Origin of the sequence: Hyphomicrobium sp. NDB2Meth4 (genome assembly GCF_900117445.1) — a bacterium.
Classification (GTDB): domain Bacteria; phylum Pseudomonadota; class Alphaproteobacteria; order Rhizobiales; family Hyphomicrobiaceae; genus Hyphomicrobium_A.
In genome coordinates, this window is the sequence record NZ_FPEJ01000007.1 from 1 (window position 1) to 114,808 (window position 114,808).

At 61.6% G+C, this 114,808-nt stretch carries 102 protein-coding genes and 1 riboswitch (1 of these 103 cut by a window edge); of the genes, 60 read left to right on the forward strand and 42 right to left on the reverse strand.

The genetic code is table 11. The features are described from left to right. The first annotated feature begins 1,266 nt into the window (after nucleotides 1-1,266). The 4 genes from NDB2M4_RS12445 to NDB2M4_RS12460 all read left to right on the forward strand — a co-directional run bounded on the left by NDB2M4_RS12445 (nucleotide 1,267) and on the right by NDB2M4_RS12460 (nucleotide 5,158). On the forward strand, nucleotides 1,267-1,671 hold the full coding sequence (locus tag NDB2M4_RS12445) for a helix-turn-helix domain-containing protein (RefSeq protein ID WP_072375559.1): 405 nt from the start codon (nucleotides 1,267-1,269) through the stop codon (nucleotides 1,669-1,671). A 113-nt stretch (nucleotides 1,672-1,784) separates the two neighbouring features. Continuing rightward, nucleotides 1,785-2,297 (forward strand): hypothetical protein, encoded by a 513-nt coding sequence (locus NDB2M4_RS12450; RefSeq protein WP_072375562.1) that lies wholly within the window; start codon nucleotides 1,785-1,787, stop codon nucleotides 2,295-2,297. Between the two features lie 268 nt (nucleotides 2,298-2,565). Beyond that, on the forward strand, nucleotides 2,566-3,687 hold the full coding sequence (locus NDB2M4_RS12455; RefSeq protein ID WP_072375565.1) for a glycosyltransferase family 4 protein: 1,122 nt from the start codon (nucleotides 2,566-2,568) through the stop codon (nucleotides 3,685-3,687). A 364-nt stretch (nucleotides 3,688-4,051) separates the two neighbouring features. Beyond that, nucleotides 4,052-5,158: a glycosyltransferase gene (locus tag NDB2M4_RS12460; RefSeq protein ID WP_072375568.1), complete on the forward strand. Its 1,107-nt coding sequence runs from the start codon at nucleotides 4,052-4,054 to the stop codon at nucleotides 5,156-5,158. Between the two features lie 209 nt (nucleotides 5,159-5,367). Here NDB2M4_RS12460 and NDB2M4_RS12465 read toward each other — a convergent pair whose 3' ends face one another. Continuing rightward, on the reverse strand, nucleotides 5,368-6,801 hold the full coding sequence (locus NDB2M4_RS12465) for a mannose-1-phosphate guanylyltransferase/mannose-6-phosphate isomerase (protein ID WP_072375571.1): 1,434 nt from the start codon (nucleotides 6,799-6,801) through the stop codon (nucleotides 5,368-5,370). 172 nt (nucleotides 6,802-6,973) lie between these two features. Between NDB2M4_RS12465 and NDB2M4_RS20005 the strand changes: the two genes are divergently transcribed. The 7 genes from NDB2M4_RS20005 (at nucleotide 6,974) to NDB2M4_RS12500 (ending at nucleotide 16,615) form a co-directional block, all read left to right on the forward strand. Beyond that, the gene (locus tag NDB2M4_RS20005) at nucleotides 6,974-7,873 is read left to right on the forward strand and encodes a hypothetical protein (RefSeq protein ID WP_139247248.1); all 900 of its coding nucleotides are present in this window, start codon (nucleotides 6,974-6,976) and stop codon (nucleotides 7,871-7,873) included. Between the two features lie 361 nt (nucleotides 7,874-8,234). Then, nucleotides 8,235-8,936, forward strand: a complete 702-nt coding sequence (locus NDB2M4_RS12475; protein ID WP_072375577.1) for a Crp/Fnr family transcriptional regulator — start codon at nucleotides 8,235-8,237, stop codon at nucleotides 8,934-8,936. A 138-nt stretch (nucleotides 8,937-9,074) separates the two neighbouring features. After that, on the forward strand, nucleotides 9,075-9,266 hold the full coding sequence (locus NDB2M4_RS12480) for a hypothetical protein (RefSeq protein WP_072375579.1): 192 nt from the start codon (nucleotides 9,075-9,077) through the stop codon (nucleotides 9,264-9,266). 545 nt (nucleotides 9,267-9,811) lie between these two features. Next, nucleotides 9,812-10,372 (forward strand): LabA-like NYN domain-containing protein, encoded by a 561-nt coding sequence (locus NDB2M4_RS12485; RefSeq protein ID WP_072375786.1) that lies wholly within the window; start codon nucleotides 9,812-9,814, stop codon nucleotides 10,370-10,372. A gap of 340 nt (nucleotides 10,373-10,712) precedes the next feature. Continuing rightward, entirely contained in the window at nucleotides 10,713-13,829 is a 3,117-nt protein-coding gene (locus NDB2M4_RS12490; RefSeq protein ID WP_171988092.1) for a FecR domain-containing protein, read from the forward strand. A 29-nt stretch (nucleotides 13,830-13,858) separates the two neighbouring features. Next, nucleotides 13,859-16,075, forward strand: a complete 2,217-nt coding sequence (locus NDB2M4_RS12495) for a CHASE2 domain-containing protein (protein ID WP_072375585.1) — start codon at nucleotides 13,859-13,861, stop codon at nucleotides 16,073-16,075. 108 nt (nucleotides 16,076-16,183) lie between these two features. After that, the gene (locus NDB2M4_RS12500; protein WP_072375588.1) at nucleotides 16,184-16,615 is read left to right on the forward strand and encodes a hypothetical protein; all 432 of its coding nucleotides are present in this window, start codon (nucleotides 16,184-16,186) and stop codon (nucleotides 16,613-16,615) included. Nucleotides 16,616-16,942: 327 nt separating this feature from the next. On the opposite strand, the gene NDB2M4_RS20255 is transcribed toward NDB2M4_RS12500, so the two are convergent. Together NDB2M4_RS20255 and NDB2M4_RS12505 are read right to left on the reverse strand one after the other, a co-directional pair. Beyond that, the gene (locus NDB2M4_RS20255) at nucleotides 16,943-17,116 is read right to left on the reverse strand and encodes a hypothetical protein (protein WP_171988093.1); all 174 of its coding nucleotides are present in this window, start codon (nucleotides 17,114-17,116) and stop codon (nucleotides 16,943-16,945) included. A 69-nt stretch (nucleotides 17,117-17,185) separates the two neighbouring features. Further along, nucleotides 17,186-17,926 carry an ATP-dependent DNA ligase gene (locus NDB2M4_RS12505; RefSeq protein WP_139247249.1) on the reverse strand — a complete coding sequence of 247 codons (741 nt, stop codon included), beginning with the start codon at nucleotides 17,924-17,926 and terminating at the stop codon, nucleotides 17,186-17,188. A gap of 254 nt (nucleotides 17,927-18,180) precedes the next feature. Here NDB2M4_RS12505 and NDB2M4_RS12510 point away from each other — a divergent pair, with 254 nt between their 5' ends. Beyond that, nucleotides 18,181-18,450 (forward strand): pyruvoyl-dependent arginine decarboxylase, encoded by a 270-nt coding sequence (locus NDB2M4_RS12510; protein ID WP_072375594.1) that lies wholly within the window; start codon nucleotides 18,181-18,183, stop codon nucleotides 18,448-18,450. Here the strand turns inward: NDB2M4_RS12510 and NDB2M4_RS12515 are convergent. Then, nucleotides 18,447-19,127, reverse strand: coding sequence for a glycosyltransferase (locus NDB2M4_RS12515; RefSeq protein WP_072375597.1), 681 nt, complete (start codon nucleotides 19,125-19,127; stop codon nucleotides 18,447-18,449). The genes NDB2M4_RS12510 and NDB2M4_RS12515 overlap by 4 nt on opposite strands. A 114-nt stretch (nucleotides 19,128-19,241) precedes the next feature. Here NDB2M4_RS12515 and NDB2M4_RS12520 point away from each other — a divergent pair, with 114 nt between their 5' ends. From NDB2M4_RS12520 to NDB2M4_RS12565, 10 genes are all read left to right on the forward strand, one after another. Then, nucleotides 19,242-20,897, forward strand: a complete 1,656-nt coding sequence (locus NDB2M4_RS12520) for an insulinase family protein (RefSeq protein WP_171988094.1) — start codon at nucleotides 19,242-19,244, stop codon at nucleotides 20,895-20,897. A 48-nt stretch (nucleotides 20,898-20,945) separates the two neighbouring features. Continuing rightward, complete coding sequence (locus NDB2M4_RS12525) at nucleotides 20,946-22,202, forward strand: M16 family metallopeptidase (RefSeq protein WP_072375603.1); 1,257 nt, start codon at nucleotides 20,946-20,948, stop codon at nucleotides 22,200-22,202. Nucleotides 22,203-22,458: 256 nt separating this feature from the next. Further along, entirely contained in the window at nucleotides 22,459-25,317 is a 2,859-nt protein-coding gene (locus NDB2M4_RS12530; RefSeq protein WP_139247250.1) for a RodZ family helix-turn-helix domain-containing protein, read from the forward strand. A 170-nt stretch (nucleotides 25,318-25,487) separates the two neighbouring features. Next, nucleotides 25,488-27,302, forward strand: a complete 1,815-nt coding sequence (locus NDB2M4_RS12535) for an ABC transporter ATP-binding protein/permease (protein WP_072375608.1) — start codon at nucleotides 25,488-25,490, stop codon at nucleotides 27,300-27,302. Nucleotides 27,303-27,340: 38 nt separating this feature from the next. Further along, nucleotides 27,341-28,951: a thioredoxin gene (trxA, locus tag NDB2M4_RS12540; protein ID WP_072375610.1), complete on the forward strand. Its 1,611-nt coding sequence runs from the start codon at nucleotides 27,341-27,343 to the stop codon at nucleotides 28,949-28,951. Between the two features lies 1 nt (nucleotide 28,952). After that, entirely contained in the window at nucleotides 28,953-30,290 is a 1,338-nt protein-coding gene (locus tag NDB2M4_RS12545; RefSeq protein WP_072375612.1) for a M16 family metallopeptidase, read from the forward strand. Beyond that, nucleotides 30,287-31,567 (forward strand): M16 family metallopeptidase, encoded by a 1,281-nt coding sequence (locus NDB2M4_RS12550; protein WP_072375614.1) that lies wholly within the window; start codon nucleotides 30,287-30,289, stop codon nucleotides 31,565-31,567. Before NDB2M4_RS12545 ends, NDB2M4_RS12550 begins: the two co-directional genes overlap by 4 nt. Nucleotides 31,568-31,580: 13 nt before the next feature. Beyond that, nucleotides 31,581-32,759, forward strand: a complete 1,179-nt coding sequence (gene exbB / locus NDB2M4_RS12555; protein ID WP_139247251.1) for a tonB-system energizer ExbB — start codon at nucleotides 31,581-31,583, stop codon at nucleotides 32,757-32,759. Nucleotides 32,760-32,764: 5 nt separating this feature from the next. After that, entirely contained in the window at nucleotides 32,765-33,259 is a 495-nt protein-coding gene (exbD, locus tag NDB2M4_RS12560) for a TonB system transport protein ExbD (protein ID WP_072375616.1), read from the forward strand. 16 nt (nucleotides 33,260-33,275) lie between these two features. Next, nucleotides 33,276-34,106, forward strand: a complete 831-nt coding sequence (locus tag NDB2M4_RS12565; RefSeq protein ID WP_072375618.1) for an energy transducer TonB — start codon at nucleotides 33,276-33,278, stop codon at nucleotides 34,104-34,106. Between the two features lie 251 nt (nucleotides 34,107-34,357). Here NDB2M4_RS12565 and NDB2M4_RS12570 read toward each other — a convergent pair whose 3' ends face one another. After that, entirely contained in the window at nucleotides 34,358-35,059 is a 702-nt protein-coding gene (locus NDB2M4_RS12570) for a class I SAM-dependent methyltransferase (protein ID WP_072375620.1), read from the reverse strand. 160 nt (nucleotides 35,060-35,219) lie between these two features. Continuing rightward, nucleotides 35,220-35,424, forward strand: a riboswitch (cobalamin riboswitch). Nucleotides 35,425-35,801: 377 nt separating this feature from the next. Here NDB2M4_RS12570 and NDB2M4_RS12575 point away from each other — a divergent pair. The 4 genes from NDB2M4_RS12575 to NDB2M4_RS12590 are packed head-to-tail and all read left to right on the forward strand — an operon-like array spanning nucleotide 35,802 to nucleotide 40,733. Beyond that, nucleotides 35,802-38,099 (forward strand): TonB-dependent receptor, encoded by a 2,298-nt coding sequence (locus tag NDB2M4_RS12575; protein WP_083556287.1) that lies wholly within the window; start codon nucleotides 35,802-35,804, stop codon nucleotides 38,097-38,099. Beyond that, a complete protein-coding gene (locus NDB2M4_RS12580) occupies nucleotides 38,099-38,983 on the forward strand; it encodes an ABC transporter substrate-binding protein (RefSeq protein WP_072375622.1) in 885 nt (294 codons plus the stop codon). The genes NDB2M4_RS12575 and NDB2M4_RS12580 overlap by 1 nt, the downstream gene beginning before the upstream one ends. Nucleotides 38,984-38,985: 2 nt before the next feature. Continuing rightward, a complete protein-coding gene (locus NDB2M4_RS12585; protein WP_072375624.1) occupies nucleotides 38,986-39,966 on the forward strand; it encodes a FecCD family ABC transporter permease in 981 nt (326 codons plus the stop codon). Then, nucleotides 39,960-40,733 (forward strand): ABC transporter ATP-binding protein, encoded by a 774-nt coding sequence (locus tag NDB2M4_RS12590; RefSeq protein ID WP_072375626.1) that lies wholly within the window; start codon nucleotides 39,960-39,962, stop codon nucleotides 40,731-40,733. Before NDB2M4_RS12585 ends, NDB2M4_RS12590 begins: the two co-directional genes overlap by 7 nt. 137 nt (nucleotides 40,734-40,870) lie before the next feature. On the opposite strand, the gene NDB2M4_RS12595 is transcribed toward NDB2M4_RS12590, so the two are convergent. Genes NDB2M4_RS12595 through NDB2M4_RS12610 form a run of 4 tightly spaced genes read right to left on the reverse strand, consistent with a single transcriptional unit; the run spans nucleotide 40,871 to nucleotide 44,993 of the window. Beyond that, on the reverse strand, nucleotides 40,871-41,185 hold the full coding sequence (locus NDB2M4_RS12595) for a 2Fe-2S iron-sulfur cluster-binding protein (protein ID WP_072375628.1): 315 nt from the start codon (nucleotides 41,183-41,185) through the stop codon (nucleotides 40,871-40,873). 24 nt (nucleotides 41,186-41,209) lie between these two features. Continuing rightward, entirely contained in the window at nucleotides 41,210-41,944 is a 735-nt protein-coding gene (locus tag NDB2M4_RS12600; protein ID WP_072375630.1) for a type 1 glutamine amidotransferase, read from the reverse strand. Between the two features lie 8 nt (nucleotides 41,945-41,952). After that, nucleotides 41,953-42,978 (reverse strand): NAD(P)/FAD-dependent oxidoreductase, encoded by a 1,026-nt coding sequence (locus NDB2M4_RS12605; RefSeq protein ID WP_072375632.1) that lies wholly within the window; start codon nucleotides 42,976-42,978, stop codon nucleotides 41,953-41,955. Then, on the reverse strand, nucleotides 42,975-44,993 hold the full coding sequence (locus NDB2M4_RS12610) for a molybdopterin-containing oxidoreductase family protein (protein ID WP_072375634.1): 2,019 nt from the start codon (nucleotides 44,991-44,993) through the stop codon (nucleotides 42,975-42,977). Before NDB2M4_RS12610 ends, NDB2M4_RS12605 begins: the two co-directional genes overlap by 4 nt. Nucleotides 44,994-45,093: 100 nt before the next feature. On the opposite strand from NDB2M4_RS12610, the gene NDB2M4_RS12615 reads away from it, so the two are divergent. Next, nucleotides 45,094-46,575, forward strand: a complete 1,482-nt coding sequence (locus NDB2M4_RS12615) for a MocR-like pyridoxine biosynthesis transcription factor PdxR (protein ID WP_072375636.1) — start codon at nucleotides 45,094-45,096, stop codon at nucleotides 46,573-46,575. A 76-nt stretch (nucleotides 46,576-46,651) separates the two neighbouring features. Here the strand turns inward: NDB2M4_RS12615 and NDB2M4_RS12620 are convergent, their stop codons facing one another. Further along, on the reverse strand, nucleotides 46,652-46,876 hold the full coding sequence (locus NDB2M4_RS12620) for a hypothetical protein (protein WP_072375638.1): 225 nt from the start codon (nucleotides 46,874-46,876) through the stop codon (nucleotides 46,652-46,654). Nucleotides 46,877-47,033: 157 nt separating this feature from the next. On the opposite strand from NDB2M4_RS12620, the gene NDB2M4_RS12625 reads away from it, so the two are divergent. Beyond that, the gene (locus NDB2M4_RS12625) at nucleotides 47,034-47,267 is read left to right on the forward strand and encodes a hypothetical protein (protein ID WP_072375640.1); all 234 of its coding nucleotides are present in this window, start codon (nucleotides 47,034-47,036) and stop codon (nucleotides 47,265-47,267) included. A 52-nt stretch (nucleotides 47,268-47,319) separates the two neighbouring features. Here the strand turns inward: NDB2M4_RS12625 and NDB2M4_RS12630 are convergent, their stop codons facing one another. The 4 genes from NDB2M4_RS12630 to cysT are packed head-to-tail and all read right to left on the reverse strand — an operon-like array spanning nucleotide 47,320 to nucleotide 51,057. Beyond that, complete coding sequence (locus NDB2M4_RS12630; RefSeq protein ID WP_072375642.1) at nucleotides 47,320-48,258, reverse strand: CysB family HTH-type transcriptional regulator; 939 nt, start codon at nucleotides 48,256-48,258, stop codon at nucleotides 47,320-47,322. Next, nucleotides 48,255-49,334, reverse strand: coding sequence for a sulfate/molybdate ABC transporter ATP-binding protein (locus NDB2M4_RS12635; protein WP_072375644.1), 1,080 nt, complete (start codon nucleotides 49,332-49,334; stop codon nucleotides 48,255-48,257). Before NDB2M4_RS12635 ends, NDB2M4_RS12630 begins: the two co-directional genes overlap by 4 nt. Continuing rightward, the gene (cysW, locus tag NDB2M4_RS12640) at nucleotides 49,331-50,221 is read right to left on the reverse strand and encodes a sulfate ABC transporter permease subunit CysW (RefSeq protein WP_072375646.1); all 891 of its coding nucleotides are present in this window, start codon (nucleotides 50,219-50,221) and stop codon (nucleotides 49,331-49,333) included. Before cysW ends, NDB2M4_RS12635 begins: the two co-directional genes overlap by 4 nt. Further along, on the reverse strand, nucleotides 50,218-51,057 hold the full coding sequence (cysT, locus tag NDB2M4_RS12645) for a sulfate ABC transporter permease subunit CysT (RefSeq protein ID WP_072375648.1): 840 nt from the start codon (nucleotides 51,055-51,057) through the stop codon (nucleotides 50,218-50,220). Before cysT ends, cysW begins: the two co-directional genes overlap by 4 nt. Before the next feature lie 40 nt (nucleotides 51,058-51,097). Between cysT and NDB2M4_RS20010 the strand changes: the two genes are divergently transcribed. Beyond that, a complete protein-coding gene (locus tag NDB2M4_RS20010; RefSeq protein ID WP_139247252.1) occupies nucleotides 51,098-51,280 on the forward strand; it encodes a hypothetical protein in 183 nt (60 codons plus the stop codon). Nucleotides 51,281-51,332: 52 nt separating this feature from the next. Here NDB2M4_RS20010 and NDB2M4_RS12650 read toward each other — a convergent pair whose 3' ends face one another. The 9 genes from NDB2M4_RS12650 to NDB2M4_RS12690 all read right to left on the reverse strand — a co-directional run bounded on the left by NDB2M4_RS12650 (nucleotide 51,333) and on the right by NDB2M4_RS12690 (nucleotide 63,717). Beyond that, nucleotides 51,333-52,697, reverse strand: coding sequence for a porin (locus NDB2M4_RS12650; RefSeq protein WP_244536164.1), 1,365 nt, complete (start codon nucleotides 52,695-52,697; stop codon nucleotides 51,333-51,335). 90 nt (nucleotides 52,698-52,787) lie between these two features. Continuing rightward, entirely contained in the window at nucleotides 52,788-53,342 is a 555-nt protein-coding gene (locus tag NDB2M4_RS12655) for an RBBP9/YdeN family alpha/beta hydrolase (RefSeq protein WP_210186543.1), read from the reverse strand. Between the two features lie 152 nt (nucleotides 53,343-53,494). Further along, entirely contained in the window at nucleotides 53,495-54,517 is a 1,023-nt protein-coding gene (locus NDB2M4_RS12660) for a sulfate ABC transporter substrate-binding protein (protein WP_072375652.1), read from the reverse strand. Between the two features lie 167 nt (nucleotides 54,518-54,684). Continuing rightward, nucleotides 54,685-56,001 (reverse strand): dicarboxylate/amino acid:cation symporter, encoded by a 1,317-nt coding sequence (locus NDB2M4_RS12665; protein ID WP_072375654.1) that lies wholly within the window; start codon nucleotides 55,999-56,001, stop codon nucleotides 54,685-54,687. Nucleotides 56,002-56,189: 188 nt separating this feature from the next. Beyond that, a complete protein-coding gene (locus NDB2M4_RS12670; RefSeq protein ID WP_171988095.1) occupies nucleotides 56,190-57,641 on the reverse strand; it encodes a lyase family protein in 1,452 nt (483 codons plus the stop codon). An 84-nt stretch (nucleotides 57,642-57,725) separates the two neighbouring features. Continuing rightward, nucleotides 57,726-58,709, reverse strand: coding sequence for a hypothetical protein (locus NDB2M4_RS12675; protein ID WP_072375658.1), 984 nt, complete (start codon nucleotides 58,707-58,709; stop codon nucleotides 57,726-57,728). A gap of 17 nt (nucleotides 58,710-58,726) precedes the next feature. Continuing rightward, on the reverse strand, nucleotides 58,727-61,261 hold the full coding sequence (locus tag NDB2M4_RS12680) for a hypothetical protein (protein WP_072375660.1): 2,535 nt from the start codon (nucleotides 61,259-61,261) through the stop codon (nucleotides 58,727-58,729). Nucleotides 61,262-61,636: 375 nt separating this feature from the next. Further along, complete coding sequence (locus NDB2M4_RS12685; RefSeq protein ID WP_072375662.1) at nucleotides 61,637-62,566, reverse strand: LysR family transcriptional regulator; 930 nt, start codon at nucleotides 62,564-62,566, stop codon at nucleotides 61,637-61,639. 152 nt (nucleotides 62,567-62,718) lie between these two features. After that, the gene (locus NDB2M4_RS12690) at nucleotides 62,719-63,717 is read right to left on the reverse strand and encodes a TRAP transporter substrate-binding protein (protein ID WP_072375663.1); all 999 of its coding nucleotides are present in this window, start codon (nucleotides 63,715-63,717) and stop codon (nucleotides 62,719-62,721) included. Between the two features lie 218 nt (nucleotides 63,718-63,935). Here NDB2M4_RS12690 and NDB2M4_RS12695 point away from each other — a divergent pair, with 218 nt between their 5' ends. The 5 genes from NDB2M4_RS12695 to NDB2M4_RS12715 all read left to right on the forward strand — a co-directional run bounded on the left by NDB2M4_RS12695 (nucleotide 63,936) and on the right by NDB2M4_RS12715 (nucleotide 71,643). Next, a complete protein-coding gene (locus NDB2M4_RS12695; RefSeq protein ID WP_083556293.1) occupies nucleotides 63,936-65,936 on the forward strand; it encodes a two-component system sensor histidine kinase NtrB in 2,001 nt (666 codons plus the stop codon). Between the two features lie 7 nt (nucleotides 65,937-65,943). Then, a complete protein-coding gene (locus tag NDB2M4_RS12700; protein WP_072375664.1) occupies nucleotides 65,944-66,576 on the forward strand; it encodes a response regulator transcription factor in 633 nt (210 codons plus the stop codon). Between the two features lie 390 nt (nucleotides 66,577-66,966). After that, nucleotides 66,967-68,445 (forward strand): efflux transporter outer membrane subunit, encoded by a 1,479-nt coding sequence (locus NDB2M4_RS12705; protein WP_072375665.1) that lies wholly within the window; start codon nucleotides 66,967-66,969, stop codon nucleotides 68,443-68,445. Beyond that, nucleotides 68,446-69,681 (forward strand): efflux RND transporter periplasmic adaptor subunit, encoded by a 1,236-nt coding sequence (locus NDB2M4_RS12710; RefSeq protein WP_072375666.1) that lies wholly within the window; start codon nucleotides 68,446-68,448, stop codon nucleotides 69,679-69,681. Further along, nucleotides 69,682-71,643: a MacB family efflux pump subunit gene (locus NDB2M4_RS12715; protein ID WP_072375667.1), complete on the forward strand. Its 1,962-nt coding sequence runs from the start codon at nucleotides 69,682-69,684 to the stop codon at nucleotides 71,641-71,643. 73 nt (nucleotides 71,644-71,716) lie between these two features. On the opposite strand, the gene NDB2M4_RS12720 is transcribed toward NDB2M4_RS12715, so the two are convergent. After that, entirely contained in the window at nucleotides 71,717-73,741 is a 2,025-nt protein-coding gene (locus NDB2M4_RS12720) for an acyltransferase family protein (RefSeq protein ID WP_083556295.1), read from the reverse strand. A 626-nt stretch (nucleotides 73,742-74,367) separates the two neighbouring features. On the opposite strand from NDB2M4_RS12720, the gene NDB2M4_RS12725 reads away from it, so the two are divergent. The 6 genes from NDB2M4_RS12725 to NDB2M4_RS12750 all read left to right on the forward strand — a co-directional run bounded on the left by NDB2M4_RS12725 (nucleotide 74,368) and on the right by NDB2M4_RS12750 (nucleotide 83,198). Then, on the forward strand, nucleotides 74,368-74,955 hold the full coding sequence (locus NDB2M4_RS12725) for a hypothetical protein (RefSeq protein WP_139247254.1): 588 nt from the start codon (nucleotides 74,368-74,370) through the stop codon (nucleotides 74,953-74,955). Beyond that, entirely contained in the window at nucleotides 74,955-76,496 is a 1,542-nt protein-coding gene (locus NDB2M4_RS12730; protein ID WP_072375670.1) for a PepSY-associated TM helix domain-containing protein, read from the forward strand. Before NDB2M4_RS12725 ends, NDB2M4_RS12730 begins: the two co-directional genes overlap by 1 nt. A gap of 396 nt (nucleotides 76,497-76,892) precedes the next feature. Then, nucleotides 76,893-77,456, forward strand: coding sequence for an alkyl hydroperoxide reductase subunit C (gene ahpC / locus NDB2M4_RS12735; RefSeq protein ID WP_072375671.1), 564 nt, complete (start codon nucleotides 76,893-76,895; stop codon nucleotides 77,454-77,456). 84 nt (nucleotides 77,457-77,540) lie between these two features. Beyond that, entirely contained in the window at nucleotides 77,541-79,118 is a 1,578-nt protein-coding gene (gene ahpF, locus NDB2M4_RS12740; RefSeq protein ID WP_072375673.1) for an alkyl hydroperoxide reductase subunit F, read from the forward strand. Nucleotides 79,119-79,481: 363 nt separating this feature from the next. Then, entirely contained in the window at nucleotides 79,482-81,770 is a 2,289-nt protein-coding gene (locus tag NDB2M4_RS12745; protein WP_171988096.1) for a TonB-dependent siderophore receptor, read from the forward strand. Between the two features lie 129 nt (nucleotides 81,771-81,899). Continuing rightward, entirely contained in the window at nucleotides 81,900-83,198 is a 1,299-nt protein-coding gene (locus NDB2M4_RS12750; RefSeq protein ID WP_072375675.1) for a PepSY-associated TM helix domain-containing protein, read from the forward strand. A gap of 43 nt (nucleotides 83,199-83,241) precedes the next feature. Here NDB2M4_RS12750 and NDB2M4_RS12755 read toward each other — a convergent pair whose 3' ends face one another. From NDB2M4_RS12755 to cbiB, 7 genes are all read right to left on the reverse strand, one after another. Beyond that, the gene (locus NDB2M4_RS12755) at nucleotides 83,242-84,018 is read right to left on the reverse strand and encodes a 3-hydroxybutyrate dehydrogenase (RefSeq protein WP_072375677.1); all 777 of its coding nucleotides are present in this window, start codon (nucleotides 84,016-84,018) and stop codon (nucleotides 83,242-83,244) included. Between the two features lie 13 nt (nucleotides 84,019-84,031). Further along, on the reverse strand, nucleotides 84,032-84,772 hold the full coding sequence (locus NDB2M4_RS12760) for an acetoacetate decarboxylase (protein WP_072375679.1): 741 nt from the start codon (nucleotides 84,770-84,772) through the stop codon (nucleotides 84,032-84,034). Next, the gene (locus tag NDB2M4_RS12765) at nucleotides 84,769-85,905 is read right to left on the reverse strand and encodes a DUF3734 domain-containing protein (RefSeq protein ID WP_083556301.1); all 1,137 of its coding nucleotides are present in this window, start codon (nucleotides 85,903-85,905) and stop codon (nucleotides 84,769-84,771) included. Before NDB2M4_RS12765 ends, NDB2M4_RS12760 begins: the two co-directional genes overlap by 4 nt. Nucleotides 85,906-86,018: 113 nt before the next feature. Further along, nucleotides 86,019-86,384: a hypothetical protein gene (locus NDB2M4_RS12770; RefSeq protein WP_072375684.1), complete on the reverse strand. Its 366-nt coding sequence runs from the start codon at nucleotides 86,382-86,384 to the stop codon at nucleotides 86,019-86,021. A gap of 126 nt (nucleotides 86,385-86,510) precedes the next feature. Continuing rightward, nucleotides 86,511-87,224, reverse strand: coding sequence for an adenosylcobinamide amidohydrolase (locus NDB2M4_RS12775; protein ID WP_244536165.1), 714 nt, complete (start codon nucleotides 87,222-87,224; stop codon nucleotides 86,511-86,513). Nucleotides 87,225-87,226: 2 nt separating this feature from the next. Beyond that, nucleotides 87,227-87,808, reverse strand: a complete 582-nt coding sequence (locus NDB2M4_RS12780) for an LOG family protein (protein ID WP_072375686.1) — start codon at nucleotides 87,806-87,808, stop codon at nucleotides 87,227-87,229. A 36-nt stretch (nucleotides 87,809-87,844) separates the two neighbouring features. Then, entirely contained in the window at nucleotides 87,845-88,822 is a 978-nt protein-coding gene (cbiB, locus tag NDB2M4_RS12785; RefSeq protein WP_072375688.1) for an adenosylcobinamide-phosphate synthase CbiB, read from the reverse strand. Nucleotides 88,823-88,863: 41 nt separating this feature from the next. Here cbiB and cobD point away from each other — a divergent pair, with 41 nt between their 5' ends. Next, entirely contained in the window at nucleotides 88,864-89,865 is a 1,002-nt protein-coding gene (cobD, locus tag NDB2M4_RS12790) for a threonine-phosphate decarboxylase CobD (RefSeq protein WP_072375690.1), read from the forward strand. Between the two features lie 41 nt (nucleotides 89,866-89,906). On the opposite strand, the gene hemN is transcribed toward cobD, so the two are convergent. Together hemN and NDB2M4_RS12800 are read right to left on the reverse strand one after the other, a co-directional pair. After that, nucleotides 89,907-91,244, reverse strand: a complete 1,338-nt coding sequence (gene hemN, locus NDB2M4_RS12795; RefSeq protein WP_072375692.1) for an oxygen-independent coproporphyrinogen III oxidase — start codon at nucleotides 91,242-91,244, stop codon at nucleotides 89,907-89,909. A 116-nt stretch (nucleotides 91,245-91,360) separates the two neighbouring features. Next, nucleotides 91,361-91,840 carry a hypothetical protein gene (locus tag NDB2M4_RS12800; protein ID WP_171988097.1) on the reverse strand — a complete coding sequence of 160 codons (480 nt, stop codon included), beginning with the start codon at nucleotides 91,838-91,840 and terminating at the stop codon, nucleotides 91,361-91,363. Between the two features lie 244 nt (nucleotides 91,841-92,084). Here NDB2M4_RS12800 and NDB2M4_RS12805 point away from each other — a divergent pair, with 244 nt between their 5' ends. The 9 genes from NDB2M4_RS12805 (at nucleotide 92,085) to ccoS (ending at nucleotide 101,065) form a co-directional block, all read left to right on the forward strand. Further along, the gene (locus NDB2M4_RS12805; protein WP_072375696.1) at nucleotides 92,085-92,768 is read left to right on the forward strand and encodes a Crp/Fnr family transcriptional regulator; all 684 of its coding nucleotides are present in this window, start codon (nucleotides 92,085-92,087) and stop codon (nucleotides 92,766-92,768) included. 452 nt (nucleotides 92,769-93,220) lie between these two features. Further along, complete coding sequence (ccoN, locus tag NDB2M4_RS12810) at nucleotides 93,221-94,888, forward strand: cytochrome-c oxidase, cbb3-type subunit I (protein ID WP_083556305.1); 1,668 nt, start codon at nucleotides 93,221-93,223, stop codon at nucleotides 94,886-94,888. Nucleotides 94,889-94,895: 7 nt separating this feature from the next. Beyond that, entirely contained in the window at nucleotides 94,896-95,624 is a 729-nt protein-coding gene (gene ccoO / locus NDB2M4_RS12815) for a cytochrome-c oxidase, cbb3-type subunit II (RefSeq protein WP_072375698.1), read from the forward strand. 9 nt (nucleotides 95,625-95,633) lie between these two features. Next, on the forward strand, nucleotides 95,634-95,810 hold the full coding sequence (locus tag NDB2M4_RS12820; protein WP_072375700.1) for a cbb3-type cytochrome c oxidase subunit 3: 177 nt from the start codon (nucleotides 95,634-95,636) through the stop codon (nucleotides 95,808-95,810). After that, nucleotides 95,807-96,679, forward strand: coding sequence for a cytochrome-c oxidase, cbb3-type subunit III (gene ccoP / locus NDB2M4_RS12825; protein WP_072375702.1), 873 nt, complete (start codon nucleotides 95,807-95,809; stop codon nucleotides 96,677-96,679). The genes NDB2M4_RS12820 and ccoP overlap by 4 nt, the downstream gene beginning before the upstream one ends. Before the next feature lie 31 nt (nucleotides 96,680-96,710). Beyond that, nucleotides 96,711-98,162, forward strand: a complete 1,452-nt coding sequence (ccoG, locus tag NDB2M4_RS12830) for a cytochrome c oxidase accessory protein CcoG (protein WP_072375704.1) — start codon at nucleotides 96,711-96,713, stop codon at nucleotides 98,160-98,162. Then, nucleotides 98,155-98,667 carry a FixH family protein gene (locus NDB2M4_RS12835; protein ID WP_072375706.1) on the forward strand — a complete coding sequence of 171 codons (513 nt, stop codon included), beginning with the start codon at nucleotides 98,155-98,157 and terminating at the stop codon, nucleotides 98,665-98,667. Before ccoG ends, NDB2M4_RS12835 begins: the two co-directional genes overlap by 8 nt. After that, complete coding sequence (locus tag NDB2M4_RS12840) at nucleotides 98,652-100,877, forward strand: heavy metal translocating P-type ATPase (protein WP_072375708.1); 2,226 nt, start codon at nucleotides 98,652-98,654, stop codon at nucleotides 100,875-100,877. The genes NDB2M4_RS12835 and NDB2M4_RS12840 overlap by 16 nt, the downstream gene beginning before the upstream one ends. Then, nucleotides 100,874-101,065: a cbb3-type cytochrome oxidase assembly protein CcoS gene (gene ccoS, locus NDB2M4_RS12845; RefSeq protein WP_072375710.1), complete on the forward strand. Its 192-nt coding sequence runs from the start codon at nucleotides 100,874-100,876 to the stop codon at nucleotides 101,063-101,065. The genes NDB2M4_RS12840 and ccoS overlap by 4 nt, the downstream gene beginning before the upstream one ends. A 28-nt stretch (nucleotides 101,066-101,093) precedes the next feature. Here ccoS and NDB2M4_RS12850 read toward each other — a convergent pair whose 3' ends face one another. After that, a complete protein-coding gene (locus NDB2M4_RS12850; protein WP_072375712.1) occupies nucleotides 101,094-101,492 on the reverse strand; it encodes a hypothetical protein in 399 nt (132 codons plus the stop codon). Nucleotides 101,493-101,624: 132 nt separating this feature from the next. Between NDB2M4_RS12850 and NDB2M4_RS12855 the strand changes: the two genes are divergently transcribed. Then, the gene (locus tag NDB2M4_RS12855; RefSeq protein ID WP_072375714.1) at nucleotides 101,625-102,359 is read left to right on the forward strand and encodes a response regulator; all 735 of its coding nucleotides are present in this window, start codon (nucleotides 101,625-101,627) and stop codon (nucleotides 102,357-102,359) included. A 39-nt stretch (nucleotides 102,360-102,398) separates the two neighbouring features. Here NDB2M4_RS12855 and NDB2M4_RS12860 read toward each other — a convergent pair whose 3' ends face one another. Both NDB2M4_RS12860 and NDB2M4_RS12865 read right to left on the reverse strand, forming a co-directional pair. Further along, nucleotides 102,399-104,048, reverse strand: a complete 1,650-nt coding sequence (locus tag NDB2M4_RS12860; protein WP_171988098.1) for an ATP-binding protein — start codon at nucleotides 104,046-104,048, stop codon at nucleotides 102,399-102,401. A gap of 89 nt (nucleotides 104,049-104,137) precedes the next feature. Further along, the gene (locus NDB2M4_RS12865; protein ID WP_244536166.1) at nucleotides 104,138-105,505 is read right to left on the reverse strand and encodes an aminotransferase-like domain-containing protein; all 1,368 of its coding nucleotides are present in this window, start codon (nucleotides 105,503-105,505) and stop codon (nucleotides 104,138-104,140) included. A 112-nt stretch (nucleotides 105,506-105,617) separates the two neighbouring features. Between NDB2M4_RS12865 and NDB2M4_RS12870 the strand changes: the two genes are divergently transcribed. Next, entirely contained in the window at nucleotides 105,618-106,031 is a 414-nt protein-coding gene (locus NDB2M4_RS12870) for a DUF983 domain-containing protein (protein ID WP_072375720.1), read from the forward strand. Nucleotides 106,032-106,043: 12 nt separating this feature from the next. After that, nucleotides 106,044-106,961, forward strand: a complete 918-nt coding sequence (locus NDB2M4_RS12875) for an EamA family transporter (RefSeq protein ID WP_072375722.1) — start codon at nucleotides 106,044-106,046, stop codon at nucleotides 106,959-106,961. 20 nt (nucleotides 106,962-106,981) lie between these two features. Here NDB2M4_RS12875 and NDB2M4_RS12880 read toward each other — a convergent pair whose 3' ends face one another. Next, nucleotides 106,982-108,802 carry a PAS domain-containing sensor histidine kinase gene (locus NDB2M4_RS12880; protein WP_072375724.1) on the reverse strand — a complete coding sequence of 607 codons (1,821 nt, stop codon included), beginning with the start codon at nucleotides 108,800-108,802 and terminating at the stop codon, nucleotides 106,982-106,984. Between the two features lie 152 nt (nucleotides 108,803-108,954). Here NDB2M4_RS12880 and NDB2M4_RS12885 point away from each other — a divergent pair, with 152 nt between their 5' ends. Together NDB2M4_RS12885 and NDB2M4_RS12890 are read left to right on the forward strand one after the other, a co-directional pair. Then, a complete protein-coding gene (locus NDB2M4_RS12885) occupies nucleotides 108,955-109,128 on the forward strand; it encodes a DUF1328 domain-containing protein (protein WP_072375726.1) in 174 nt (57 codons plus the stop codon). A gap of 148 nt (nucleotides 109,129-109,276) precedes the next feature. Then, nucleotides 109,277-110,092: a response regulator gene (locus NDB2M4_RS12890; RefSeq protein ID WP_072375728.1), complete on the forward strand. Its 816-nt coding sequence runs from the start codon at nucleotides 109,277-109,279 to the stop codon at nucleotides 110,090-110,092. 64 nt (nucleotides 110,093-110,156) lie between these two features. Here the strand turns inward: NDB2M4_RS12890 and NDB2M4_RS20590 are convergent, their stop codons facing one another. From NDB2M4_RS20590 to NDB2M4_RS12905, 3 genes are all read right to left on the reverse strand, one after another. Then, nucleotides 110,157-110,279 (reverse strand): hypothetical protein, encoded by a 123-nt coding sequence (locus NDB2M4_RS20590; RefSeq protein WP_280173534.1) that lies wholly within the window; start codon nucleotides 110,277-110,279, stop codon nucleotides 110,157-110,159. Nucleotides 110,280-110,364: 85 nt separating this feature from the next. Next, nucleotides 110,365-110,946, reverse strand: coding sequence for a sigma-70 family RNA polymerase sigma factor (locus NDB2M4_RS12900; RefSeq protein WP_072375732.1), 582 nt, complete (start codon nucleotides 110,944-110,946; stop codon nucleotides 110,365-110,367). Beyond that, a complete protein-coding gene (locus NDB2M4_RS12905; protein ID WP_072375740.1) occupies nucleotides 110,943-111,257 on the reverse strand; it encodes a NepR family anti-sigma factor in 315 nt (104 codons plus the stop codon). Before NDB2M4_RS12905 ends, NDB2M4_RS12900 begins: the two co-directional genes overlap by 4 nt. 238 nt (nucleotides 111,258-111,495) lie before the next feature. Here NDB2M4_RS12905 and NDB2M4_RS12910 point away from each other — a divergent pair, with 238 nt between their 5' ends. Together NDB2M4_RS12910 and NDB2M4_RS12915 are read left to right on the forward strand one after the other, a co-directional pair. Then, entirely contained in the window at nucleotides 111,496-111,738 is a 243-nt protein-coding gene (locus NDB2M4_RS12910) for a hypothetical protein (RefSeq protein ID WP_072375742.1), read from the forward strand. Nucleotides 111,739-111,962: 224 nt separating this feature from the next. Then, a complete protein-coding gene (locus NDB2M4_RS12915; protein WP_072375744.1) occupies nucleotides 111,963-112,163 on the forward strand; it encodes a hypothetical protein in 201 nt (66 codons plus the stop codon). 11 nt (nucleotides 112,164-112,174) lie between these two features. Here NDB2M4_RS12915 and NDB2M4_RS12920 read toward each other — a convergent pair whose 3' ends face one another. Continuing rightward, entirely contained in the window at nucleotides 112,175-112,855 is a 681-nt protein-coding gene (locus tag NDB2M4_RS12920; RefSeq protein WP_072375746.1) for a Crp/Fnr family transcriptional regulator, read from the reverse strand. Between the two features lie 354 nt (nucleotides 112,856-113,209). Between NDB2M4_RS12920 and NDB2M4_RS12925 the strand changes: the two genes are divergently transcribed. Beyond that, the gene (locus NDB2M4_RS12925) at nucleotides 113,210-113,638 is read left to right on the forward strand and encodes a PRC-barrel domain-containing protein (protein ID WP_072375748.1); all 429 of its coding nucleotides are present in this window, start codon (nucleotides 113,210-113,212) and stop codon (nucleotides 113,636-113,638) included. A gap of 84 nt (nucleotides 113,639-113,722) precedes the next feature. Then, a complete protein-coding gene (locus NDB2M4_RS12930; protein WP_072375750.1) occupies nucleotides 113,723-113,923 on the forward strand; it encodes a hypothetical protein in 201 nt (66 codons plus the stop codon). Between the two features lie 113 nt (nucleotides 113,924-114,036). On the opposite strand, the gene NDB2M4_RS20015 is transcribed toward NDB2M4_RS12930, so the two are convergent. Continuing rightward, nucleotides 114,037-114,285 (reverse strand): hypothetical protein, encoded by a 249-nt coding sequence (locus NDB2M4_RS20015; RefSeq protein WP_139247255.1) that lies wholly within the window; start codon nucleotides 114,283-114,285, stop codon nucleotides 114,037-114,039. 323 nt (nucleotides 114,286-114,608) lie between these two features. Between NDB2M4_RS20015 and NDB2M4_RS20020 the strand changes: the two genes are divergently transcribed. Beyond that, nucleotides 114,609-114,808 carry the 5' end (the start) of a helix-turn-helix domain-containing protein gene (locus tag NDB2M4_RS20020; protein ID WP_139247256.1) on the forward strand. Its footprint extends 208 nt past the window's final position, so the window shows 200 of its 408 coding nt (coding positions 1-200); the start codon lies at nucleotides 114,609-114,611; its stop codon lies off the right edge, out of view.

Genomic DNA, 114,808 nt, shown 5'->3' on the forward strand with positions numbered 1-114,808 from the left:
CGCCGGCCACGCCCTCCGCTTGCTTCGCTACGCTCCGCAGCTCCGGTCCTGGCCGGCGCCATCACCACACTCAGACGGGGTCAACATTGCACGCCGATAAGGGGTCAAAGTTCGACGCCGATTGACATCTTCCCCAATGTTCCGCCGCTGCACCCTGAGAAGAGTGAGCGTCAGAGCCTAGTCCACTAGAAGTGCCGGCTGTCCACGTCTGGATCTATTGCATTTCGCCAGTGTCCGCGCCTCCTGTTCGTGCTCAACGCTTGCACATGGATGACGCTAAACTCTAACCACGTCGGCTCCGCAAAGCCGAGCGACTTAGCGAGTTTCTCCAGGGGATCAAAGCCTGACCCTTAAAGGCAGGGACACCGGATGTTCGAAAGCAACTGCAGAACTGGGAGGCCAACGTCGGACGGAATCAATACCACCTCCGGGGAATCTGTGAAGGACGCTGACTCGCTGCTTCCCCACGTGGCACGCCCAGCGTGATGGGCCCGACCCCGGCACCCAAGCTCAGCCTAATTTTCACAGGGCGCACCGCGCAGATCGTACGAACTAAGCTTCAGCTAAGCGCGAAGGACTAGTCGACTAGGGGCTACGGAGAGAGCGGGACAAAAAAAGCAACTATGACAATCACCCCGGCCACAAATGCGCCAATGACCGCGGGATGGGAGTGCCAGCTTCTTGCACGGCGAATGGGCCTGTCCATCAAAGCTGCTTCGCCCAGTGCGAGCGGCGGCTCACCTTCTCTCTTATTGCTAGAAACACGTTGATGACGGCACATCTGGTCCACGATAGAGGACCTAAGCGCCTAAGATTCCACATGAAAGACCTTGCGCTAGCCATTTCAGCTACTCAAAAAATAAAATGCCTACTGATAATAGAGGCGTGCACGGACATTGCAACCCCTGATGGGGTGTGCTTTGCGGCGCTGAAGGCCACGTATGAAAGCTCGTGGTTGACCAGTCATGTTCGTTAGCAGCCGAGTGCATCGGTTCGTGCGCTACCCGACGCGATTGTCAACGGCCCCAACGACTTAGTTTGGTGGTTGAAATGGGCGGAAGAAGTCTCCGTAATGACGAACCGTGGTGGCAACGATAGAATCGTGGCTATTGGCCTGGCGAAAGGCACGCGAGATGCTTCAACCACACTGACCGAGGCGATGGGCTATGGACGTGAGTGCAATTGAACGCACAAGACAGCCTTGCGGAGACTTGGTACTTTGTGGGTCATGTCGGTGTGGGGCGATTTCGTTGAAGAATGCGGCGCATGACCGAGACCGCTGACAGGGGTTTAAGAAAGCGCCAAAAGCGATCGTCCCCTCCCCGGTCCCCTGGACCCATTGACCGGCACGTGGGGCGACAGCTCAGGCTCCGCCGGATCGACTGCGGTCTAAGTCAGAGCGCGTTGGCAGCGGTCCTCGGCGTAAGCTTTCAGCAGATCCAGAAATATGAGAAGGGAACCAATCGCCTATCAGCGGGCCATCTATTCGAGTTGGCCCAACTCTTGTCTTGTTCACCGAACGACTTCTTTGCGAAACCGGAAACTGTAGCGACTGCAAAAGGGACGATAGGAATAGCTTCAGATAATGAATTGGCGCTTGTTCGTACGTTTAGAAGCCTCGACAGGCGTTCCCAAGAGGCCGTACTTGCCCTTGCGAGTTCCCTGTTATGAATTACGGCGAACCTGTATGTCGGGGCGATCTGAGTTTTGCAGCGTCGTAGGAACGCAATCGGTAGCTCACGATCAATACTGACGCAACGATTAACGGGACAGACGTCCTTGCCATGCAGCTTGAAATCGTTCGGATCTACCACCTTTCAGATCGCTGGCTCGCCGAGGAACTCCTTCGACTCGCTCGGCGGTGTCGCGAAGAGTACCCAAGGAGGTTAAAGGAGGTCGACCGCAACGCGAGCTACGAATCTAGTCTCGTATGGGACGTCGTTCCGGAGGTCGCCAAGCGCCTCGGCTCTCGGTCGCTTATGATGGTCGAGGCCAGCGACCCAAAAATAGTCGCCTGTGACACTGCGATCCTACGAGAATATGCTGGTATCTGCATTAAGTTCTCCAACCTGAAGAGCTGGATTGCGACTGCAGACCGCACCTCCGCTGCATCCCTTTTGGTCCGAGATGTCTGTAACGGCAACCCGATCGCGATCGCGTTAGACCGGTTGCACCCGGCGAACGAAGAAGACCAAGCCCAAGATATCATCGCCCGCGAATTGAGAGAGTGGTCCAGGAAGAATTGCGTAGAAGAAGTCTGCTCCTGGCGTCCTAGCTTGATGTCTAAGATTGGTTAGAAGGCCTATACAAAACACCTAGCCTGACATGTGCGCAGGCAGTGTTGCGAAGAACTGATACGGGGATCCGCCATCGTTTCGTTGTTGGCTCAAGTTAGCCTAGCCGTTTCGCAGCGGCAGAAGGGTATTCAGCAGCTGCAGAAGGGTGTTCATTTGCGACATGCACCCTTGCACGGGACGACAAGCTCAAGCAAATCTTCGAAACAGCAGCAACTAGAGATACGACAGCGTCGAAGACGAGGACGTGCGCGAAAGAGATTGATACCTCATGCATATTGGCGTCGACGTTCGAAACTTGACGTCCCCGTCGGTCACCGGCATCGCTCGTGTCCTTCTGGAAACTGTTCGCGCTCTGGGCGCGCGGGGCGTGCGGTTCACTTTTTTCTGGCCAGGGAAACGACACTCTTCATTGGTTGATGAGCTCGATGCGCGGCATGTGGAAAGTATGTTCTCCAGCGAGGCGGGGCGACTGATCTGGGGCGAGGCTACGCTCAGCTATGCCGTTCGGCGGGCGGCCCCAGACGTGTTTTGGGGACCGGCTCATCGCTTGCCGCCATCAGTGTCCCCGTCCATTCCGACAGTTGTCACCATTCATGATCTGGTCTGGCGGCGGTTTCCAGAGACGATGCCGATAAAGCGGCGCCTGGCAGATCGTGCTCTCATGTCACTGGCGATCCGTAGAGCTGATCGCGTCGTCGCTGTTTCGCACGCTACGGCACGAGACATCGAGGATCTGTTCGGCCGACCAAATGCGATCGTTGTGTACCCGGGCGCTCGCCGCCTCACCAGCTCGACCGGCTCGACCGAGCGGCAATTCGAGATCGAACACTCACCCTATGCACTGTTTGTCGGCACACTTGAGCCGCGTAAGAATCTGCCCCGCTTACTCGAGGCGTTCGCTCGCGCGAGGGCGGAGGCCAAAGCCAATTGGCGGCTTGTCGTCGCCGGTGGGAAAGGCTGGCTCGACAACGACATCCACGATGCGCTCGCACCGTTGGTTGCAGACGGATCGGTAGTCTTGACGGGGCGGCTGCGCGACGATGAGTTAGCCACTCTATACTCAGGCGCCCGATTCGTGGCCATGCCATCACTATACGAAGGATTTGGCCTCCCCATAGTTGAAGCTCAGCTGTACGGCGTGCCTGTTTTGGCCGGACGTGCAGGCTCTCTGCCCGAGGTGACAGGCGCAGCAGGAATTTTAGTGGATCCCCGGGATGTCGGAGAGATTGCACAGGGGATCACGCGACTTTTTGCTGACGACCAACTCCACGCAGCACTTGCGGCGGAAACGCGCAAGAATGCCGAGAAATTCACCTGGGATGAGACGGCTAGGGGGATGCTCAACGTCTTTGAGGATGCAATGAAGCACCACCCGCGGCGGATGCCCTGAGTTACTGCTGTTGAAAGCAGTGCGGAGCGTTGCGATGCTCGAGGCCTTCGGCTAGCATCCCGCTCGGGATGCCGACGCCGCAGCCGTTTGCGGAGGCAGCATTTGGGGGATCAAATTCCTTTGGCGCCATCAACCTCCTTTCATCACAAGCTCGTCGAGCCCTTGGCAACGGGGGCGGGGGTGTTGCTTTTCAGCATACTTCGGTGCCTACCGCTTTGGATCGGATTATGGGTGCTGAGCGTACTTATGCGAAATCAGAACGAAGACGAGTGAACCTGACGGAGCCAGGGGGGAAGAACGACGCCGGGGGTGAGCTACAATAGGCGCCCAGCCACGACAACGTCTTCCCGGAGGATTGAACCGTTTGCGGGTATTGCACGTCTACAAGACATACTTTCCCGAAGACGGGACGGGCGTTCCTCAGGTAATAAAAACGCTTGCAGAAGGTACTCACTCGCACGGAGTAACCAGCGAGGTCCTGGCGCTCTATCGACAGCCTAGTAAAGTTCCGGAATTTGTCGGACATCATCGCGTGCACGCGGTCCGACAAGAGCTGCACTTTGCGTCAACAAGTCTTTCGATATCGGCCATCCGAAGATTCGCTTCCCTCGTGCCAAACTTCGATGTTATCCACTACCATTTTCCTTGGCCGATGGCAGACCTGCTTCATCTCTTTCACGGTCGCATTAAGCCTTCCATCGTCACCTATCATTCCGATATCGTGAAGCAGCGCCGGTTGCTCGCATTATACCGCCCGTTAATGCAGCGCTTCCTCTCTGACGTCGATGTGATCGTTGCGACTTCGCCGAACTACGTTGACAGTAGCCCTGTGCTGCCCAAGTTGCGCGCAAAAACGACGGTCATACCGATTGGCCTGCCTGATCGGTCGCCGCCCGATCCAAATTTAGTGTCTAAGTGGCGCGGCAAGGTGGGCGAAGACTTCTTTCTGTTTATTGGCGCATTTCGTTACTACAAGGGGCTGCATGACCTGATTGCGGCCGCCCGACTTTCGAATTTGCCGGTCGTTCTCGTCGGCAATAATGATGCAAAAGTGGTGGACACGGGCGCTCTGCCCCCGAACGTCATTTGTCTCGGACAGGTATCTGATCCTGACAAAGAGGCGTTGCTAGAGTCCTGTGTTGCAAAAATTCTACCGTCGCACTTGCGCTCAGAAGCGTTTGGGGTTTCTCTTGTTGAAGCTGCGAGAGCCGCTCGTCCAATGATCACTTGCGATATAGAAACTGGCACGACCTTCGTAAACCTCCATGGCAACACGGGGATCGTAATTCCTCCGGGCGATCCCTACGCCCTAGCTCAGGCGATGCGAGAATTGACATCAAATAGGGAATACGCGCGCCAATTGGGAGAGCAGGCGCGAGCTAGGTATGTCGCCATGTTTCAGGCAGATCAGATGGTACAGAGCTACGTCGAACAGTATCACCTATTACGTGATCGCTGCGCGACGCGATGAATCAGGCGAGCTTCGATCAGACCTCGCCAGCCTTGCACGCGATACCGCAGTAGCTGATTGGACCGAAGCTAGTTCCAACGGTTAGCCGCTATACCAGCTCAAGAGATCCTTTTGATGTGCCGGGCGCTGTCCAGCAAAAGCTGCAACCCCGCGGGGCATGGCGCTTGCCCTAGCGTTGCCAGAAATGACATCGACGCACCTAGGCCGCCTTATCCCGCCATTCTGAAAACGCGTCGCGGCGTGCACAAAGCTCCGGACATATTCTTTTCACGGCTCATCGAACGTCCAACGCAGTGGCGGTACGAGGTATCCGCCACCAGGGCGATAAGTCGGTGCCAATGAGTAGCTGTGATGTACACGCTCTCATTTTCTTGTACGAGTTTCTCGGTCTCGCCTACCGTGACTTTGGCTGTACCGCGGACGACCACCCAATGCTCGGAGCGATGGTGATGCATTTGCATCGACAGGCGACCGCCCGGTTTAACGTTTAGAAGCTTCACTTGAAAACGCGATCCCGCGCCTAGGTGCTCAAAAAATCCCCAAGGCCTATAGCTCCGGGTGTGCTGATCGTGCTCTTTACGACCAAGTTCTTTGAGTCGCTTTGCGATTTCAGAAACTTCCTGAGAGCGCCCTTGATCGGCGACGAGCAGAGCATCAGGTGTGTTGACGATGATCAGCCTATCGAGACCGATGGTCGCCACAAAAGAGCGGTCACTGTGAACAATACAATTCGTCGTGTCAGCTAGAATCGCGTCCCCATAAACCACATTGCCCTTGGCGTCTTTTAACGCACTATCCCACAGAGAAGACCACGTACCGACGTCGCTCCATCCGACATCTATCGGGAATACTGCTGCCAACTTGGTCCGCTCCATGACAGCGCAATCGATGGAGATGTTCGGCGCTCTCGAAAAGCTATCCAAATCGAGGCGCGTGAAGCCAAGATCATCAACGGCATTTGCGATGGCACCACGCGCAGCATTGAGAACTTGTGGAGCGTAGCGCTCCAGCTCGGATAAAAACGCTCGTGCGCTGAGGACAAACACGCCACTGTTCCATAGGTAGGACCCGTCGGCGAGATACTTTTTGGCCGTGTCAAGATTAGGCTTTTCGGCGAATTCAGACACAGCAAATGCGCCTGCATCCCGATCTAACGCCTCGCCGCGTCGGATGTAGCCGTACCCGGTGTTGGGACCGGTCGGCGCGATGCCAAAGAGTACGAGTCTACCAGTGAGTGCGACGGCCGCCGCGCGCTCGATGCTCTCTCCGAAAGCCTCGCCATCTTTCACGGTGTGGTCAGATGGCATGACTGCAATAATGGCGTCGGTGTTCTTCTTTACGGCGGTAAGTGCTGCCACGGCCACGGCAGCAGCGGTGTTACGGGGGGCCGGCTCGAGGAGAATCGCCTCCGGCTCAAGACCTGCCCGCGCTAGCTCCTCCCGGACAAGAAAGCGATGATCCACGTTGCAAACCACAATTGGCGGTGCAAAGTCTCCCTTGAGGCGCCTAAGGGTCTGGCCAAGAAGGCTGCCGTGGTCTCCATCGAACGCAATGAACTGTTTTGGAAACATTGTTCGAGACAGTGGCCACAGGCGTGTGCCAGATCCACCTGAAAGAATCACCGGAACGATAGTCGCAGTCATTCAGCCCCCAGCGTCGCGCCCGATGCGCGACAAGTACTTACACAACGGCTGAACCGTATGCAAACTATGCTTCGCTAACGCGAGAATCCAGAAGCTCGCGCGCTGAATGGCTTGTCGGTCGTAATGTCGAACGAACTCCCGCCCCAACAGGAGACCGCCAGATAGTGATCGGGTGACACTCCTTCAGCCAGCTCTTTGGTCCAGAATCTTTCCGGCCGTATTGCAAATTTATGACACCACAAGTGATAGATCTGGCATCGGGAAAGCGTCCCTTGCTGAAATCATAACCGTAGCCGAATACACGCACTTAATCGTGCTCGCGGTATTTGGCATGTCCGTTGGAATACTGACGTCAGCGACACAGGAAACTTGGCCGGGCCCGTTCTATCGGCGTATTCCCGCGCACGTGCTATTACTTGGCATCCTCGTAGTCGCTTTTTCTTCCCTGGCTTGCGCAAGTCTTCTCGCTTTTTCAGGGATAGTGCCACCAATGCGCAGGGAGCTAAAGTTCTTCGATGTCGCCACTGAGGGCAATATCTGGACTTGGGCAAATGTAGTAGTTTTGTTCGTGTCGGCGCAGACCCATGCTTGCGCAGGCTATTTTCGCTGGAGGCGGCGAAAGCTCGGCGTTGTAAGCTGTCTCGTAATCGCGATGGTTCTGTTGGGCCTTTCCATTGATGATTTGACGGCCTTGCACGAAAAACTGGAGGCGATCGGCAGGTCGATGGGCGGAGGGTCAGGCCTGACGCATTTCGCTTGGGTCGTACCCGGTATAGTAATAGCTGCCGGCGTTGTCGCTACTTTTGTGTTCATGGCAGCTTCGATGGATGCAACGCCTCGCCGGTATTTGCTGACTGGCGTAATCATTTTTTTTAGCGGCGCGATTGGTCTGGAAGCGGTAAGTGGCTTGGTTCTCGACGGTGTCGGTGTCGGCGCGGCGTACGTCCTTGTGTTTCATGTCGAGGAGATGCTTGAGGCGATCGGAGCATCCCTTTTCGTCTGCGCTGGCGTTGCCGATTTTGCCCGCTCGCTAACTGTTAGAGAGCTTCTAAGTCGCGACGGCTATTCGTGAATGTGTGGCGATCCTTGCTTGGCCGCGCTATCGGTAGTCACCACCATCGTCCTCGTTTCGCACCACGATCTCGATTGCTGCCGGCTAATCGAAGCTTCGTCCTGCAGCGGCAGGGCTTCGCTGCGTAGCGCACCTTCGCTGCGGTCGGACGCGCTGAGCCTTACGGCTAGACGGCTCCAGATTAGATCGCATACTGACAGACGAGCTGAATTAGGCAACGTGGGGAGCGCTCGCGGTCACGATATTTCTGGTTGCCTCAGAGTGAACGCGGGCACATTGGTGCCGACACAAGATGCTAGACTCCGAGCCTGGATCCCGAGCAATAGATGAATTGTCCCTAGGTCGGAGCAGAGGGCGTGTAATGGGTGCGAAAGCGCATTCGCTAGCTGGCGTGCTATTTTTTGACGGTCTCTCCCAAGAGAGTCGGGCTTCACTTGAGGCAAGCTGCAGATGGCGGGCGTGCGAACCCGGAGAGACCATCATTTACCATCTTGATAGCAGCGATGAAGTGTTCTTCTTGGTCGCGGGCAAAGCGCGAGCGATAATCTATTCAGATTCCGGCAAGGCCGTTGGCTTTAGAGCCATCGAAGCCGGAGACATATTCGGCGAGCTTGCAGCCATAGATGATAAATCACGTTCCGCCTCCATTGAGGCTGTCGAGCCATGTTTGGTCGCCTGCATGAGGAAGGTCGTGTTTTGGGATACGCTGCGGACTGAAAACGCCTTCATGGTCCGCCTAGTGGATCATCTGGCAAAGCAAATTAGGGATCTCACCATACGCATCTACGAATTCAGCACGCACGCTGTCAGCAACAGGATCCACGCCGAATTATATCGTCTCGCTCAGGAGCATATTGACGCAGCTGGCATCGCGCGTATCCGACCTATTCCCCGTCACGGCGACATTGCCGGCCGTGTCGCCACCACGCGAGAGGCCGTCGCGCGAGAGTTCAGTCATCTGACACGCTTGGGGGTTTTGCAGCGTACTTCGACTGAACTTCTGGTTCTCGACCTCGACCGGTTGGCCGCCATGGTTCACGACGCATCGGAATTTAAGGATTAGGCGCAACCCCATAAGCAGTTGCGTTAGCCCGAATGGGTTGCTCCGTAGGGGAGGGCGACTGTGATTTTTATCACAGCCGAGACTCAGCGAGTTCGCTAGCTTTTGTGCAAGAGCTGGAAGTCCTCACTGGTGCGAACAATGCGCGATCGCCAAGAACTCCTGGTGGCGCATGATGTCGTCGCCAGCATCCCTGATACACTTGAAGTCAGCACGGAGGAGCTGAGCTCTATCCTCCAGGTACTGCGATTGCTCAGCACATTAATCGATCCCGAGACGACCGGCGAGCAGGGCCAGGAGGCCGGGCAGCGAAAGCGTCGTCAGCCTTTCTAGTCATGGCGCTCGAGTTTGATCAGGGCGGCGCAGTTCTGCAGGCCGCACATGTCTCCTGGAGCAATGGCGATATCGAAGGCGTCCTGCAGAGGTATACTGACGACGTCGTCTATCGGTGCAACCTCCGCACTGCACGAGGGGCGCCTCTTGAGATCAGAGGCAAGCGCGCCTTCCGCGCCTTTCTCACCGCGCTTGCTGCAAGCGTAGAAAGCGTTTCTGTTGCCGAGTTTGTCCAATCGGCAAATGGCGTCGGGTGGGCCCGGATCGACTGGTATATCCAGCATCGGGACAGCAATCTCGTGCTATCCAGCTCGTCCCGGCAGATAGTCCGCTTTCGCGGCGAGCGCATCTGCGACGTCGAAGATTATCACGATGCTCCCAAGCTCGCAGCGTTCTGGCGCCTGGCTGAGACACCACAAGCTGCTCCAAACCTAGCCGCGGTTTTGTCGCAGTCGATGGATTTGACCGGCTTGCGTTGCCTGAGCGGCGGACCTTATGGTCTATCGTCACGCGACGTGACGGGGGGCGGCGACCAACATATGGCAATGCACTTTTCGGAACACGAGCGAGTTGCCGTCTTTGTCGATGGCGCCAACCTCTATGCGGCTACTAAGGCTCTCGGGTTCGACATCGACTACAAACGGCTTCTCGAGGCTTTCCGAGGAAGGGGCCACCTTGTCCGCGCTTTGTACTACACGGCAGTTCCCGAAGATCAGGAATATTCATCCATCCGGCCGCTGGTCGACTGGCTCGACTATAACGGATTCACGATAGTCACGAAGCCAGCCAAGGAGGTCTCCGAAGCAAGCGGTCGCCGCAAGCTCAGGGGCGATATGGACGTTGAGCTGAGCGTTGATGCTATGCGGCTGGCGGCCTCTCTGGACCACATTGTGCTGATTTCCGGCGATGGCGACTTCCGCTACCTGGTGGAGGCGCTGCAGCAGATGGGAAAGCGGGTATCGGTCGTTTCCAGCCTGCACACCCAACCGCCGATGGTTGCCGACGAGCTTCGCCGGCAAGCAGACCAGTTCATTGACCTTTACGACCTACGACCGTCGATCGGCCGAAAAGATGCACCGGCTCGGGCATCTCCGGCCCGATCGTAGACTCCTAATCGGAGGGCGCTTGGATCCCTTCCCCCGCCTAGCCAGCGCCCTTTCCGCGGCGACGCGTCTCTTATTGCCCGCATGCGTCTGAAGTGTATTATCGAGTAGATAGTAGCGTGTGTGGCGTTCGGGGGATCAAATGGCTTCCACCGCGTTTTGGGTGGGGCTGGCGTTTGCCTGCATATTCGTTTGTGACCTTGCAATTAGCGTTGCCGTTGCCGTTGCCGAGGATTGCCGTCCCGCCGGTCGGCTCTTTTCTATTGAAGGGCACGTAGAGGTTCGCCGCGATCCAATATTATGGCAGCCGGTCTCCTTAAATAAGTCGCTTTGCGAGAAGGACGTGATCCGCACCGGCAGCCGCAGTCGGGCGGCTATTCGGCTTGCAAACGACGCCGTGCTGCGTCTGGACCAGAACACGACCTTGGTTCTGGTCGATGTAACCGCCCAGAAGAAAAAGCGCACCCTGCTCGACCTCATCCGCGGTGCGATCCAGTCGCTCAGCCGCTGGCCCAACCTCATCGACGTCAACACGCCCTATCTAAACGCCTCGATTGAAGGCACCGAGTTTGCCCTTCTGGCCGCACCAGGGCATTCGCGCCTCACTGTTTTCGAAGGCACCGTGTCTGCCTCGAACCCGTATGGAAAGTTGCGCGTGACCGGCGGACAATCCGCCGTTGCCTCAGCGGGGGAGCCGCCGCACTACTCGGTGCTGGTGCGACCTCGCGATGCGGTTCAATGGGCGCTCTATTATCCACCTGTGCTGGCGAGCACTGGCTCGGGGGCGACTTCGGGCAGCGCCGAAAGCTCAATGCTTGGCCGCGCCGCTGCTCTTCTTTCTGTCGGTCGCGTACAGGCCGCGCGATCGTTGATCCAGCAGGGAATTGATCAAAGTCGGCAGGTCGGTCTCGCCTATGCCTTACGCGCCATTGTTGCGCTCGTTCAAGATGACAAGGATCAGGCCCTTGCCGATGCGCGGCGCGCAGTTGCGCTCGAACCGACTTCCGCGGCTCCGCGAATCGCTCTGTCTTACGCGCTGCAAGCCCGTTTCGAATTGCAGGCGGCGCGAGATGTCCTGTTGCATGCCAGCAAGGTTAAGCCGCACGATCCGCTTGTGTGGGCACGTCTTGCTGAGCTGTGGCTTATGCTGGGGTATCGAGACGCTGCGCGAACGGCCGCCGAAAGAGCCGCTGCGGCTGCGCCGCAGCTTGCGCGCGCCCACGTGGTCATGGGTTTCATCGCCCTGACAGAATTTCGCACGGCGGATGCGCGTCGGGCTTTCACCCGCGCCATCGAATTGGATCCGGCGGATCCGCAGCCGTTGTTCGGACTTGGACTGGCGATCATTCGCGATGGCAATTTGCAGGGCGGACGCCGCAACTTGGAGATGGCTCTCGGCCTCGATTCCAGCAACTCATTGCTGCGATCCTACCTCGGAAAGGCCTACTTTGAGGAACGGCGAGCGCCACTCGATGCCAAGCTGCTCGAGACGGCCAAGCGATACGACCCTCTCGATCCGACCCCGTACTTGTACGACGCTCTGCGCAAGCAGAGTGAGAACGATCCGGTTGGAGCGCTCGCTGATATGCAATCGTCAATCGATCGCAACGACGACCGGGCGGTATACCGCAGCCGAGAAGCGCTCGATCAGGATCGCGGCACGCGCGGGGCCAGCCTGGCGCGCATTTTTGACGACCTTGGATTTGAGCAACTTGGTATCAATGGCGCTTCTGCCTCGCTATCGGTGGACCCAGCCAGCGCGTCTGCCCATCGCTTTCTGTCGGACGTCTATGCCGGGGTACGTCGGCACGAGATCGCTCGCGTCAGCGAGCTGTATCAAGCCCAGATGCTGCAGGACATCAACATCAACCCCGTTCAGCCGAGCCTCAGCGACACCAATCTCGGCATCGCCGTGCGCGGCGGCCCGTCAAAGCCTGGCTTCAATGAGTTCACACCCTTGTTCGAGCGCAACGACGTGCAAGTCATCGGTGCCGGTATCGTCGGCACCAACGATACTGCTGGCTACGAAGGCGTTGCCTCGGCGATCTACAACCAGACCTCGGTCAGCGCCGGAAGCTTCCGCTTCACCACGGACGGTTGGCGACCAAACAACGGCATCAGCCACGATATCGATAACTTCTTTCTACAGACGGCAGTGACGCCCGACTTCAACATGCAGTTAGAGCTTCGGCATCGCGCGACCGAAAATGGTGATCTCGCATTCAATTTCGATCCCGACTCTTTCAACCCCGATTACAAGCGCACGCTCGATCAAGACACCTACCGCATTGGGGGCCGCTATTCGCTGACACCGCACTCCGACCTGCTGGCTTCCGTTTCGCGCGGCGTGCGCAAGGAGCAGGTCGATCAATACCCGGACTCCGTCCTCCCCGGCTTTGAAACGCTGAGTGATAGCTCAACCAATCAAACGGAGGCGCAATACATTGTGCGTGGCGAGGGAGCAAATTTCGTCGCCGGGTTGGCCTACACCACTGAAGAAGAAACCGTTCGCTTCGAAGATCCATTTTTTCCTTTGCTGATGGACCGGGACTCTACGCACTTCCACGCCTACACCTATGCCAATCTGCAATTTCCCGAGCGGGTCGTTTGGACGCTCGGTGCCGCCTACGATGAATTTGAGCGTGCGCCGGTTGAAGTTCAGGGGCTAAGCCCCAAACTGGGCGTGCGCTGGAACGTATCCGACGATCTGACCCTGCGCGCGGCGGCCTTCCGCTGGGTCAAGCCATTGCTTGCCAGTGACCGCTCCCTAGAGCCGACCCAGGTGGCCGGATTCAATCAGCTGTTTGACGATCTCACGGGCGATGACTCTTGGCGCTACGGTGTAGCCGCCGATTGGCGGATAACGCCGTCTCTGTTCGCCGGCACGGAACTCACCTGGCGCCACATCGACGTTCCGTTACAGTCGGGCGCGACTGCGGTGTTTGAACCGTGGAAGGAAGAATTGCATCGCGCATATGTGGACTGGGCCATAACATCCAGAATTTCGCTAAGTGCCCAGGCCACCTACGACACCTTTGAGGCGAAGCAGGGCTCGATCCTGGCCACCTACCTGGGAACGCCGCTGAATTTGCAGACATTCAGCGTTCCGCTGCAAGTTCGCTATTTCGACCCCAGCGGTTTCTTTGCCGGCCTTTCCTTCACCTATGTGCAACAAGAGCTGGAGCGATCGGATTTCGCAAGGCTGCCGCAGCAGATGGGTGGACTTGGGCTGTCAGACGGATCGGATTCATTTTCGGTTGTCGACCTTGTGCTTGGATGGCGCTTGCCGCGCCGGACCGGAATAGCGAGCGTGTCGATCAACAACCTGTTCGACGAGACTTTCCAGTATCAAGACGACAGCTTCCGTGAATTCCGCGATGAGCCTGTAACGGGGCCGTATACGCCGGGCATCAGCGTAACCGGTCGCGTCACACTCGACCTGACTGCGCTGCATCCGTAGCGGTCGCTGCTCTAAGGTGTGGCCCACGCATGAAACGAACACAATGGCTGAAGGCGGCCACCGCTGCGCTCTTCACGGCGCTGATCGGCTGCACTTGGGCGGCGTCACCCCCTGGACTGTCCATCGAGCGCAGCATTGGTCTTGATTGGCTGTTTAAGATGCGCGGCGCAATCAAGCCGCCTCAGGGGATCACCATCGTAGGCATAAACGGTCGCACAGGACCAGCGTTGAACCTACCGCGTGCGCCCCACCATTGGCCACGGACGGTGCACGCGCAGCTCGTTGACCGACTCGTAGCTACGAACGCGGCCACCATCGTGTTCGATGTCGACTTCAGCAGGACGAAGCCCGGGGATGAGGACGCTGTCCTGGCCCGCTCCATCGCAAATGCCGATCGGGTCGTGCTGTTTGAGCGCTTGGGAGCGAGAACGCAGCATCTGAGCGGCGGCGATCATGATCATCTTCAAACCGTTTGGATCGAGCACAGCGAGCCGCCCGTCGAGGTGCTTGCCGAGGCGGCCAGCGCGATCGCCCCCTTTGCGCTGCCGAAGGTGGGTCATGCGGCAATCGAATTCTTCGCCTTCAAGCCGAGCCTCGGCGATGCACCGACGATCCCGGCTGTTGCGCTGCAGCTGAAGGCCCTCCCGCATTATCCGCAGTGGCTGGCCACGCTCAGGAATGCGCACGCGCGGGGCGTCGAAGACCTCCCGCACAGTGCGAGGGACTTCAAGGGAGCGCAGCAGCTGGCCGCAATGATGCGGACCGTCCGCCAGATGTTTGCTCGAGACACTACCCTGGCGCAGCGAGTGCGCAGCCTGATCGCCCAGGACTACAGAGGAAACACTTTTCAAATCTTAGACGCGCTCGCAGCTCTTTACGCCGGTCCTGATTGTTACAGCATCAACTTCTACGGTCCTGCGGGTACCATCAAGACTGTGCCGTTCGAGCGGGTGCTGTCAGAGCCTTCCCCGCATGGCTTCGATATCAAAGATGCTGTCGTCTTCGTTGGCTATTCCGATCTTTCTGACGCCGACCAGCCGGATCGTTATTTCAGCAGCTTTACCGGGCAAGACGGCGTTGATCTGAGCGGCGTTGAGATCATGGCGACCGCGTTTGCCAATCTGCTGACCCAAAGAGCTCTGACAGCCAGTAACGAGACCCTGAGTGCCGCTGCCATAATTGCGTTTGGCGCGCTCGTTGGTGCTTTGGCGTGGCTGCTTCCCGCGACACTTGCGGTGCCGGCAGTTCTCTTGCTGGCGGGCGCCTATACCGCGGCTGCGGAACTGATGTTCGAGCGGATGGATCTTTGGCTCCCGCTTGCGACGCCCCTACTTGCACAGTTGCCCGTCGCGCTGGTGGTCGGCCAATTTGGCCAATACGTCGCGCAGCGGCGCAGCCAGCAGCACTTTGCGCAGACGATCCGCCACTATGTTCCCGACTTTCTTGTGAGAGATATTGTCGACAAGCAATTGCCCCCGCTCGCGCTCCACAGAGAGGTGCAGGGAACCTGCCTCGCGACTGACATGTCGGGCTTTGCGAAGCTGGCGGAAGCGAGGTCGCCGAAAGAACTCGCCAGCTTCATGAATGACTACTTCGAGGCGTTGGCGTCAACCTTCAGGCAGAATGGCGTCGACGTCATGGAGTTCCGCGCTGATATGGTGATGTGTTCGTGGCTGTCTTCCGGCTCGATCGAAGACGGCCAACGCGCGATCGAGGCCGCGATCAGGACAACAGACGTCATCAACCGGTTCGCAACCGAGCGCAAGCTGGCGAGCTTGACACCGCGCGTCGGCCTCGATCGGGGTTCACTCTACATTGGGCACAGCGGCGGCGGAGGGCGCTACGCCTATAGCATCGTGGGTAACACAGCGAACATCGCGGCGCGGCTCGAGAGCCTGAACAAGACACTGGGCACGCAGATCCTGATCAGCGGTTCGCTTGAGCCAGGCGCGGGCGGCGCTTTGCTGCGTCCGCTCGGCCGGTTTCTACTAGCGGGAATGAGCCAACCCATCACAGTTTCAGAGATCCTTCGACGCGAACACAACGACCTCTGCAAGGCGTTTTCGCAGGCGCTCATTGCATTTCAGAATGAAGATTGGCCAAGCGCTGCAGTGCTCTTCGAGGCGCTCACCAGGAGCTTTCCGGGTGATGGGCCAAGCCGCTTCTACGCAGCGCAGAGCCGCATGTCCGCGGCGCGTCCTGCGACCTCCGTCGGCGGCGCAATTATTCGTATGCAAGAGAAGTAAGTCCGGTTTCAAAAGAAGTTTTTAAGCGGCTAGGAAACGGTGGTTAGTCTTTGGGGCCCGCATTGAGGGCTCATCGGTTTGACTCAGCCCATAGGAAGGAATTGCGAAATGAACATCAGTCGTCTTGTTTTGTTGGGGGCGCTCGCCGCTCTCGTCGCAATCGGATTTGTCTTTATGCCACCGCTGTCCGCGCACACGTCCACAGACGCGCATGACACGTCCTCTACGGCGGTCGTCTGTGAAGACGAGAACATACCCGAGGGCGTGACTTGGAGTGTGAAAATTGAGGTTCACGCGGTACGGAACGACACCGGGCAAGCAATACCGCGCAATTCCAGTGCCGACATCAAGAAATGGGATCTCCAGTGTCTCAAGCACAAGGATTTGGGGCACCACAAGGGCGACACGGTTCATGCTGGTGTCTGCCTGAATGGCGGCGAGTGCAAGGCGGCCGAACTGGGAGAACACACAGCAGTCCTGACGCCCGGGCCCTACCACTGCCACGTGATCAACGGCAGCGTCATCTGTCACGAGTACTAAACGGCCGCGCGACCGGTGCGTCGACCTGGCGCTGGATTGGATAGCGGCCGGTGCCTGGATGTGGTGATGCTCCATCTCAACGCCGGCCGTCTCCAGGCGGTTCGGGGCCGCTCAGCCTTACCCAATGGAGTGCGGCGGCGCCGGCGGCCGTTTCCAGAAGCGCCAGCCGCACAGCTTCAGGTGTTCGAGGATCTTTTGTGCCGCAAAGGCGCCGTCACGGTCATTATCTATCGGATTGCGCGTCCGGGGGGCGAAGCGCCGTCGTGCTGATGGCATAGGCGATGTCATAGCGGATCCGCTCGTCTTGGTCGCGATCCATTTCATACCTCATGCCCACACGAAAAAGCCGACGCTCTCGATCACCTCTACGATGTCATCTCGCAGGCCCGCCGCCGCGATAACGCAGTTCCGCTCCCACACCACGCCTCCGGGCAGATTGCCGCCGTCCCGATGCAGCGTCAGTGCAACTTCGCGTTCCCGTCTGAACACGTACACCTGCATGCCGCCCCGCTTTGACCTAATGGCACGACAATAGTTCCTGTTCTGTTCACGCCAAGCGGAAGTGTGGCTTTAGCCGTCCCGCCGCCCGGTCATCCTCTCGAAGCGATCGCGGTTGCGCTCGCGCCACTGCGGCGACTTCACCTTCACCCAGTTACTGCACCGACCCGACCGATAGGTGCTGTCAGTCCGTTTCGAGACGATGCCTTCGAGCCCCAGCTTGCACGAATGCTCGAAGACGAGATCGCCATCTCCGCGGATGTGGTCGACATACTTGATCAACTGCACGCCGCTGGCGCTCGCGAGCAGTGTCTGCAGCACACGTTTGCGGTCGGTCAGCGGAGCATCGCGCAAATCGAAGCCATCGAGATACAGCAAGTCGAACGCGTAATAGATGAGACCCGCCTTGACCCGCGTCGGCTTGGTGGTCATGGCCGAGGGCAGCTCGTAGAACACCGCTTGCCCCTTAGCATCGACGGCAACGAGTTCACCGTCGAGGATGACGTTGTTGACGGGCAGCGCTCGAACGGATGCGGCGACTGTCGGCATGCGTGCGGCCCAGTCGTTGCCGCGGCGTGTGAACACGGCCGCCTCCCCGTCGTGGAAATGAGCCTGTGCGCGATAGCCGTCGTGTTTGATCTCGTGCAGCCAGTCTTCCCCGCTGGGTGGCGCCTTGCGCTCGATCGGCACGCATGGATCGACGAAACCCGGGAAGATCGCCGCCCTCACGCCTTCCGCCATGCGGCCGAGAAAGCGCGCGGGCGAACGGTGCGTGGAACGGCGGGGCTTCGACGGCGGCTGTCGCGGTGGCAAGGACTTAGCTCGGTTTGCTTGCAAATTGCGAATCACTCTAGCGCTCAGGTGTCAGTGCCTGTCGAGAGGTGTCCGCGTGGCGAAGCATATGCGTATCTGGCTGCGAATGTCCTACCGCTGTTGCGGCATGGGGTGGGATGACGAGTGGCCCGAGGCCTTTAAACTTGAATGCCCCGATTGCGGCGCGCTCATCGAGGCTTCAGGATCGTCCATATTGGACCGCGGGATGCCGCGAAAATGCGAACTCGCGCGGCATGCAACCCCGCTCTTTCAAAGTGAAAAAGGTCACAACGCACGCCGGTCGTCTTATTGGGAGAATCATTCAATGCAGCTTGTCCGAAAGCCTTCTTTCTGACGCGCGGTGTCGGCGTCCTCGCGCGCGGCTGACGGCATTTGAGCTGGCGCTGCCGGAGGCGGACATCGAGCAGCAGAACATCGTCACTATCTCTTCTATCATGCCGCCAAATTGCGTCGAACTGGAGTGTGAGAAGGGTCTCGCCACCCTGCTACCTGGGGAACGCTAGGCGCTGCGCCGGCCCCTAACGCGCGCAAACCATATATCCCAACGCTGTAGCAACTTGCTGCCAGCCATCAGTCGGCGAGCGCCGCCGTAAAGCACATAGGCCAGCCCCCGAGCGAGCCCAACCTGCGCATCCTGGCTGGCCAGCTTCTTTCCAAGCTTGACCTGCGCATCGTGGATCTTCCTCAGTTGCCGAGCGTCCCGGCCGGGCAAAAAAATCGTGTCCCAAGCGAGACGCGCAGCCAGCCAGCCGAAAACCGGAACCGCAATCAGTAACCGCATGAGCGAGATAGCAGAACGATAACCTTTGCCCCGGGAAAGCTGCCGCGCGTAGGTAGCATCGAGGCTCTCGACGGTTCGCTCAAGCGTGAATTTGTCGAGCATGAGCTGACGTCCGCGCTGCGCCATCGTCCGTGCTTGCACGTAATCGGCGAGCATGCGCAAAATACCGTCGGCAAGATCGCCTGGATCGAGTGGGCGCACGAGCACGCCTGTCTCTCCGTCACGCACTGCATCCACCATGCCGCCAGTGCGTGTCGCGACCGTCGGGCACTGCATGAGCAGGGATTCGATCGTGCCGCCAAGATTCTCGCTCAGCGAAGCCTGCACCGCCACGTCAAGGTCGGCCAGGATTCCTTCAACATCGCTTCGCAAGCCGAGGAAATGCACCCGCTCGTGCACGACCCGCAGCTGTCCTAGAAAGCCTGACGACGGAGAAGCGCCGCCGTATTTGTGCTTACAATGTGCGTACTCTGCATGGAGAGACGGGTCGGGGTCGGCCTAAGAGGAGAGTTAATGCCGCTAGCTGCCGTATCCGAAAAGACGTTCGGACGGGAGGTGCTGGGAGCCGCGATACCCGTCCTGGTAGAATTCTCTGCTGAGCATGCCCCGTCCCACGCGGCTTTGGACGACCTCTCCAACGAAATGGCGGGAACGATCAAAGTCGTGCGAGTCGACGTGGGCCAGCACCCTACGTTGAAAGATGAGTATGGGGTGCGCGGGCTGCCGACGCATATTCTATTCAAGTTCGGCAAGCCCGTATCGCGCAGGCTCGGAGGCTTGTCGTCGAAGGCAGAACTCAGGGAATGGATCGCCGGCGCGCTCATTCTCGCGTTGGCAACGCGGAGAATCTCCATCGCCCGATCCGCCACCCATTTCAAGATGGCGAACGGCATGGAGGTTGTGGTTATTCCTGACCATCGCGCTCCGGTCGTCACACACATGGTCTGGTTCAGAGTAGGCGCTGCCGACGATCCGAAGGATTTCTCGGGAATCTCCCGCTTAGTCGAGCACCTGACGTTCAAGTCGCTGGACAGGATCACCGATGGTGACTTCTCAAAGACCATCTTGCGGCTCGGTGGACAGGCGGACGCGTTCATCTACCGGGATGCGACTGTGTTTTGGCAGTCTGTTCCCGGAGATCAGCTGAAGATGGCTATGGAGTCGGAAGTTGATCGCATGATCAACCTACACGTTACCGATGACGAGGTGGCCAGCGAGCGTGGAGTGATATTGGAGCAGCGTCGCTCTGAGATGGCGAATGATCCCGGTGCTCGCCTTGTCCACGAGATGAATGCGGCGCTCTACCGAGCCCATCCTTACGGTCGGCCGGTCTTCGGTTTGCCTAGCGAGCTCGCTCGGCTTTCGCGCGAGGACGTGCAGCGCTTTCATAAGCTTCACTACGCGCCTAACAAGGCCATTCTTGTGGTTTCGGGCGACGTGACATCCGAAGAAGTGAAACAGCTTGCGCACGAGACTTTTGGCAGGATCCCAGCAAATCCCAACGTTGCGCAACGTCCTCGGCTAAAAGAACCCCCGCAGATTGCCGCCCGCCGCGTGACGCTCGAGGCGACGCATTCAAAAACAGCGCGATTTTACCGAACCTATTCTCTTCCAGGCTCAGCAACGGCAGCGCGCGGCGAAACGGAGGCACTGGAGGTGCTTGCCAAAATTCTTGCACGCGGCATCACATCCCGACTCTATCGCAAGCTTGTCATCGAGGACAAGATTTCAACCTCAGTTACGGGTAACTACCTCGGCAACACGCTCGAGGCCGCCGAGCTGGAGCTAATGGCGTTGGCAACTGACGGTGACTTGAGCGCGATCGAGGCTGGCGTCGACGAAGTAATCGAGGACATCCGCAAGAACGGAGTTACACAGGAAGAACTCGCGTGCGCCAAAAGAAGTTTGGTTGCCGGCTACATCTACGGCAGCGCTGACCAATTCACTCTATCGCAACGCTACGGGTGGGCGGCAGCGCTCGGTCTCACCATTAAGGACGCCGAAGACCGACCAGCTGCCATTTCGAGGGTTTCCGCTGCCGACATCGCGAAGGTTGCCACGAAATACCTCATCGCGCGTCGCTCAGTGACGGGCTGGTTGTGCTGCAGGCGAGAAGGCAGGAACGCTCGTCCAATCCAGGCATCAGCAGCCGCGCGAAGGCATATTTGATGTCGAGCTCGGCTGCTTTGAGTCGCGATCTGGTGTTGGGCTAAGACAATGGACGTTCAAACCATAACGAGCCCCGGCGGCATCGAGGCGTGGCTCGTCGAAGACTACGCCGCGCCGATGTTCGTGCTGCACTATGCGTTCAAGGGCGGAGCTTCCCAGGACCCCATTGGCAAGGAAGGGCTTACGAATTTTGTCGCGCTCATGCTTCAGCAGGGGGCCGGGGACTTGACGGCGGTTGAGTTTCAGCAGCGGGTCGAGGACCTCGCCATACGTGTCGAGTTCGTGCCGGGTGTTGATGCCGTCTCCGGAAGCATCGAAGCGCTTAGTGAGACGCGCAGCGAGGCCGCAGAGCTTGTCAACCTTGCTCTGACGAGGCCGCGTTTCGATGCGGAAACCGTTGAGCGCGCGCGCAGGCGGCTGCTCGGCTTCCATGGGGGAGAGGCTCGCGCACCGCATCTTGTCGCGAACGCACAATGGAACGCCGTGGCCTTCGCAGGCCATCCCTACGGACGGGAGATCTATGGCACCGAGGCGTCGGTCAACCGGATCACTCCCGAGGACCTGCGGAGCTACTGCAAGCGCGTCTTTGCCAAGGATAGACTAAAGGTCGTCGCCGTGGGCGACATCACTGTCGATGAGCTTGGAGTGTTCCTGGATCGTTTGTTCGGCGACCTGCCTGCCAATGCGGATCTCGTGGAGGTCTCGAAAGTCAGTCCGGTGACGGGCGGCCGGCTACGCGTCGCGGAAATGGATGTGCCGCAATCGGTCGTGACGTTCGGCATGGGAGCGGTGTCGTACGATAGCCCGGACTACATTCCGGCTCACGTGCTGAGCCACATTTTTGGTGGTGACGGCTTCTCATCCAGGCTCATCAGGGAGCTACGCGTCAAGCGGGGCCTCGTGCATTTTGCCAGTACTTGGCTGGAGCGTCGCCAGCATGCGGCGGTCTTCCGAGGCAGGATGGCGACGCGCAACGATACGGTTAGTCAATCGCTGCAAATCGTTCGCGATGAAATGCAGAAGCTGTCGGATGGTCACCTCAGCCAGGAGGAGCTGGACGATGCCAAGAGCTATCTCACTAGGTCTTATCCTCTGACGTTCGGCTCTCATAGTAAGATTGCCGCGCAGCTGCTTGATCATTCGATGGATGGGTTCGGCCCCGGCTTTTTCGAAACCCGTAAGGCCACGATCGCAGCGGTCAGCCTCGGCGATCTGAAGCGCGTGGCAAAACATCTGCTCGATCCCGGTAACCTCATCATATCCATCGCTGGCACCCCAACTTTGCAGCCGCCGCGAAACGCCTAATCGATAGGTGCGACGACTCACCGCACCATCGATCTTTCCGGCGCCGGGGCACAGAGACTGCCCAGAATTTAGGCAGGTGTGACCTTGGATCGATCAGAAACGACTCCGCCGGCGCCGTTCACTAAGCTTACTCACCTTGTTCATGAACGCCTTATGACGTTTCCGTCGTTTAGCGCGAAGCTGTCCGCTCCTTAAAGTCCCAGTCAGAAGCCGCGTCGTTGCGGCGTCTGCGTAGCGTTTGAGTTGGGGGACAGTAATGAGTGGGTATGCGTACGCGCGCCGGGGGGCGCGTGTGGTGGCGTGCGTTCTGGCGCTGGGGGTGGCGGAAGCTGCCGCGCAGCAGGCGCCGACGGAACAATCTCCTGAGAATTCAAGTCAGTCGCCCACTCCGGCAATGGGAACGGAAGCCGTGACGCCTGCAGACCCGTCCTCGTCACCAAGTGCGCCTGCCGAGCCGGGGACGTCGACCTTGCCGGAGCTGGTCGTTGACGGAGAGACGAAGAAACCGGCGAAGGCAAAGGCCAAGGACAAAGCCGCCGTAACGACCGCGTCGGACAGCGCGCCGGTACAGTCGGAAGCGCCGCCTCCCGGCGTCACGTTGGGGACGGCGGCGAAGAGCGACACAGGCACCACGACCTTCGACGCCAACAACGTGCAGATGCGGACCGACGGCGGCGGTGACGCCAACACGTTCATGCGCAACCTGCCGAACGTTCAGTACCAGAACAGTAACGACTATAACCCTGGCGCGACTTCAACCAAAACCGTCGATACGAAACCGGCACTGCTGTCGATCAGCGGCGGCCGCACGTATGAGAACAACTTCATCCTCAACGGGGTATCAATCACCAACATTACCGGCCCCCAAAATAGCGATGGTGGTAATCTGGATGAGTATGGCCCGGCCGGCGGAAACACATCCGTCTTTGGCATGAGCCCGCAGAACATCTATGTGCCAGCGGAGTTCATCGGTACGGCTACTGTCGTCGACAGCAATGCCTCCGCGGAATACGGCCAGTTCCAAGGCGGCGTGGTCGTTTATGATCTTTTGGCCCCGCCGACCGACCGCTATCACGCTTCGGTCTCCGCCAGCCGTGATACCAGCGATTTCGCAAACTATATCCTGGCGACTCCGGATGGCACCAATCCTAGCAACCGGGCCGCTCCTTCCTATGAGAAGTCTACCCTTGCGGTTTCGGTGGGAGCTCCAATTACCAGCGACTTTGCATTCATTGCGCAGGCGAGCCGCAAGCAAGCCGAGTCCAGCATGCCAAAATACGTTCAGTACGGTAATGTCGACGCGGAAGACTATTCCGACAATATATTCTTTCGTTTCGCGGCTACGGCGCGAACGGATATCGGCAAGTTCACATTGGACACCTCGCGCACCGAGTACTTTCAGCATTGGGAATGGCCACAGGCCAGTGACATCTACATCGACATAAATACGAAGTCGCAGTCTACCAAGCTTGAGCACGAAACAAGCATTGCCGGGGTGAAAATCGAAACTATCGGCCTTGGGAACCTCAATCTGAAAAGCCGCGCATTTTACAACACCAGCGTTACCGAGAATAATTCATCGGGCAACGCGTTGCGGTTGAAGCGCGTACAACAAGGGGCATTTGATCCTGTTACAGGTACATGGCAGGAGACGTTTCATAGCAGCGATCCTATTGATGGGTGCCCCGGCGTTGGCCCCGCGACGTATACAGGCACGCAAACGATATTCGGCTGCTATTATGGAGGCTTCGGCAACTCGCTTCAGAGCCAAACTGATTTTGGTGCCCAATTAGCTCTATCAGGCGACATTCTGCTTGGAAGCTTCAAGGTGGGAACTGAGGTTAAGCAATACGATGGGCGCAACGCACAACTTGGCGATTTCACGCGCGCCACGTCGGTCAGGACTGGCTCGTTCACTTGCGCTGAAGGAGAGCCGGAGTACCTGTGCGATCCGAGCCAGTACATTAATAGCTATACCGTTTACACGGCGCGAGACATCTCCGCCACTGTCAACGCAACGCATACATTCGCGGAGCTCGACCAGACCTGGAATTGGTTCAATGTCCGCGCGGGCGTTCGCCACGACTACGATGACTATCTGAAGAATAATAATTTCGCGCCCCGACTGGTGGGCACCCTCACCCCGCTCGACGGGCTTAGCTTCACGGCCGGCTATAACCGCTATTATATCGGCGAGACCTTGTACTATGCCGTCCGGGATCAGATGCCGAGTGCTCAGTATTACGTACGCGATCCGATTTCCGGAACAACGCCGGGTGCATTCCAAGATACTCCGAGCCTGACTTATGGTGGCGAAACCTACAGGGTAACCGGCTTGAATACGCCTTATACGGACGAGTTCACCGGTTCTGTAGGCGTAGCCGATCCTCTATTTCACGGAAAGTGGCGCTTCAGGTATCTTGAGCGCTATGGCCGCGACCAGTTTGGAACTACCGAATGCGATTCTAGCTGCACTGGTTATATAGCGACCAACGACGGCGAAAGTTTCTATCAATCGGCGTCGGCGGAGTACACGAAAGAGTGGAGCGGGCTGCGCAATTCCTACAATCTCAATGCTGCTGCGATTACGGGCAATGTAACCTGGTCCAAGCAGCGCACATCCCAGGACAATTATCTCCTTTCGTCGGATGCAAATGGAGATGGTTACCAGGAATACGGGATGTTTTATAACGGAAACGAATATCGCTCCGAGCAGTTTACTACGGTCACCGGCAATTTGGACATTCCCGTCCGGTTTGGCGCCACGCTCTCCACTGTCTGGTTCAACGATCTCCTGGAGTTGAACTTCAGTGCCGGTGTCAATCTCGGCTTCCAAGGTGTCTACGACACAAACGAGTTAGTCTACACCGGCGACATCGTCGATGGGCACGAGGTCTCCGCGATATGTGACAATGGTTGCAGTTATTACAAGGATAGAAAGTATTCGGCGTCGCTCAAACTCGATGTGAACGGACAGATCAATGTCACCGAGCAGGCCGCGATTCAGTTCAGCATCAACAATATCACCAACAGCACCCAGCAGACGGTAACGGCGCAAGACGCTCCATGGGTGCTTGGCCGGAGTTATTGGCTCGGCTCGGCGCTGAGGTTCTGATGTCTGAATCCGGGACGCGACAATTGTTCCAGGCGTCCTGATTGCTTTGGCTCCCCGTGCCAAATGGCGAGCCCGTCCCAGGCGCTTCCTGGTCGGGCTCGCCAAAGTCATACGAGAGACGGAACAGGTCAGGATATTCCGGTGCAAGGACTACTAATGTGGGAGATCGTATGACACCCGATGATCCGCAGCATCCGGCAGGTCATGCTTCCCTGGCGTCGGGCGTGAAAAACGATCCCAGATCGCGCAAACTCGACCGCCTGTTTTTCCGTCGGATCTGGGATTTCTGCCGTCCTTATTGGACGCGCAAAGGCGGCAGCAGATCCTACGTCCTCCTGGCCCTGTTGATTGGCCTCGGCCTCGCCGCTACGGCAGCCGGCGGGATGACGACGCTGCTCTATAAAGAGATCAACAATGCGGTCGTCGCAAAGGATGCGGCGGGCTATTGGGGCCTGACGCTAAAATATATTGGGCTGGGTGGTGCTGTTCTCGCCGCAACGATTCTCGCCACTTACGTAGAAGGCTATCTCAAGACTGACTGGCGGCGCTGGATGACGGCGCGCCTCATGGACGAATATCTGGGGCATCGCACCTACTATGCGATTACGCTCGACGGCGACATCGACAATCCGGATCAGCGCATCCAGGAGGAGGTAAAGCCCGTCATCGACGCGTTCACGGGTATTCCAAGCAACATCTTGAATACCTCGATGAACGTCACTGTGCAGGTGGCGATTTTGGCGACCATTGCGATGCCGCTGCTTGTTGCCACTCTCGCTTACTGCACCGTCAATGCCTTCCTCACGTATTTCATCAACAAGCCGACCATCAAGCAGAACTGGGACTCGACCGTCGCGGAGGCCGACCTGCGCTTCGGTCTGCTCAGCGTGCGCACCAATGCCGAGACCATCGCCTTCTATCGCGGTGAGAACGGCGAGCGTGTGCATCTGACCCAAAGGCTTGCGCGCGCCATCGCTACGCAATGGGCATTGCTGCGCTATCAGGCGGTCGTATCCGTGGCGACAAGCTCGGTCGGTCTGGTGTGGCGCCTGTTGCCGGCACTTCTGGTCGTGCCGCTGTATTTCTCCGGGCAGATCGAATTTGGTGTCATCGCTGCCGCAACCAGTGCGGCGACGATGATCAATGTATCGGTCAGCAGCTTCATTGAATTCATCCCCATGATGATCAAGGCCGTTCCGCATGTGGTGCGCGTGGCGGAGATCCGCGAGAAGCACGCCACCATCGGCACCCACAGCCAGGCCCAGCATATCGGTCATCTCAGCCGCAAGGTGCGGGACGACGTGATCGGCTTTGACAGCTTCACGTTGAGCACGCCGGGCGGCGAGAGAATCCTCTTCTCCAACTTGAGCGTGGAAGTGCGCAAGGGGACCAGCCTGTTGATCAGCGGCCCGACCGGCACAGGCAAGAGTTCGGTGCTGCGCGCTATAGCGGGCCTATGGAACGTTGGGCACGGGACGGTTCATTCGCCCCCCGAGGACAGGACAGTATACCTCCCGCAACGCCCTTACATGGTGCTTGGGTCTTTACGGCAGCAGCTGCTCTATCCGGGTAATGCGCAGGTTGCGCCAAGCGATGAAGAGATCGTCCACGCTCTTCGCGAGGCATGCCTGGAAGAATTGGTGCAACGCCATCCGGACCTCTCCGCGGAAGCCGACTGGGGGCGCATCCTTTCCCTTGGCGAGCAACAGCGCATCGGCTTTGCGCGCGCTTACTTGAGCGGTGCCGAATTCATCTTTCTCGACGAGGCGACAAGCGCCGTCGACGTCAAGACGGAACGCCGGCTCTACGCGCAGCTCCTGTCGCGTCGCATAACCCTAATCAGCGTCGGCCACCGCGCTTCGTTGTACGGCTATCACGACTTTGTCCTCGACTTGCGGACCGACGGCACCGGCGAGGTCATGTCAATCGAACGTTACCTTGCACACACGTCGGACTCGCCGCCATCGCAGCGGTCCGCCGTCTAGACTTCAGTTTCAGCTCATCACCATCGAAAGCAAAGCAGATGACCGCAAGTGCAGTTTCTGACGCAACGTTCGAGAGCGAAGTTCTGCAATCTACCGAACCGGTGCTGGTCGATTTCTTTGCCGAGTGGTGCGGCCCCTGCAAAGCCATGGCGCCGGCGCTTGACCAGGTGGCCGCGGAGAGGAGGGCCCAGCTCAAGGTGGTGAAGCTCGACGTCGACCAGAACCCCGCCGTCAAGGAAAAGTACGCCATCCGCGGGATGCCGACGCTCATATTGTTCAGGGACGGCAAGCCGGTGGGGAAGCACATGGGTAGCTTGCCGGTGAAGGCGAAGCTCGAAGCGCAGATTGACGCCTTGCTCGCCGTCGCGTCGGCGACCGGGGCTGTGGAGCCCCGCGCCACCAAGTTCAAGCTCGCGAACGGCATGGACGTCGTCGTCATCCCCGATCACCGCGCGCCTGCCGTCACGCATATGATCTTCTACAGGGTTGGCAACGCCGACGCGCCGGCGAGTTTCTCCGGCGTCGCGACCCTACTCGAGCACTTGATGCTCAAGTTTTGCGAGGAAAGCGCCGTTGGCGAATTCGCGAAGGTCTACCCCACCCACGACGTCACCGCCTACCATCGTCGTATCGCCAAGGATCAGCTCAAGTCGCTGATGCAGATGGAAGCACGCCGCATGACCCAGCTGCGGCCCACCGACGACGAGGTTGCAGCAGAGCGACAAGTCGTTATCGAGGGCCACGCCCACGGCGGTCCGTCGGTGCTCCTCAGTAATGAGATGAAAGTCGCGCTCTATGGCGCGCACCCGTACGGCAACCCGCTGTACGGCCGGGCAAACGACCTCGCCAATCTGTCGGGCGCGGACGTGATGCGGTTCTACCAGCGCTACTACGCGCCCAACAACGCGGTTCTGGTCGTCGCCGGCGATGTCACGCCGGAGGGGGTGGCGCGACTGGCCGAAGAGACGTACGGCCAGATTCCGGCGGGCCTCGAAGTCGGTGAGCGTTCGCGACCGCCGCTGCCGCTCGACGTTGCTGTGCCCCGTATCACGGTGAAGGATGAGCGGGTCCGCAATCCTGAGTTCTGGCGCACCTACTGTGTGGCTAGCTACGTCACGGCAAAGCCCGGCGAGGCGCAGGCATTGGAGCTGCTGGCACAGATACTCAGGGATTCCAAGACCGGCCGGCCCCATAGGCAGCTTGCCGAAGGCAAGTTGGTGCCTAGGATCCGCTGTGATTACTCCGGCTCGGCGACCGATTCCGGCGCGATGTACATCGCAGTCCTGGGGGAAACCACCGGCGACCTTCAAGCGGTAGAGGATGGTGTCGATGCGGTGTTGGACGATATCCGCGCCAACGGCGTCAGCGAGCCCGAGCTGCAGCGCGCCAAGCAGGCGCTGACGCCCCCCAAAGACATCTATCGTGTCGACAATAATGAGGTGCTGGCGGAGCGTTACGGCACGGCGCTGGCTATCGGCCGCTCGCTCGAGGAACTCGAGGACTGGCCGGCCGCGCTCGCCAAGGTGACGACCGAGGATATTAAGCGCGTCGCCAACGTCTATCTCGATAGGCGCCGCTCGGTGACCGGTTGGCTGCTCCCCGAGGTCAACGACGTTGCGCGGGACGCGCAGCTTGAAAAGGCAGGCTGAGATGCTCGCTCCTACACCCCAGGGAGTTACTCCCGAACGCCGCGCGGTGCAGTTCAAGCTGGCGAACGGGATGGACGCCGTCGTCATTCCCGATCACCGTGCACCGGTGGTGACGCACATGGTCTGGTACCGCGTCGGCGCGGCGGACGGACCGAGCCACCGCTCGGGTCTGGCGCACTTTCTCGAGCACCTGATGTTCAAGTCGACGGAGAAGATCGCCGACGGAGCCTTCCCGAAGATCGTCATGGAATTGGGCGGACAGCTCAATGCCTTCACCAGTCAGGACGTGACCGTCTATCACGAGCGGATCGCGAAGGAGCATCTCGGCCAGATGATGGCGATGGAGGCGGACCGCATGGTCAATCTCCGGCTCACCGAAGAGGAAGTCGCAACCGAGCGCAACGTGATCATCGAGGAACGCGCCTCGCGCTACGACAACAGCCCCAACGCGCGGCTCAGCGAGCAGATGAACGCCGCGCTTTATCTGGCGCATCCCTACCGTCTTCCGGTGATCGGCTGGGCGCACGACATCGCACAGCTGTCGCGCGAGGACGCGCTTTCCTTCTACAAGCGCTACTACGCGCCGAACAACGCCATCCTCGTCGTTGCCGGCGACGTGACGCCGGATGAGGTTCGCGATCTTGCGGTGGCGAGCTACGGCAAGATACCGGCCAATCCGGCAGTTGCGAGCCGGGATCGCGCGAAGGAGCCGCCGCACGAGGTGGCGCGCCGCATCACGCTGCAGGACAAGCGCGTCGCCAACGCCACCTTCCAGCGCAGTTACCTGACGCCGAGCTATGCCACCGCCGAATCTGGCGCCGCATTGGCACTCAGTCTGTTGATGGTGATCGTCGGTGATGGCGCGACCGGACGCCTGTTCCGTCGCCTGGTAGTGGAGGACAAGGTCGCGGCCGGCGCGAGTGGCGGCTATTTCGGCGGTGGCTTCGATTCCGGCATCATCCAAATGCAGGCAGTGGCACTGCCGAATAGGGATCTCGGCGACGTCGAGGCAGCCGTCGATGCGGTACTCGACGAGGTGCGCGAGAATGGCGTGACCGAGCTTGAGCTCAATCGCGCCAAGCGCTCGCTCAGGGCGGCATACACCTTCGAAAGCGATGAGCAGGAAAAGCTCGCCGAGCGTTACGGCCGGGCACTGTCGGTAGGCCGCACCATCTCCGAGATCGAAGGATGGCCAGCGGCAATCAGCCAGGTGACGACGGACGACGTCAAGGCGGCCGCCCTGACGCATCTCGACATCCGACGCTCGGTGACCGGCCATCTGCTGCCGGAGATCACAAACGCGCGCAGCGCTCAGCCCAGGCAGGTTTCGGCACCATGAAGATAGAAACGATAAAGAGCCCCGGGGGGATCGACGCCTGGCTGGTCGAGGAACATGCCGTGCCGATGCTGGCGCTGCGCTTCGCCTTCGACGGCGGCAGCATGCAGGACCCGGTCGGCAAGGAAGGCACGGCCAACTTCCTGGCGCAGATGCTGCTTGAAGGCGCCGGCGAGCTGACCGCCACCGCGTTCCAGGACCGGGTCAAAGATCTAGCCCTGCGCATCGGGTTCCGCTCCGGAAGGGATGCGCTCTTCGGCAATATCGAAGTGCTGACCGAGAGCCGCGCGGAGGCAGCGTCGCTGTTGCGCCTCGCGCTCATGGAGCCGCGCTTTGATGCAGACGCCGTCGCACGTACGCGGCAGCGCCTCAAGGTCGGCATCGCGCGGGCGGCACGAGAGCCCGATAAGGTGGCAGCGGCCGAATGGGACGCTGTAGCCTTCGCCGGTCACCCTTATGCGCGGCCGATCGTGGGGACGCTCGCAAGCGTCGATGCCGTCATGGCCGACGACATGGAGTTCTATCGCCGCCGCGCCTTCTGCAAGCGCACGCTCAAGGTTACGGCCGTCGGCGACGTCACTGCGGAGGAGTTGGGGCAGCTGCTCGACGAGGTGTTCGGTGACTTACCTGACGACACCCAGCTGCCGGTTCCTGGCGCAGTGGGCGTGCTGCCGGCAGGACGCCGCTCGATCATCGAGATGGATGTGCCGCAGTCGGTGGCCGTGTTCGGAATGACCGCGCTTGCGCGCAAGGACCCCGACTACATGGCGTCGGTGGTGCTCAACTTCATCGGCGGCGGGGGCTCTTTTTCAAGCCGCCTCATGGAGGAAGTGCGCGTCAAGCGCGGCCTCACCTACGGGGTGTCGACGTCAATCGTGCCGATGCGCTGCGCCTCGATCCTCAAAGGCTCGGTAGCGACGCGCAATCACCTGATCGGCACTTCGCTGGAGGTGATCGGCGCCGAGTTCGCGAAGATGGCCGCGGGCGACATCGGAGAGGATGAGGTCGCCAAGGCGAAGAGCGCGATCATCGGCTCCTATCCTCTCGCCTTCGACGCCAGCGCCAAGATCGCGAACCAGTTGCTGGGACTGCGTCTCGATGGCTTCGGGCCTGAGTACGTGGCGAACCGCAACGCGATGGTCGCGGCAGTCACGCTCGCCGACGTTAAGCGTGTCGCAGCCGAGTTGCTGCGGCCGGAGAACCTTATCGTCACAGTCGTCGGTAAGCCGTCGCTGGGTGCGGAGCACGTCGCTCCGCAAGCATCGGCGTCGGCGGCGTGATGATTATTCGTAGGTGCGCAAGCGTGAAGACAAGAAGGATGCCATGAGCCAGACGACCCATATCTGCCATCCTCGATTGCTGTTGGTTGCAGCGCTATTGCTTGCCGGCTGTAGCGTTGCGCACGCGCAGGAAGCGGCGGCGCCGGCCGCTCCGGTGCAGCAAGCTGGCCCGGCTCCGACGGTCACGGTTCCCAGTGCCGCCGCTCCTGCGGCGATGGCCCCGAGCGTTACGCCGGCAGCACCCACGGCCCCTGCGGCGACGAGCCCGGCTCAGGCGGCAGCGCCAACGACGCCAACGTCATCTAGCCCCGCGGCGCAAGTTACTTCTCCCAACATCCCGTCGACTGCGCCACCCGCGGGTGAAGCGCATATGCCGAGCTTCGCGGCGTCTCCCGCAGCGGGTAACGCAGCGCCGGCGACGGACCCTGTACTGGCACCTGTCGTTCCGCCAGTCGCGTCGGCGACGCCGGTTGCGTCGGCGGCGCCCGCGCACAACCCGAACAAGCCGCACGACCTGTCCCCGTGGGGAATGTTCCTGCAGGCGGACATCGTCGTCAAAGGGGTGATGCTCGGCCTGCTGTCGGCCTCACTCGTCTGCTGGACGGTGTGGCTGGCCAAGACCATCGAACTCTCCGTCGCCAAGCGGCGGCTGCGCCATCAGCTGAAGAAGCTCGCCGCCGCCAACTCGCTGCTCGAGGCGGTGAACCTCATCTCCTCCACCCGCGGCGCCGTGCCGGCGATGCTGCAGGCCGCGCTCGCCGAGACGCGTGCCTCCTGGGACATCGCCGATCGGCACGCCATCAAGGAGCGCATTTCTGCGCGCCTCGACCGCGTCGATCTCGCCGCCGGCCGCGACATCAACCGCGGCACCGGCATTCTCGCCACCATCGGCTCGACGTCGCCGTTCATCGGCCTGTTCGGCACCGTGTGGGGCATCATGAACTCGTTCATCGGCATCTCGGAGGCGCAGACGACCAACCTCGCCATCGTCGCTCCCGGCATCGCCGAGGCGCTGCTGGCGACGGCGTTCGGCCTCGTCGCGGCGATCCCCGCGGTGATCATCTACAATCACTTCTCGCGCTCGATCGGCGGCTACAAGGCCCTTGTCGGCGATGCCTCGGTGCTGGTGCTGGGGCTAGCCTCGCGCGACTTCGATCGCGGCGTGCGCCCTGAGCTGAGAGCTGCGGAGTAAGCGTCATGGCCGGCAAGCTCTCAGACAGCGAAGAGGCAACCGAGAACCACGAGATCAACGTCACGCCGTTCATCGACGTGATGCTGGTGCTGCTCATCATCTTCATGGTGGTGGCGCCGCTGTCGACGGTGGACGTGCCGGTCGAGCTGCCCGTGTCGCAGGCCGCACCGGCGAAGAAGCCGGACAAGCCGCTGTTCGTCACCTTGAAGGCCGATCTGTCGCTCGCGGTCGGCAACGACATGGTGCTGTGGACTTCTCTCGGCTCCGCGCTCGATGCGCAGACGCAAAGCGACCGCAACAAGCGATTGTTCCTGCGTGCCGACAAGACGGTGCCGTACGGCGAGCTGATCCGGCTGATGGATACGCTCAGAGCTGCCGGATATCTCAAAGTGGCGCTCGTCGGCCTCGAAGGTCCGCCTGCGTCAGGGGGGGCTGCACCATCTCCTGCTACAGCAGCTCCACAACCTGTGATCCCTTCACCCTCTCTCCCTTCACCCTAGCCTGGAGCGTCATCCCATGATTGCGCATCTGGAGTTGCTTGAAGTGTCGGCGGCGCGGATGCGCCGCTGGGTCCTCGCCGGTGTCGTGATGGTGTCGATGCACGCGGCGGCGGGCGCGTTGGCGCTCGCCGACTGGACGGAGGAGGACGATACAGTTGAGGAGACGGCGGGCTCCTTCATGCTCGAGCTGGCGCCGGTCGCCATGGCGCCGCCGACCGAGAAGGTGAACCTCGCCATCGGGCCGGCGCAGGAGGAGACGCCGGCATCGACCTCGGTCGCGCCGATGCAGGAGGCGAAGGAAAAGTCCGACGTCGAGACGCCGAACGTGGCGGAGTCACCGCTCGCTCCGACGCCCGAGGTGGTGGTGGAGAAGAAACAGGAGCACGTCGACAAGCCCGAGGAGAAAGTCGAGCAGGAAGACCCGCGTCCCAAGCAGGAGGCGGTGCTGCAGGCAACGTCAGCCCCACAGGAGGCAAAGGCGCCGCCGCCTGTCGAGGCCCCGCCAGCGGAGAAGGCTGTCGCACCCAAGCAGGGCGTCTCATCGAAGCCGTCTCAATCGCAGATCACCTGGGAGAAGGCGGTCGCACTGCACCTCAACAAGCATAAGCGCTATCCGTCAGAGGCGCGCGACAATAAGGAAGAAGGCGTCGCCGTGGTGTGGTTCTCGATCGACCGCTCCGGCAAGGTGATCACCGGCCGGCTGCAGAAGAGCTGCGGGCACACCATGCTCGACAAGGAAGCGGTGGAAGTCCTTTCGCGCGCGAGCCCCTTCCCGCGCCCACCCTCCGACCTCGCCAATCTCGAGTTCGCCTTCTCCCTCCCCATCCGCTTCCAAATCAAGAAGTGATGGGGAGCGCCCGGTAGTGCCGACGCAACAAGCTCACCGACGTGAGGTGCCCCCAACTGCGATCTGCCGCCCAAGGCGACGCCGACTGGCGCCGTCGGTGCGGCCGATCACGGTCTTTGGTTACGGCGCGGGGCCCGATGATGACGTCCCTGATGGCATCCTCAGCGGCGCGAGCCAGTTCGCGGCAATGCGATTTGGGGCCGATGTATCCACCTAGAACGGTCGATGTGCACGGTTGTTGCCGAGCACCATCAGGAATCCATCCGACCCGATGGCCAGTCGATCAGAGCAACCTCGCAGGGCGCTTCATCGCCGCGATCCACGAGATATCTTCTGTCGCGATAGACTTTACCTATTGCATCCAGCACATCACACAACGCGTCGGCGCGCTCGCGCTCGTAGGCAACACCATTGGCTGTAAGCATCAACGGATTGGCGTGCGGCCGCCCAACCGTCTGCACGATAATGACATGGCGATCAGCGTATCGGCTCATCTTCTCAAGAGCAGCAGTGATCTCGCGCACCCGATAGAGTGCGTTGGCGACGAACACTACATCAGCACGAGATGGTGCACTGTCTTCCCACTTTTGCGCAACGAGCCTCGGAACATTCGCTGTCGGCCAATGACGCAGAAGCGTCTGCCGCATGGCAGCTGACGGCTCGATGCCGGTAATGGACCCGACATGCGGTGCTAGCCGGCGCGTAAATGCGCCGGTTCCCGGGCCGATCTCAAGCAAACGATCGTTCGCCTGCAGCATGGCAATGACGTCGACGACCACCTCATTCGCGAGTCGGGCAAGCGGACTGCGCACGTCGTATTCAGGCGCGTAGCTCTGCCAGAACGCTTCCTCCTCGACGTCGCTATGCTGCCTGGGATTGCTAAGCGTCGACTGTTCGAAGGCCGCGCGCCAGAATTCCGCTGGGCTGATGCCAAGATGCAGGTACGGCTTCATCGATCGATCTTCGCTCGTGCTGCTATTGGGTGGATATTCGTTACGCGCGCTCCGACGTCTCCTATTGCGGCCGTCGCTGCAAGTGTTGCTTCACTGCGTCACTTCTAATCATTCACGATCTCCTGCGCTCGACCGCGTTGACTATGAGCCCACGTCAACTATCCAATCACGCTGCTCAGATACTGCAGCCAACGCGGCTGCAGGTAGGGAATGTGGTGAGCGAACGCGAAGCCACAGCTGCCCCCGCAACTGTAAGCGGCGAGCTTCTCTGCGAAATACCACTGGCGAGCCAAGTTTTGCCGGGAAGGTGCAGAGAAGCGTTTAAGCCGCAAGCCAGGAAACCTGTCTGAGCATGGTCGCTCTTCAACTGTGCGGGTGGCGCAGTCGATGCGGCAGCGTAGCAGCGACCGAATGTAGGTTTGGAGAACACTCGGTACGCTCACGCAAGGTTACTTCTGACTTCAGTAGGTTTGTGATCGCCGCCTCTTGCGCGGCTTGAGCGCCATTGGGTGTTCCGAGCGCGTGTTCGGAGCAGTGTTGCGTGCGCCGTTTTGGTACGGCGCGCGCACGTCTCGCCTTTTCGCGGACGCAACCCGAATTCCCCTCTTCCAGCCTGCGAAGTGGTGCTCGCTGGCCCATGCGCCATCAGCGCCACCACTGACCGAGCACTTGATCGGATGCGCGTAGCGCATTCGGCAAGGGCCCGAAAAACGTCGTGCTGTGTGCGTTTGGAGTATCTTGTATGCGTCTATTTAGAGTTCCCAATCTGCCCGTCGTAATCTCGGCGGCCAGCCTTCTCTCCACCCCCGCTTGCGCTCAGGTGCTCGCTGTCTCGAGCACCGAGGAAACGATCGTCCTGCCCGGCATAAATGTCGAAGCAGACGAGATCGCGAAGCAGAAGCAGGCTCCGACAAAGAAAAAGCAACCAGCTGCACGCGCAAACCCGCAGCAACAGAGCGGCCCCTCTGCTTCCGCCGTCTCATCGGACACTTACGTCGTTACCCCCGGCGGGCGCCCGGAAGCGAGGGGCAAAGTGGCAGGCACCGTGCAGGTCATCGATCGCGCGATTATCGAGCGATCGAATTCGCAATCGATCACCGAGGTGCTGCGCGAAAACGCCGTCGGGTTCTTCAGTGAGTGGACCCCGGGGCAGACATCCATCAACATTCGCGGCGCAGCGACGGATGGACAGGGCAAGGACTTCCGCAGCCAGGTCCTCGTGCTCATCAACGGCCATCGTGCGGGCACGGCCAATCTCTCCAAACTGTCGCTCGGCGATGTCGACCGCATCGAAATCGTGCGTGGTCCAGCTTCGGTCGTCTACGGAAGCCAGAACCTCGGCGGTGTCATCAACATCATCATGAAGACCGGGCGCTCGGCTCCCGGGACGCTGGTTGAGGGCAGCGCCGGCTCGTGGGGCCTTCGCCAAGGGAAGGTGCAGCAGGGCGGTGTCGAAAACGGCGTCGACTACTACGTCGGCGCGTCGGCAGGTGCCCGCGACGATTATCATAGCGGAGAAGGCGGAACGACGATGAAAAACACGAGCTGGGAGCGCCGCGGTGCTACCGGATCGCTCGGCTTTCAGATCAACGACAATCATCGCCTCGAATTCAACGTGCGTACTGACGGCATCTATGATGCTGGCTTCCGCGGCTCGGCCGCGAACTACTACGCCAAGGACGATCGCACCAACAAATCCGTCGATGCCAGCTATTACGGCCGCACGTCGAACGGCTTGTTCCAGTGGTTTGCCCAGGGCTATGTCGTCGAGGATGTCGACAACTTCAAATGGGCATCCCCCAACAGCGCCGGCACATCCCTAGACCACAACCGCCGCGAGCTCGATATTGCAGGCATACGCGTACAGCCTCGCGTTCGGCCCTGGGAGGGACATGAGCTGCTCCTCGGCTGGGATTGGGAGGAAAGCACGCTGCGTTCCGATCGCTATCGCATCGGCCTCAACGGGGCGAGCATATCCCAGGTGCCTCCGCAGGATAACAACCAGACCGACCGCGTGAGCGGGTTGTACTTCGAGGACTCGCAGACCTTCTTCGACGACATGCTCGGCCTGCGCGGCGGCTTGCGCTACACGAAAGGCACGACCACATTCGATTGGACACCAAATTACGCCAACCAGAACAACACGTCACAGGACTATGAGGCTGTAACCTACTCTCTCGGTGGCACGCTTCTGATCACGAAAGGCATTGTGCTGCGCGCGGGAACGTCCACAGGCTTTCGCGCGCCGACGGCAACAGAGCTTGCCGCCGAGACGACAAATCTCAACGGCACGCGCACGTTCGGAAACCCTGACTTGTCTCCGGAAACCAACGAACAGGTTGAAGTTGGCGCCAACGTCTCCGGCTGGCTCGGCACTATGGACGTAGCTGTCTTCCAGAACGTCATCCACGATCGCATCACGACCAAGACGCGCGCAGGCGTTTCTCCACAAACTTCCGACTACATCAACAACCCGGGCGATATAGAGGTGAAGGGCGTCGAAGTCGGTTTCGACATGAACATGCTGCGGCTTATCAAGACACCGCTGCATGCGAAGACTTGGCGTTGGAACCTGTTCTCTAATGGCTACTATAATTTCGACATGGTCGATAAAGGCGCATCGGCATCGGCCAATACGGATAATCCTCAGCGCATTTACGAATACGAGCTTTCGATCGGCACTCGGTTTGCCCAGTCGGGGCCGACAATCCGGGATTGGTCGTTCCAAGTTGTCGGCCTGCTGCGCGGGCCCATGTGGTATGACACGGAAGAAGCTCTCATTACTAGCGCAGAGCCGTCATCCAGCTACATCCACCGCAAAGATCCGTTCTGGGTCTGGAATACTCGTGGTGACATCGAGCTGACGGAGGGCGTCAAGCTGTTCGCAGCCGTCAATAACATCCTCAACGTCAACGAGCACCCGATCTTCATCGCACTCGATGAACAGCCATGCATCGCGAAGCTCTCCTCGCAGAACGGCGGTTGCGGCACGTCGATGGCGGGACGGGAATTCGTAGCCGGTCTGCAATGGCGCTGGTAATGTCACGGGTGGCCGCTGCTTTGGTGGCGGCCACCACGCTGTTCTCGGCGACACCGCGCGCGGACACCATCGTGATCGACGCGCTTGGCCGGCGCGTCGATATCCCCGCCGAGCCGCAACGGATCGTGACCGTTTTCTCGTCGAATACCGAGCTCATCGCCGCGCTCGGCCTCGCCGACAGGATCGTCGGCATCGACTCCATGACGCGCTATCCACCTGAGATAGTAAGCAAGCCGCACGTCGGCGGGCGCCTCGGGTTCTCTGTCGATTCCATCGTTGATCAGCAGCCCGATCTTGTAATCGTTACGCCTGCGCGACAGGCAGCAAATCAGCTTATCGAGCCGATGCGTCGTCTCGGTATTCCCGTCATCGTGCTCACCGCCCGCAACATGAGCGAGGTCATGGGAAACCTGCGCCTCGTCGGGCGCGCGACGGGCCAGCAAATGCGCGCTGAGATCGTCGCGAGGGCTTTGGAACGTCGGATGACCGAAGCTGCGCGGCTGAGTGTCGGACGTATCCGGCCGCGCGTGGTGATGATCACGGGGCGCATCGGCAACGGCCTGTTCCTTGTTGCGCGCCCCAATACATATACTGGCGATGCTATGCGGATTGCAGGCGCCGAGTTCGCCTTGCCGACGCTCACCGTTCTATCTCAGGTTTCACCCGAGGCCATTCTTGCTTCGGCACCCGATGTCCTTCTGTACGCTGGAGCGCAATCGGAGCTGGACGACCTCAAGGCTCGTGCAGGTTGGCGCGACCTCACTGCAGTGAAGCGCGGTCACGCTTGGACCGTCTCTCGCGCCGAGTGGCTCATCCCTGGACCGCGCACGGTCAATGGCATCGAGCACCTAGCGAACAAGTTACACATCAGGGACGGCTTCTAATTATGCGGATTTGGCTCAGCTTGCTGGCGTTCGTTCTGTGCAGCGTGTTAGTCGGCGTCTGCGCCGGTCATACTTGGGCGTCGCCCGCATCGGTTGCACGCGCGCTGTCAGGCGACTCCTCGCTCCACAGTATGTTGCTATTGCAGTGGCGCTTCCCGCGCGTCGTTGCCGCCGCACTCGTGGGCGCACTGCTCGGCGTTGCCGGCACGGTGTTCCAAGGCGTGTTCCGCAATCCGTTGGCGGAACCCTATCTGTTAGGTTCGGCTGGCGGTGCCGCCCTTGGTGCCACCATCGCATTGTTGGTGCCGATCGGCGTGCCGCAAGCTTGGCTGCTTCCCGCGCTCGCATTCCTCGGAGCCTGGGGCGCCACGCTGCTCGTCGTGGGCGTATCACGCGCAGCAGGCGGCCTCGATATCCCTACTCTGCTCCTGTCCGGCGTCGCGGTGGCCGCAGTTCTCGCGGCGCTTCGTTCCTTCCTCATGCTGGCGCTCTCAGATGAGACCGTCAGCCTTCAGGTCGTGTTGAGCTGGGTACTCGGGGGGATGCAAACGCCGAGCTGGAATGGCGTCGGCCTGCTGCTAGTCGTCGCTGTGCTGGCTATATTCGCGTGCTTCAGACTTGCGCCGGGATTGGACAAACTGGGTCTTGGCGAGCAGATGGCGGCAGCATACGGCCTCCGCGTCACCCGCTTCGTGGTTCTCGCTGTTCTTGTCGGATCGGCAGCCGTGGCGGCATCCGTCACCGTTGGCGGATTGATCGGCTTCGTCGGCCTTGCCGCGCCGCACATTGCGCGGTGGAGCGTCGGACCGATGCATCGCTTGGTAGTACCGGCCTCGGCGGCCATCGGCTCAGGCGTCGTTACTCTCGCCGATGCAATCGCACGCTCCGCCCTGCCGCCTGCGGAAATTCCTTTGGGGCTCATAACGGCTTTGGCAGGTGGACCCTTTTTCTTGCTCGTCCTGGCGCGGAGCCGCAGATGGTGACCTTGGCTGCCGAGCACATTTCCGTCGTGCGCGCTGGACGCAAGCTGCTCGACGATGTCTGCGTCGCATTCGCCTCGCCGGGAGCTACGGCCATCATCGGCCCCAATGGCGCCGGCAAATCGACGCTCCTTAAGACGCTCGCCGGGCTACTCGCGCCCACTTCCGGCTCCGTCATTGTCGACGGACGCACGCTCGACACCATCCAGGCGGCCCATCGCGCCGCGATGATCGGATACATGCCCCAGCAGTTTGAGCCGCACTGGGACATCCAGCTGCGCGACCTCGTTCGGATTTCATGCGAACGTGCCGTCGGATCGCAAGGTCGACGCACCCCAGATGACATCCTTGCCGCGCATCGCATTGAAGCGCTGGCAGAGCAGCGCTGGTCAACGCTTTCGGGCGGCGAGCGCGCACGTGCGCTGCTGTCGATGGTGCTCGCCGTCGATCCACCGATACTCCTTGCCGACGAACCTGCGGCTAGCCTTGATCCCGGCTACCGGCTGGAACTGCTGCAGAAGATCGCGGAGCGCGGCAAAGCTGGGATCTGCGTCACCGTAATGCATGACATAGATTTGGCGTTTCGCTTCTTCGACCAGATTGTCATGCTGGACGCGGGGAGAGTGGTGGCGAGCGGGCATGCCCGGGACGTATACGAGCGCACAGTGCTGGATGACGCTTTCGGTGTGAATTTCGTTCGCTCCCGGAAGGGAGAGCTTCGGCTCATCAATCCGGGCTTCCTGCGCGGGGAAGGGCCATGTCGTCGGTAACCACAAGAAACCCCGGCGTCTTCGCCGAACGGAGCACCGTCATAAGTCCGGCCGCTCTGTTGCGCGATTCATTTTTTTGGACATGCCAAGATCGAGATCGTTTCCGATCGCGTCCGCTTAGAACGGAACTGGGGCGACTAGCTCTGCCTGGGAAAGCGGATCGAGAGTCCATCAATATCCGATGACACTTTGATCTGGCAGGCGAGGCGCGACGTGCGGTTCACGTCGAAACCCTGGTCGAGCATGTCCTCCTCGTCTTCGGACGGCGGCCCGACGCGCACAAAGTCCTTCTCAGCAATGATGACATGACACGTTGCGCAGGCGAGAGAGCCGCCGCAAGCCGCCTTCAGCGGCAGTCCCGCAGCGCGCAGAGCCTCCATCACCGTCAGTCCCGGCTTCGCCTCTACCGTATGCGAGATGCCATCTGCATCGAGGACGGTCAGCGAAATCACGTTTGGCTCTCCATTTGGCTCAGATCAGGTCTCGACGGACGACGGCGTTCGCACCAGCTTCATCAGCCCGGTGTAGACCTTGCACGCCTCCCGATTGAGCTGCGGCAAGTGCACGTCCACGTCATTCTTCAGGCGCCCGGCGGCACCTACCCCAAGTGTCGCCTCCAATGACGCCGCGTAGGTCGGGATGGCCGCCCACTCTGCCACCGTGTCGGCCGTCGCCTCGATATGAAACTGCAATCCGTACGCGTGCGCGCCCCAGCGAAACGCCTGTACGCGGCAGGCCTCTGAGCTTGCCAGAACAGTGGCGCCTTCAGGCAGGCTGGCCACCTCGGCACCGTGCCATTGCAGGACTGTCGTGGGTTCCTCGAATCCAGCCAGCAGCGGGTCACGAAGACCTTCGTCCGTGCGCGATACGCTCATCAAACCGACCTCGGCGGACGCCGCAGGCGCCACGCGCCCCCCGATGCTCTCCGCCAGCAGTTGATGGCCCAGGCAGATGCCGAGGTAAGGCCGCTTCAGTTCGACGACGAACCGGCGTATCGCAGCCTTCTCTTCACGCAGCCAAGGATGCTCGCTCTCCTGCCAGACGTCCTGCGGTCCCCCCATGACGAGCATGAGATCGAACGCGCCAACGTCCGGGATGGCTTCGCCGGCGTCCAGTTCGACCGTCGTCCAGGCGATGCCGTCGGCACGGAGAAAATCGCGAAATATCCCGGGATGCTCTACGGCCAGGTGCTGAAGTACGAGGATGTTCATCGGTCTCTCTACTGGGCAGGTTGAAGCTGCGGCGGGCCGCGATCTGTCGAATGTTGGAAGTGGAATGGGCGGTCCGGAAAGATGCGCTCGTAAACGGTGCGTGCCGCTGTAACGGCTTCTGCAAATCCAGTCACGATCAACTTTTGCTTGCTGGGGTAGAGGGAGATGTCGCCGACTGCAAATACCGATCTCTCGCTGGTCTCCATCGTTGCCGGATCGACCAGGATCTGCTCTTCCGATAAACCGACGCCGAAATCGCGCAGCGGCCCAAGGTCCGAGGCAATGCCGTAGAAGGCGAGGAGATGCTCCGCTTCCAGCCACTCACGCTGGCCGTCGATGTGACCAATCTCGATCGCCTCTAGCTTTCCCGCCTCGGCTTGGAGCGCGGCAAGCTGGTAGGGAACCTTGAGCGCAATGAGACCGCGCCGGGTCAGTTCGTCGAGCTTCTGCAAAGACGCTGGCGCACAGCGAAACCTCTCGCGCCTATGAACGAGAGTGATGCTCTGTGCATGCTCCGACAGCGCAATCGCCCAATCGACGGCGCTGTCGCCGCCCCCGGCGATTACGATCCGCTTTCCCGTGAACGCCGCCGTATCCTTCACCCAATAATGGACGCTCGTCCCTTCGAGCCGCTCGATGCCGGCCAGCGGCGGCCGGTTCGGTCCGAATGCTCCGCCACCGGCAGCTATGATCACCGCCCGCGCAGCGATTGTAGAGCCGCTCGACATTTCAACCGACAGGATGTCGCCCGCGCGCGTCAGCTTCACGGCTTGCTGGCCAAGATGAAACGTTGGCGCAAACGGTGCGGCCTGCGCCATCAGGCGTGCGATGAGTTCACCAGCAGCAATCGCAGGAAAGCCGGGGATGTCGTAGATCGGCTTCTCGGGATAGAGCGCGGTGCATTGTCCACCCACATCGCTCAACGCCTCGATCACATGGCAGCGCATACCCAGATGCCCGCAGGCGAAGATGGCGGACAGTCCGATCGGGCCCGCGCCGATGATGACGACATCGGTTTGCGCATGGCGGCTCATAGCGCGACGAGCTCCGCCGTCACGCCGTGCACCGCCGAGCTATCGGCGATATCCGTCCTCAGGCCGGGATTGAGAACGTTGACGTTTGCCGCATCGCCGGACGTGCGTGGCCATCTTCCTTTGTAAACAAGAGCCACTCCGTCCGGCACGTTCGCCGACACGGCAGCCTTCAGCCGTAGCGCGCCCGTCTCGTTCTTGAGCAGAACGGCATCTCCGTCCTTGATCCCGCGGGAGGCCAGTTCGCGCGCGTTGACCAACACCTGCGGCTCGCCCAGCCGTTGAAGGATCCGCTGCTCGTTACCGTAGCTCGAATTCATCAGCCATGCAGAGGCCGGCGAAAGCACCCGCAAGTGTCCCGCGGCGGGAGCCGCATCGATATGCGGAACCGGGGCTTCGGGGTGGCCTTCTGCCGCGAGCCGGCTGCTCCGCACCTCGATCTTGCCCGACGGCGTCGCAAATTTCAGCCCTTCGAACTGAACACGAGGCGTCGCATTGAGACTGACGGTGCCGAGCACCTTGAGATCCTCGAAGCTGCCTTTGAAATCCGTCTGCGCAAGCAGCTTCTGGAGCATGCTCTCATCGCTCTCGTAGAGCGCAGGTTCCTCGAACCCCATGGCCGTCGCCAGCTTCCTGAAGATTTCCTGGTTCGGCAGGGATTGGCCGAACGGTGCGCAGGCCTGCGCCTGGGCGGAGATCGTGTCGTGGAAGTAGGGCAGCACGAGATCGTCGAATTCGAGAAAACTCGATGCGGGCAGCACGTAATCCGCAAACGCCGCCGTATCGGTCATGAACAAGTCGCTCACGACTGTGAAGAGGTCTTCGCGCGCGAGCGCCGCCCGCAGTTTTGACTGCGACGGACTGGAAGCGAGGATGTTGTTGTTCCACGTAAACAGCGCGGTCGAGCGCTCCCGGTCATGCAGCGCATCGGCCAGATCAATGTGGCTGATGGACGAGCCGCTATCACGGCGCAGCTCGGGCGCCATCAGGAACGTGATGTCGACGCCGCGCGTCTCGGGCCCGTTCATGTAACAGAACCCGTGGCCCGGCTGGCCGAGATAGCCCGTCGCGATGCTCAGCAGCGTGGCCGAACGAAACGCATTGCCGCCACATGGCTGCCGCTGCATACCCTGGCCGAGCCACAGGAGCGCCGGGCCACAAGCGAACTGACGTCCCGCGGCAGTTATTAGATCGGCGGGCACGCCGGTGAGGGCTTCTGTCACCTGCGGCGAGGCCGCATCGACCGCCGCCTCGACCGCATCAAACCCCTCGACATGCCGACCGACGAAACTCCGATCGATCAAGCCGGAATGCTTGATGACGTGCAGCAGCCCGAAGGCCAGCGCTGCGTCCGAGCCGGGATGCAACTGTAGATGCATATCCGCGGCGCGCGCCGTATCGTTCGCAATCGGGTCGATGACGATCACGCGCGCATTGGACGAGCGCACCCACTGCTCATGCATGTGCGGAGCGCTATGCGATGGATTGGCCCCCCAGATCAGCAGCGTCTTCGCATTGGGGAGCTGATCGGGATCGAACCCTGTAAGCGAAGTTCCGAACATGTCGGCAAGAACCACGTGCCCGGCCTTATTGCATACCGTGTCCGGGTCAACCTCGGTGGCGCCGAGGCGATTGAAGAAGCGCACGGGAAACCATCCCGCCAGCATCGATACCGTGCCGGTGTAATGGGTATGAAGAATGGTGTGCGGACCGCGCGCTGTAAGGATGGCTTTGAACCGCGCAGCGATATCCGCGATAGCCTCCTCCCAGGAAACCGCCTCGAACGCACCCGACCCCTTCGCACCGCTTCTACGCAGCGGCGTCGTCAGGCGCTGCTCAGGATCGATGTACGCTCCGTTGTAGGCAAGCGCGCACTTCCCACACAGTGCCCCACGGCTGACGTGGTGGATGCGATCGCCGATCACCTTCCGCACGACACCGTCGTTGACGAGAACGGTTATGCCGCACGCGTCATAGCAGTCGCGAGGACACGTCGTTCTTATCTGGGCCTTGGTCATTCGCAACGCGCTCCAAAGGGCGGGTGGGCAAGTGTCTTGTGTAACGCTAAAGTGGTGGGTGAGACATGCCACTATACGGCGATGGAACAGACCACTTCGGATGCGCAAGAAAGCTGCAAATGTCCTGCTCTCCCTGCTCGAGCAGGATCAGACTCAAAGAGTCCCCCTGTCACTCCGGCTGCAGAACGCGGTCCGGCGGCTGATCGTCGATGGTCATTTGGCGGAAGGTGAGCGCTTACCCTCGACGCGCACTATGGCAACCGATCTCGGTTTGGCGCGCGATACGATCGAGGCCGCCTATCAGCATCTCGAGATGGAGGGCTTTCTCGAGCGGCACATGGGAAGCGGCACTTTCGTGACCGCTTCGGAGCACCGGTTCATCGGCAACCGCAAGGGCACAGGGCAGCGGAGCGTTGCCGGTTCTGCACCGCGGCTCAACGAACTTTCGCGGCGCGGGCAGGCGATAGCGCGCTCTGGAGGCGTTCCGGACCATGCATCGCCAAAGCCTTTCGTTGTGCTGCCGGACGTGCAGTCGTTCCCATTAGAAGCGTGGCTGAAGCTCAACGCCAAGGTCATACGTAGCGTCAAACGCGAAACGCTGCTCTATGCCGATCCCATGGGCTATCCGCCATTGCGCGAGGAGATCGCCAGATATCTCAGCGCACACCGTGGCGTGGAGTGCTCGGCCGATCAGATCCTCGTGCTCAACAGCTCCCAACAGGCGCTGGGGCTGATAGCGAGCTTGCTGATGGAGCCCGGCGAACGCGTCGGCCTCGAGGAGCCCGGCTTTCACGGTGCAAGGCAGGTATTTTGCGCTGCTGCACTTAGGCTGGAAAGCATCCCGGTCGACGAGGAGGGCATATCGAGCGATCGCCTGGAAAAGCTCGGCAGCGATATTCGCGCCGTATACGTCACACCGTCGCACCAGTACCCGCTCGGCGCGACGCTGTCGCTGCAGCGTCGGCTGGCCTTGGTGCGATGGGCCGAGCGCACCCGGGGCTGGATCATCGAGGACGACTACGACAGTGAGTTCCGTTACGACGGAAGGCCGATCGCTGCCATCCAGAGCCTCGCACCTAGCGGGCGCGTGCTCTATGTCGGAACCTTCAGCAAGGTCCTCTTCCCCGGATTGCGCCTCGCCTATCTCGTCTTGCCGCCCGCGCTCGTGCCGGCGTTCGTGTCGGCGCGCACGCTTATTGACGGGCACACTGCCATCATCAGCCAAGCCGTGTTGACCGAGTTCATGCGCGAAGGTCATTTCGCAACGCACATCCGGCGCATGCGCCAGATCTACCATGCACGCCGCGATGCCTTCGCCGAGGCATTCGAAAAACACCTGTCGCCGTTCGCGTCGATGATTTTTCCATCCGGCGGACTCCACCTGACGGCACTGCTCAGCGACGAGATCAACGAAGCGTCATCGGTTTCGGCAGCGGCGCGCCACGCGATCGAGCTGCCGACCCTGCGGCGGCTCTATGCCGAATCCAAAGGGCGTCAAGGGTGGCTGATGGGGTTCGCGGCACTGCCGCCCGGAGAAGCCGAAAAGGCCATGCGCAAGCTCGCCAAGGCATTGCAGGGTTGACCGCCTTCACCGGTTAGACGTCTGCGAGGAGGGCCGTATGCCGTGCACGTTCTACGGATCCTGGCGTTGCTTGCGGCTAGCTTCGCTCGTCGTCGGCGTCGCGCACGACGCCAAAATCTTGCGAGCGCGTCGGTCGGTTGGAATCGCTGCGAACGGCGGCCTCGAGCCCAAGTCGGAGGAGGTGACGGATTGCCGCTGCGCGGCTCGGCATACGCTGAGTAAACCGCCAGTCGTCAAGGGCGGCGAGTTCCTCGCCACTCAGCATGATCTGTAGCCTCGTTTCTCGCGTCAAGCCGTTCATCGGAACCTCCTTTCGGCTCGAGTGAGTAACGAACTACTTTGGCTGCAAGTTAGTTCCTTACCGGCTCTCCGGACATGTCACATTATACCAACACAGGGACTTTCGCGGATTGAGGCCGATGACCAGGCGCGTATGCTTATCTATTGGAGTATGCAAAATGCGCGCGCGCAAAGAGTTCTACGAACCCGAAGAGCTGGACACCCTTACGAAATCGTTTACCGACGCCTGCAAGGCGCTCGAACTCACGAAGCCTGAACACGAGGAGCCGCGGCTGGAGCTCGCTGATATCGTATTGCAGCTCACTGAACTGGCCCAGCTGGGGCCAGGACAGATCAAGGCAACAGCAGCCCGCTTATATCGGGATCGCACGCGAAATACCGCGGTGACTTAAGCGTGTCCGGCTATGCCAGTGAACTGCAGCCGCCAGTGACGCATCGGCACACTCAGGCCGCGTCGTCGCCCTTAGGGGCAATGCTTGACCGTACGACCGCCTCGGTAAGATCAGGCGCGCACAGCTCCATGAAGCGATAGGCGTAGCCGCGCAGATACCGGCCCTGACGCACCGCGATGCGTGAAGTGTTGCGCGCAAACAGTCCGCTGGCATCGAGCAGCGTCAGACCCGGATCGCGCTTGGCATCATAAGCCATAGACGCGACGATGCCGACGCCTAGCCCCAACTCGACGTAAGCCTTGATCACGTCCGCATCGAGCGCGGTCATGATGATGTCGGGCTCCAGCTTGGCCGCCGCGAAGGCCTGGTCGATGCGCGGCCGTCCGGTGAAGCCCTGATCGTACGTAATGATCGGCCACTCGGCGAGCGCGGAAAGCGTAAGCGGTTTCACCTGCTCGAGCTCATGCCCCGTCGGAACAATGACGGCGTGCTCCCAGGAGTAGAACGGGAACGCCACCACGTCGGGATTTGCTTCGAGCGCCTCGGTGGCGACGCCAATGTCCGCGCTGCCCTCCAGCAGCATCGACAATATTTCTTTCGGGCTCGCCTGATGCAGTATCAGACGCACCTTCGGAAATTCCTTCCTGAACTTCACCACGGCGGGCGGCAGTGCATAGCGCGCCTGGGTATGCGTGGCAGCGACAGTCAGGTCGCCGCAATCGCTCTGCGAAAACTGCTCCGCCAGTCGCTTTATGTTCTTGGCATCCAGCAGCATGCGCTGGACGATGCCTACCAGCTCCTTGCCGGGGTCGGTCAAGCCCGTCAAACGCTTGCCGCGACGCACGAACAGTTCGACGCCTAGTTCGTCCTCAAGGTCTTTTATATGCTTGGAGACGCCGGACTGGGAGGTGAACAGCGCGTTCGCTACTTCGGTCAGGTTGAAGTTGCGCTTCACCGTCTCGGCGATGATGCGAAGCTGCTGGAAGTTCACGAACGTTCTCCTTGCGCAAATGCGCGTAACCGCGAGCTGACGAGCCGCACCGGTTGCCCTGCTGCGAGGTTAAGCTCGGCAAGCCGTTGCGATGGTAGCTCCACCTCGTAAAGGTGTGGTTCCTCACAGGCAGCCCCAGAAAGCTCGACCCGGGCGATAGAGCCGATATCGACAATGCGCTTTATGGTAGCGCCAATGCCTGCCTGTCCACTACCGCCGTCGGTAATGATTTCGAGCTCATGTGGCCGGGCGAAGGCGACGGCGGACTGACCCCTAGCGACGTCGCCGCCAACGATCGGCAGAGCGCTCGTGCCAACGCGCAGGTAGTCCCCATCGATCGAGCCACGAAACTCGTTCACGGCCCCCAGGAACCCGTAGACGAACGGCGTTGCCGGCGCCGCGTAAACCTCGCGCGGCGTGCCGGTCTGCTCGACCTTGCCCTTGTGCATCACCACCAGCTGGTCCGCCAGCTCGATTGCCTCGTCTTGATCATGCGTCACGAAGATCGATGTAATGTGGAGTTCATCGTGCAGATTGCGCAGCCAGCGGCGCAACTCTTTGCGTACCTTCGCGTCGAGGGCGCCGAATGGTTCGTCCAGCAGCAACACCCGCGGACCGACGGCGAGCGCCCGCGCTAGCGCAATGCGTTGCCGCTGGCCGCCGGAAAGCTGCGCGGGGTAGCGATCAGCGACCCAGCCGAGCTGCACGAGTTCCAGCAGCTCCATCACCCTGCGCCGGATTTCCCTTTCTGGAGGACGTTGCGACCGCGGTTTTACGCGCAACCCGAACGCGACGTTCTCAAAGATGCTCATGTGCCGGAATAGCGCGTAGTGCTGGAACACGAACCCAACCTGCCGCTCGCGCACATGCCGGTCGGACGCATCCTCTCCGTCAAGGATGACCTCACCGCGATCAGCATACTCAAGCCCGGCAATGATGCGAAGCAGCGTGGTCTTGCCGCAACCCGATGGCCCGAGCAGCGCCACCAGCTTTCCGGTGGGGAACTCGAGACTGACATTGTCGAGGGCAACGAAGCTGCCAAAGGACTTGCCGATATTGCGAACTGCGATGCTCATGGTGCCTCGTCGGGCCTAAGTTCAGCTCCAGCGCGCCACTCGATGATCGTCTTGACCACCAACGTCACCAGGGCCAGAAGGGCGAGCAGCGACGCTACGGCAAAGGCCGCCGCAAAGCTGTACTCGTTGTAAAGGATCTCAACCTGCAACGGCATGGTGTTGGTCTGGCCGCGGATGTGTCCAGAGACGACCGAGACCGCCCCAAACTCGCCCATGGCGCGGGCGTTACACAGGATCACCCCGTAAAGCAGTCCCCATTTGACGTTAGGCAGGGTGACGCGGGCGAATGTCTGCCAGCCGGACGCCCCCAGAACCAGGGCAGCCTCTTCCTCGTCGCGCCCCTGCGCCTGCATCAGCGGAATGAGCTCGCGCGCAATGAATGGGACCGTCACGAAGATGGTGGCGAGGATGATGCCGGGGACGGCAAAGACGATCTTGATGCCGTGTGCGGCAAGCCATGGGCCGAACCACCCTTGCGCGCCGAACACCAGCACGTAGCACAGGCCAGCAATTACCGGAGATACCGAGAACGGCAGATCGATCAGCGTGATCAGCACGTTCTTGCCGCGAAAGTCGTGCTTGGCGATGGCCCACGCCGCGGCGATGCCGAACACCAGATTGAGTGGCACGGCAACCGCGGCCGCCAGCAGGGTCAACCGCATGGCACTCAGCGCATCGGGCGCCGATATCGCAGCCAGATATGCCGCCCACCCTTTGCGCAGCGCTTCGGCGAACACGGCCAACAGCGGCAGCAGCAAGAAGACGGCGAAGAAGGTGAGCGCCACGCCAATCACCAGCCACCTGATGGCGCCGGGCTCACGCGCAGCCGGATTCGATGTAAAGCGCGCCGAACGGTTCCACGGCGCGGTTGACGATGCAGTGCTCATGCGTGCGCCTTATCGTTTGAACGCATCATCCACGCCTGCAGCACGTTGATGACGAGCAACAGCACGAACGAAACGACGAGCATGACAGCCGCGACCGCGGTTGCTCCGGCATAGTCGTATTGCTCGAGCTTTGTGATGATGATGAGGGGCGTAATCTCCGACACCATCGGCAGATTGCCGGCGATGAAGATCACCGATCCGTATTCTCCAACCGCCCGTGCGAAGGCGAGCGCAAAACCGGTTAAAAGAGCCGGAGTCAGCATCGGCAGTACCACGCGGCGGATCGTTTGGGTCCGCGTTGCGCCTAAAGAGGCCGCTGCCTCCTCGAATTCGATGTCGAGATCCTCGAGCACAGGCTGCACCGTGCGCACCACGAACGGCACCCCGATGAAGATGAGCGCCACCAGTACACCGAGCGGCGTATAGGCCACCGTGATGCCGAGCGGCTCCAGATATTGCCCCAGCCAGCCATTGCCGGCGTATACCGCCGTCAGCGCGATGCCCGCGACCGCCGTGGGCAGCGCGAATGGCAAATCGACGAGCGCATCGACGATACGCTTGCCGGGGAAGTCATAGCGCACCAGGGCCCACGCCAGCGGCAGACCAAAAACGACGTTGATGAACGCCGCCAGCAATGCAGCGCCGAAGCTCAACCGGTAGGAAGCGACAACCCGCGGCGTCGTGACGACATGCCAGAATTGCGCGGGGTCGAGTTCGGCGCTTTTCGCGAACACCGCCGCGAGTGGAATGAGCACGATCAACGATAGATAGCTGATCGTGAGCCCGAGCGATAACCCGAATCCGGGCAGCACGCGATGTCGCCGTGGCGTGGCCATGAATCGTCCCCCGCAGACACTTGCGAATTAGGAGAAGACGATGAAGGTGATGAAGGCCAGGGACACCAGCAGCCCGGTCAACGACAGCATTCGATCGGTCTGCATGTTTAACAATCCCTTTGCTTGGCGAGCGAACGCTATCGGCGCTGGGGTTATGCGCGAACCACGAAGTTCTGCTTTCTATATTCCAATTGCTGCTAAGGCCGGGGCGGGGAGTACATAAGAGAAAAAGGCTCCTGGAACCGCTCCCCATCCCCCCAGCCAACGCGCTCGCGTCAGAACTTGATCAACGCACCCGACAGGACAACGTCCAGATCTTCCAGCGACGCATCTGCAATGGCGCCACTGGCAACGCTGCCGCTCAGCTGACGCAACGCAAGATCGCCCTCGACGTGGCGATACGACAGATAGAGGATCATTCCCGCCTTATCGATGCCCTGCGCGATGCCCGCACCGATCACGTTGACGCCCGATCCCCACACCGCCCAGCTTCCCGCCCCGGTCGGATTGAGTGCGTCGCCCGCGCCGACGGTGCGCCGCGTCGCGCCACCGCCGTCGTAGTCGTAGTACTCGCCGTAGACCGTGGTCTTGCCGAGATCGACGAACTTCTTCTCGATGCCCGCTTGCACGGCCCAGAACTTCTGCTCGTCATCGACACCGGTGCCGGCAAAATGCGTCGTGCCTTCGATCAGGTCGTCGACCTTCTGGCCGGCACCAACGTTGACGAACAGTCCTGTCGGCTGATGCAGGACGCTCACCGAACCGCCGAGCTGATGGCACGAGGTGTCATCTCCGGTTGTCTGGGCGGCCGCGCAAACCGTCGAAGTTTGCCCGCCATCGGTGATCTCGCCATAACCGATACCAGCGGCAACCTTGAACGCTCCGATCTCGCCTTCGTAGTTCAGCGCAACGTCCCAGTAATCGTCTTCGCCCCACGCGGCGGACACGCTGAACCCGGAAATATCCGGGGAGACATACTTGGCCACGTTGAAGCGCCGCTCGCCTTCGCCTGGCTGATCGCCGCCATCACCGATGAGACGCCGCCACGTAATGCCGCTGCCCGTAAGATCGCCGTTGTCGGCGGACCGCAAGATGAGGCCGAGCCCGGAATCTTCCACGTCCGAATACTTCGCGAACACGGAGGTCTGCGTCAGGTTGATCTCTGTGATCGTGTCCGTGGCGGTTGCCTGCAAACCCAGCGAGAAGCGCCCTAGGCGATTGCTCTTCAGGTACCAGTAGCTGTCGCGCAGATCGAATCCGACGTCGGTATCGGCGCCGTTGGGATCAAGCTGCGTGAAGCGCTTCGAGTTTGCGGCGCGCACGCCGATCTCGATCTGGTAACCGGCCTCCCACTGGGCGTCGATCTTGGCTTTGCCTTTGAAGCGAAACCGTGTGCGGCTGTTGTCGTTCGTGACGACATACGCATTGCGCTCCGCGCCGTCGTCCCAGAACAGCACCGCCTCGTTGACCTGACCTGAGACCTCCAGCGAGACCTTGCGGTTCCCCTTTCGGGCGGTCGTCGCCTCCAGCTCGGCGATGCGCTCCTCCAGGTCAGAGCAGCAATTGCCGCCCAGATCGGCGCCCCACGCGGCAGGCGCACCTATCGACGCCAAGCCCAACCCTGCGAGGACCAACGCCAAGTTGGTCCTCGACCGTACTCCCCCGTACATAACTCACTCCTACGCTACTAAAAAAACGCGACGCAACTACAACGCAGACTTCGACTGAGTTCAGATCCTCCCTAGCTCGATTGAGTTATCTTCCGCAGGGCGGCGCTCCGACCAGGTGTTGGCCTCGCGGCGCAACCCCTCCAGCATGGCGAGTCCCTGCGGCCATGCCCCGAAGCCGGATGCTGGATTGATGTGCCCGACGGCACCCAAGTTCACGAGCTGCGCGCCCCACGCTTTCGCAAGTTCTACGGCGCGGGCAAAACGCATCCACGGATCGTTGGTGCTGGCAACGAGCACGGCCGGCACGCCCAGCGGGGATTCGGGCACGATGCAGGATGGGCCAAACTTTTGCGGGTCGGCGGGAGCGACGAGCATCAAACCGCTCACTCGGCTACCCCAGTTATCCAATGCGCGCACTGCGGCCAGGCAGCCGAAACTGTGCGCGACGACAAAAACCTGCCCAGGCACCCGGTTCAAATCGCGAACGACGCGCGCCGACCAGTGCACCACGTTTGCATCTTTCCAATCGCGCTGGATGACGCGCACCGCACCGGGGATTTCACGTTCGAACCACGACTGCCAATGATCGGGACCACTGCCATTCAGGCCGGGCACAATAAGGACCGTGTCCAGGGTATGCCTCCTCGGATCGACTTGCCGCGCAATCGCTTCTCGAGGTCGAGCGTGCCGTCCCTCACCGCGCGAGCAGCTTCGGTGGGGACGGCACGCGTCGCTTGCAAAGCGGCGACGCAAGCCTCTTCTGTGGATCAGCTCTTGCTGGCGTAGATCTGGTCGAAGATTCCACCGTCATCGAAGTGGGTCTTCTGAGCCTTGGCCCAGCCGCCGAACACCTCGTCGATGGTGAAGAGCTTCACCGGCGCAAACTCGGCCTTGTATTTCTCGGCGACCTTCGGATCGCGCGGACGATAGTAATTCTTGCCTGCGATGTCCTGCGCTTCCGGCGAATAGAGGTAGTTGAGATAAGCCTCGGCCAGCTTGCGCGTGCCATGCTTGTCGACGACCTTGTCAACGACAGTCACCGGCGGCTCAGCAAGGATCGAAATCGAGGGCACGACGATCTCGAACTTGTCGGGGCCAAGTTCCTTGATTGCCAGATGCGCCTCGTTTTCCCAGGCGATCAACACATCGCCGATCCCGCGCTCGACGAACGTCGTCGTCGAACCGCGTGCGCCAGTGTCGAGCACCTTCGTGTTCTTATAGATCTTGCCCACCAGCTCCTTCGCCGTGTCGTCGCTGCCACCGGGCTGCTTCAGCGCGTAGCCCCAGGCGGCAAGATAATTCCACCGCGCGCCGCCCGACGTCTTCGGGTTGGGCGTGATTACGGCGACGCCGTCCTTGGCAAGGTCGGACCAGTCCTTGATGGCCTTGGGGTTGCCCTTGCGCACCAGGAACACGATGGTCGAGGTGTAGGGCGACGAGTTCTGCGGCAGGCGCTTCTGCCAGTCTGCCGGAATGAGCCCGCCCTTCTTCGCCAGCTGGTCCACGTCTCCGGCCAGCGCTAGCGTCACCACGTCCGCCTCGAGCCCGTCGATCACGGCGCGTGCCTGTTTGCCCGAGCCACCGTGTGACTGGTTGAGCGTCACGTCCTCGCCCGTCGTCTCCTTCCAATGCTTGGCGAACGCGGCATTGTAGGCCTGATAGAATTCGCGCGTGGGATCGTAGGAGACGTTCAGCAGCGTCGAGCCGGCCTGCGCAGAGTGCGCGCCGGCTGAAACCGCAGCTGCCAGGGCGAGCACGAGCGCCTGGCGCTTGGTGAAAGTGAGCTTCATCGCAGTATCCTCTCTGTCCGCAACCTCTGTCGAGGTCCCAGCCAAGAGAACTAGCGAGGCGGGATTATCCGCCGAACCAAGAAGAACTGCGCAGCTTATTCAGAATTTGCGTGTTGCTAGCCGTCGACGGCGGCGCCGGGTCGACTTAGTCTCGGCCGAACAGCGGTTTAGCCTGTCGTGACGGCCTCTTCGATATCCGAGGTGTCCACCGAGCTGTTGAGGCCCTGGGTGAGGGCGGAGCGGTCGAGCTCACCCTCCCACGCCGACACGACGATCGTCGCCACGCCGTTGCCGATGAAGTTCGTCAGCGCCCGGCACTCGCTCATGAACTTGTCGATACCCAGCACGATGGCCATGCCCGGCACCAGCGCCGGGCTGACCACGGCAAGCGTCGCCGCTAGAGTTACGAACCCGGCCCCTGTTACGCCGCTCGCGCCCTTAGACGTCAGCATGGCGACGCCGATGATCACCAGCTGGTCGTGCAGCGATAGATGCACGTCGAGCGCCTGCGCAATGAAAAGTGTCGCCAGAGTCAGATAAATGTTGGTGCCATCGAGATTGAACGAATAGCCCGTCGGCACGACGAGTCCCACAACCGGCTTCGAGCAGCCGAGCCGCTCCAGCTTCTCCATCAGCTGTGGCAGCGCGCTCTCTGACGATGATGTGCCCAGCACGAGCAGCAGCTCGTCCTTGATGTAGGCGAGGAACCGAAACAGCGAAAAACCCGCGAGCCGTGCGACGATGCCGAGCACCACGACGATGAACAGCGCGGACGTGATGTAGAAGGTGGCAATGAGCCCGGCGAGGTTGCCGAGCGTCGAAGGACCGTACTTGCCGATCGTATAGGCCATTGCCCCGAAAGCGCCGAGCGGCGCGGCCTTCATGATGACGGCGATCACGCCGAAGAAGGCGTGTCCCATGTCGTCGACCAGAGCACGCACCGTGCGGCCGCGCTCACCCAGAACCATCAGCGCAAAGCCGAATAGGATGGAGATCAGCAGCACCTGCAGGATGTTGCCGTCGGCAAATGCACCCACGAGGCTGTTCGGTATGATGTGTAGGATGAATTCCACGGTCGACTGATGCGTCGCGCGCTCGGCGTACTGGGCGACCGCCGCGGCATCGACCGATCCGGTAAAGCCTTCCCCTGGGCGCACCAGATGTCCGACGACGAGGCCGATGCTCAGCGCCAGCGTCGATATGATCTCGAAATAGATGAGCGCCTTGACCCCGACGCGCCCGACCTTACTCGCATCCTCTATGTGCGAGATGCCCGACACCACGGTGCAGAAAATGATGGGCGCGATCGCCATCTTGATGAGCTTGATGAAGCCGTCGCCGAGGGCCTTCACCCATTCGCTTTCGGCAATCCCTGGGGCCAGCCAACCGAGCAGGAAGCCGAGCAAGATGGCAACCAGAACCTGCACGTAGAGAAGCCGATAGAAAGGCTTGCGTTCCTTGCCTGCTGTACCCACGGACTGCATGGCGTTACCCCCTAACGCGACTTTTTCTCGATCTAAGTCGCCCGGCCGACGCGCGGCAATTGTGGGAAACCGCTAGTGTCCCGATTACGAAGCTCGCCCGATCCTGCGGCCAGTCTCCAGTGTGATTCATATTGAGAAATTCGCGTATCACCTAGCCGCTTGGCGTGGCGAATTTCTCGATCATCACACTAGCGGATGCCGCCCGTCGTTTGCACATGACGTCCCTCGACCTGTGGATCGCCCTTGCGAAGTTCCTTCGCCTGCGCGATCACCGCGGCGACCTCCTCACGGGCCATGCCGAGGTAGCCGCGCGGATCCAGCAGTTCGTCCACCTGTTTCGGCGTCAGCATTTTCGCCACCTTCGCATCCTTCAGAAGTGCCGTTCTGAAGTCGATCTTCTCTTCCAGCGCCTGATGGATCACGTCGTGCAGATGCGCGTCGGCTTCGTCCTTACCCATCTGCGGCGCGAGCGCAAAGGCCACACGCTGCGCCATGATGAATCCCTTCGTCCTGCCGAGGTTGTCCGCCATCACGTCGGAGTTGACCTGCAACTTGTTGAGAAGGCTGCGCGCGGTCTTCAGCGTCTTCTCCGTTTGCACCGAGATGTCCTTCAGCGCCAAGTCGGGACCAACCGTGCTGTCACGCTCGAAGAAATTGACAACATCGTCGAGGATCACCTCCGCGAGCCGCGGAATCGTGCGCGAGGCGTGAATGAGCACCTCGGACTTGCTGGGGTTCACCTTTTGCGCCATCGAGCTGCTGCTGACCGACGTCGAAGATCGCGTCTCGCTCGTCTCGCCAATGTCGGTCATCTGCAACAGGAACAGCTCCTGCCCGATCGCGCCATAGAGTTTGCTCACCAGCGCCAGCGTCAAGGCATATGACGCGAACACGTCGCGCGTGCCGTGCCAGTCGTCCGGGTAGGGCGTCGCAAGGCCGAGTTCCTGAGCGAACGACCGCTCGACAGCGATGGCCTTGTCACCGAGTCCCGCGTAGGTGCCGACCGCGCCTTTCAAGATGGCGGATCGGTTCAGCTCGCCGAGGATCGCCTTCATACGCTCGATGTCGCGCCGGTTCTCCCCAATCCAGCCACTCACCTTCTTGCCGAAGGTGATCGGCAGCGCATGCTGGCCCAGCGTCCGTCCAGCCATCACGGTGCCCTGGTGCGTCTGCGCCAGGTCGATCAGGATCGCCTCGATGTCGCGCAACTGCTCGATCAGCAGAAGCGTCGACCGGCGCAGCTGCAGCACGATCGCCGTGTCGTAGATATCGACCGTGGTCGCACCGTAGTGCACGTACTGGCGTGCATCCGGGTCTATCGAACGCCGCCAGACGTTAATCAGCGCCACCATGCGATGCTGAACCAGATGGCGTTCCTTGTCGATGTCCGCGGCGGTCGCAAAGCGAATGTGCGCCTTGCGTGTGATGGCGTCCGCAGCCTCCTGCGGAATGGCGCCATGCGCCGCTTGCGCGCGGGCCATCGCCGCTTCGATCTCGAGCACATACTGGTTGGTCTGCTCATCGTCGAACACGTCGGCGACGCTGGTAGGTTCGCTGTCTGCGTGCGCCGGAAGCGCACCCCCGGCAAACGCGACAGCAATAGCGATCGCGAGACCGCCGCAATATCGAACAAAGTGCATCATTCCCCCGTGACGCTACTCGCTTTGCCGATCATCGCCATCGTATCCGCCGCACGCCGCGGTGATCAGCTTTCACGAGCACATTCACTCCGACGTTGCGACCCCGGTGCCAGCGAGCACGGCAGCGCCGGCGGGTGCCATGCGCGAAGCCTCGTGTCCGACGCCTTCCACTTTTCTCATCCGCCAGGCGAACGGCGCACCCATGCGTGCCGCGATGGCGCGCGCGCGCGGGAAGTAGAACAGCCCGCGTTCATAGCGCGTCCGGCCCTGAGCGACCGCGCCCGTGTCATTGCGCATGCCGGCATAGTTCACATCGGCTGTGCCGAGCAGCAGGGTGAAGTTGCAACCGAACGCGCTGCGTAGCCGAGCCTCCGGAATTGGCGAGCCGCGCAGCCCGTAAGGAAACTGGAACTCGTAGTCTGGCACGAGATACCAGCCCGGATTTGCGGCTGCCGCCCGGTCGATCATGCGGCAACCCGAGTGCAGCACGTAGCGCTGAATGAACTGCGCACCGGCGCCATGCCCGAACATGCTGAACTTGCGCCGGTGCGTTCCGAGGCTATGCGCGGCCATGCGGAATGCTTCCTCGACGACATAGAAGCTGGTCTGCTGCCATGGCTTTGCTTCCAGCCGCCGGCTGCGCACGTTGCCAAGGTTATAGGCGGCAGCCCCCGGCCACTTCTCCGCGGTGAACTCAGGCACCAGGAGAATGGCGCCATATCTGTCGGCCAGCGGGCGCCACGTGTCGTAGTAGTCGAAGGCGAGATGGCGCGCCGCATCGCGCCGTGTACCCGGCATGATCACCCAGATCGGACTGTCGCTCGAAACGCCGGCTGGTCGGTAGGTATAGATTGTAACCGGCCCGCGCGAGACGTTGTCGACGTCGAACGCGCCATCGCCGACAGGCATCCTTTGCGTGGCCGGATCGAACCGGGTCTCGGTCGCAGCCGCGGCAGATACCGTCAACACGAGAAACGCCAAAGCGGAAACTACGTGCGAAATCACGGCAGCGCCTTCGCGTCGTGCGTTGCGGCGGCGGAGGATTTGGCTTTCGATGAAGCTCTTCATTTCACTGATCCTCGAGCTCAGAACTTGATCCGCGTGCCGGCGTAACCGATGAAGAGATCGGTCAGCGGAACGGGGCTGGGGCCGGTAACGCCCGTCGACGAACGGTACTGCACGCCTTCGGTGTCGAACTTGAAGATGCGGAAGCCGGCATAGACGTCCATTCCGGCGTTGTCGATCTTCTGGTTCACAGCCGCGCCCAGCATCATCAGGCTGCTGTCGGTGACTTCTGCCAGATCCGCTTCGCGCAAGCCTGTGATCGCATCGTCGACCTGCGCATATTCGCCATAGACCGACGTATCGCCGATCTCCCAATACTGACGCCGGAGTCCGAATGCGGTGTAGAGGTAATCGAGCGGAGGACGATTGGTGCCGGGCGTCGTTACGAGGCCAGTGGTGTTCTCGCCGTAGACGGCACCGGGCGTGCCGGTTGTCCCGTAAGCTTCGAGCCCGTGGTACGTGCGGTGCACGTAAGCGGCGGTCGCGAACAAGCCAGTCGGTATGTGCAGGATGCTTGCTGATCCTTTGTATTCCCGCCGATCGCGGAAATACTCGGGATGCCCGTCGACGATGCGCCCCTCGGTGGTATCGCGCAGGTAACCCGCGCCGAACCGGAACTTGAAGTCGTTATAGTTGACGCCATACTCGACGGCCGCGTCGTAAAAGTCGTCCTCGCCCCAGGCCACGGAAGCATCGACGTTGCCAAACCGGCTAGACCAGCGCGGCGCATCGTAGCGAATGGCGTCACGGCGCAACGTGTCGACGCTGCCGCCGCCGGAAATGTCGTTGAGCGTCGTATTGACACTGCCCGATGACGATCTGATCAGGCCACCGTTGCCCTGTTCGTACCAGTCGGCGTGTCGCAGCATGATGCTGCCACCCACCGTGGCGATATTCGCCGCGCCTGGCATGATGCCGCCGACATCCTTCAGAATGATATTGTCGGTGGCCGTCGAGGTGTGGCCGACCGTGACCGTGCCGAGCGAGTTGCTGCGGATCCACCACGCTGAGTGGCGCAGCTCTATCTGGTTTTCTCCATCCGCCGTCAGCTGGTCGACGTCGTTCGATGCTACGTCGTCGAGGCCGATGGACAACAGATAGCCGGCGCTCCAGCCCCGAGCGATCTTTGCCGATCCTTCGAAATTGATACGGCTGCGCGAGGCGACATTGTCGACGATGTAGGCGTCTTTCTTGGCGCCGTCGTCCCAGAACATCACCATGCGGTTGATCCAGCCCGAGACGGTGAGCGAGACCTTGCTATTACCTTTGCGCGCCGTCTCCTCTTCCAGGATGGCGACGCGTTCGTCGATGTCTTCGCTGTCAGTGACATGGGCGATTGAAGGATCGAACGCGAACCCGGGAAGAGAGTTGCTGATCGGCGAGGACTCATCCAGCAGCATCGTCAGCCCGAGCGAGCCGCCATAGAAGTAAACGTCATCGTTGGCGCGCACGTCCTTGTCGCCATTGAGATCTGACACCGTCGCATAGTGCGACAGCGCGGTGCTGACATTGTTCATCCAGAGGAACTGGCCCGACGCGGTAAGATAGGTTCCCTCCGCCAGCTTGAACTCGACGCGCGGGTTGAACTCGACTGCCTGCGAGAAGACGTTCTCATGGTCCGTCGTCTCGTAGCTGCGCTGATGCGTTGCATTCTCGGAGACGAACGTGCGGTTGCGATCGACGAAGTTGTTATAGAGCCCGCCCTTGATGCTGCCGCCGATGCGCAGAGAGTCGCCGATGTCGAACATGTGCTCCAGGCCGAGCTGTACGCCGACGAGCCGGTTGTCGGTACGGATCGAGACGTGATCGCGAACGCTGTCGGTGCCGAGGCCCGGCACCGACGCCATCGTGTCCATGGTCGACGAGCTGAGAGCTTCACCGAACGAGATACCGCGTGCACCAACGCTCAGACCGGGAATCCCGAACGGCCGGACGAGGTTCGCTTCGGCGCCATAGAGCTTGGTCTCGTGGTGAATGCTGAGACCATAGATGTTGTCGGAATTGAGCAGGTTGCCGACGTCTTGCGAAGCCAGGTTAGCGTACACCGTGTCGGTATTGGTCACGCCGGTCTTGCTCATGCCGAGCTTCTGCGCTTCGAAGCTGATCGGGTTCAAGAAGAACGCGGAAAGCTCGATTGGCTGATCGAACACGCCAGCCTGCAAGGTCATCCGCAGGCCTGGGGCATAATCGTCGCCTTCCAGCTCCGACGAATTGAACTTGGTGTAGGAGTCGGGCGTGGGCGGCGCACTCGGAGAGTCGCCTACCTCGGTGAAAGGAACGCTCGCAAGCCCCTTGCGCCACAGCACGAGCCCTTCGACCGTGAAGCCTCCGGGCGCTCCGCCGGCGGCTTGCGCCAAGCTCGCACTGCTGGGCTGATCGGAGCCGCCATCTTCGCCGTAGTCCGCTGCGGACTCCGCATCGTCGTCGCCCGCGGCGCGCGCGCCTTGGGGCGCGGCGGTCAGCAGGAGAAATGCGGAGAAAGCTGCAGTAACGCCACCCGCAAAATTGCGGGCACAGAACCAGCGCCGGTTATTTCCCCATAGGGGAATACGCACACCACCACACACAACGCACACTCCAACAAGCTTTCCAACCCACTTTTATTAGTTGAAAAAATTATGCGAAAAGCCCGCTGGAGCGACCATTCGAATGATTGGATGGCCTCATCAGCAATATGCAAGTAGCCTAGCGGAACACCCATAAAATCAACAAGCTAGCACTGCTCGATGCTACGCCAGTTCGGCTCGTTTTCGCGCACATGTGGCGCCGGTGCATCTAAATTGAGCAATCGATGGGTGTTCGCGTGTGGTTAATCGCGCAATGTGTCTCGCGACAGCAAACGGCACAGCTTCACCGTTTGTGACGCGATACGTATTGACTATTGTTAATGCGGGAAATGGACCGAGGTTTATGGGGAGAAAATAAGCGAGTTATGCGAGATGCACGGCGTTTGCATTGTCGTCGCTTAGGAGGCGGAAATCGAGAATGGTCTGACGAATGGCATCAATGAAATTCAGCGCATTCGCCGAGAGCGGCTTTTCCGCCGGGTGAATGTAGCCGAACGTGATCCATTTCGCGGGTGACAGCGGGAGGAATTTCACCGCTTCTGTATTCAGCCCGCGCGCACTCAGTCGATCAAAGAACGCAATACCCGCACCATCGCTCGCCATCTGGTACGCCATCAGCGATGAGTGGGTTTCGAGTGCGTAGCTGGGCGAGAAATCGATTGCCGGCAAGGCATCGCCCATCTGCTGACGCCAGGCCGGGTTGCGCCACGGCCCGATGAGCGTCTCACCCGCGAGATCATCAGCGGTGAGGCTGCCGCGCTTCGCAAAATTGTGGTCGTTTGGTACGACCGCCTCGATACGCACCTTGAACAGCGGCTTGGTTTCGATCGGAACGTGCGACGGGCTTAGCGGTAAAGAAGCAAGCACGAGATCGAAGCGCGTTGATGCGATCGCACTGTCGAGCTCGAAACGCGCGCGCAAATCGATGCTGCAGGAGAGCCGGTCGTTCGATTTGCGCAGCAGAGACAGGGCAGGTGAGACGACAGCCTGCGCTACCCGCGGGGTCGTGAGGATATGAAATCGCTGATCCCCGGTACGAATGTTGCGCGCGATGCGCGGAATTTCCTCGACCCCGGCCAGAATATGCTTGGTCGTGTCGTAGAACAGCTTTCCATCTCGCGTCAGGCTAAGACCACGCCCGGTGCGGTCGAATAGCTTCAGATCGAGATCGGCTTCCAGAAGCGCAATCAGCCGGCTCACGGCAGGTTGGCTCAGGCACAGTTCGCTCGCTGCCGCCGAAAGCGATCCGCGCTCTGCCGCAAGCTGAAAGGCGCGCAGTGACTTGAAGTTCATGTTGCAGGCTCGGCGCGCTGAAGTGTCTCTTTGACGGAGGGCAGGCCGCCCGCCCGCCGCCGTCGTCTCATCGCTCGAGAGCGCATGCGGTTCATCCCTCGCAAGTGGCGTCTGGCTTGGGCCCGCGCCTCCCGAAGCTGGGATCGCAAGGTTCATTGCGTCAGCCCCGTAACTGCGCGGATTGCATCGATGCGGTCTTTGCCGATCCGCGCTGCGACGTCGGCATAGACGGGTTCGAGCGCCTTGATCCACGCTTCGCGCTCGGCCGAGGTCTGCTCGTGGAAAAGCGTCGTTCCCGCCGCCTTCATTTTCGCGAGCGCCTCGGCATTGGCGGTTTCCGCGATCCTGTTCGTGTACTGGGTCGCCTCGCTCATCGCCCGCTCCAGAGCGCTGCGGATATCGCGCGGCAGCCCGTCCCAGAACGCCTTGTTCACGATCACTGCGTAGCCCAGATAGCCGTGGTTCGAGAGCGTCGCATGCGGCTGCACCTCGCTCAAACGCTGCACCAGCATGTTGGAGGGCGGATTTTCCGTGCCGTCAGTCACGCCCATTTCCAGCGCCTGATGCACCGCCGGCAGCGGAATGATCTGCGGCACGACGCCGAGAGTCTTCATCTGCGCCTGCAGAACGCGCGACGGCTGGATGCGCATGCGCAGGCCGGCCAGATCCTGCGGCATGTGGATCGGCCGGTTCGCGCTCATGATCTTGAAGCCGTTGTCCCAGAAGGCGAGGCCACGAATGCCCTTGCTGTCGAGGCCGGCGAGCAGCTCTTTCCCGATTGTCCCCTGGGTCACCGCATGCAGCGCTGCCCACCCGGGGAACAGGTAGGGAAGGTCGAAAACCTCGAACTCCTTGATGCCGAGCGGCCCGAATTTGGCGAGCGATGGCGCCACCATCTCGACGGCACCGAGCTGCACCGCCTCCAGCTCCTCCTGGTCGCGGTAAAGTTGCGCCAGCGGATAGACCTCCACTTTCACCCGGCCCTGGGTGTAACGCTCCGCAAGCTCCTTGAATTTCTCGGCGCCCAGACCCTTTGGGGTATCCGGAGCCACCACATGGCTGAAGCGCAGAACGATGGCTTCCCCGGCCTGGCTCTGGCCGGCGAGCAACAACCCCAGCGTGGCGATAATCAGCGCTGCAAGGCTCTTCATCTTACTCACACTAAGCCCGCCCCCGGCCCAACTCATCGCGTATCTTCCCGCTGCCGCCGTACTTGCGGCGCAGCCTGAAGGCGCAACGGGCCTTTCCCCGATCCCCGAGTATGGGGGAAAGGGTGAGCAGCCTCTATTGTGGTTATCCGCAACGCGACGGGCACGGGGACGGATAGGTAAGGTCGGGATCGAAGTTGAGTAAGCGGAACGGCTCCCCGATGGTGGCGGACATACAGGCGCGCATGGGCTGGCGGACTGCCGGCGATGCTGGCGACCGGTTCCGTCCGGCCTGGTCGGCCCCCGCGCTCATGCTCAGCTCGCTGCTGTCGCTTGCCGGCATATTCCTGGTGCTGGGCCTGCTGCTCTGGCTGCTCGACGGCGATGAGCGCGAGGCGCGCCGCGAGGAGATCATCCGCGACGCCCTTTGGGTCGAGCACACCCTCCAGTTCCGCTTCAGCACCATCGAGACGCGCCTGTCTCGCATGGCCTATGAGCTTGGCAAGGCGGACTCCCTGAAAGAAGCCTTCGCCGTGCAGGCCGGGCCGTTGGTCCATATCGAGCGCGAGCTCTGGGGCCTGAGCTGGCTCGACGCCAATCTAAAGGTGCAAGCCTCGGTCCCCAATTCCGCCGACGCGCAGACGCCGCTCAATCCAGTCGTGCTGTCCGCCGTCGAGATCGCGCGCCGAACGGGGCGCGGGCTATTCACGCCGCCCTATTCACGCGGCGACACCTCCGATCACGTTTCCTACGTCGCCCCCATCGTCAGGGATGGCAACGTCGTCGCGCTGCTGCACGCCGAGATTTCCCTCGGCCGCTTCCTCGCCCAGCACGTGCCCTGGTGGATCGCCGAAAAGCGCGCCGTTCAAATCAAGCGCAGCGATGAGCAGATCGCCGCGAGTCGTTCCAAGGTCGACCCCGATAAGGGCGCGCTCAGCTACACCGTCGAGATCGGCCCGCCGCTGTCGAACCTCTGGCTCACGCTTACGAGCTACCGCAACCGCTCGAGCCTCGTGCAGAACAGCCTCGTCGTTGCGATGATCGTCCTGAGCTTCCTCACCGCAGCCGCCCTCATCGCCCGCGAGCGCCAGTTGCGTGGCCGCAAGCTGGCCGAAGCCGCGCGCGATGAGGAATACGCCTTCCGCCGCAGCATGGAGGAATCGCTCCGCGTCGGCATCCGCGCCCGCGACATGGAAGGCCGCCTGCTCTACGTGAACCAGGCATTCTGCAAGATGGTTGGCTATTCGGAGGCAGAACTCCTCGGACGCGTCCCGCCCATGCCCTACTGGGCACCCGAGGAGCAGGACCGCACGCAGCGCCTGCATGACGCCATCCTCGCCGGCGCCGCTACCGGGCAAGGCATCGAGGTGCTGTTCCAGCGCCGCGACGGCACGCGCTTCGACGTGCTGATCTACGAAGCACCGCTCATCGACGCACAAGGCCAGCAGCAAGGCTGGATCGGGTCCGTGCTCGACATCTCCGACCGCAAGGCATCTGAGGAAATGGCGCGCACGCAGGCCGAGAAGATGCAGCACACCTCGCGCCTCGTCACCATGGGCGAGATGGCATCGTTCCTCGCCCACGACCTCAACCAGCCGCTCGCGGCGATCCGCAGCTACCAGACCGGCCTCAAGAACATGCTGTCGAGCGGCGGCGCCAATCCCTCGGACGTCACGCCCGCCCTCGACGCAATCGGCAAATCCGTGGAGCGCGCCGGCCTCATGATCCGCCGCGTCCATAACTTCGTGAAGAAGAGTGAGCCGCGCCTCGAGCCGATCGATCTCGCCGAGGTGACCAAGGAAACGGTTGCACTGCTGGAGCCGGAGCTGACCAGGGGACACTGCTTGATCGACGTACTCCTCGACGCCGGCCTGCCGCGCGTGCGTGCCGACCGCGTTCTCATCGAGCAGGTACTGGTCAACCTCATCCGCAACAGCATGGACGCCTGCAGGGATCTGCCGCGCTCTTCACGCGGCATAACCCTTGCGGGCAGTCTCAACGGCGGCGCCATAGAGGTGCGCGTGCTCGACCGGGGAGGCGGCGTGCCCGAGCATCTAACTAGTCAGCTTTTCTCGCCGTTCGTCTCCACCAAGGAGGGCGGCATGGGCATGGGACTGACCATATGCCGGTCGATCATCGAATTGCACGGAGGAGGCATCAAGTATGAGCACCAGCCCGGCGGCGGCGCCTGCTTCTCTTTCACGCTGCCACTCTCGCACTGAGGACGACATGAGCCAGTCACGCGTCTACGTCGTCGACGATGATGCCACGCTGCGTGATGCGCTGACCTTTCTGTTGTCGTCGCGCCGCGTCAGCACGTCGACCTTCTCCTCCGGCGAGGAATTCCTCGAATTTTTCAATCCCGGCCTGCGCGGCTGCGTGCTGACCGATATCCGCATGGGCGGCATCTCGGGATTGGAGCTGTTCTCGCGCCTGCAGAACGCCGGATCGCGCTTGCCGTGCATCGTTCTCACCGGGCACGGCGACGTGCCGATGGCTGTCGAAGCCTTGAAGAAGGGCGTCCGCGACTTCATCGAAAAGCCCTTCGACGCCAACGATCTCGTCGACAAGCTCATCGCCGCCATGGCCGATGACGAAGCGCGTGCCGAGCAAGACGCCGCGCGCCGCTCGCACACCGAGCGCCTCGCAACGCTGTCGGACCGCGAGGCGGAGGTGATGCAACTCCTTGTGGCCGGCAGGCCGAACAAAGTCATCGCCGACGAGCTGTCCATCGCCATCCGCACCGTCGAGGTGCACCGCGCGCGCATCTTCGAGAAGCTCGGCGTGCGCAGCGCCGTGGAACTGGTCAAGCTGCTCGCCGATAACGATACGATGCACGGCCGCGCCACCCGCTCGGGCTAGTGGCCAAGCACGCAACCTCCACGCTCAGTAGTCCCACTCGACACCAACGCCGATCTTGCTGTTGCCGTCGGCGCGGCATTGCTGCGGGCGGGTGCATTGATATGCTTGACGTCTAGGGAGGTAATCGAGCCCGCGCCTGGCTGGGAACCGTCACGTCGAGCCGCTTATGTTGGGCGAGTTGGCTGGCGGGCACACCCCGCGGGCCCGACAAATACACCTGAGCGCGCCGCTACACCCCAAGCTGTGGATCAACTGTGCCGCTGCTCTTCGCCGCACTGTGCGTGGCCCAGAAGCAACTCCGTCGCTGGTATCCCTGCGCGGACCAGGAACGAGCGACGGGAGAAGGGGGAGCCGGGCGTTGCAAGAGTTCGGTAGGTGGGAGTTCGTCTAGTGTACTGCGTACGTGTGTTTGGCGTCGGCCTCGCCGTGGTGGCGGGCTGTATAGGGCTGGGCGGCTGTGTCGTCGGCCCTGACTACATGCAGCCGGCAATGTCGCTGCCGAATCAATGGGCGACCGCTAAGGGTCCGGCGCGCCCACCCGAGTTATCGCACTGGTGGCAGCGCTTCGGCGACCCTCTCCTGAATGCGTTGATTGAAGAAGGTATCAACCACAACCTGGACGTGGCGGCCGCGAGGGCGCGCATCCGCGAGGCCCGGGCGACGTATCGTCAGTCGGTGGGCGGCCTGCTTCCATTTGCCGACGCCGGCGGCGCAATAACGCGCTCCAAGTCGGTATCCGGACCGAGCTCGAGCGGGGCGCAATATTATACGCAGTACCAAGCGGGCTTCGACGCCAGCTGGGAAGCCGACATCTTCGGCGCCAACAAGCGCGCCATCGAAGCCGCCGCTTACGGCCTCGATGCTTCAGAGGAAGATCTGCGCGCCACCCAGCTCACCCTCATCGGCGACATCGCCTCCAACTACGTCGCCTTGCGCGGCTATCAGACCCGCATAGCCCTGGCGCGCCGCACGGCCGACTCGCAGAAGGAGACGGCAGCTCTGACGCGGCGCCAGCTCGAAGCTGGAAGCGCATCGTCGGTCGACGTCGCCCGCGCCGTCGGCCTTGCGGCCTCTACTGAGGCCAACGTTCCCGCCCTCGAGACATCCTACGCCGAGACTGTCCATCGCCTCAGCGTGCTGACGGGCCGCGCGCCCGGCGCTCTTGCCGGCCGGCTCAAACCGGTCCGCGCAATTCCGCAACCCAAAGCGCTACCATCCGCTGGCGTCCCCGCCGATGTACTCATCACGCGTCCCGATGTTCGCCTCGCCGAGCGCCAGTACGCACAAGCGACGGCCAAGATCGGCCAGGCCGAAGCCGCCCGCTACCCAAGCGTCAGTCTCACCGGCAACATCGCGACGACGGCGCTTAGCCTCGGTGATCTTGGCAAAGCCTCGACCATTGGGTGGTCATTTGGTCCATCTCTGTCCGTTCCGATCTTCCAGGGCGGCCAGCTTCGGGCCGCGGTCGACATCGCCAAGGCGCAACGCGACCAGTACTTCCTCGCCTACCATTCCGTGGTGCTCGAGGCTTTGGAGGATGTCGAGAATTCGGCCGTTGCGCTGGGGCGTGAGCGTCAGAGGAACCGCAAGCTCGCATCGGCCGCGGCCTCATATCGCGAAGCGTCCAACCTGTCGCGGCAACTCTACCAGGGTGGCTCGTCTGATTTTCTCGACGTGCTCGATGCCGAACGCTCTGCTTATTCGGCTGAGGATGCTCTCCTCGTCAGTCGCGTCGCAATCGCCACTAACTACATCGCACTGATGAAGGCACTTGGCGGCGGATGGGACGGCGAGGTCGATGGTGGGCATCCCGCGGTCGTCGACGCCAACACCGGTCCACACTTTTGGCGTCCGGCAGGGGGCGCGTAAATGTCCAAGTCCTTCCGTGCGCCCATCTGGCGCTGGCTCGTGCGCCTAAGCCTCTTCGTGGTCGTGCTAGGCGCTGCGGGCTATTTTTACTTCGGCGCCAGTTCGTCGTCCGCTTCCCGCTCGCTCTCGACAGCGGCGGTCACGCGTGGAGACGTCGAGATGACCGTTCTCGCCTCCGGCACCCTGAAGCCGGTCAAGCTGGTCGCCGTCGGCGCGCAGGTGTCCGGCCGCGTCACCTCCGTCAAGGTGAAGCCCGGTCAGCAGGTCACCCGCGGAGAGCTCGTCGCCGAGATCGATTCCATCACTCAGGAGAACGCTCTGCGCACCGCTAAAGCGACCCTCGCCAACGTCAAGGCGCAGAAGGAAGAGAAGGAAGCCAGCCTCGACTTGGCCATCCGCACCTATACGAGACAGAAGAACATGATCGCCCAGCGGGCCGTCTCGCAGGCCGACTACGAAAGCGCCGAGGCGACGGTGGCCACCACCAGAGCGCAGATCGATGCGCTCGCCGCGCAGATCATCGCCGCAGAGGTGGCGGTTGCGACGGCGCAAGCCAACCTCGGTTACACCAAGATCACTGCTCCCATCGATGGCACGGTTCTGTCGGTCGTCACGCAAGAGGGCCAGACCGTCAACGCAGTACAATCGGCACCGACGATCATCATCCTCGGTGAGCTGGAAACAATGACCGTCCGCGCAGAGATCTCGGAAGCCGACATCGTCAAGGTGAAACCGGGACAGCGCATCTTCTTCACCATCATTGGCGACCCGGATTCGCGCTACGAGGCGACTTTGGAGCAGATCGAGCCCGCGCCAGAAACGATCAAGAGCGATAGCAGTTTCAGTTCGTCGAGCAGCAGCTCGTCGACCACGTCGTCCAGCAGTTCAGCAATCTACTATATCGGCGTGTTCAATGTTCCCAACCCCGGTCATCGTCTGCGGACCTACATGACGGCGGAGGTGCATATTATCCTCGGCGAGGCCACCAACGTGCTCACAGTCTCGTCTGCCGCTCTCGGGCGCAAGAACGGTGACGGGCGCTACGCGGTGCGCGTCGTCGATCGCGCGGGTACCATTTTCGAGCGCTTCGTCGAGATCGGCCTCAACAATAAGGTCACCGCCGAGGTGAAGTCAGGTCTCGAAGAAGGCGAGCGCGTCGTCATCGCCCAAGCCAGCGCGCAGACGTCTACCTCCACATCATCTCGCCCGCCCGGGCCACCGCCAATGGGCTTCTGAATGAGCGCCGAGCCCATTATCGCGCTGCATGGTGTCAGCCGGGAATATATCTCGGGCGACACCGTCATAGCCGCGCTGAAAGACGTCTCCATCACCATCGCCCCCGGCGAGCTGGTGGCCATCATTGGCGCGTCAGGGTCCGGAAAGTCGACGTTGATGAACGTCCTCGGCTGCCTGGACCGGCCGACATCCGGCAGTTATCGCATCGCCGGTCGCGAGACCTCATCACTTGAGGCAGACGAGCTGGCAGCATTGCGCCGCGAGCACTTCGGCTTCATCTTCCAACGCTATCACCTGCTGCCTGAGCTGACCGCCCTTGGCAACGTCGAGGTCCCGGCGGTGTACACTGGCGTCACACAAAGCGACCGCCGCTCACGCGCCAAGGGGTTGCTCGGTCGGCTTGGTATGTCAGCGCGGGAGGATCACCGTCCCGGCCAGTTGTCCGGTGGACAACAGCAGCGCGTCTCTATTGCCCGCGCGCTCATCAACGATGCCGACGTCATCCTCGCCGACGAGCCCACCGGTGCACTCGACAGTCAGAGCGGCAAGGAAGTTCTGCAAATTCTGCGCGAGCTGCACAACGAGGGCCGCACCGTCATCATCGTAACGCACGATCCGTCAGTTGCGCGCACTGCGGAGCGCATTATCGAGCTGAGCGATGGCAAGGTCATATCGGATGGCCCGACAGGCGAGGTGCGGACGACCGTCAAGCCTGAGCCGCAAAACCGCAAAACACGTGGTGGGGCGGGCGTAAGCGCAATTGCCAATCGGCTGCGGCAGTCGTTTATCATGGCGATGCGTGCCCTGCAGGCGCACCGGCTGCGTACGCTGCTGACGATGCTCGGCATCATCATCGGCATCGCATCCGTCGTGTGCGTGGTGGCGTTGGGTACGGGATCGCAACAGCGCGTGCTGGAAAACATCAGCAGCCTCGGTACCAACACCTTGGAGATATTCGCCGGCCGGAATTTCGGCGACACGCGCTCGGGAAAGATCACGACCCTCGTAGTGAAAGACGCCGACGAGCTTGCCAAGCAACCTTACGCGGCCGCCGTGACACCGACAGTCTCGACTTCAAGCACGGTACGCTTCGCCGAGAACGAATCGTCGGCTCAGGTGAACGGCGTCGGCGCGGCGTACTTCGCTGCCCGTGGTGCTCAGCTCGCCATGGGACGGCTTTTCGATACAGACAGCGTACGCACCCGCGCCCAAGAGGTTGTCATCGACGACAACACGCGCAAGGCGCTGTTCGCCGATTTCCCCAACGGCGGGGTAGGGGAGGTAATCCTGATCGGTCAGGTTCCCTGCCGCGTCATCGGCGTGATCCGGCCTCAGCAGGGTGGCTTTGGTTCGAGCCAGAATCTCTCCCTCTATCTTCCCTATACGACGGTTCAGACCCGCATTCTCGGCACCACGTCGCTGCGCAGCATCACCTTGCGCGTTGAGGATGACGTCTCACCTAATGTGGCCGAACAGGCAGTCACCGCATTCCTGACGCAGCGGCACGGCACCAAAGACTTCTTCATCATCAATACCGACGATATCCGCCAGACCATCACCAGCACCACTCAGACCATGACCCTCCTGGTGGCCGCCATCGCCGTGATCTCTCTGATCGTCGGCGGCATCGGTGTGATGAACATCATGCTTGTTTCGGTTTCCGAGCGCGTGCCCGAAATCGGGGTGCGGATGGCTGTCGGAGCGCGTCAGGGAGACATTCTGCAGCAATTCCTGATCGAGGCAGTGCTCGTGTGCGTCATGGGCGGGCTTCTGGGCATTGCGCTAGCGTTGGGCTTCGGCGTCATCTTCAGCTCGCTCACCACCAACTTTGCACTGGTGTACTCGCCCGCGTCGATCATCGTCGCGGTGCTGTGCTCCAGTTTGATCGGTGTGGTGTTCGGCTATTTGCCCGCGCGCAACGCTTCTCGCCTCGACCCGGTCATCGCGCTCGCCCGCACCTGAAAGGTTGTTGCCGGTTAGTCCTGACTTGGGGAAAGCATCGTGCCCGGCCATGCGGAGCACCTGGCGTCAAACTTTACGGGGCCGGCGCACTGGTGCTCGACATCTCAATGCTAACCCCGTCGACCGACTCGTCCTCGAGCAACCAGAGGAAACTTGCGGCCTGAAACTCTAAAAACGCCTCCGCCCCGCTCCAGGAAAAATGCCCGTTGTCCACGATGATAGGGTCATCGTGGCGCGTGATCTGACACTTGCCACCAGGGCACACGAACTCGGCTGAATTGACGAAGCGCACATAGGGATGCTTGGCGGCAACATTCTGCAGCGCATCGCTGACCGCGCTCGTCACCATTAGCGACCGCTCGTTGAGTTCAGCGCACGAGGCGTCAGACGTGCTGTAAGCCCGCGCGCGATAGACGCATTCAGCCACGAGATGCCGGAACGACGGGTGAGGGCCGACCAGCAGGATCTTCGACGCGCCTCGGCTGCGCATCTGCGCGAGGGCAAAGTCCGCTTCGCGGGCTATTCGAGCAATCGCATCCCTCTCGGGAATTGGTGACCTCTCGCCTGGGGGCGCGATCATATTGAGATACTGCGGCCAGTTCGCGACCACCACGGCGCGATCCACCCGTGTCTCCGTTTGGCCCAGCCACGCGAACAGAGCATTTCTGAACGCCGCGCAACTCTGCTGCTCGTGATAGAGGATGTCGGAATTGGAGACAGGTGGACAGCCCGAGTGCCACAGCAACTGCGGCGAGAAGCCCCGCGAGCGCGCAAACTCGGCAGCGGGGGGATAAGCAACCATCGCGTAGGAATCGCCGATGAAAGTCACCGATCGGCGACCTGACGTCCTACAATCCTCCGGCGCGTCAGCGATGCCTTTCGCACCGTAGCGCGCGCATTCGGCCGGACGCTGCACCAGCCGGACCTGCAGAGCCTGGAGATCAGGGGATTTGGAACGGGCTTTGAATGTGTGGTTCGCTGCCAAACCGCAAACCAGCACGACGCCCACGGGTGCCAATGCCAGCGGAAAACGCCATTGTCTTTTCCGAATGGGCTTCTCGATGAGGAAGTAACTCGCCACGGCAAGCGCCAGGCCGAGCATCGCCATCAGGCTATCGAGCACAAGGTCGGACTCGCCCGAGCGAGTGATCCGACCGAGCGAGATCAGTGGCCAGTGCCAAAGGTACCAGCCGTAAGAAAGCACGCCGATCGCGGCGAGAGGACGCAATGACATTGCGCGCGCGTATAGGCCCTGCGGGTGAGCAAGTCCCGACGCCAGCGCAAGTACGGCTCCGGTGACGGGCAACAGAGCGAAGTACGATGGATACGGCTGCTCGCTTATAAAGACGGCCGAGAGGGCAATCAGTGCCACGCCGAAAAATCCGAGACCCGCCGTAATAGGTTTCGGTTGTGACGCAATTCGTGCGGCAATGAACCCAACGGCGCCTCCAGCCACGAACTCCCAAGCCCGAAACGGCATGATGAAGAACGTCATGCTTTGATCGCGTGCCACGAAAGCGATGCACCCGGCCAGCGAAGCGGCCGCCGCCAGCCCAGCCAGCGCGATGGCAAATTTGCGCGGCAGATATCGCCAGCCGAAAAACATCACCACGGGAGCAATGACGTAGAACTGCTCCTCCACCGACAATGACCACGTGTGCAGCATCGGCTGCGCGTCTGAGGCGACATCGAAGTAGCCCTGCCGATTATAGAAGAAGTGGTTCGACACCATCAGCGCAGACGCCTGAGCCGATTTAGCGAAGTTCACGAGCTCGTCCGAAAATAGCAGCGCGTTCCAGGCCAGAATCGAGGTGCCCGCGAGCATCGCGAGATATGCCGGAACGATCCGTCGGATGCGTCGTGCCCAGAAGTCGGCGAACGAGAATTGCCCGCTCGCGACGTCGCGCTGGATCAGCGTAATGATCAGGTACCCGGAGATGACGAAGAAGACATCGACCCCGATGAAGCCGCCGCCAAAGCCCGGAACTCCGGCGTGATAGGCGACAACTATTATGATCGAGAGAGCCCGCAGGCCATCGATGAAACTATGATAGCCGCCGCGAGCAACTCCCGGCGCACCGCCCAAACCCCGACCCACCTAAACTGACCCCCGCGCCGCAAAAAACACCGTTATGCAAAATACGAAGTAAGGTTAGATGGGGCGCAGAGCGCCGGTCAATTATTACGGAACGGCGGACGGTGGGCATTTGCAGCTAAGAGACAATAGGAGGTTGGTTTTGCGGCTGGGTGTGGCGCAGGCGTATCAGTGAGCGCGTGGGTCTCTTGGGCTCCCTCCCGCCAACCCACACCAGGGTGTGTGCCTCCAAATTCCAATGATGGCACTATTGCAGCGCCCGTTTCCGGCCGATCGGGAACGTGGGCTCTGCCTCTAGCTCGCACCATGCATCCACGGCAGTTCATCCGCTTCTTCGCGAGGCGGGGATCTCTCCTGGCGTCGACGCTCCACCGCGTCGCTCGTCATTTGCAGCGACGGTGACCGCTTCCTCAGGTGAAGCTTATGCGCAGTAAGCTCGGGCGCCGCCTGTCGATGCAATCGACCACCGCTCCGAGCATTGGGTGGTCGTGCGCGGCACTGGAGTCGCCCGCTCTCCACCGCAGAAATACCATACCAGGACAGTAGACAATGCAACCTCTGCCCGTATAGTGGCGGCTGCTCCAAACCGCGCGCCGCTTGGGCTTATCTTCACGGGGGAAGCACGCGCCTTGGAGCTGCTCGAAACCTACTTGGTCCCGCTTGCCACCGCAGCGGGCGTTTTGCTTTTTGTCTGCGGCGTCGCGCTGCTGCGCTTGTCGTGGCTCGGCAAGCGACCCGGCAACGTGCCGTACCTGATCTCCGGTTGGATGCTGATCGCTGGCGCTTTCTGGGCTTTCTTCCGAGCCTGGGATGTTGAAGTCGGCGTCGCCTATGGGTTGATCGTTCTCGCCCTGGCGGCCTATGGCATCATCATTCTGCGGCGGGAAATCCGCGTCCCCAAAGTTCAGCGCGCGCGCGAAGCAGCACTGGAGCCGGAAGAGCGCCCCACCAATTGGCCCCGCGCGATAGCCAAGGCCCTGCTGTCCATCGTGCTGGCCGGGATCGCCGCCATCGGTGTCGGCGTCGCCTTCGCCGTCGCCATGCCATTGGCAACGCATGATCGCATCGTTGTCGGTGGACTACTGGTTCCCGTGCTCTGGGGAGCGGGGATGGCCTGGACGCTCAGCGATTCGAAGCTGCTGCGCGCCACGCTGCTGCTCGTCGGTATCTCTGCCGTCGGCTACGCTGTTGCCTTCCTGCCGAAGGTGCTCGCCTGATGCATGCCCCGCTCGAAAAGGCGCGCTCACGCAAGCGCCAGTTTCTGCCCCCGCAGTTCGTGCGCGCGATGCTCGCTGGACATTCGGCCCTCGGCCTCGCATTCGCAGCGCTCATCTACATCGTATGCATCACGGGCACCGTCAGCGTCTTCATGTTCGAGCTGCAGCGTTGGGAGCAGCCGGACATCGCGCCCATCGATCGGCCGCTGACGGCTGATGAAGTTGGGGCTGCCATCAATGCGGGCTACGCCCAGGCGGTTGCCGACAAGGCCGCACACGACATGTTCGTCATGGGGCCAAGCCCGCGCGCGGGTCATAATCGCCTCATGATCAACTATCACGACCATGAAACAGGAGCGGAGGGCAGCTGGCTTGCAAGCCCATCTGGAGAACTCATCGCCCGCGCGCACGCACCGTGGACCGAGTTCGTCACAGAACTCCATACCAGTCTCCATCTGCCGCGCACGTGGGGCTTCTTTCTCGTCGGACTGACCGGGGTTGCGCTGCTGTCCTCACTCATTTCGGGAATCCTCTCGCATCCCCGCATCCTCAAGGACGCCTTCTATCTGCGCCGTGGCGGTTCATGGCGGTTGCAGGAAGCCGATCTGCATAATCGCCTCGGTGTGTGGGGACTGCCGTTTCATTTCGTCGTCTCGCTTAGCGGCGCGCTGCTGGGGCTTTCGGTGCTGATCGTCGGCGTTCTGGCGCTGGCAGCCTATGACGGCGACTCTGAAAAGGCCTTCGCGGCTATCCTGGGCCCCCGTGCAAGTGCAGACGAGACACCCGCTCCAGCACCCGACGTCCCCGCCATGATGCGCAGCGTGGAGATGCGCCTGCCCGGCGCACAATTCACCAGCGCCCGCATCGACCATATCGGTGAAGCGGGGCAGGTGGTGCACCTAGGAATGCGGTCACCTGGCCACTTGGCATTGGCCAACACCTATTACTTCAAGGGTGATGGCACGCCGCTCGGCGATGGCGGTCTTGAGAGCGGTGGCATCGGCCAGCGCATCCTCGGCCTGCTGCAACCCCTGCACTTCGGCTGGTTCGGCGGGCTGCCGATCAAGCTCGCCTATGGTCTCTTGGGCCTCGCCCTCAGTGTCATCACCTTTACTGGAGTCACCATCTGGCTGGCCCGCAAGCGCGACAAGGGCACGCCCGTGCCGCGCTGGGAGAAATTCTGGATGGGCATCGGGTGGGGGCAGCCCTTCGCGCTGGCTGCATCGGCGATAGCAGCGCTCTATGGCAGTCCCGCCATCATTCTTTATGCCTATCTGGCGACGGCCACGCTCGCGCTGCTGGTTGCGATGATCGCCGCCGACATGCACGCGGCTGGCCGCGTCCTCCGGCTGGCATGCGCCGTCGCGCTAGTGTTCTTGATTGTCGTCTATCTCACAGTCTGGGCAGCGCGCATCGTCGATCCTCTAGCGTGGGCTTTGACGGCGGTGCTGGCGTTCATCGCCATGCTGATGGCGATCCCGGCGCTGAAGCGCGCCGAAGCCCGAGCGAGCATGCTTGTGCCCGCGGCGACAGAAGGCTGAGGCTCGGCGGACTCGCTGGCAACTGTCGCTGCTCGTATGGAGATGCAACTAAGCATCGATCGCTTGCACGCAAATTGCATCGCTCCCGGCGATTGTTGCAATTGTCAGCAATCCGACATGCGCGCGTGACTTCGACGTTCGGAAGGCAACGCCCTTCCGGCGCCGAGCGCGCCATCGTCATGGTTTGCGAGCACAGCGGTGAATCTATTCTGCGTCGGCAATTCTGCATGACTTCTCCGCGCTGAGCGCAGGGCCGCAACACGAGAGGCAGCCGTGGTCGCGCGGCGAGATGACGCCCGGGCTTTACCGGCCTCCGGCATTTATGTTGCACCGCAGTGGTTGCCCCGTCTCGGCGGGCGGGCGCGAGGCACGAACTCCACAATCGGGACTAAATTCATGGCTCTCATCAATACCAAGATCAAACCGTTCAAAGCGAAGGCCTACAAGCAGGGCAAATTCATCGACGTCTCCGACGCCGACATCGCGGGCAAATGGGCGGTCTTCTTCTTCTATCCCGCCGACTTCACGTTCGTCTGCCCTACCGAGCTTGGCGACCTCGCCGATCATGACGCCGAGCTGAAAAAGCTGGGCGTCGAGGTGTTCTCTGTTTCGACGGATACGCACTTCACCCACAAAGCTTGGCACGACAGCTCCGAGACCATCGGCAAGATCAAGTACGCCATGATCGGCGACCCCACCGGCGCCATCACGCGCAACTTCGATGTCATGCGCGAAGGCGAGGGTCTTGCTGATCGCGGCACCTTCGTCGTCGACCCCGATGGCGTCATTCAGATCATGGAGGTCACTGCCGAAGGCGTCGGCCGTGACGCGCTGGAGCTCGTGCGCAAGATCAAGGCGGCACAGTACGTGCGCAGCCATCCTGGCGAAGTCTGCCCCGCGAAGTGGAAGGAAGGCGAGAAGACCCTGGCTCCTTCTCTCGAGCTCGTCGGCAAGATCTGACGCCATGCTTCCGATCCCCGCGCTCATCGCGGCGCGGGGATCACCGACCCTGAATCCGCCAGCCACTAGCGATGGAAGCTCCCCGTGCTTGATGCATCTCTGAAGACCCAGCTCAAGGCTTACCTCGAGCGTCTTACCCGACCTGTCATCATCACCGCCTCGCCGTCCGACACGCCCAAGTCGGCCGAGATGATCGAGCTTCTGCACGAGATCGCCGAACTGTCCGACAAAATCACGTTGAAAGAGGATGGCAGCGACGCGCGTCGTCCCTCGTTCTCGTTGACGGCCCCGGGCGAGACGATCGCGCTCACTTTCGCGGGCCTTCCCATGGGCCACGAGTTCACCTCGCTCGTCCTCGCACTGCTGCAAGTCGGCGGTCATCCTCCGAAGGCGGAGCCGGCGGTTCTCGACCAGATCCGCAGCCTTAAGGGCGAGCTCTCCTTCGAGACCTATTTCTCGCAGTCCTGCCAGAACTGCCCCGACGTCGTTCAGGCACTCAACCTCATGGCCGTGCTGAACCCGGCCGTGCGCCACGTCGCCATCGACGGCACCGACTTTCAGGACGAGGTCGAAGCGCGGCAGATCATGAGCGTGCCGGCCATCTACCTCAACGGCCAGTTGTTCGGACAGGGGCGCATGGGCCTTGAGGAGATTCTGGCAAAGCTCGACACCTCGGCAGCCGAGAAGGAAGCAGCCCGTCTCGACGCCAAAGGGATATTCGACATTCTCGTCGTTGGCGGCGGACCCGCCGGGGCCGCCGCGGCGATCTACGCCGCGCGCAAAGGCATTCGCACCGGCATCGTCGCCGAGCGCTTCGGCGGCCAGGTGCTCGACACCATGTCGATCGAAAACCTGATCTCCGTCCCTCATACCGACGGCCCTAAGCTCGTGCAGGCGCTCGAAGCGCACGTGCGCGAATACGACGTCGACATCATGAACCTTCAGAAGGCGAAGGCACTCACGCGCAAAGGCGACTACGTAGAGGTCGCGCTGGAAAGCGGAGCCACTCTGAAGGCGCGCTCCGTGATCCTCTCCACCGGTGCGCGCTGGCGCCAGATGGACGTGCGCGGCGAGGTGGAGCATCGCAACAAGGGCGTCACCTATTGTCCGCACTGCGATGGCCCGCTGTTCAAGGGCAAGCGCGTCGCGGTCATCGGCGGCGGCAACTCCGGCGTCGAAGCGGCCATTGATCTTGCCGGCATCGCCAGTCACGTCACGCTGATCGAGTTCGAGACGAACCTGCGCGCTGACGACGTGCTGCAGCGCAAGCTCAAGAGCCTCGGCAACGTGGATATCGCTGTATCAGCCCAGACCACCGAGGTGACTGGCGACGGCAGCCGCGTGACGGGTCTCAACTACAAGCAGCGGACCACTGGCAAAGAGCGTCAGCTCGCCCTCGACGGCGTCTTCGTGCAGATCGGCCTACTGCCGAACACCGACTGGCTCAAGGGCACCGTCGATCTGACCTCGCGCGGCGAGGTGATCGTCGATGACCACGGGGCGACGTCGCTGGAAGGCGTGTTCGCTGCCGGTGACTGCACCACAGTTCCCTACAAGCAGATCGTGATCGCCATGGGTGACGGTGCCAAGGCTTCGCTCGCCGCCTTCGACTATCTCATTCGCGCAACCGCTCCTGAAAAGCGCGAAGCCGAAGCCGCCTGACGCGCCGTCAAACTTAAGATGCATTCTAAGTTTGGTGTCGCGTCGTCTGATGTCATGCGCGCAATCGCGCAGTACGGGAAGTCGCGCCACAAGATTTTGCCGCGCGAGAGTTGCGTGCTCGGAGAGGCCACGCGCTGCGCTGTAGCGTGAAGGCTACAGTGTCGGGGTAACTGGCCGCAAAACGCCCTCAGAAGCAATAAAACTATACTAGCGCTATCCACATTAGTGGCACTAAGCACGTAGGCCCTGTCACTTGTGATCTGTGAGCGGGGCGAGCGTGGGTTTGGTGTGCGTTTGGGGGCGTAAATGCGTTTGTGTGCGTATGCGTGCGCCGCAGCTTGTGCGGTTGCGGCAATAACGGGTTTGGATTCGGTAGCAGTCGCCCAGGAGGCGGCGCCGGCTTCTTCGGAACCGATCGCTGAGACCACACCTCTGCCGGCCGTGGTCGTCGAGACGCAACAGGCCGCTAAGCCGAAGATCAAGGCTAAGAAGAAATCCAAGTCCGCCTCCGCGGCAGCCCAGCCGGAGCAATCGGCACCGCAGCAGCAACAGCAGCCGACGGGCCCTGGGAACTCGAACGCGAGCGATAAGTCGGCCTACGGCCCCGTGCGCGACTACTCTGCCAAGAACACGGCAACGGGCACCAAAACCGACACGCCTTTGAGTGAGGTCCCGCAGTCGATCTCCGTCGTCGGCGCCGAGCAAATCCGCGACCAGGGAGCACAGACGGCCCAGGATGCGCTGCGCTATACAGCCGGTGTCACTGCTGACGCCTACGGTCTCGACAGCCGCGTGGATGGCAGCTTCATTCGCGGCACGACCGCCGCCGAATATCTCGACGGCATGCGTAGAACGCTTGGCTCTTACACCAATAATTACCGGATAGATCCGTTCTTCCTCGAGCGGATTGAAGTCCTGCGCGGCCCTGCATCAGTCCTCTACGGACAGGCGAGCGTCGGTGGCATCATCAACTCCGTCTCCAAGCGGCCGCAGACGGAGGAAGGCGGCGAGATCTCCGTCGAATACGGCACCTTCGACTTCAAGCAGGTCAAGTTCGATATGACCGGCCCGATCACGTCCGACAAGAAATGGTCATATCGCCTGACTGGCATGGCGCGCGACGCCGATACGCAGGTCGACTACGTCGAGGACGATCGCTACGCCATCCAGCCGGCCATCACCTATCGCCCCGACGGCAACACCACGATCACAGTGCTTGGCCACTTCCAGAAGGATCATACCGGCTCCACGCAACAGTTCTGGCCACACGTCGGAACTATCTTCCCCAACGCGAGCGGCAACTACATTGCTCAGAATCGCTTCGTCGGAGAGCCCGACGATAAGTACGACACCAACGTAGCCTCCGGCACGTTGCTCGTGGAGCACAAATTCAACGAGGTCTTCAAGCTGCAGCACTCGTCGCGCTACGCCGACATCCATAACGTCTATAACACCACCTATCCGGGCTTCTTTGCCAATAGCGCAAGTCTTCCTGTTCCCGACTACATCGATCCCGCAGAAACTCAAATGTACCGGATCAAAACGATCCAGAGCGCGGACACTCAGATTTTCAATCAGGACACAAACTTACAGGCGAAATTCAAAACGGGAGTATTGGAACACCGCGTACTGGGCGGCGTCGACTACACCTACTACAACGAGAATTCTCGCCTCGGCCAGGCACTCAACACAACGCCCTTCGATGTCTACAACCCAACCTATGGCAGCGGGGAATTTCTCATTGGCTACACGTGCGACCTTGACCTTGTCATTGGCCTCACCGAAGTCGCCGTATGTGACCAACCTGAGCAGCAAATCACACAAACCGGCCTTTACGTGCAGGACCAACTTCGCCTCGGTAACTGGATTGCCGTGCTAGGCATGCGCAAGGATTGGCTCGAGAACGACACCGAAGGCAGCGTCCTGCAGAAGGACGACGCCACTACATATCGTGCAGGCCTGATGTACGAGTTCGGATTTGGTCTGACACCATATGTCAGCTACGCAGAATCGTTCACCCCCGTCACCGGCACAACGGCGCCCGCTCGCGGGGCCACCCCATTCAAGCCGCGCGAAGGGCGAATGTACGAGGCCGGAATCAAGTACCAGCCCAACGGCACGAGCTTCATGATCAATGCTTCGGTCTACGACATCAACGAGACCAACCGGACGACCACGGATCCGCAGTATCCGCTTTACAGCGCACAGATCGCAGAAGCGGCAATCAAGGGGTTCGAAATCGAAGCTGCCGGAAAGCTCACCCAGAACCTCAAGGCAATCGCCGCCTATTCATATACGCAAGCCGAGTACGCGGGAGAAACCGCTAACGCGGGTAACCAGATCGAATCGATGCCCAAGCACCTCGCATCGCTTTGGGGCATCTACTCGTTCGACCAAGCTTATCTCAAGGGTTGGTCGGTCGGCGCCGGTGTGCGCTACATCGGGGCGTCCTGGGACAGCACCAACACGCTCGAAACGCCCGCTGTCACGCTGTTCGATGCCATGGTTGCCTATGAGGAGGACAATTGGCGCTGGTCGATCAACGCCAAGAATCTCGAAGACAAGGAATACCTGACGACGTGCCTTGCACGAGGCGACTGCTTCCTCGGCCAGGCTCGCACCATCACCACCGGCATCACCTACAAATACTGATCCGCACGATAAGGCCTTCCGCTGCTGCACTGTGGCGGAAGGCCTTTTCTGAGTTGCACGCGGTCGCGAAAACCGGATAACTCTAGTCAAGTTTGTTTTGACTCTGGCACCAGCTTGATATGGGGGACTATGCGCAACGCATTCGTCGTTGTTCATCGTTGGGCGGGATTGTTCACGGCGGTGTTTCTGTTCATCGCTGGTCTGACCGGCGCCGTCATCTCGTGGGATCACGAGCTTGACGAGTGGCTGAACCCGCATCTCTTCGACGCCCGTATCACCGATCCGGAAGCCAAGCCGCTTCCGGCACTGGAACTGGCTGAAAAACTCGAAGCGGCCGATCCGAAAGCCAAGGTCACTTACTTCACGCTGGCCACTGAGCCAGGCCACACAGCCGAGTTCTCCGTCGAGCCGCGGCTCGATCCTGCTACCGGGCAGTTGCACGCTCTCGACTACAACCAGGTCTTTCTCGAGCCCTCGACCGGCGAGATCGTCGGCAAGCGCTTTTGGGGCCAGATCTCGCTCGATTCCGAAAATCTGCTGCCGTTCCTCTACAAGCTGCACTACTCCATGCACATTCCCGACTTCAACAACATCGATCGTTGGGGAGTCTGGTTCATGGGCATCGTCGGCATCGTCTGGCTGTTCGACTGCTTCGTCGGCTTCTACCTCACGCTGCCGCGCGCCAGTCGGCGCAATGTTTCCGTCGCTGGCGCGGCCGTCAGCGATGCGACGCTCGACGATCTGGAGGCAGGGCCACGCCGGCGCTCATGGTGGGACCGCTGGAAGCCGGCCTGGCAGATCAAACTGAACGCCAGCGCCTATCGCATCAATTTCGATGTCCACCGTGCCTTCGGCCTTTGGCTGTGGCTGATGCTTTTCATCGTCGCCTTCACGTCGGTGTCGATGAACCTGGGCAACGAGGTCGTCCGCCCGATCTTGAGGAGCATCTCCTCACTGACGCCGGACGCTTTCGACGACCGCACGCCGGCGCCGCTGAACGCGCCGATCACCCCGAAGGTATCGTATGCGGCCGCCATCGACTTGGCGCGCGCTGAAGCCTTGAAGCGCAATTGGACGGAGCCCGCAGGCGGCGCGTTTTATGGTGCCCAGCACGGCCTATACGCCATTCTATTCTTTGCCCCCGGCGAGGAGCACGGCAACGGCGGCATGCAGAAGATGCTGTTCGTTGACGGAAACGACGGTGCCATCGTCGGCGGCCGCATTCCGTGGGAGGGAACCGCAGCTGACATCTTCATGCAGATGCAATTCCCGCTTCACTCCGGCCGCATAGCGGGCCTGCCGGGTCGCGTCGTGCTGTCCATCATGGGCATCGTCGTCGCCATCCTGTCGGCGACGGGCGTCGTCATCTGGTTCAAGAAGCGCGCTGCCCGTACAACAGCCAAGCGGCGCGCTGCCATCTCAACATAGCGACGGCAATTGCGGACGCCGCGTGGTTGCTCGCGGTGCCCGCTCAGTTCATATGCCAGCCATGGCTGACGATGATCGACTCGCCCGTCAGTGCATTCGTTTTGAACGCAGCCAGCAGCAGCGCCACCTCGGCGATGTCCGAGACCATCGTGAACTGCTTGTCGACGGTCTCGCCCAGCATCACCTCTTTCACCACGCGTTCCTCGGTGATGCCGAGTTCGTGCGCCTGTTCCGGGATCTGCTTGTCGACCAGTGGCGTGCGCACGAATCCCGGACAGATGACGTTGGAGCGAACGCCGTGCTGCGCACCTTCCTTCGCCATAACGCGCGCAAAGCCTAAGATGCCGTGTTTGGCAGCGACGTAAGCCGATTTGAGCGGCGAAGCCTCATGGCTGTGCACCGAACCCATGTAGATGAGCGCGCCCGAGCCCTGCTTGTACATGTGCTTGACGCACGCCTTCGTCGTCAGGAACGCGCCGTCGAGATGGATGGCGAGCAGCTTCTTCCAGTCGGAGAACGGGAAGTCCTCGATCGGATGCACGATCTGGATGCCCGCGTTCGACACGAGAATGTCCACGCCGCCGAATGCCTTCACCGTCGCTTCGACGCCAGCGTTGACCTCGTCCTCCTTGGTGACGTCCATCGCTACGGCGATGGCAGTCTTCTCATTGCCAAGCTCGCGGGCAGCCGCCGTTGCTGCTTCGAGGTTGAGGTCGGCGATGACGACGCGGCCCCCGGCCTCGACGTAGCGCTTGGCAATGCCATTGCCGATACCGCTTGCTGCGCCGGTGATCAGCGCAATCTTGCCGTCAAGCTTCATGGGATGGCTCCAATCAGGGTTTCAGATAGTCGTAGACAACCTTGCCGAGCCCCAGCGTGAGGTCGGCGACGATGTGGGTCGCGGAAACGATCTCGCGCACGGGCAGGTCCGCCACGGGTGCCAGTGCGTGCGGGCGAAGGTCGAGCGCCGCAGGCCCCGTCCAAGCACCTTTCACCGCCACGTCTTCCAGCCGATAGTCGACGAGTTCCAGGATGCGCGGGCTGCCATCGACGTGCGGGATGATCTTCAGAAGATAGTTCGGCTTCAACAGTGAGCCGCCAATCGCATCGAGATCGAGAGCCTTGTGCTTGTAGCCCATCGTTCCGGTCGCAACGCGGATCGGTCCATAATCCAGCGTGCCAACCAGCGTGTCGGTTTCGACAGCGAGCGTCGGGTTGGCATACTTCTTCGGGAAACCCCACAACTCGCGCCCGCCCAGGATCGGCGGTCCGTCGTTGAGGAACATCGCGTGCGAATAGCTACCCTCGACACCGTTGAACTTCACCGGGATCACCTGTCCCGTCTCGCAGTAATCGCCGAAGCCGGTCGAATCCGGCATGCGGATGAACTCGTACTTCACCAGCGGCTCATCGAACGTTAGCGGCTCGGGAACCACGCGCTCCAGCGCTTCCCGATCCGTTCGATACGTGATGATGAGGAACTCGCGATTGACGAAGCGATATGGACCCGGCGGATACGCAGGGCTCGTCAGCGGCATAGCGAACGCGCTTCTGCGGACTTCGTCGATCTTCATGCGCTTTTCCTCACTTCGCCGGAGTCGAGGTCACGTGTACAGTCGAGAACCTTGACGCCCTGTTTAGGCGGCTCGCGATTGATCCATTCTGGATGATGCAGCGTGTTCTCGACGTCGAGGCGCCCGTTGTGCCAGTGCGAATCGACCGAATAGCGCGAGAACTCGTAATCGTTGGAGTGGCTCGAATAAGCCGCGCGGCGATGAATGAGATGCACGATCGTGATCGCTGCGTCGCATCCCAACTCCGACAGGAGCTTCCAGTCGAGCGTCGCCCTCACGTCTTCAGGAAGGCTGCGGTCGAGCCGGCGAATTGCGCGCCTGACGCTCTGCATGCGCCGGAACATGTCCGTGTTGAGGCGCGTCCGGCTCGAATAGCGGATATCCTTCTCGCGCTGGGCAACATCCAGCAATGTCTTGGGCAGCGGCCCGCGGGCACTGAACAGATCGACCTGGAAGATGCACATGTCTTCGCGTGGTCCAGCGTAGTCGAGCACGTACTGCAGCGGCGTGTTCGATACCAGGCCGCCATCCCAGTAAAGCTCGCCCTCGATGGTGATTGCAGGCAGCCCCGGAGGCAGCGCACCGCTGGCCATCACATGCTCCGGTGTGATGGTGTCACCCTTGCCGGTGTCGAAGTAGCGCATATTGCCGGTATGAACTTCCACCGCGCCGACGCTGAAGCGCGTTGCACCCGAGTTCAGATAGTCGAAGTCGACGAGATCAAGCAGCGTCTCACGCAGCGGACGCGTGTCATAGATGCTCACGGCATCAGGTTCCGCCTGCGGCAGCATCAGCGGCGAGGGCACGCGCGGTTCGAAAAAGCCCGGCACGCCGGTAGAGGCAACCAGAGCCGCGCTCGCCTCGACGAAGAAGCGTCGCGAAATGTCGTCTTCCAAAATCGGCGGCATCAGCAGTCGGCTGGACACCAGCTCCCAGAATTGCCGCAGCCGTTCGACGCGGCGCTCGGGAGGATTTCCTGCGATAATCGATCCGTTGAGCGCGCCGATCGAGATGCCAGCCACCCAATCGGGCGCCAGCGAACCCTCTGCCAGAGCCTCGTAGGCGCCGGCCTGATAGGCGCCAAGGGCCCCGCCACCCTGAAGCACGAGGACGTTCTTCTCATTGCGGCTCAAGCTGGAACTCCAGAACACATATCGTCAACCAGTGGCTAAGGCTGAGCGAAGTGTGCCCCAGAGGGGTTTTCAGACTTCTTTAGATCGGGTGCGGCAATGCGAACCGCCCGCCACTAATCGTAGCGCTGGTCTCTGCGCCGATCCCTTCGCACTGGGCGATCGCTCGGGCGCGGATGTGGGGGCTCGCGGTTCTCGGCATCGATCCTGGAGTCGGGCGGATCGAACGGCAGCGTCATGATGCCGATGCCCATCGACACGCTGGAGAAGGTGATCACGTTGAAGCTGTAGAGCAGCAGCAGCGCGATGAAAGGCTCGCGCGTCTCGACCAGCAGATCCTTCAGACCAGCGAGGTTGATGAGGATGATGAGCGACGCGATTGCGATACCGACAGCCGCACCAAGAATGAGGTGCAGACCAAGAAATCGCAACAACGGAGGAATGCGTCCGTCATCGTCGTCGAAGGGTCCGTGCTCACGCATTGGTTCGCACGCTCGCTGATGGCCAGAACTATCAGAATACAATCAGCACACTAGCGCCAAACGTTGCGCGGCGCCAACGGAAAGCGCCGGCCCGAATGGTTGAGACACAAGTTAGAATGCTGATGATCAGGCAGTCGCGCCGGATTGGCTTTGCTGAACCGCGGCGCAGTCGCTCTCCCAATCGCGGATGCCCTCGCGCATGGCATCGTAAACGGCAGCACCGATAGCTTCTCCAACCGCGGTGTGCTTGCCCGCATAGAGGACTTGATCCTCATGCAGCGGAGCCGCGACCGCGATGCAGTCGGTTCCGGTCCCTGTGATCGTCACGCCGCCGCGCTGCACGCCCGCTTCCAGCACTGCCAGTGTGCGAGCTTCCGTCGCAATCGACATGGCTTCGATCAGCGCCGCTTCGGAAAGCGGCTTTGACACGTGCACCATTGTGTTGATGGTGCCGGGAAAGTGTGGCGGCTGATGCAGCCGCATACCCACGCGCTCGCTGTTCGATAGCCCGACCGTTGTCAAACAGCGTGCGACAACATCTTCGACGCAAGCTTCGGCAAAGCGATATCGTCGTACGTCGCGCGAAGTCACCAGCAGGACCGCATCATCGAGCCCGGCATCGGCGATGCGCGCCCTGATCACTTCCCCCGCATCGACATCGTGCGGCAGATCCTTGTTGCGCACTTCCAGCCACGCGACGCGGTCCACGACCTGGAATCCGGGACGCAGCATCGACCAGCTCAACACCCGTTGCGGGGCCGCAAACGATACGACGATGAACGGCGGGCTCAGCTGGATCGACAATGGCGCATTCATGGGGCGCGACAACTCTTGCTGCATCTTTACCGCTGCTCGCGCCCGATCAGTTTGGCGACGGCCGGCGCATGATAGTGGCACACCGCTTCGATCAGCGCTTCTGGCTCCCGCTCGACGAGAACCATGTGCCGGTGCACCGGTTTCAGGAATTCCTCCGCGACGACGTGATCGAGGAACTGCAGCAGCCCGTCATAGAAGCCACGCACATTGAGGAAGGCGCACGGCTTCGCGTGGCTGCCGAGCTGTGCCCAGGTCCATACCTCGAATATTTCCTCCAGCGTGCCGATGCCGCCTGGCAGAGCAACGAACGCGTCAGACAGTTCGGCCATCAGAGCCTTGCGCTCATGCATCGAGCCGACGACCCGCAAGTCGTCGAGACCGGTATGCGCAACTTCGAGATCGACCAGACTGCGCGGGATAACGCCGATCACCTCGCCGCCGCCCTCGCGCACTGCATCCGCGACGGCCCCCATCAATCCGATGGACGCTCCGCCATAGACGAGCCCGATGCCCGCGCGCGCCAGAGCGCGCCCGAATGTGACCGCGGCCTCTTTATAGTCGGCATGCCGGCCGGGGCTCGACCCGCAGAAGACGCATATTCGCCGCATGATTGCTCCTCGCGCCTGCGGGACGCTTGCCGCATATCAAAAAAGCATGCTCGTGACGAGGCCGAGCAAAGCCACGGTCGCTGCCTGGATCACGCAGGCCGTGCGGAAGAGGCTCAGCGCCCGCCGGATGTCGGCCGCGCCAAGGTCGCCGCGGCCAGATCCCATCCACGCATCTTCCACCACTGCTCCGCCATAACTTCGGGGTCCGGCGAGGCGGATGTCGAGCGCACCCGCCATCGCCGCTTCCGGCCATCCAGCATTAGGGGAGCGATGCCGGCCAGCACCTTGCACCACAGCCTTCATGCCCCCCCGCGCATCAAAGCCCGCTCGCATGCCCGCCGCGGCGAAGATCAACAGCGCAGCAAGTCGCGAGGCCGGCAGGTTGATCAGGTCGTCGAGCCGCGCCGCCGCCCAGCCGAACGCGTGATAGCGTTCGCTCTTGTGCCCGATCATGCTGTCGGCCGTATTCACCGCCTTGTAGAGCGCAGCTCCTGGCAGGCCACCGACGATCAGCCAGAACAGCGGCGCCACCACGCCGTCGGAGTAGTTTTCCGCAAGGCTCTCGATCGCCGCCCGGCTCACGGCCGCTTCATCGAGGTTCGCCGTATCGCGCCCGACGATCATGCCGACCGCCTTGCGCCCAGCGTCGATGCCGCCGTCCTCGAGCGCCTCGGCGACCGCCGTTACGTGCTCATAGAGGCTGCGCTGGGCGATCAGCATGCTGGCCGCCGCCCCGATCACAAGCACGCTGAACGGCCACGGCAGCACCAGCCTGATGGCCGCCTCGAAGGCGACACAGGCCGCGGCCGTAGCCGCCATAACAACGATGAGGCAGGCCGTGCCGTTGGCCCGCCGGCGGCCAAACGAGAACCGCGGCAGGTTCCAGCGCGTCTCGCACCATGCTATCAGCCGCCCGATCCAGGTGACCGGATGGCCGATGCGCGCAAAAAGCCACTGCGGATATCCACAGGCAGCGTCCAGCAGCAGGGCGACAAGCGACGTGAAGAAGAACATGCGCGGCGGGTTCCGGCCCTCGAGAGGAGCATGGTGCTAGCATGACCGCAGGACGCATAGAACCTGTCGATCACGGGGGCGACCTCGACGCCGCCCGCCGCCGCTATCCGGGGGCGCAGCTGCCATGGATCGATCTGTCGACCGGCATCAATCCCCACCCATATCCGTTCACTATGCCGCCAATGGAAGCTTGGACGCAGCTTCCGCAGCGCTCGGCGGAGTTGGCATTGAGGCAGGCCGCCGCGGACCGATACGGCGCCACGAGCACGGAAACGGTGGTCACAGCACCAGGAAGTCAGGCGCTGATCCAGGTTCTCCCGCGCCTGATCGATCCGGCCGACGTGGTCGTCATCGCACCGACCTACGCCGAGCACGCCATCGCTTGGGCCCGGTGCGGGCACAGGGTCGGCGAGCGCGCCGCGATCGATGACGTCGGCGCTGCCCGCGTCGTCGTCGTGGTGAACCCGAACAATCCGACCGGCGCTATTGTCTCGCCCGACGCTCTTTGTGAACTGGCGTCAGCGCTCGAGGCGCGCCGCGGTCTTCTCGTCGTCGACGAAGCATTCGCAGACTTCGCACCAGAGGCGAGCATCGTCTCCCGCCTGCCCGAGCGCTGCGTCGTGCTGCGGTCGCTGGGCAAGGCCTATGGCCTCGGCGGCGTGCGCGTCGGATTCGCCATCGCCCAGCCGAGCCTGGCCGAAAAGCTTCGCGCCGAAATCGGCCCATGGGCCGTCTCGGGCCCTGCACTGACCATCGGCCGCGCGGCACTCGCCGATGCCGGTTGGCTGTCTGCGGAAAAGGCGCGGCTGACAGAAAATTGCCAGCGTCTGGACGGGATGCTGAAGGCGATAGGCTCAACGATCATCGGCGGAACGCATCTCTTCCGCCTCGTCCGGCACGAGGCCGCCACCGTCATCGCTGACCGGCTCGGCCGCAACGGCATTCTCGTTCGTCGCTTCGCGGCCCAGCCGGCATGGCTGCGCTTCGGTCTGCCGGGCAGCGAGGACGCGTGGAAACGCCTCTCCAATGCGCTTCGAGAATAGGGCGCCGCAACCGCGACTTGATCAGCAGGATGCTCGCCCTGTTAGACGCCCGGAGCGTGCCGAGCGGCTGAGTTGTCGAGGTAGGAATCGAAGCACGCGGCAATCGAGCGAACGAATGGACGGCCGCGGTCGGTGACGCGGAACGCCTCGCCATCGCTCTCGACCAGTTGATCCTGATCCGCCTCCAGCAGTGCCTGCGCCTCCTGCAGGATCTCCTCCGACTGAGCGCCGAAGCGTTGACGCAGCTCCCGAGCCGGGAATGTCAGGTCGCACATCAGCCGCTCGATCACGAACGCACGCATGCGATCGTTATCGGTCAAAGCAATTCCGCGCGCCGTCGCCAGCCCGTCCTCGCTGATGCGCCGCGCGTATTCTGCCGTAGCGGGATGGTTTTGGGCGTACCCCTGCGGCAGGCGCCCGATCGCCGATGCGCCAAAGCCGATCAGAGCATCGGCGGCGTCCGTCGTGTAGCCCTGGAAGTTGCGCGCCAGATGCCCCTGCGCGAGCGGATCGTCCGGCAGAGCGAAATGGTCGAGCCCGATGCGAACATAGCCCGCGCGCGTCAGAACGCGGGCAAGCCGGCTTGCTTGCCCAAACCGCTCAACCGAGTCGGGCAGCGACGCCGTTGCAATCAGCCGCTGATGCTTGAGCCGCTCCGGCAGGTGCGCGTATCCGAACGCAGCGATGCGCGTGGGCCGCAACTCCAGCACCCTGTCCAATGTGCTCTGCAGGCTGGAGCGCGCCTGATACGGCAAGCCGTACACGAGATCGACGTTGAGAGAATGAATGCCGTGCGCACGGAACGCCTCGACTGCGTGTTGCGTCTGCTCGAACGACTGCTTCCGATTGATCGCCGCCTGCACTATCGGATCGAAATCCTGGATGCCGATCGACACGCGATTGACGCCGGCGCGTGCAAAAGCAGCGACACGATCCTCATCGAGGCCGCGCGGGTCGACTTCGACCGCAAACTCCGCGTCGTCCGCCCAGTGGAACAGCCGCTTCTGCAGATCCGCCAGCTTGAGGATGTCCTCGGCCGATAGAATGTTCGGCGACCCGCCGCCCCAGTGGTTGTGCATCACCACATGCTCGGCCGGAAGGAGCTGTGCGACGTGTTCCATCTCCGCGTAGAGCGACGGGAGATATTCGCTTACCGGCTCGTAGCGTCGCACGGCCTTGGTGCAACACCCGCAGTACCAGCAAAGCTCGTCGCAGAATGGAATGTGCGAATAGAGAGACAGCCGCGTGCCTGGCTTCAGCTCAGCGAGCCACGCCCGATATGCGGCAGCCCCGACGTCCGCCGAAAAATGCGGGGCAGTGGGGTAGCTGGTGTACCGCGGCACCGGTGTGGAATACCGCTTTGCGAGTTCGAGGCTCATGGGAAGATCCGTGCAAATCCGCTTGCCATAGTCGGCTCGATTAAGAATTACCGCCGCGCGCGGCTGCCCCGTTTGATGCGGGTCAAAACCCGACAGACCGCACACCGGCAGGCACCTCAGTGAACCTGCTTGCCGATGTGAGGAAACGACAACTCGCCGCTGCAGAGAAGGTTGAGCGGGAAGCGGAGCACCGGCCGCATGCTCGACCACTTGTCGCAGAGTGATTTTTCTGCGTCCGAATAGGACTTTGGCAACCGCGCCGCGAGTTCACCATCCAGACACAGGTGCGACAGGCGGGCCGAATGCGCCTGCCTCAGGAGAGCGTCGAGATTGTCGTCGATAGAATCGCGTTCTCCCACCAGCTTATCGAGTTGAGGTCCGATTATTGCGTGCAGCTGCGACAGGGTGGCGTGGTCGGCGCACCGCTGAGAGACGAGCTGCGCGACGGCTTCTCCGTGGCGCGCGGTGAGGATCGGGAAGATGACCGCTTCCTGAAAGCTGACGTGCTCGCTCCAGCTCCCCTCTAGGGTGCGGCTGAGAATGCGGGCGATCCGCAGATCGCCGCCAGTCGGGAGTGTGTCAGCCAAAGCCGCCAAGGCGTGGCTGATCTCCCTTTGCAGCACCGCATCCGCGTGAACACGTGCGTTAATGTCGCTACAGCTAGGCATCAGGAGAGACTAGCCAGCGGATGCACCTGCGCTTTGACAAAAGTCATCCCGCGCCAGACGGGGGCAACTGTTACACTCTCTTACAATTCGTCACGAGCCCGGCATATCGGCGCGGCAAGCCTGTCTTTTAATCCATTCTAACGATCACCACGATCCAAGGACGGAGAAGACGATGCTAGCGATGCAGGCCGACGAGGTTCTGAACGTCTCTCACGCTGCGGCAGGTAGTCTCGCGGGTTCTCTGGATGAGCGCATGGCACACGCGGTTGTGCGGCGCTTGGTAGCCAAGGAACACGTCTTCTGCGAGGGCGACGATCGCCAGCACGTCTTTCGTGTCGAGGACGGCGTCATTGCCGTCTACAAGACCCTTCCCGACGGCCGTCGCCAGATCATTGATTTCGCCTACCCCGGAGATCTCATCGGGCTGGGTGTCCTCAGCGAGCACGTTCTGAGCGCCCAGGCGACCGTACCCTCCCGCGTCCGCTGCCTCTCTGCCGCCTCGCTCGAGCGGATGGCTGAAAGCGACGCCAGCCTTGCGCTGAAGCTTTATAAGTCGGTCTGTCAGGAACTTGCCGCCACGCGCAGCCTGCTCGTCACCGTTGGTCAGCGCAGCGCCATCGAGCGCGTTGCCGCGTTTCTTGTTGCGCTGCACCGCCGCACCGCCGCCAACGGATCTTCGATCATCAAGCTCGCTATGCGCCGCAGCGACATCGCCGACCTGCTCGGCCTGACGATCGAGACCGTCAGCCGCACCCTGACCAAGCTTCGCAGCATGGGTGTGATCGACATCGAGCAAGGCGGCTCGCGCGTCCAGTTGCTCGACCAGGCGCGTCTCGTCGAATTGGCGAACGAGTAGTTGTTTCCGAACGCCTAGTTATCCAGGCCTTCGTCCCGTGGGCCGGATATGCCGGCGCCACCGCCTTGAGCTGCATTCGCCGACCGGATGTGGCTTCGAGGATGGTGGCGCCGCATTCATTCATGCTGAGCAATGCCGCCTCCCAGACGCGCACCTTTTCTCGCGGGCACTGTAATGCGCCATGCTTGAAGGACGCGACCGACCGAGCCACGCTGTGATGGTCCCGACACTGAGCTGTGGCAATCGTCCTGTGTGCGAGCGTGCCGCAAGGCCAATTTGATCAGCCTCAAGCAGTAGGCACCTAACTCGATGCAACCAAACGATAGCGATGCAATGCGAGAGAAATGGCCGAGAAATCGGCTACACTTTCGTCGCACACTTGATCGCCGTCAATGGGCGGAGGGCAATGTGGCTCGTATCGTTTACCGTCCGGGGAGAGACGAGGTTTGACGATGAAGGCAACAACCAGCGAAGAGGTCATCGCACTATCAGGTGCGACTGCGACAATCGCCGCAGTAATCATAGGCGCCATCGGCGCCGTGCTAGCAATATTCGGTCAGGACGAAGTGATACGCCTCCACGGCGCACTCTTCCTTCTGGCCGCGGCTGCTGGCGGCTACTACGTTCTGACGCATCCGCGCCAGGGCGGAGCCGACGAGCAGGCCCACTACATGGATGGGCCGATCAAGGTGGCAACGATCGCCGCCGTGTTTTGGGGGATTGTAGGGTTTCTCGTCGGCGACATCATCGCCTGGCAGCTAGCCTTCCCCGCCCTCAACTTCGATCTGCCATGGACCAACTTCGGGCGCGTGCGCCCGGTGCACACGTCCGCAGTGATCTTCGCCTTCGGCGGAAACGTTCTTCTTGCAACGTCGCTGTATGTCGTCCAGCGCACCAGCCGTGCCCGCATCGCCGGCTACTGGTCGCCTTGGTTCGTCATCTGGGGCTATCAGCTGTTCATCGTCCTCGCAGCGTCGAGCTACGTCCTCGGTGCGACCGAGGGCAAGGAATACGCCGAGCCGGAATGGTACATCGATCTGTGGCTGACGCTCGTTTGGGTCGTCTACCTGTTGGTGTTCCTCGGCACGCTATGGAAGCGCAAGGAGCCACACATCTACGTGGCCAACTGGTTCTACCTGGCGTTCATCGTGACGATTGCGATGCTGCACATCGTCAACAACCTGGCCATCCCGGTCTCGTTCCTGGGAACGAAGAGCTACTCGCTGTTCTCGGGCGTCCAGGATGCCATGACCCAGTGGTGGTACGGCCATAACGCCGTCGGCTTCTTCCTGACCGCCGGCTTCCTCGGCATCATGTACTACTTCATCCCTAAGCGCGTTGAACGGCCGGTCTACTCCTACCGCCTGTCGATCGTGCACTTCTGGTCGCTGATCTTCCTCTACATCTGGGCGGGTCCGCACCATCTGCACTACACCGCGCTTCCCGATTGGACGCAGACACTCGGCATGACCTTCTCGATCATGCTGTGGATGCCCTCGTGGGGCGGCATGATCAACGGCCTGATGACGCTGTCGGGTGCATGGGATCGCCTGCGTACCGATCCAGTCGTGCGTCTGCTTGTCGTGTCGGTCGCCTTCTACGGCATGTCGACCTTCGAAGGTCCGCTCATGTCGATCAAGTCGGTCAACTCGCTGTCGCACTACACCGACTGGACGATCGGCCACGTGCACTCGGGTGCGCTGGGCTGGGTCGGCATGGTGTCCTTCGGCGCCATCTACTGCCTGGTTCCCTGGCTGTGGAAGCGTCGTGGTCTCTATTCGCTCCGCCTTGTGGAGTGGCACTTCTGGACCGCTACCGTGGGCATCGTTCTCTACATCTCCGCGATGTGGGTGTCGGGCATCACGCAGGGTCTGATGTGGCGTGCTTACGACAAGCTTGGCTTCCTCAAGTACTCGTTCGTCGAGACGGTTGAGGTCATGCATTGGCCGTACGTTATCCGCGCCACCGGTGGTCTCTTGTTCCTCCTCGGTGCTGTGTTCATGGCCATCAACGTGTGGCGCACGATCCGCGGTGAGGTTTCATCTGACATTGCCGACCAGCCGGAAACCGCGGCCGCGCCTGAGCTGCGCCACGCTGCCACTGCCGTGCCGGCCGAGTGAGGGAACCATGAAGCACGATTTTTTCGAAAAGAACTCGATGGTGCTGCTGATCGGCATCCTGATTGTGGTGTCGATCGGCGGTCTGGTGGAGATTGCCCCGCTGTTCCTGCTCAACTCGACGATCGAGAAGGTGCAGGGCATGCGGCCATACTCTCCGCTCGAGCTGGCAGGGCGCGACATCTACATTCGCGAGGGTTGCTACAACTGCCACTCGCAGATGATCCGCTCGCTGCGTGACGAGGTTGAGCGCTACGGGCACTACAGCCTCGCCGCTGAGAGCATGTACGATCACCCGTTCCAGTGGGGGTCGAAGCGCACCGGGCCAGATCTCGCCCGTGTCGGTGGCAAGTACTCCGACAACTGGCACGTCGATCACATGCACAATCCGCGCTCGGTCGTTCCCGAGTCGGTCATGCCCGGCTATCCCTTCCTCGCCAAGCGCAAGCTCGAGTACGGGAATATGGCCGAGCGCCTGAAGACGCTACGTCTCACTGGTGTTCCTTACACCGACGAGATGATCGCGAACGCCCAGGCGGATGTCGTCGCACAGATCAAGCCCGATAGCGCCGAATCCAAAGCGCTCGCCGAGCGGTACCCCAAAGCGCAGGTTCGCAAGTTCGATGGCGCCCAGGGAGATCAGCCGACCGAGCTCGATGCGATGATCGCCTATCTGCAGATGTTGGGAACGCTCGTCGACTTCGCCAAGTTCGACGCAGCCGGACCCAACCTTCGCTGAGGCCGTGCCATGACATATCACGCTGCGACGGTACTCTCGCAGACTATAGCCCTGGTGCTCTTCGTAAGTCTGTTCCTCGCCATCGTCGCCTACGCGTTCTGGCCAGGAAACAAGAAGAAGTTTGATCAAGCGGCGCAGGTGCCGCTTGAGGACAAGAGTGACGAACCGGAGGGAGACGGTCGATGACGGAGAAGCACGTAGACAGCGTCACCGGCGTTGAAACGACCGGTCACGTTTGGGATGGCGACCTTAGAGAGCTGAACAAGCCCCTGCCGCGGTGGTGGCTGTACGTTCTCTACGCGACCATCATTTGGTCGATCGGCTACTGGGTCGTCTATCCGGCCTGGCCCGTCGTCAACGGTGACTACACCAAGGGGATGTTCGACTACAGCCAGCGCGGCGAAGTCAGCAAGGAAGTTGCCGCAGCCAAAGCGGCGCAGTCCAAGTACTTCGAGCTGATCGCCGCAACGCCCGTCGGCGAGATCACCAAGAACGAAGAGCTGCTGCCGTTCGTGATGGCTGGCGGCGCTGCGGTGTTTGGTGACAGGTGCGGCCCGTGCCACGGCAAGGGCGGCGGCGGTGCCGTTGGTTACCCGAACCTCAACGATGACGATTGGCTGTGGGGCGGCACGCCCGAAGCGATCCAGCAGACCATCACGCACGGCATCCGTTCTGGTGATCCGGAAGCCCGCGACATGGCGATGCCCCGCTTCGGTCTTGACGGCATCCTTAAGCCTGCCGAAATAGCAGATACTGCCCAGTATGTGCTATCTCTGTCGGGACACTCGACCGATGCAGCGGCTGCAGAGCGCGGCAAAAAGACCTTCGCCGACAACTGCGTCGCCTGCCATGGCGAGGAGGGCAAGGGCAACCAGGATATGGGCGCTCCGAACCTCACCGATGGCATTTGGCTCTATGGCGGCAAGCTCGCCGACATTGAGAAAACCATCGAGACCGGCCGGGGCGGCGTCATGCCCTACTGGACCGGACGCCTCGATCCCGTAACCATTAAGATGCTGGCCGCATACGTGCACTCGCTCGGCGGCGGCCAATAGAAACCTGAACCCCCACTGGCGAGGACTCGCCATGAATATGATGAACAGAACGACAGAAGTCGCGGGACAGTCAGTCGGGGGTTATGCCGGGCGCCAGAAGATTTACCCTAAGCTGGCGCACGGCAATTTTCGCAAGCTGAAGTGGGCGGTGATGGTCGCCACACTCGGCGTCTACTACCTGCTGCCTTGGCTCCGCTGGGACCGCGGGCCGAACCTGCCCAATCAGGCGTTTCTGCTCGATTTCGCCAATCAGCGCCTGTTCTTCGGCCCTATCGAGATCTGGGCGCAGGAGCTCTACTACATCACCGGCATCCTCATCCTTTCGGCGCTCGGGCTGTTTCTCGTCACCGCGCTCGCTGGACGTGTGTGGTGCGGCTATGCGTGCCCGCAGACCGTCTGGACCGATCTCATGATCGCAGTCGAGCGCATCTGGCAGGGCGATCGCAACGCCCGCATTCGTCTCGACAATGCGCGCTGGTCCTTCAACAAGATCTGGCGCAAGGCGGGCACGCACGCCACGTGGCTGCTGATCGGCCTGGCAACAGGTGGCGCGCTCGTCTTTTATTTCCGCGATGCGCCGACACTTGCGCATGAACTCCTCACCGGTGACGCACCCACCGTCGCTTACGTCTTTCTTGGCGTCTTCACCGTGTCGACCTATCTTCTCGGCGGCATCGCCCGTGAGCAGGTGTGCATTTATATGTGCCCCTGGCCGCGCATTCAGGGCGCGATGTTTGATGCCGACTCGCTGCTTGTCTCCTATCGCGATTGGCGCGGCGAGCCACGCGGCCCGCACAAGAAGGGCCAGTCGTGGGAAGGCCGCGGCGACTGCGTCGACTGCACCGCATGCGTCACCGTCTGTCCCATGGGTATCGACATTCGCGACGGCGCTCAGCTCGAGTGCATCCAGTGCGCACTCTGCATCGATGCCTGCGACGAGATCATGGATCGCGTCGGCCGTCCGCGCGGCCTCATCGCCTACGACACCTTCAAGAACCTTGAAGCGCCCACGCACGACAAGCGCGTCCCGATCCGCCTCATTCGTCCGCGCACCTTGGTCTACACGGCGCTTATCGCCCTGGTCAGTGGCGTAATGGTGTTCGCGTGGTCCAACCGCGGCGACATGGACGTGAACATCCTCCACGATCGCAACCCGATGTTCGTCCAGCTCTCCGACGGCAGTCTGCGCAATGGCTACGTCATCAAGATCATGAACAAGGAGCACGACACGCGCCGTCTGCATCTCGAGCTGTCAGGTCTTGATGGCGCCCATCTGCAGATCGTTGGCCTTTCGGGCGAGCGCCCAACCATCGAGGTCGTGCCGGATAATCTGCGTGCTCTGAAAGTCTTCGTAACCGTCCCGGCCGCTTTGCGCGCTAAACTGTCCGGCAGCGCCACGCCGTTCCGCTTTGCCGTTGTCGACCCGGCGGAAGGTGAGACGCTGTATCACGATGCAACCTTCCGGGGGCCAGCCAATGAGTGAGCCTGCTGCTACCAAGCCGCGCAAATCCCGCATGAGCGGCCGGCACGTCCTGATGTGCTTCCTCGGTTTTTTCGGCATCATCTTCGCCGTCGACGGCTTCATGATCTATCAGGCGGTCTCCACCTTCGGCGGCGTCGAAACGCCCGACGCCTACCGCAAGGGTCTCGAATACAACACCAGCATCGCGCAGGACGAGCGCCAGACCGCGCTCGGCTGGCGCGACGAAACCAAGTTCACCGGCACGCCTGAGCGCCTGCAGGTGATGCTCCGCGATAAGGAGGATGCCGCCGTCGCCGGAAAGCGCGTCCTGGCGACCATCGGCCGGCCAGCTACCAATCGGCAGGACGTCACGGTGACGCTCGCCGAGACGGCCCCCGGCCTTTACGAAGCTGTGTTTCCGGGCGCCGTGGAAGGCACTTGGATTGTCGATCTTAGCGCTTACGATGGCGGCAGCTCGAACGAGCCCGTATATCAGGCGCGGAGACGTGCATGGATCAAGCCGTAACACTGGCGCGTGCAGCATCGGCGCCCCCGAGCGCCGACGATTCGTTGCCGCCGACGACGACCGTTTCGCTGATCGTCGAGAACATGCAGTGTGGAAGCTGCATGGGCCGCATTGAGCGCGCCCTGCAGGCAACGCCCGGTGTCGCCTCCGCGCGCGCCAGCCTCACCGCCAAGCGCGTGGCCGTCACTTTCGACAACCGGACCACCGAGCCGCAAAGGCTCATCGATGCCCTCGACCGCACCGGCTACCGCGCCGCCGAATCCGTCGGCAGTGCCGACGAGAGCGCCACCGCCCGCGCCGATGATTTGCTGCGTCGCCTCGGCGTTGCCGGCTTTGCCGCCGCTAACGTCATGCTGCTCTCGGTCTCGGTGTGGGCCGGTCATGCCAGCGACATGGACCAGTCCGCTGCTGATCTCTTCCACTGGCTGTCGGCGCTGATCGCCATGCCGGCCATCGCCTACTCCGGGCAGCCGTTCTTCCGCTCCGCGCTCACCGCCCTGCGCGCACGCCATCTCAACATGGACGTGCCGATCTCGCTCGGCATCCTGCTCGCGACGGGAATGAGCCTCTATCAGACGATGCGCGGCACCGAGCAGGTGTACTTCGACGCCGCGATCATGCTGACGTTCTTCCTCCTCATTGGGCGCTACCTCGATGAGAAGGTGCGCGTACGCGCGCGCGGCGCTGCCGAAAACCTGCTGGGTCTGAAGGCCCTGTCCGCCAACGTCATCGGCGAGGACGGCGCCGTCCGTCGTCTCGCCGCCCGCGCGCTCGAGCCGGGCATGCGCATCCAGGTTGCAGCCGGCGAACGCATCCCTGTAGACGGACGCGTCCTGAGTGGCGCCACGCACGTCGACACCAGCCTCATCACCGGCGAGACGGTCCCCCGTCGCGCCGCCTTTGGTGAAATGGTGCACGCCGGCACCGTCAACATCGACAGCGCCATCGTCGTCGAAGCCACGGCCACCGACGACAATACCCTCCTCGCCGATATCGCCCGTCTGGTGCAATCGGCAGAGCAGGGCCGCGGACACTATGTCCGCCTCGCCGATCGCGCGGCGCGCTTCTACGCGCCTGCCGTGCACATTCTCGGCGCCGTCACCCTGATCGGATGGCTGGTCGCTGGCGCAGCCTTCGAGCAGTCGCTCACCTACGCCATCGCTGTGCTCATCATCACCTGCCCGTGCGCGCTCGCTCTGGCGGTGCCAGCAGTTCAGGTGGCTGCAGCGGGCCGGCTGTTCTCCAAGGGCATCATCGTCAAGGCGACCGACGGCCTTGAACGCCTCTCCGACATCGACACCATCGTCTTCGACAAGACCGGCACGCTCACGCGCGGTGAGCCTTCGCTGGCCAACGCGGATGCCATCGACGATGCAACGCTGGCTGCTGCGGCCTCCCTCGCCATTGCCAGCCGCCACCCCTATTCGCGCGCCGTCGTGCGCACGGCCCGTGAGCGCGGCCTCACATTCGCGATCGCCGAAGGTGTCATCGAGCATCCCGGTAGCGGATTGATTGCCGCATCGCCTCGTGGCGAGCGTCGCCTCGGTTCCGCAAGCTGGGTCGGCATCCCCGTAGCCGAAGGTGCCGACGCCCATGTCGCTTCCCTTTGGTTCCGAGATGGCGGCAACGCACCGATTGCGCTGCACTTTGAAGATAGCCTCCGCTCCGACGCTCCTGCCGTCATCGCCGCGTTGAAGCAAGCCGGATTCCGAATCGTCCTGCTTTCCGGAGACCGCATCGATCCGGTGCGCGCCGCCGCGGAGGGGGCTGGTATTGATGATTGGTTCGCCGAAGTGCGGCCCGACGGGAAGATCGCGCGCCTTGAGGCACTGAAGTCGGAAGGCCGCCGCGTGCTCATGATCGGCGATGGCCTCAACGATGCGCCGGCGCTCGCCGCTGCTCACGCGTCCATTTCCCCCTCGACTGCCGCCGACGTTAGTCAAACCGCTTCGGATGCCGTCTTCCAGGGCGAACCGCTCGCGCCGGTCATTGAGCTGCTGACCGTAGCTCGTGCGTCTCAGCGCATGGCGATCGAGAACTTCGCCATCGCCATCGCCTACAATTGCGTTTCGGTACCTCTGGCCATGGCTGGCTTCGTCACGCCGCTCATTGCAGCGCTCGCCATGTCGCTATCGTCGATCGCCGTGACGGGCAACGCCCTACGGCTGCGCGGCAGAAGGCTCACTCTCGGCAAAGGATCAGCACGATGACATCGCTCGTCTGGTTGATCCCCTGTGCACTCGCCCTCGGCCTGCTCGGGCTCCTGGCATTCTTGTGGGCCCTGCGTTCAGGCCAGTTCGAGGATCTGGAAGGGGCCGGATGGCGCGCGATTCAGGACGAAGAGCCCGGCGACGCATCGAGCCCGGCTGAAAACGCAGAAAAGCCCCGCCCACAGTGAAGTGTGCCGCATAGGCCGCGAGAGGGGTTCAGTCGGCGTGCTTGGCGCCACTGCCGTCATGCGTCAGCAACAAGTCGCACTTCGACTCGAGAAACACCCGCGAAAAGCCCAGTTGCTGCTCGGGGCTTAGCGCGTCGACAACAACGATCGACGCTCCGAGCTCGAGCTGGGCTGCAACCTGCTGATAGAGGCGACCGCAGCCCATCAGGGACAGGGGAGGCAGGCCATCGAAGTCCTGTGCCAGCAGCGGCTCATCGTTGGAAAGCACGCAGACCGCATGCGCGGTGCCGCGTAGCTTCCTGGCTACGCCGCTGGCGCTGTCCGCATCGTTGAAGATGCCGATAACCAGCCGGGGCCGCGGATTGGCGCCATTCTGGCAGCCGCCACAGCAGGCGCTGGGATTACCATCGATGTGATCTTCGCTCACCGGGCACCACTCGCGTGATGGACGAAATTAACCCACACCCTAGCGGCAAGGCGTCGCCGGGGTTTGACCTGATTGTGCGCTTGTGTGACAGCATGTAACAGGAATGAACCAAATCAGCCGGCCCCCCGCCCCATGTCCGCAGCAGAACGGCAGACCATTCTCATCGTCGACGACGAGCCCGAGGTGCGCACCCTTCTGCGTACTGGTCTGGAAGGCGAGGGGTTTTCCGTGCTTGAGGCCTCCGATGGAAGCCAGGCCCTGACCCTCATAGAGCGGGTCCCGATCAGCCTCGTGACGCTGGATTTGAAGCTCGGCGGTGAGGACGGCCTGAAGGTCGCGCGTGAGTTGCGCGTGGTCAAGAACGTCCCGATTATCATGATCACCGGCAAGAGCGACGCCATCGACCGCGTGGTGGGTCTCGAGCTCGGCGCCGACGACTACATCCCCAAGCCATTTCTCATGCGCGAGGTAATCGCTCGCGTGCGTGCGGTGCTGCGGCGCTACGAGGCCGGCAACGCGCCGGCAAGTGGCGCTACCTCTGAGGATGAGGAATGTTACGGGTTTGATGGCTGGAAGGTGGATTTACTGCGCCGCGAAGTGCGCGATCCCTCCGGCGAGCTGCGCGACCTCACAACCGCCGAGTTCAATCTGCTGGCGCTGCTCGTGCAGAGAGCCGGACGTGTCCTCTCGCGCGACGAGATCATGGACCTCTTGAAAGGTCACGACTGGACGCCGATGGATCGCTCCATCGACGCGCTCGTTGCACGCCTGCGCAAGAAGCTGGAGCCCGACAGCGAACGCCCCACGCTGGTGAAAACCGTGCGCGGCGTCGGCTACGTGTTTGCCGGATCCGCCAAGAAGCTCTGACGCTCTGGCGATGAGCGCGACACACGGGTCGAAGGAGCCCTAGTCGCGATGCAAAGCATCGTGCAGCGACACCGCCAGCTCCGCGCGCTTATAAGGTTTGCGCAGGATGGGGTTGCCGCCGTAAGCAGCCGGATCGTGACGCGTCTCTTCCGCGGCATATCCGGTCGTCAGCACGACCCTCGTCCCAGGCACGTGCTCGCCAATCCAGCGGGCCAACTCATAGCCAGACATGCCACCAGCCATGACAATGTCACTCAGCACGAGATCGACATGCTCGCCGCTCTGCAGGATGCGAACCGCCGCCGGGCCGCTTTCTGCCTCGAGCACCACGTAGCCCAGACCTTCGACGCGCTGCAGTGTCAGCTCGCGTACCTCGGCATTGTCTTCGACGACCAGCACGACCTCGTTCGCTTCAGAAAGCGGCACCGCCTCGGAAGCCGATGCAACCCTGTCGAGTTCGCCATCGGCGCGTGGCAGATAGAGCGTCACGGTCGTGCCGCGTCCAACTGCGCTTTGGATTGTCGCGTGGCCACCAGACTGTTCCGCAAAGCCATAGACGGTGCTGAGGCCGAGCCCGGTACCGCGGCCGGGCTCCTTGGTTGAGAAGAACGGCTCGAAAGCGCGCTCTATAACTTCGGGCGGCATGCCTTCACCGGTATCCGAAACCGATAGCAGCACATACTCCCCGCCCGCGCCGTCGAAGGGCAGGGCGCTCGCTGCAACGTTGCGCGTTTCGACCATCAGCGCACCGCCGTGAGGCATCGCATCGCGTGCATTGATGGCGAGGTTGAGGATCGCGTTCTCCACCTCGCTTGGATCGGCCTTCGTCTTCCACAGGTTGCCGGCGAGCATGGTGGTGAGCGTGATCGGCTCGCCGATCGAGCGCTTCAGGATTTCCATCAGCCCCAGCACCAGCTCGTTAAGATCGAGCACTTGCGGCGAGAGGCGCCTCCGCCGGGCGAACGTCAGCAGCCGCTTCGTCAGCGCAGCGCCCATGTCGGCAGCATCGGCCGCACGCTTCAGCAGCGTACGCGATGCTGGCTGGTCCGTGGCATCACCCACCAGCTCCAGGTTGCCGGTTATGATGGTCAGCAGGTTGTTGAAGTCGTGCGCGACGCCGCCCGTCAGCTGGCCGAAGGCCTCCATGCGCTGTGCCTGGATCAGCGCTGCCTGCGTCGCCTCGCGCCGGCCGATTTCCGCTTCGAGTTCGCGCGTGCGCTCCGCCACGCGTTGCTCTAGCTCCGAATTGGCTTTCGCCAGCTCTGCTTGCGCGCGCTTCCTTTCGGTCACATCGCGCACCACCACCATGAAGATGGGGCGCCCGTCTATTTCCTGCTTTGCGATGGAGGCTTCTGCGGGAAATTCCGTCCCGTCCTTGCGTCGCGCGAAGATCTCCTGCCGCTCACCCATGCGCCGCGCCGCGACCGGCGATCGCGAAAATTCCGCAACATGAGCGTGATGCGTCCCACGAAAGCGCTCAGGAATCAGCACGTCCAGCCGCTGCCCGATGATCTCTTCCTTGCTGTAGCCGAACATCGAGGCCGCACCATCGTTGAACAACATGATGCGCATATTCTCGTTGAGCGAGATGATCGCATCTGCCGCAATGGCAAGGATGGTCGAAATCTGCGACTCGGCGAGTAGCAGCTCTTTCTGGGTGTCGCTGGCCGACGGGTCTGTGAGAGGCATGAGGGGTGCCGCAAGGTCCAAGCTGCGCCGATTGAATGTCATTGGTCGGCGATGATCAAGTGTAGTGTGCCGATAGTGCTCCGAAGCCGTTACACTAAGTGCTCGGTGTCGAGATCCGTGCCCAGGGACTGCGCCAGAATTTCCAGGGCCTTTACTAACGTCGAGCGACTGGGAGCCGCGCCGAGCGCAACTCTAATGCAGTCCGGCGGATTGTCAGAGGTGGAAAACGAGGCCGCTGCCACGACGCCGAGGCCGCGCCTCTGCAGATGAGCTGCGAACTCGGCGCTCGACCACGGTGAAGGCAGCGTCAGCCACAGATGATGCCCGGATGGATGTGCGGCAAACGCATGCCCCAGCAGCGCCTTGCTTGCAAGCCGCTGGCGCGCAGCCGCCTCGTTTGCCACCGCTGCAATGATCGAGGCCGCTGTGCCGTCGCTCATCCATCTGGCGGCAACCGCGAGTGTCAGCGGCACCGACATCTGTAAGCTGGCACGCAGGCAATTCGTCAGTCGCGCCGCTTCCTCCTGGTTCGGCGACACCACCAGCGAAACGCGCAAACCCGGCGTCACGCTCTTCGACAAGCTGGCGGCAAGATAAGTGCGCTCGGGGATCAGGGTGGCAAACGGTGTAATGCCGGACGTCAGGAAGGCATAAGGATCGTCCTCGATCAGCGTCAGCCCCCGCGCTGCGATGATGCGCGCCAGCTCCTCGCGGCGTTTCACGGGAATCGTTGCCGTCGTTGGATTGTGCATCGTCGGCATCAGATAGATGAGCCGCACTTTGCTGTGCTTCCGGCAGGCGCGCTCGAGCGAGTCAGGCTTGATACCGTCGCGATCCATGTCGACGCCGATGAGGTTTATCCCCAACGCAGCGGCTGCCGACTTCAAGCCAGGATATGTCAGCGCTTCGGTGAAAATGCTTTCGCCACGCGCCGCGTGCATCAGCAGAAGCGAGAACAGCGCCGACTGCGTGCCGGGCGCGAGCACGAGCCGATCAGCCGAAACATTCGGAACGAGAGAGCGCAGCCAATCGGTTGCAATCACGCGCTCGCCTCGCGTGCCACCGGGCTGCTGGTAGTTGAGGTACGTTTGTATGCGCCCGCCCGAGCGCAGCTCGCCGAACGTTTTTGCCAGCTGCGCCGCCAAATCGGCCTCTGCAGGCTGCGGCGGGATGTTCATCGACAGGTCGATGCCCGGAGCCACCACCTGGCGCGCCGCGGGCGGATCGCCGGCTTTGACGAACGTCCCCCGTCCGACGCGCGCTTCTGTCAAACCTTGCCGCCGCGCTTCGGAGTAGGCGCGCGTTGCCGTCGTCAGGTCGATGCCGAGTGCCGCGGCGAGCATCCGGTGCGTCGGCAGCGCCTGCCCCTGATGCAGGCGGCCGGAGGCGATATCGTCGGCGAGTGCCGCCACGATGCGCAAGTAGACCGGCCCACCCCGGTCCGAAATTGTAGGCATCCAATCCATACAAGCGTGGTCACATAGCGCGTTGTCGATCCATACAATGTAGCTTACCTTCAAGCTGCCGCCAAACCCGCGGATAACCCGGCCACAGAAAAGGGGACTAGGGATGGAGAATACCTGCGAGCCAACCACTGCAACGGCCCTGCTGAGAGGTGCGACCTGCCGCTGCCCGGCGTGTGGCGAGGGCCCGTTGTTTCGCAAGTTCCTCAAGGTCAAGGATCGCTGCGACGCTTGCGGAGAGGATCTCCACCATCACCGCGCCGACGACATGCCGGCCTACATTGTCATGTCCATCGTCGGCCACATCGTCATCGGACTCCTGTTGTGGGTCGAGACGTCATTCGCCCCTTCGATCTGGATCCACATCGCGCTGTGGGTACCGCTCACGCTCGGCCTGAGCCTCGGTCTGCTCCAACCTGTGAAGGGCACGATCGTCGCGTTGCAGTGGGCGCTGCGCATGCACGGGTTCGGCGCGCGGCGGTCACGCGACAGCACGACGAACCTTCAACGCGTTGCCTGATCGATCGCCGCGATGACACCCGCTCCGGTCAGCTTGCCCTTGCGCCACGCGCTGCTGGCCGTCGTGGTCATGGCGGTGTGGGGGTCGAACTTCGTCGTCATCCGTGTCGGACTGGACCACCTGCCGCCGCTCACGTTTGCTGCTTTGCGCTTCGCGCTGGCATTCTTTCCGGCCATGCTTCTGGTTTCGCGCCCAAATGTGTCCTGGCGTAACCTCGCCGGCTATGGGGTGCTGATCGGTGGCGGCCAATTCGGTCTGCTTTTCATCGCAATGAACGGCCACATCACGCCCGCGCTCGCCTCGCTGGTCGTGCAGATGCAGGTGTTCTTCACCATCGGGCTTGCAGCCGTGCTGAGCGGCGAGCGTGTGCGCCCCTTTCAGTTCGTGGCACTTGCCATCGCAGTGTCGGGCATCGCGCTCATCATTCTCAACACGGACACGATGACGACACCGGCCGGGCTGGCGCTCGTGCTCGCCGCAGCCCTTTGCTGGGCCGGCGGCAACATCGTCGTCCGTTCATCGCCCAAGGCCGATATGTTGAGCTACGTCGTCTGGGCGAGCCCATTTTCCGTGGCGCCACTGATCGCGGCAGCTCTGATGCTTGAAGGTCCGGCAGCCATGGCCGCAGGTATCGCCAATGCCACCCCCGCCACCTGGGCCGCTGTGCTATGGCAGGCCGTGGGCAACACGCTCTTCGGCTATGCCGTGTGGGGATGGCTGTTGTCTCGCTATCCGGTCGCGAGCGTCGCACCGATGTCGCTTCTCGTCCCGCTGTTCGGGATCGCAGCCTCTGCCGCGTTTCTCGGCGAGCCGCTGCAGGCCTGGAAGCTCGAAGCGATGGCGCTGGTTCTTCTCGGGCTCTTCATCAATCTAATGTGGCCGCGGATGTTGGCAGCGCTCCGCCGCCGCGAGGCTACCAACGCAACTTGACGTGTGAATCGCCGAGCAAGTTAGCTGACCTTAGGCACGGCGCCTTGCTCGGTCCGCCAGCGCACGATGAACTCCACCGGCATGGTGATCGACCATTCGACGCCACCGGGGGCGAACTTGTAGTCCACCTTCGCACTCAGCGCCTGGCCGACAACCCGCTCGATGACCACGTGGCCAAATCCCTTCACCGTCGGCGGCGAGACCGGCGGCCCGCCACGTTCGTTCCAGTGCAGCACCAACCAGCGCGAACCATCCTCGCGCGGCTCGATATCCCATCGGACATGCACGCGCCCGTTCGACGTCGACAGCGCCCCGTACTTTGCCGCATTGGTGGCAAGTTCATGCAACGCCAGCCCGAGGTTCTGCGCGGCCGTCGCGTTGACGAAAACGTGCGGCCCCTTGCACTCCAGCGACACTTCGGACGATCCAGTGAACGGCTGCAGCACCGCGTGGATCAATTCTTCAAGCGAAGCGCCTGTCCAATCTTCGGCGACCAGTAGGTCGTGCGACGCAGAAAGGCTCTGCAGTCGCTGAATGAGCTGTGACTGCAACACGGCGACATCGCTGCTCGTGCGGGCTGTCTGCCGCACCATGGCGACGATGACGGCAAGCAGGTTCTTCGTGCGGTGCGAAAGCTCGCGCATCACCGTGCGCAGATGCTTCTCCACCCGCTTGCGTTCGGTGATGTCGCGAAACACTGCGGAGAAGCCGAAAATGCGCCCGTCTGGTCGGCGCATTGGCGCGACGTTTATGGCGACGTCGAGAAGGCTTCCGTCCTTCCGGCGCCTCACTGTATCGCGCAGCACATGCTCGCCCAGCCGCAGATGACGATACTTATCCTCGAATTCCGCCGCCGAGCCTTCCGGGAAAAGTATCTGTTCCGATTGGCCGATCACCTCATCGGCCGTGTAGCCGAACATGATTTCCGCGCCAGGGTTCCACGATTGAATGAGGCCTTCGCTCGACATCGAGATGATCGCGTCGGCTGAAGTCGCGACGATCGTTGCCAGTTGAGCGTTTCTCTCGGCCTCCTCGAGGTGCTCGGTGATGTCGGTATTCGTTCCGAACCAGCGGATAACGTTACCCGCGTCGTCGCGGATTGGCATCGCACGGGAGAGAAACCAGCGATATACCCCGTCGCGCCCCTTCAGCGGGAACGTGTCCTCCCACACCTCGCCGCTGGCGAGGCAGCGGTTGATCTTCTCCATCGTGCGCTCGACATGGTCGGGGTGCTGACGCAGCGGCCAGCCCCACTCGCGCGCCTCCTCGAATGGCAGCCCCGTGTAGTCGAACCACCGCTTGTTATACCAAAAGATATTGCCGTTATCGTCGGCCATCCAGGCAAACGCAGCGATATTGTCGGCCAGCGTGCGAAAGCGGGATTCACTTTCGCGCTGCGCACGTTCCGCAAACACCCATGGCGTCGTATCGACCACGATGGCGAGCACACCGAGCACCTTGCCGTCGTCGTTGCGGATCGGGCTGTAGTCGAGGTTGACCCACACGTCCTCGGGAACGCCACGCCGGTTGAGATTGAAGTGCTTGTCGCGGAACGACAGCGACTCGCCTGCGAAGGCGGTTTCTATGACGCGGGTGTTGAACTCGCTCGCTTCTGGCCACCCCTCGACCACCGGCATGCCGAGCAGCTCCGGATGGCGCACCCCTGCGAACGACGCGTAGCTGTCGTTGTAAATCATGATCCCGGTAGGGCCCCACAGCAGGACCATGGGGACGGGCGAAGCCGCAATGAGATCGACGGCGCATTTGAGGCAGGTAGGCCAATCCTCGACGGCGCCGATAGCGGTCCGGCTCCAGTCGAATTCCTGGATACGTTTCTTCATTTCATGACTGGCTGCTCGTGGAGGCATTGGGCTCGTGCGCATGAAGAATGGTCGGTGCTGCAAAGAGTTCCATGGCGACGCACGGAACCATGCAGCCGCCGTTGCAGTTTTAGCACCATCGTTCCTAACCGGCTTTCCGCTAAGAGGCTACCATGGGCAATCTTCTCTACTGGGCCATCGTCTTTCTCGTCATCGCGCTCGTCGCCGCGTTCCTCGGCTTCGGAGGCGTCGCTGGTGTGGCGACTGAGGGTGCACGCATCCTTTTCTGGGTCGCGATAATTCTTTTGGTCATATCGGTCGTCGGCGGTCTGCTCCGCAGAGGCTAACCGCTCTTGTTAATTCCGAGCATAATCAGCAGTTTGTCAGATTTTGCGAGCCGCGCCTGGCACAAGCTGGGCGCGGCTAGGAACTTTTCACACACTTGAGCGTTTATGCGCTCATGAGTTTTATGGGCGGCCTGTAAAGGGGAGGATCATGTCCATTTCGGAAAGCGTCGCACCGCAACTGCCTTATCTGAGGCGGTTTGCACGTGTTCTATCCGGCAGTCAGGAGAGCGGCGACGCCTACGTCGTTGCCATGCTCGAAGCCATCGCGGCCGAGCCGTCGATGTTTCCTGTCGACCTTGAGCCACGCGTGGCCACATACCAGTGCTTCCTCGACGTTTGGAATTCGGTGAGGCTCAATCACGCGAGGGCCGAACAGCCGACATCGGAGCGGCTCGCCGCGGCCGACCGCAAGCTCGAAGCGATAACGCCGCGTGCGCGCCAAGCGTTTCTGCTGATGGCCGTGGAGGAGTTCTCAACCTCCGACGCGGCGAAAGTCCTGAAAACCGACGAAGCCGAGGTGAAGGCTCTCGTCGATCAGGCAGCGTCTGAGATCGCCGAGCAGGTCGCAACCAACGTGCTGATCATCGAGGACGAACCGATGATCGCCCTCGACCTCGCAGACCTCGTTTCCGGCCTCGGTCACGCAGTCTCCGACACGGCTCGCACTCACACCGAGGCTGTTGCCGCCTTCAAGAAGCACCAGCCCGGACTCGTTCTGGCGGATATTCAGCTTGCCGACGGCAGTTCTGGATTGGAAGCCGTCAACGAGATCCTGGAAACTTTCGACGTGCCGGTGATCTTCATCACCGCCTATCCGGAGCGCTTGCTCACCGGAAGTCGCCCAGAGCCTACATTCCTGATCAACAAGCCCTTCCGCACAGAAACGGTGCAGGCTGTGATTAGCCAAGCGCTGTTCTTTGACTACAAGGCACGTCTGCCGGACGCAAAGGCCGCCTCGGCCTGATCGTCCGGATGGGGGGCAACTCGGCCCCCCGGCGCCGCCGCACACCCTCTTCCTCCTAATCAGATCAACGAAAGATCGTCGATGGGCGGCAGCGCTTCAAATGGCGCTGCTTCCCGCCGGCGATCCTGAACTTCGGCTCGCGCGCCGGCAGCGTCGTCATCAGCTCGTTGGCGACGCGTGCGCGCACGGTTGACCTCGCCCTTCCCGGCGCCGGCAACACGTCCGCTTTCACAATGGGATCAACGAAGAGATCATCGCTGGGCAGCAGCGCTTCAAATGGCGCCCGCTGCCCGCCTGCGGCCCGGCTGTGCCGCACGGTCAGCGGCCTTGTCGTCGCTCGACTTTGGTTCGTCTGTCGGCAGTGTCGTCATCAGCTCGTTGAGACGCGTGCGCGCACGGTTGACCCGGCTCTTCACGGTGCCCACGGCACATCCTGAAATCGCAGCAGCGTCCTCGTAGGAGAACCCTTCCGCGCCCACCAGGATCAGCGCTTCCCGCTGGTCCACCGGCAACTTGCCGAGTGCATTGTTCAGGTCGACCAGATCGAGATGGCCTTGCTGCTCGGCTGGCACCGAGAGCCGGCTCGCCAGCTGTCCGTCGCTGTCGGCCACCTCACGCTTCGTCTTGCGCAGTTCCGAGAAGTACGCGTTGCGCAGGATGGTGAAGAGCCACGCCTTGAGGTTGGTCCCCTGCTCGAACGAGTCGAGATGGTTCCATGCCTTGACGAGCGCTTCCTGCACCAGATCGTCCGCGTGGTCGCGGTTGCCGCAGAGCGAGATCGCGAACGCACGCATGTTCGGGATCGCGGCCACGAGGTCATCGTGCAGAGTGCTGTCGTGTCCGCTACCGCTCAAGCGCTCTCCTCCTCGTCGCCGACCGCCGTCGCCGCGCTTTCATTTTCTTTGTGTTGGAGCTTCTTGATGAGATCGTTGAAGCGGTCGGGCACTGGCGAGCTCAGCAATTCGCCGTAGGCCGCCCGCAGTTGTTTACCGAGAATTCCTGGGATCACTGCCTGGTCGGGTGCCTTTTGCCCCCCCGGCTGGCTTTCGGTGACCTTCTCGTCGCGCGGAGTATTGCTGCCCCCCGTTCCTCGTGCGCCAGCGCCCGCCACATCTTGCCCGCTCTCGGTGGCTGCTCTGGCGAACGCCTCTTTCTTTTCTGACATCAGCGGCCTCCGCCTCCCCTCGACCGTTTTTGGCTACTTGCGCGCCTTATCTGGTCGCGGACCATAACATCCAACCCCGAAGCCTCAACAACGCGTATGGGCGCGTAAGGGTTCCGAGGTTTTTTCGTCACAGCGTTTCTGGTGGTTTGCTACCCGCTGATCCTGGCCAGGAAGGGGAACTTAGCGGCCTTTATAGGGTTAGCTGGCCAGAGGAAAATCAACTCCAAAGGCACCGCGGGTGAGAACGGGCAAGAACGAAGAGCTGACTAAACTCATCGGTCGTCGACTGAAGGAGATGCTGGGCGCCGATGAAGAAGGTCCGGTGGACGCCTCAGCAGCGATCAGAAGGAGCTTGGAGGCGCTGAGAAGAATGGAGGAGGGGCCTGCTCCCCCTTCCGAGGCGGCGGCCGCTCATAACGACACCGGCACTGGGATGTTTTCAAACAACGTCGCCACGTCATCCAAGATTGATGCCGGCTGAAGTCGCCCGTCTCTTGGCATTCGCGTTTCGCCTAAAGACGTCCAAGACACGCCGGCTTTTTGTCGCCCAACGATCACCCTCCCATCACGAACTCGGCGCGGTTCGGTTTGCGAACATCATTTGGCCGAGTTTGACGACAATCTAACTACGTATTGGGGCGCGATTTGCGTCGGTTGGCGAAGCATCGCGCAGACGGGGGCGTGACGCGTCGTGGGGGGACTTTCATGGGCGCGATCATGATTCGCTGTCCTGTTACCGACGAGTTGATTCACGTCGGTATCGACACTGACCAAGACAGCTTCCAGGCACTTCCAAACATCATGGCTGCACCGGTGCGCTGTCCCGCATGCGGGGGAGAGCACGTCTGGTCCAAGAAAGATGCGGTTCTCGAAACAACGATGCGCATCAAAACGCCGCGAACGTAGGCGGCGACGCGTTATGCCGCGTCGGCGAACTGCTCCAGCGCGTCGAGATCGGCAATGCGCAAGCCGTCATCGTCTGGCGCGACAATACCGCGTTGCTCCAGATCGCGCAGCGCATCGGCGAGCGCATCGAGGCTGATGTCGAGCTGATCTGCCACTGCACCCGATGAGTAGCCGTCCGAGATGAGCTCGCGCGTACGGCCTTCGTTGGCGCTGATGCGGGCGAGGGCTGCAAGATACGACGCGACGCGCTTCACCGGCTTTCCGCGACCGGCCGCGACAGCCCGAGCGCGCACGTAATCGAACTCGCGATCAGCGGCGACAGCATAGCGTGCGGCCAGCTGCGCATCGGTTTCGAGCAGCTGCTCGAAAGCCTCTTCGCTCACCGGGCTCACGATCGTCTTGGCAACAGCCTGTGCGGTGGTGATGTGCTCGCCGAGGTGACCGAACCCAATGATGTCACCAGGAAACGCGAACTCAATGATCTCGCGCCGGCCATCGTCCCAACGCAGGTAGTGGCACAGCGCGCCGCGCTCTACTCGGTAGAGTTGTGTGCGCTGATCTCCACGCGAAAACAGTGCCTCACCACGCGCGAGCCGCCGAACCTGGGTTGGGCGCAGCCGCGGATGTGCAAGTTGGCCGGTCCCACAGGTACCGCCAACACAAGTCTCGGAAATAGGCGTCACAGCAAGCATTGTACAACTCACTCGATCAAGCTCACGACATGGGCAGCGCGGTTGCCATAATCAAGTCGAAATCCAAGCGCGCCCAATCGCCTACGCGTCTCAGCTATTCCTAGAACGAAACTCTCCGATCGCTGTTCCATAAGGAACAAGCTCATTCTTGCCCTGGCGTATTCGGCGCCATCGATATTCTTCGCAAAGTGGCATTAGAATGTTTCTTATAATGACATGGTGAATTTTGCGTACTACCGACGCGTCAATTCGAGGAACCCTGGCAGCATCGACTTCGTTCTTCCTACAGGTGCAGTCACCGCGTGCACATTGTCGCGGTGGCTGCGCGCAGACCAATAGTGAGGAGGAAGTCCAATGCAGAAGTTTATTGCCACCGCAGCCCTGATTGCCGCCCTTTCGGCGCCCGCGCTGGCCCAGACCGCTACGTCGCCCGCAGTGCAGGAGCCCAATAATGCGGCTGCGGAAACAATTGCCGAAAAAATGGCCTCGCCGGCCGCCGGAGACATTTCAGCAAATAAGCTCATTAACGAAAGCGTGAAGAACGCCGCCAACGAGTCCATTGGCGACATCAACGACGTGCTGATCAGCACCGACGGCAAGGTCGCCGCGGTCATCGTCGGGGTCGGCGGCTTTCTTGGTCTAGGCGAAAAGGACGTCGCCCTGCCGTTCGACCAGCTGCGGTTCGCCAAGGCTTCTGACGGCAAGCTCACTGTCAGCACCGGCATGACCAAGGCGGCTCTGGAATCCGCGCCCCAGTACGTGAAGCCGGAAAACCGCTCCTAACGCGGACTGAAGGCACTCGGACAAGTCCGCGGGGTTCATCCCCCCGCGGGCTTACTCACGCCAACTCAAAAATTGGAGAAAACCATGCAGCGGACCCAAGAAGTCCTGACGCCGACCGAGGCGCGCCAATCCTCTCCCAGGAGGCTCAATCTCCGCGTCCTCGTGACATCACTGCTGATCGCTGTCGTTGCCGCGGTCGCGCTGTACGCGGTTTTCTATGGCGGCTCTACGCAGATGAGCACGCCGGACCCCGCGCCCACGCAGTCCACAGCACCAAGCCCCTGATCTGGGGGGCCCCGGCCGGCTGTGCGAACACGCCAGCCGGCACTCTGGATGCCAAAAAGCAAAAGGGCGGCACCTAGCCGCCCCCACAGCACCCTACCGATCGAGAGCCGGCATCACTCCATGCCGCTGCTGCGCCAGGTGGACGTCGACTTGCACTTGCGGCACACGCGCTCTCCAGCCCACGCGCTGGGAAACGGCTCACGGCACAGCAGGCACTTTCGCGTCTTCTGCTCAGAACTGCGGCGCGCCTCGCGCTCGGCCTCGTACGTGTCGCAGCAGTTGTCACCACATGCGTCGCGGCAGTCGGCGTAGGCGCCATGCTCCTTCAGACTGGTCAAATCTTCCTCAACCATGCTTGCCACTTCGAGTTGAAACATCCGCCGCTGAAACGCCGGGACCCTGGCGTTTCCAGCAAAAAAGTTGAGATTTCCTGGATGCGAGAGCCGCTGCGGCACTTTGTGCGCGGCGAACGCGCACTTGCTAGGCGGGTATATCGGCCCCGAAAGGCCGTTTTTCAAGGGAAATCTGGGGGCTGCGCCGTAAAGCGCACCCGGATGGCATATGCATTATACCCAAGTAGGGGGCGATTATCACAAAATCTAACACTTTCATACCTACGCGGCGAACTCCCAAGGCCTGATGCGCATTACGATCTACGTCAGTTTCGAGGACTGGAGATTGCGTGATGCCTGCCCATACTGCTCCCATCGAGGTTTATGAGCCGACTCTTCCCTGGCCCGCTGGGTCGCGGCGGGTGCGCGATAGCTCAGCTCGCGGTGGAACAGCTGGTGTAGAGCCGGACGCAGCGGCGGCCGCATGGACGAGTGCCAGCGTTGTTCGCGCGGACCAGCCCTTGGCCCGTGTTGCGGGCCTGCTTCTCTCGAT

What these genes read in the sequence shown, in the direction of transcription:
- NDB2M4_RS12445 (WP_072375559.1), top strand. Translation starts at nt 1,267, where the DNA reads ATGACCGAGACCGCTGACAGGGGTTTAAGAAAGCGCCAAAAGCGATCG.
- NDB2M4_RS12450 (WP_072375562.1), top strand. Translation starts at nt 1,785, where the DNA reads ATGCAGCTTGAAATCGTTCGGATCTACCACCTTTCAGATCGCTGGCTC.
- NDB2M4_RS12455 (WP_072375565.1), top strand. Translation starts at nt 2,566, where the DNA reads ATGCATATTGGCGTCGACGTTCGAAACTTGACGTCCCCGTCGGTCACC.
- NDB2M4_RS12465 (WP_072375571.1), bottom strand. Translation starts at nt 6,801, where the DNA reads ATGACTGCGACTATCGTTCCGGTGATTCTTTCAGGTGGATCTGGCACA.
- NDB2M4_RS12475 (WP_072375577.1), top strand. Translation starts at nt 8,235, where the DNA reads ATGGGTGCGAAAGCGCATTCGCTAGCTGGCGTGCTATTTTTTGACGGT.
- NDB2M4_RS12480 (WP_072375579.1), top strand. Translation starts at nt 9,075, where the DNA reads ATGCGCGATCGCCAAGAACTCCTGGTGGCGCATGATGTCGTCGCCAGC.
- NDB2M4_RS12485 (WP_072375786.1), top strand. Translation starts at nt 9,812, where the DNA reads ATGCACTTTTCGGAACACGAGCGAGTTGCCGTCTTTGTCGATGGCGCC.
- NDB2M4_RS12495 (WP_072375585.1), top strand. Translation starts at nt 13,859, where the DNA reads ATGAAACGAACACAATGGCTGAAGGCGGCCACCGCTGCGCTCTTCACG.
- NDB2M4_RS12500 (WP_072375588.1), top strand. Translation starts at nt 16,184, where the DNA reads ATGAACATCAGTCGTCTTGTTTTGTTGGGGGCGCTCGCCGCTCTCGTC.
- NDB2M4_RS20255 (WP_171988093.1), bottom strand. Translation starts at nt 17,116, where the DNA reads ATGCAGGTGTACGTGTTCAGACGGGAACGCGAAGTTGCACTGACGCTG.
- NDB2M4_RS12510 (WP_072375594.1), top strand. Translation starts at nt 18,181, where the DNA reads ATGCAACCCCGCTCTTTCAAAGTGAAAAAGGTCACAACGCACGCCGGT.
- NDB2M4_RS12520 (WP_171988094.1), top strand. Translation starts at nt 19,242, where the DNA reads ATGCCGCTAGCTGCCGTATCCGAAAAGACGTTCGGACGGGAGGTGCTG.
- NDB2M4_RS12525 (WP_072375603.1), top strand. Translation starts at nt 20,946, where the DNA reads ATGGACGTTCAAACCATAACGAGCCCCGGCGGCATCGAGGCGTGGCTC.
- NDB2M4_RS12530 (WP_139247250.1), top strand. Translation starts at nt 22,459, where the DNA reads ATGAGTGGGTATGCGTACGCGCGCCGGGGGGCGCGTGTGGTGGCGTGC.
- NDB2M4_RS12535 (WP_072375608.1), top strand. Translation starts at nt 25,488, where the DNA reads ATGACACCCGATGATCCGCAGCATCCGGCAGGTCATGCTTCCCTGGCG.
- trxA (WP_072375610.1), top strand. Translation starts at nt 27,341, where the DNA reads ATGACCGCAAGTGCAGTTTCTGACGCAACGTTCGAGAGCGAAGTTCTG.
- NDB2M4_RS12545 (WP_072375612.1), top strand. Translation starts at nt 28,953, where the DNA reads ATGCTCGCTCCTACACCCCAGGGAGTTACTCCCGAACGCCGCGCGGTG.
- NDB2M4_RS12550 (WP_072375614.1), top strand. Translation starts at nt 30,287, where the DNA reads ATGAAGATAGAAACGATAAAGAGCCCCGGGGGGATCGACGCCTGGCTG.
- exbD (WP_072375616.1), top strand. Translation starts at nt 32,765, where the DNA reads ATGGCCGGCAAGCTCTCAGACAGCGAAGAGGCAACCGAGAACCACGAG.
- NDB2M4_RS12565 (WP_072375618.1), top strand. Translation starts at nt 33,276, where the DNA reads ATGATTGCGCATCTGGAGTTGCTTGAAGTGTCGGCGGCGCGGATGCGC.
- NDB2M4_RS12570 (WP_072375620.1), bottom strand. Translation starts at nt 35,059, where the DNA reads ATGAAGCCGTACCTGCATCTTGGCATCAGCCCAGCGGAATTCTGGCGC.
- NDB2M4_RS12575 (WP_083556287.1), top strand. Translation starts at nt 35,802, where the DNA reads ATGCGTCTATTTAGAGTTCCCAATCTGCCCGTCGTAATCTCGGCGGCC.
- NDB2M4_RS12580 (WP_072375622.1), top strand. Translation starts at nt 38,099, where the DNA reads ATGTCACGGGTGGCCGCTGCTTTGGTGGCGGCCACCACGCTGTTCTCG.
- NDB2M4_RS12585 (WP_072375624.1), top strand. Translation starts at nt 38,986, where the DNA reads ATGCGGATTTGGCTCAGCTTGCTGGCGTTCGTTCTGTGCAGCGTGTTA.
- NDB2M4_RS12590 (WP_072375626.1), top strand. Translation starts at nt 39,960, where the DNA reads ATGGTGACCTTGGCTGCCGAGCACATTTCCGTCGTGCGCGCTGGACGC.
- NDB2M4_RS12600 (WP_072375630.1), bottom strand. Translation starts at nt 41,944, where the DNA reads ATGAACATCCTCGTACTTCAGCACCTGGCCGTAGAGCATCCCGGGATA.
- NDB2M4_RS12605 (WP_072375632.1), bottom strand. Translation starts at nt 42,978, where the DNA reads ATGAGCCGCCATGCGCAAACCGATGTCGTCATCATCGGCGCGGGCCCG.
- NDB2M4_RS12610 (WP_072375634.1), bottom strand. Translation starts at nt 44,993, where the DNA reads ATGACCAAGGCCCAGATAAGAACGACGTGTCCTCGCGACTGCTATGAC.
- NDB2M4_RS12615 (WP_072375636.1), top strand. Translation starts at nt 45,094, where the DNA reads ATGCGCAAGAAAGCTGCAAATGTCCTGCTCTCCCTGCTCGAGCAGGAT.
- NDB2M4_RS12620 (WP_072375638.1), bottom strand. Translation starts at nt 46,876, where the DNA reads ATGAACGGCTTGACGCGAGAAACGAGGCTACAGATCATGCTGAGTGGC.
- NDB2M4_RS12625 (WP_072375640.1), top strand. Translation starts at nt 47,034, where the DNA reads ATGCGCGCGCGCAAAGAGTTCTACGAACCCGAAGAGCTGGACACCCTT.
- NDB2M4_RS12635 (WP_072375644.1), bottom strand. Translation starts at nt 49,334, where the DNA reads ATGAGCATCGCAGTTCGCAATATCGGCAAGTCCTTTGGCAGCTTCGTT.
- cysW (WP_072375646.1), bottom strand. Translation starts at nt 50,221, where the DNA reads ATGAGCACTGCATCGTCAACCGCGCCGTGGAACCGTTCGGCGCGCTTT.
- cysT (WP_072375648.1), bottom strand. Translation starts at nt 51,057, where the DNA reads ATGGCCACGCCACGGCGACATCGCGTGCTGCCCGGATTCGGGTTATCG.
- NDB2M4_RS20010 (WP_139247252.1), top strand. Translation starts at nt 51,098, where the DNA reads ATGAAGGTGATGAAGGCCAGGGACACCAGCAGCCCGGTCAACGACAGC.
- NDB2M4_RS12660 (WP_072375652.1), bottom strand. Translation starts at nt 54,517, where the DNA reads ATGAAGCTCACTTTCACCAAGCGCCAGGCGCTCGTGCTCGCCCTGGCA.
- NDB2M4_RS12665 (WP_072375654.1), bottom strand. Translation starts at nt 56,001, where the DNA reads ATGCAGTCCGTGGGTACAGCAGGCAAGGAACGCAAGCCTTTCTATCGG.
- NDB2M4_RS12670 (WP_171988095.1), bottom strand. Translation starts at nt 57,641, where the DNA reads ATGCACTTTGTTCGATATTGCGGCGGTCTCGCGATCGCTATTGCTGTC.
- NDB2M4_RS12675 (WP_072375658.1), bottom strand. Translation starts at nt 58,709, where the DNA reads ATGAAGAGCTTCATCGAAAGCCAAATCCTCCGCCGCCGCAACGCACGA.
- NDB2M4_RS12685 (WP_072375662.1), bottom strand. Translation starts at nt 62,566, where the DNA reads ATGAACTTCAAGTCACTGCGCGCCTTTCAGCTTGCGGCAGAGCGCGGA.
- NDB2M4_RS12690 (WP_072375663.1), bottom strand. Translation starts at nt 63,717, where the DNA reads ATGAAGAGCCTTGCAGCGCTGATTATCGCCACGCTGGGGTTGTTGCTC.
- NDB2M4_RS12695 (WP_083556293.1), top strand. Translation starts at nt 63,936, where the DNA reads ATGGTGGCGGACATACAGGCGCGCATGGGCTGGCGGACTGCCGGCGAT.
- NDB2M4_RS12700 (WP_072375664.1), top strand. Translation starts at nt 65,944, where the DNA reads ATGAGCCAGTCACGCGTCTACGTCGTCGACGATGATGCCACGCTGCGT.
- NDB2M4_RS12710 (WP_072375666.1), top strand. Translation starts at nt 68,446, where the DNA reads ATGTCCAAGTCCTTCCGTGCGCCCATCTGGCGCTGGCTCGTGCGCCTA.
- NDB2M4_RS12715 (WP_072375667.1), top strand. Translation starts at nt 69,682, where the DNA reads ATGAGCGCCGAGCCCATTATCGCGCTGCATGGTGTCAGCCGGGAATAT.
- NDB2M4_RS12730 (WP_072375670.1), top strand. Translation starts at nt 74,955, where the DNA reads ATGCATGCCCCGCTCGAAAAGGCGCGCTCACGCAAGCGCCAGTTTCTG.
- ahpC (WP_072375671.1), top strand. Translation starts at nt 76,893, where the DNA reads ATGGCTCTCATCAATACCAAGATCAAACCGTTCAAAGCGAAGGCCTAC.
- NDB2M4_RS12750 (WP_072375675.1), top strand. Translation starts at nt 81,900, where the DNA reads ATGCGCAACGCATTCGTCGTTGTTCATCGTTGGGCGGGATTGTTCACG.
- NDB2M4_RS12755 (WP_072375677.1), bottom strand. Translation starts at nt 84,018, where the DNA reads ATGAAGCTTGACGGCAAGATTGCGCTGATCACCGGCGCAGCAAGCGGT.
- NDB2M4_RS12760 (WP_072375679.1), bottom strand. Translation starts at nt 84,772, where the DNA reads ATGAAGATCGACGAAGTCCGCAGAAGCGCGTTCGCTATGCCGCTGACG.
- NDB2M4_RS12770 (WP_072375684.1), bottom strand. Translation starts at nt 86,384, where the DNA reads ATGCGTGAGCACGGACCCTTCGACGACGATGACGGACGCATTCCTCCG.
- NDB2M4_RS12775 (WP_244536165.1), bottom strand. Translation starts at nt 87,224, where the DNA reads ATGCAGCAAGAGTTGTCGCGCCCCATGAATGCGCCATTGTCGATCCAG.
- NDB2M4_RS12780 (WP_072375686.1), bottom strand. Translation starts at nt 87,808, where the DNA reads ATGCGGCGAATATGCGTCTTCTGCGGGTCGAGCCCCGGCCGGCATGCC.
- cbiB (WP_072375688.1), bottom strand. Translation starts at nt 88,822, where the DNA reads ATGTTCTTCTTCACGTCGCTTGTCGCCCTGCTGCTGGACGCTGCCTGT.
- cobD (WP_072375690.1), top strand. Translation starts at nt 88,864, where the DNA reads ATGACCGCAGGACGCATAGAACCTGTCGATCACGGGGGCGACCTCGAC.
- hemN (WP_072375692.1), bottom strand. Translation starts at nt 91,244, where the DNA reads ATGAGCCTCGAACTCGCAAAGCGGTATTCCACACCGGTGCCGCGGTAC.
- NDB2M4_RS12805 (WP_072375696.1), top strand. Translation starts at nt 92,085, where the DNA reads ATGCTAGCGATGCAGGCCGACGAGGTTCTGAACGTCTCTCACGCTGCG.
- ccoN (WP_083556305.1), top strand. Translation starts at nt 93,221, where the DNA reads ATGAAGGCAACAACCAGCGAAGAGGTCATCGCACTATCAGGTGCGACT.
- ccoO (WP_072375698.1), top strand. Translation starts at nt 94,896, where the DNA reads ATGAAGCACGATTTTTTCGAAAAGAACTCGATGGTGCTGCTGATCGGC.
- NDB2M4_RS12820 (WP_072375700.1), top strand. Translation starts at nt 95,634, where the DNA reads ATGACATATCACGCTGCGACGGTACTCTCGCAGACTATAGCCCTGGTG.
- ccoP (WP_072375702.1), top strand. Translation starts at nt 95,807, where the DNA reads ATGACGGAGAAGCACGTAGACAGCGTCACCGGCGTTGAAACGACCGGT.
- ccoG (WP_072375704.1), top strand. Translation starts at nt 96,711, where the DNA reads ATGAATATGATGAACAGAACGACAGAAGTCGCGGGACAGTCAGTCGGG.
- NDB2M4_RS12835 (WP_072375706.1), top strand. Translation starts at nt 98,155, where the DNA reads ATGAGTGAGCCTGCTGCTACCAAGCCGCGCAAATCCCGCATGAGCGGC.
- NDB2M4_RS12840 (WP_072375708.1), top strand. Translation starts at nt 98,652, where the DNA reads ATGGATCAAGCCGTAACACTGGCGCGTGCAGCATCGGCGCCCCCGAGC.
- ccoS (WP_072375710.1), top strand. Translation starts at nt 100,874, where the DNA reads ATGACATCGCTCGTCTGGTTGATCCCCTGTGCACTCGCCCTCGGCCTG.
- NDB2M4_RS12855 (WP_072375714.1), top strand. Translation starts at nt 101,625, where the DNA reads ATGTCCGCAGCAGAACGGCAGACCATTCTCATCGTCGACGACGAGCCC.
- NDB2M4_RS12860 (WP_171988098.1), bottom strand. Translation starts at nt 104,048, where the DNA reads ATGCCTCTCACAGACCCGTCGGCCAGCGACACCCAGAAAGAGCTGCTA.
- NDB2M4_RS12865 (WP_244536166.1), bottom strand. Translation starts at nt 105,505, where the DNA reads ATGCCTACAATTTCGGACCGGGGTGGGCCGGTCTACTTGCGCATCGTG.
- NDB2M4_RS12870 (WP_072375720.1), top strand. Translation starts at nt 105,618, where the DNA reads ATGGAGAATACCTGCGAGCCAACCACTGCAACGGCCCTGCTGAGAGGT.
- NDB2M4_RS12875 (WP_072375722.1), top strand. Translation starts at nt 106,044, where the DNA reads ATGACACCCGCTCCGGTCAGCTTGCCCTTGCGCCACGCGCTGCTGGCC.
- NDB2M4_RS12880 (WP_072375724.1), bottom strand. Translation starts at nt 108,802, where the DNA reads ATGAAGAAACGTATCCAGGAATTCGACTGGAGCCGGACCGCTATCGGC.
- NDB2M4_RS12885 (WP_072375726.1), top strand. Translation starts at nt 108,955, where the DNA reads ATGGGCAATCTTCTCTACTGGGCCATCGTCTTTCTCGTCATCGCGCTC.
- NDB2M4_RS12890 (WP_072375728.1), top strand. Translation starts at nt 109,277, where the DNA reads ATGTCCATTTCGGAAAGCGTCGCACCGCAACTGCCTTATCTGAGGCGG.
- NDB2M4_RS12905 (WP_072375740.1), bottom strand. Translation starts at nt 111,257, where the DNA reads ATGTCAGAAAAGAAAGAGGCGTTCGCCAGAGCAGCCACCGAGAGCGGG.
- NDB2M4_RS12915 (WP_072375744.1), top strand. Translation starts at nt 111,963, where the DNA reads ATGGGCGCGATCATGATTCGCTGTCCTGTTACCGACGAGTTGATTCAC.
- NDB2M4_RS12920 (WP_072375746.1), bottom strand. Translation starts at nt 112,855, where the DNA reads ATGCTTGCTGTGACGCCTATTTCCGAGACTTGTGTTGGCGGTACCTGT.
- NDB2M4_RS12925 (WP_072375748.1), top strand. Translation starts at nt 113,210, where the DNA reads ATGCAGAAGTTTATTGCCACCGCAGCCCTGATTGCCGCCCTTTCGGCG.
- NDB2M4_RS12930 (WP_072375750.1), top strand. Translation starts at nt 113,723, where the DNA reads ATGCAGCGGACCCAAGAAGTCCTGACGCCGACCGAGGCGCGCCAATCC.